The sequence below is a fragment of the Aliiroseovarius sp. F47248L genome (assembly GCF_023016085.1).
In the GTDB taxonomy this organism is placed as follows: Bacteria; Pseudomonadota; Alphaproteobacteria; order Rhodobacterales; family Rhodobacteraceae; genus Aliiroseovarius.
On record NZ_JALKBF010000001.1, the window covers coordinates 794281 to 909623 of the forward strand.

Below are 115343 nucleotides of genomic sequence, written 5' to 3' on the forward strand. Positions count from 1 at the left end.
GCAGGGATGGAAATGGCAGATGTCTATCCGCATCTGCGCCACTTTGATCTGCCCAAACTCACAACGATGGACGAGATTGACTTTACCAACGTAGATCTGGCCTTCGCGGCGCTGCCGCATGGTTTAAGCCAAGCGTTGGTGCGTGATCTACCCAAGACCGTGAAGGTCGTCGATCTTGGCGCGGACTTCCGGCTGCGCGATCCGGCGGAGTATGAAAAATGGTATGGTGCACCGCATGTGGCGACCGAATTGCAGAAAACGGCTGTTTATGGCCTGACTGAATTCTATCGCGACGACATCCGTAATGCGCGGTTGGTGGCAGGCACGGGTTGCAACGCGGCGACCGTACAATATGCGATACGCCCATTGATTTCGGCGGGGCTGATCGATCTAGATCGGATCATTTGCGATCTGAAGAACGGCGTTTCGGGGGCAGGTCGGTCACTGAAGGAAAACATGCTGTTTGCAGAACGCTCCACCGATGTGACGGGTTATGCCCATGGTGGCAAACACCGGCATCTGGGCGAGTTCGATCAGGAATTCTCGCTCTTGGCAGGGCGTCCGGTTCAGATCATGTTCACACCCCACCTTGTGCCGGTAAACCGCGGCATCCTGGCGGATTGCTATGTGGATGGGGACGCTGATAAGATTCACGCGGCCTTGGTTGAGCAATATCAAGACGAGCCGTTCGTGACTGTGTTACCCAAAGGCCAACTGCCGGGTATGGGGCATGTGGCGGGATCGAACCAATGCCATCTTGGTGTTGTGGGTGATCGTGTTCCGGGACGTGCTTTGATTGTGTCGGCGCTGGACAACCTGTGTAAGGGATCGTCCGGCCAAGCAATGCAAAACGCGAACCTCATGTTGGGCGAGGATGAGACGACGGGGCTGTTGATGTCGCCGGTCTTTCCATAAGGGTTTGAAAAGGAGCCGATTATGGCTGGTTTGAAAAGTCTGAAGAAAACACGACGTATCCAGATCATCGTACTGGCATTTGTGGCACTTGCTGTCTCGACCGGGTTGATTGGTTATGCGTTGAAGGACGGTATAAACTATTACAGGTCCCCGACTGAAGTGCTGGCCGAACCGCCCAGCGAGAACGAGGTGTTCCGCATGGGCGGATTGGTTGCGGATGGCACGTTGACACGTGGTCAGGGTGAGACGATCACCTTTTCGGTGACGGATGGGGGCGCTGTGGTACCTGTTGCTTATAGCGGTGTGTTGCCTGACCTTTTCGGTGAAAACCAGGGTATGATCGGGACCGGCACCTATGTGGACGGCACGTTCCAAGCCACTGAAATCCTTGCAAAACATGACGAGGACTATATGCCGAAAGAGGTTTTGGACAGCCTCAAGGAAAGCGGCGTTTACGTCGAGCCGACCTCTTGATTTGAGGTTTCTTAACGCTTCTTAACCAGCCTGTGCCCCGTATTCCTTATGCGGGGTTAGGCGCGGATGAAAAGCGTTGAAGAGATAGCGACCGAGATTGTCGCCCGCGAGGGTGGCTATGTGAACGATCCGGACGATCCGGGCGGTGCTACCAAATACGGCGTCACCATTCACACCATGCGCAGGTTAGGTCTGGACCTGGACCGCGACGGGCAGATCACCGCAGGTGATGTGAAGCGACTGACGCGCGATCAGGCCTGCGACATCTTTCTGAAACATTACTTCCGAAAACCCCGGCTGGAGGAGCTTCCGCAGCCGCTGCAAGCGTCGGTTTTCGATATGTATGTAAACGCTGGCAGTAACGCCGTACGCATCCTGCAAGAGCTGATGTGCAAGATGGGCTATGACCTGGCGGTGGATGGGGCGCTGGGTCCGCAAACGCTGGGAATCGTGCACGATGCGATTTTACGAGCGCCTGACCATCTGGTTGACGCTTATGGGATTGAGCGGCGCAACTATTATTATCGCCTCGCCGACAAGCGACCAACATCGCGCAAATATGCACGTCGTCGTGATGGCGGAAAGGGTGGGTGGATCACCCGTGCCGAGGCATTCATGTCGGCCAAATACCACTTATCTGTGCAAGATCACCACGAAAGGACCTCTGCATGGGGCTGATTGGAAACGTCTTCACTATCCTGTTCGGGCGTAATGGAAACCTGGTGCGTGAAACCGCAGAAGTGTTTCGCGAGAATACCGAGGCTGCCGCAATCCGCGACACAGACGTACAGCAGGCAGCGATAGATGCTTTTCGCGCCGAATTCATTGCTGCACAAGGCGGCTGGTTCAATCGCTTCATGGACGGTGTGAACCGGGTGCCGCGACCGGCTCTGGCGTTGTCGACAATTGCCCTGTTCGCCGCCGCTATGATCAGCCCCGACTGGTTTGCCGCGCGGATGCAAGGTGTGGCTGTCGTGCCGGAACCGCTTTGGTGGCTGATGGGTGTTGTCGTCAGCTTCTATTTCGGCGCGAGATACCAGGTGAAAGGACAAGAGTTCCAGCGGGCAATTGCCGCGAGCTTGATGCGGGATATGGAGACAGCGCGCGTGCAATCAGATCGCGCCCGACAGCCGTCGGTGTTCCGGCCAGAGCGGCGAACACCACAAGAACCCGCACAACCGGCTGGCGGATACGCACAGATCGACGCTTCCGACAACGCCGCGCTGGCGGATTGGCAGGAGGCTTCGCATGGCCAGTGAAGTGCTTTTGAACCTGGTCGCAGAACACGGGCCGTGGGTACTGTTGGTATTCTATCTGCTCTATCGCGACTTGCAGAAGGATCAGGCGACGCGGGCGGTGCTGGACAAGAATTCATCCATCCTGATTGAGATCACGACAATTATCCGCGAACGCTTGCCATCTGCTGGGGGGCGAGTCGGATGATGGCGGTGCTTTTGCGGCTTAGATCCCGTCTCTGGGCTATTCTGGTGGGCACACAGTTTCAAAGAGCAATTGAACAAAACGAACATGCGGCAGCGGAACTAGACGCCGCTGTACGAGAGGTCTTACAGAAATGAAACAAGCGTTTGGTTTGATGATGTGTCTCGCCGTTGTCTTGCAACTTGGCTATCTGACGGCGGGATACGACGCGATGTATCAAATTGGATATGGGGCGATTACCCTGATGGGTCTGATGATTTCGCTGACGTTTCTGTGGCTTTACGTGCAGCGCGCGACACCGTTGGCATTGGGTATGGCCTATAGCTGGTCTGGGGCAAGCCTTGTTCTGGGCTGGTGGTGGATATTTTCATTGATAGGAGAGCCAGCGATCATGTCGCACAGTGCCGTACATTTCGTGCCGCTGGCTCTTTATCTGTCGGGCGCTTTCTTGCACTTCAGCGTCATTCACCGCTCATTCGGGTGCCACGGGGCAACCTTTCTTTGGCCGGTGCTGGCTGCGGTGGTGATGTCGACCGTAATTTTTCTAGCCGTTTGATGACCACAATGCCGTGACCTGACGCCGCACGGGGCTAGGCCCCACCCGCGACTCCGTTTATGGTCGCGATCATGATAACAGAGTGGTCGCGAACATGATTACAGAACTCGGACATTTTGCGCTGATCCTAGCGCTGGGCGTGGCGATCGTGCAGATGATCGTGCCGCTAATTGGGGCGCATAAGGGATGGCAGGGTTGGATGGAATTGGCCGTGCCGGCCGCGACAATCCAATTTCTGCTGGTGCTTGCATCTTTCTTTGCACTGACTTACGCGTTTGTGACCTCTGACTTCTCGGTCCAACTGGTCACGCTGAACTCGCATTCGGCCAAACCGATGCTGTACAAAGTTTCGGGCGTGTGGGGTAACCACGAAGGCTCGATGTTGCTATGGGTTCTGATCGTGTCGCTGTTTGGCGCTATGGCGGCGTGGTGGGGAGGCAACCTGCCGCAACGGTTGAAAGCCCGCGTGCTGGCGGTGCAAAGCTCGATCGCGGTGGCGTTTCTGGGCTTTGTTCTGTTCACCTCGAACCCCTTCATCCGCATTGCCCAGCCGCCTTTTGATGGGCGCGACCTGAACCCGCTTTTGCAAGACCCAGGTTTGGCATTCCACCCACCCTTCCTTTATCTGGGCTATGTAGGCCTTTCGATGGCTTTCTCATTCGCAGTTGCTGCTCTGATCGAGGGGCGGATTGATGCAGCATGGGGCCGTTGGGTGCGCCCGTGGACACTGGCTGCGTGGATATTCTTGACGATTGGGATCGCACTGGGCAGTTGGTGGGCTTATTACGAGCTGGGTTGGGGTGGGTTCTGGTTCTGGGACCCGGTCGAAAACGCCTCGTTCATGCCGTGGCTCTTTGCTGCCGCGCTTTTGCATTCGGCCATCGTTGTGGAAAAGCGCGAAAGCCTGAAAAGCTGGACAATCTTGTTGGCGATCCTTGCGTTCGGATTCTCGTTGATCGGCACGTTTATTGTGCGGTCGGGCGTGATTACGTCGGTGCATGCTTTCGCATCCGATCCGGAACGTGGCGTCTTTATCCTGATGATTCTGGCGGTCTTTACGGGCGGTGCGCTGACGCTGTTCGCAGCCCGCGCGAGCACGATGGAAGCGCGCGGTGTCTTTGGGTTCATCAGCCGAGAAAGCGCTTTGGTGGCCAACAATATCCTGCTGGCTGTTTCGTCATTTGTTGTCTTCGTTGGAACAATCTGGCCGTTGATCGGCGAGATTTTTGGTCGCAAGATCTCGGTCGGGGCACCGTTCTTTGAAGCAGCATTTACCCCCTTTATGGTAGTGCTTGCGTTGATCCTGCCCGTGGGGGCAATGCTGCCGTGGAAGCGTGCCAAGCTCGGGCGTGTCGTAAAATTGCTTGTGCCTGCCTTTATCCTTGCGGTGGCTATAGGTGCAGTGGTCTGGGCGATGCAGACCGGAAAAACGGCCCTGGGTCCGATTGGTATGTTCCTTGGCACATGGCTGGTGGCCGGGGCGTTTGTGGATATTGCCAGCCGCACCGGGCGTGGTGCGGTGGCGAGCCGTTTGTCGCGACTGACGCGCCTGCCGCGTTCGGACTGGGGTAAGCTTGCCGCACATGCCGGGTTTGGGATCACGGTGATGGGCATTTCTGGCCTAATGGCCTGGAGTGTCGAGGACATCCGCGTTGCAGAGGTCGGTAAAAGTTTCCCTGTTGCAGGCTATGAAATCACCTTGGTGGACGTCGCACAGGAACAGGGGCCGAACTATGTGTCCACAAAGGCCGAAATGCTTGTCACTCAGAACGGGCGCGAGGTCACGACGCTTTATCCTGAAAAACGCGTCTATCCGGTGCAAGCCATGCCAACAACCGAAGCCGCGATTTCAAACGGCTTTTGGCGGGACATCTATTTGGTGATCGGTGATCCGCAAGAAGGTGGTGCCTGGGCGGTGAGAACCTTCATCAAACCGTTTACCAACTGGATTTGGGCGGGATGTATCCTGATGTCCTTTGGTGGGGTGTTGAGCTTGACGGACCGTCGTTTCCGCGTTGCTGCGGGTGCGTCCAAGTCACGAATGCAGGGGATGCCAGCAGAATGAGAAATATTGCATTCCCCGCACTTCTGGCGCTGGCGATGTTTTCTGCCCCGGCGTTGGCGGTCAATCCCGACGAAGTGCTAAGCGACCCGGTGCTGGAACAACGCGCCCGTGATATCTCGGCAGACCTCAGATGTGTGGTCTGCCGGGGCGAGAATATTGACGAAAGCAATGCTGCAATCGCGCGTGACTTGCGTCTTCTGGTGCGCGAACGACTTGTCGACGGCGATAGCAACGACGAAGTGGTGAACTTCATTGTCGAACGCTATGGCGAATACGTTTTGATGAAGCCGAACACGTCAGGCGCTAATGTATTCCTATGGGCGGCTGGTCCCGTCTTGTTTCTGGTTGCTTTAATGTCAGGCGCCGTCTATTTGCGCCGCCGTTCGCAAGCCCGCGAAAGCGCGGTGGCCCTGTCTTCGGACGAGGAGGCGCGCTTGAAAGAACTACTCAAGGACAGCTGAATATTCACGACAACGCGGTTTTCACAGCAATCCGGTCGGATGTTTTTCGCAAGTGACGGGGCGTTTACCTTTACCTGACTGCTTGGTCGGGTAATCTACCCGAAATTTCCGGGAGGACCGAATGAACTACGAAACGATCACGCTGGAGAACACCGACGGGCTGGCGGTGCTGACCCTGAACCGCGCCGATGTGATGAATGCGCTGAACACGCAGATGCGGGCGGAAATCACCCATGCGGTCAAAGACGCAGGTCAGTCGGCGCGTGCATTGGTCATCACCGGGGCGGGGCGGGCGTTTTGCTCGGGGCAAGATCTCGGTGACCGGGCGAACGCGGCCCATGTTGATCTAGAACGCACCCTGCGTGACGAATACGAACCGCTGTTGGACGCGATTTACAACAGTCCGATCCCGACCATTTCGGCGGTAAATGGGGCGGCTGCCGGGGCCGGGGCTAATATCGCATTGGCTGCGGATGTGGTCATCGCCACCGAAAGCGCATTCTTCATGCAGGCCTTTTCCCGCATTGGCCTAATCCCCGATGCCGGTGGCACCTATTGGATGCCGCGTCAGATGGGTTTTGCCAAAGCTATGGGCGCTGCGCTGTTCGCTGAAAAGATGTCCGCAAGTGAGGCCGCAGACCTGGGTCTGATCTGGGAATGCGTGGCAGACGACGATTTCGCAGCCATCTGGCGCAAGCGTGGCGAGCATTTGGCAAAAGGGCCGACGCTATCCTATCGCAACATAAAAAAGGCCTTACGCGCGTCTATGAGCAACACGCTGGACGAGCAATTGGCGCTTGAGGCAAAGTTGCAGGGCGAATGCGGCAACTCGCGCGATTTCAAAGAAGGCGTGTTGGCGTTTCTAGAAAAACGCAGCCCGAAATACGAAGGGCGTTGATCCCGGCACCTTAGCCAGCGCCCGTTGGCAAGGTGAAACAGTCAGTCATCGGACTTGTGTGCGATCTGGTCTGCAAACTCGTGGTTTGTGTCGCGATGGATCGCCTCGTCGGCGCGGATCACCAGTACAACCTCGCGCAACCGCGCGTCATCCGGCAGGTTCCAATACGCCCGCGCAACCACTGGTGCGGGCACGTTCTCCACCTGTCCCGCATCAATTTGCTCCAGATATTGCGTGTAGCTGATCACGGCTTCCTCTTCCAGATATCCGACCACGCGATGCGCAACACGTGGGGCGAAAAGGTAAAGGAAAAAGTAGAAATTGTAGAACACGGCCTGCGTCATCATGATAATGAAGCGTTCAAATCGCGTCGGTTTTGCGATCTCGATAAAGGTCATCAGGTGCATTCGTTCGTTTTCGGCTTCATCCAGCAGTTCGCGGATCCATCCCTGATCGTCGCGAATGTGTCGGATGGCTTTCAGGTGCTGTAACAGCCCACCCACCATACCTGGCACGGCGGCGACGGTTTCCAGAACCACTGCGCGGTGGCCATATCGGCCCGCGAAAAACCGGTCGGCGAAGACGCGCAGAAACTTGACCAGCCCCAAAGCGAAGCGGTCGCGAAAATCTTGTGGTTTGTGATGTGTCTGTTGAAAACCGTCTTGCGCGGTTTTCAGGTCCGAGACTCGTTTCATGTCATTCCACTCCGCCAAAACCCTTTGCGCCACAAAACCCAACAGGTCGTTTTCGCGCCATGTAAAGGCTGTCCGTCCAAACCCCGTCCACGCAATACGTGTTCTTGGCCGTGCCGGTCTTTTGGAATCCCAGCGCTAAAAGCAATCCTTCGGACGCGTCATTTCGCGGGTCAAGATCTGCAGTCAGTTCGGCGAAATCCGTCACCTGCCAAAGGTGGTCGATGACGGCTTGCATCGCCTCTTTCGCGATGCCTTGGCGCCAGACGTCCGGGTGCAGGATAAAGCCGACCTCGTTACCAGTATGGGCTCCGCAAGTGCCGATAACCCGTCCTTGATGGACGATCGCGAAATAGTATGGCGCGGCATCGAAGCCATTGAGCCACCTGTCCAAATGGGCCTGCGTCTCCTTGGTGTCAGGATGGGGCGGTGTGGACCAATAGGTCATTGCGCGAGAATCGCTATAGATCGCAAACAGATCTTCAAGGTCCGAAGGGAGTGGTCCGCGCATGGTCAGGCGCTTTGTGGTCAGTTCCGGTCCCATGGCTGCCGCCCACTTTCAAACACATCCTCACCACGCTGAAAAAGGGTTGGATCATCCAAAGCGCCTGCATAGATAGCGATGGCATCCGGCATACGCGAGGTGGCTTTGAGCAAGGGAGAGCCACAATCTCGGCAAAAGATGAACTCTAGCATCGACCCGGAATCTGCTCGTTGGCGAAAGGTTTTCGTTGGGCCTTTGGTCATAAGCCGATCGCGATCAACCATCATCTGCGGGGCATGACCCGCCCCGGTCGCGTGCTGGCAATCACGGCAATAGCACTGGATGGTAAAGCGAATGTCGCCTGTGTAGTCAAACTGACAAGCGCCGCACAGGCACTTTCCTGAAATAAACTGAGACATGCCAACCCCCCTTGGGGTTTAGATTAGCGCCTGCCTTTTATCGTACCACCAAAACAAGAAAAGCCGCCGAATATCGGCGGCTTTTCTCTGGTGATTTCTTCTCAGCGTTTTGCGACATCCACATAGTCGCGCAACGTTTCGCCCAGATACAACTGGCGCGGACGACCGATTTTCTGGCCCGGATCGCCCAGCATTTCTTTCCACTGGGAAATCCAGCCAACGGTGCGCGACAGCGCAAAGATCGGTGTGAACATCGAGGTGGGGAAGCCCATCGCCTCAAGAATGATACCCGAATAGAAATCCACGTTCGGGTACAGTTTCTTCTCAACGAAATAGGGGTCCTCAAGCGCAATGCGCTCCAGCTCTTTGGCAACTTTCAGCGTCTCGTTGTCTTCGATGCCCAGCAAACCCAGAACCTCGTCGGCGCTTTCTTTCATGACCTTCGCACGCGGGTCGAAGTTCTTGTATACGCGGTGGCCAAAGCCCATCAGGCGGAACGGATCTTCCTTGTCCTTGGCACGGGCGACGTATTCAGGAATGCGGTCCACGGTGCCAATTTCGCGCAGCATTTCAAGACATGCTTGGTTGGCACCACCATGTGCCGGGCCCCACAGGCAGGCGATGCCAGCTGCGATACAGGCGAACGGGTTGGCACCCGATGATCCGGCCAGACGCACGGTTGAGGTCGACGCGTTCTGTTCGTGATCGGCATGTAGAGTAAAGATGCGGTCCATTGCTTTCGACAAGATCGGGTTGACTTCATACTCCTCGCACGGGACAGCAAAGCACATGCGCAGGAAGTTCGAAGCATAGTCCAGATCATTCTTCGGATAGACGAAGGGTTGGCCGACGGAATACTTGTACGCCATGGCGCAAATAGTGGGCAGTTTGGCAATCATGCGGATCGCGGCAACCTCGCGCTGCCATTCGTCGTTCACATCGGTCGAGTCGTGATAGAAGGCGGACATTGCCCCCACCACGCCGGTGATGATGGCCATCGGGTGTGCGTCGCGACGGAACCCAGTGAAGAACTTGATCATCTGCTCGTGCACCATCGTGTGATTGGTCACGCGGCTTTCGAAATCAACCAGCTCGGCTTCGGTCGGCAGTTCGCCGTAGAGCAGCAAATAGCAGACTTCGAGGTAATGTGATTTCTCGGCCAACTGGTCGATGGGATACCCTCGATACAGAAGCTCGCCCTTGTCACCGTCGATAAAAGTGATGGTCGAATCACAACTGGCCGTCGAGGTGAAGCCGGGGTCGTATGTGAATACATCGCCCTTGGAATACAGCTTTCTGATGTCGATCACGTCGGGCCCTGCCGTGGGTGAATAAATCGGCAGCTCCAGTTCTTTGTCACCAAAGGTGAGCTTTGCTGTTCCGGTAGGTTTGGCCATATTGTTATCCCTTCGTGTTCGTATCCTGACGCGCCAACCCCGGATGGGTCAGTCACGATTGCTCATTCTATGCGCTTGCGTCTTCAAGGCGTGCAACAGATTCTTCGCGTCCAAGAACAAGCATCATATCGAAAACGCTGGGGGTCACGGCGCGACCGGCAAGGGCTGCGCGCAAGGGAGCAGCCAGTTTGCCAAATTTGGTCCCGTGAGCTTCTGCAAGCCCGTTCAGGATCCCTTCCAGCGTGTCGCGGTTCCAGCTAGCATTTTGCAGCTGCGGCGTCAATTCTTTCAGTATACCACGGGATACTTTATCCAAAGACTTTGCTGCTTTTTCGTCCTGTTGAATGGGGCGCGAAGCAAGTGCAAAGTTAGCTTTATCAATAAGTTGCGGGAATGTCTTCGCGCCCGTCTTCAACACATACATCGCGTCCGACAAAAGTTGACGTTGCTGCGGTTGCAAAGGGATTTGCCCGGTTGCGGCCAGAAAAGACTCAAGCTCGGCCAACACAGAGGCGTCGTCCATCGCGGCAAGGTGTTGCCCCGATAGGTTGTCCAGCTTCTTGAAGTCGAAGCGCGCCGGGCTTTTGCCGATTCCTTTCAGGTCGAACCACTCGATCGCCTGTGCATCGGAGAAGTATTCGTCGTCCCCGTGGCTCCACCCAAGACGGGTCAGATAGTTGCGCATCGCGCTGGCCGGGTATCCCATGGCCTGATATTCCTCGACTCCCAATGCGCCGTGGCGTTTGGACAATTTTTTGCCGTCGGGGCCGTGGATCAGTGGAATATGCGCCCAAACCGGCACATCCCAACCCATGGCTTGATAAACAAGCAGCTGGCGCGCGGCGTTGTTCAGGTGGTCATCCCCCCGAATGGCATGGGTCACGCCCATATCGTGATCGTCAACGACAACAGCCAACATGTAAGTGGGTGTGCCATCGGACCGTAAACAAATCATGTCGTCCAGCTGATCATTTCGGATCGTCACGTCACCCTGCACCTGATCTTTGATCACGGTCACCCCATCGCGCGGGGCTTTCAGGCGGATCACGTAAGGCGCATCGGGGTGGGTCGCGGGGTTCGCATCGCGCCACGGCGATTGATACAGCGTCGATTTGCCTTCGGCGCGCGCGGCGTCGCGAAAGGCCTGAATCTCGTCCTGTGTGGCAAAGCACTTATAGGCGTGACCGTTCGCTAGCATCTCATGCGCCACCTCTGCGTGGCGGTCAGCACGGTCGAACTGGCTGATCACCTCGCCATCATGGTCCAGCCCAAGCCATGCCATGCCTTTCAGTATCGCTTCAGTTGCCTCGGGGGTTGACCGGGCACGGTCGGTGTCTTCGATCCTCAGCAGGAATTTTCCGCCACGGCCACGGGCATAGAGCCAGTTGAACAGGGCAGTACGCGCACCGCCGATATGCAGATAACCGGTGGGCGAGGGAGCGAAACGGGTGACGATCTGGTCGGTGGACATGTGACGTTAACCTTTTGGAAACCATGCGGGCGTTACTCAGGTCTTCACACGCGTGGTGCGTGAAAAACCGTGGCCTGTGGGCGAGAGGTAAGCGACACCGCTCGGCGCAAGCCTGTCCCGACAGGCTTTACGCAAAAGGGAGGCCGTGAACAAGGGTGCTGGTCCACAAGTTCCTGATCCGGATCGAGGAAGAGCGGGGGCGACTTCTGCATTGGGCGCCGTTGTTTCTGGGAACGGGCATTGGCATCTACTTCGGGCTTGTGCGCGAACCAACGCTAGTGGTCTATGCGGGCCTAGCCGTGTTGATCGTAATCTGCGCCGTTACTGCGCGCCTTTGGCCTTGGGGGATTGGACCGCTTGCCATCGCAGTTGGCTTGGTCGCATTGGGGGTGTGCATGGCCGGAGCGCGGGCGCACTTGGTGGCCGAACCGGTGATGGGATTTCGCTATTACGGCCCGGTCGAAGGGCGGATCGTGACTATAGACCGGTCGCAGTCGGACGCAGTGCGCCTGACGCTGGATCAGGTGCGATTGGATGATGTTGGGCCACGAAATCGTGCAACTATCGTACGTGTGTCGCTGCATGGCGATCAGCGGTATCTAACTCCAGCCATCGGTCAGCGCATTGCGGTGACAGCCCATCTTTCCGGCCCGAATGGGCCTGTTGAACCCGGAGGCTTCGATTTTCAACGTATGGCATGGTTTCGTGGCATCGGGGCTGTGGGATACACTCGCGTCCCGGCCTTGTTGCTGGCGCCGCCCGAACCCGGCATCGCATTGGCTGTGTCGCGCCTGCGTCAGGCGATTTCTGGTTGGGTGCGGGGCGTGTTACCGGGCGAATCCGGTGCGTTTGCTGCCGCGATCACGACAGGCGATCGGTCTACCATGAGCCGATCAACGATCGAGGCATTGCGTGCCTCTAACCTAGCCCACCTGCTGGCAATTTCGGGCTTGCATATGGGCCTGCTGACCGGGTTTATCTTTCAAGCCACCCGGATGCTGTTCAGCTTGTGGAGGAGCGTCGCCCTTCGGTTCCCCATCAAGAAACTGGCAGCTTGCGTGGCGATCTTGTCGGGCGGATTTTATTTGGCTTTGTCAGGAGGCAATATCGCGACCGAACGAGCATTTATCATGGTCGCGACCATGTTCGTTGCAATTCTGTTTGACCGCCGCGCACTGTCTCTGCGCGCGGTTGCGATGGCGGCGATCATCGTTATGACCCTGCATCCCGAAGCGCAGGTCGAGCCCGGTTTCCAGATGTCTTTTGCCGCGACAACCGCATTGGTGGCGGTGTTCGGCTGGCTTCGGGACCGAACACGGGATGACCGGGTTTGGCGTGCACCTAAGTGGTCGCGCCCCATGCTGGCCGTGGTGATTTCATCTTTGGTTGCCGGATTGGCGACTGCACCCTTCGGTGCGGCTCACTTCAATCAGATTAGCCATTTTGGACTGTTGGCCAATCTTCTGTCCGTTCCAATCATGGGGGCGCTGATCATGCCGCTGGCGGTGCTGGCGGCGCTGCTGTCCCCTATAGGGTTGGGATGGGCTCCGCTGAAGCTGATGGGTCCAGCGATTGATTGGATTATCGGTGTGGCGCGTTTCGTTTCGTCTCTGGACGGCGCGACGGGACAGGTGCCTGCGCCCCCTGACGCGGTTCTGCCACTGGTGGCAGTCGGAGGAATATGTGCCGCCTTGTTGAAGGCACGCGCACGTTGGGTGGCGCTGGTGCCGTTTGTTGGGGCCGGATTGATCTGGATACAGACCACACGCCCGCCGGTTTTGATCAGCGCGACCGGCGGTTTGGTCGGTGTGATGACCGATCAGGGTCGTGCCTTGTCAAAGCCGCGCGGCGAAAGCTTTGCCGCGCTGTCCTGGCTTGAGAATGACGGCGACCCTGCAGATCAGGAAACGGCTTTCGCACGGCAAGGGTTCACTGGCATCAAAGGGCGATTGCGCGCCGATGTGGCGGGCGTGACCTTGATCCACCTGACGGGGCGCGGCGCCGGGGATCGGGTGGCTGAGTCATGCGCTGATGCCGATCTGGTGGTGCTGTCCGGCAAATTGACCAAACCCGCCCCGCCGGGATGCGTTGTGCTGGACCGTGCAACTTTGACCGAGATGGGCGCGGTCGCTCTGTGGCCCGATGCCAAGGGAATTCGTATAGAAACTGCCCGTGCACGATCCGGCGACCGGTTGTGGACGCGCTGACACGTACCCTGTTGCCCGCCACGCCCAAAGCCCCTAGCTTTCCCGCAAAGGAGTAGGGAATGGTCGAAACAGCCGGGCGCATCACCCTTTGGGGGGTCGAAGTCTTTGTCGCAGCTGCCGACGAACGCTCGATCTCGGTCGCAGCCCGCAGACTGGGGGCCAGCCCGTCATCGGTCAGCCAGCAATTGACCAATCTGGAATCCGCGCTGGGCACGACGCTGCTGGATCGTTCTGCCCGCCCGATGAACCTGACCCCTGCAGGGGCGCTGTTTCTGAAACGTGCACAGGCCATCCTGAACGAGGCCGAACAGGCTCGTGCCGAACTGGCGCTGGGGGCGATGTCGCAACTGTCGCGCCTGCGCCTGGGGATGATCGAAGATTTCGACGCCGATGTGACCCCACGTCTGTTGTCTGAGCTTGCGGGCGACATGCAGTCCACTCGTTTTCTTCTGGAAACCGGCGCGTCCCACCGGCTGCATGACCAGCTGGATGCCCGCGCGCTGGATGTGATTATTGCAGCGGATACAGGGGCGTCGGCAGACTGGATGGAGGTGCACGCGCTGATGGAGGAACCCTTCGTTGCTGCCGTGCCGAGAGGGGTGATCGACCATGCTGATCCGACGACCACCCTGCGCAATCTACCGTTGGTGCAGTATACGGCGCGGCATCACATGGGGCGGGTGATTTCGGATCATCTGGCGCGGCAGAACATCCATCTGAACAACCGGTTCGAACTGGACAGCTATCACGCGATCATGGCGATGGTGGCGGCCGGTGCGGGTTGGACCATCATTACGCCGCTGGGATTCTTTCACGCCCAACGGTTTCGGGCACAGACCGAGCTGATCGAACTACCCTTTGCGCCCATGACCCGCCGGATCAACTTAACCGCGCGCGAGGGCGTGCTGGGCAACTTGCCGCACGATATGGCGGCCCGTGCCCGGACGATTCTGTCAGACCTGATCGTTGATCCGGCTGCGCAGTCCTATCCCTGGTTGCGCGACAAGCTGGTCGTGCTCTGATACCTGTTGGCTCAGGCTGCGTTGGTTCCGGCCGAAGGCGCTTTGACGTCTACGGCCGCCGCGATCAGCGCATCCGCAATGAAATCCAGATCGGGCCGTTTCAGACGCACCGGAAGCCGAGTGTCACAGGCGCGCATCAGCATGTCGCGTGTCTGCGGCAGCGCGCCTTTATCGCCGATGAACTGCCAGTTCCAGAAGGCGCGGGCGTTGTCTGTGCTCATGCCAAAAACCTGAACCGAAACGCCCCGCTGTTTTGCAGCCGTTTGGAAGGCCACGGTGTCCTCATCGCTCATACCCACAAGATTAAACTGGATGGAATCGGGCGCGCGTGTCTCTGGGGGCAATGGTGGCGGCACGTCAATCCACGGGCTTTGGTTCAGCTTGTCAGCGACATAGTCGTGGTTTCGCAACCCGTCAGTCACGCGACGCTGCAATTCGCCCAGCTGAGGCCGAATGACCGCTGCCGACAAATTTGACAGCCGCGTGTTGTAGAGAGGCAGTTGGTTTTGCCAGCGTGCGAAGGCTTCTTCCAGCGCCGAGGTGTTGTCCCCGCGCGGGCCTTTGTGCTTCTTCCAGTTGTGCTCATAGGCGCCCGACATGATGACCGCGCGGGCGATCAGGTCGGCATCATCGGTGATCAGAATCCCTCCTTCGCCCGCGTTCAGCATCTTGTAAGACTGGAACGAGAAACAGCCGATCTTGCCAATTGTTCCGATCTTGCGCCCGTGCCACAGAGTGCCCAGCGAATGGGCAGCGTCTTCGATCACCGTAATACCGGCCTCGTCACAAAGGGCCATGATGGCATCCATGTCGGACGTGTGCCCACGCATGTGGCTGATGATCACCGCCTTGGCGTCATCGGCCAGCTTGGTTGCAAAATCATCCAAGTCGATGCGATAATTGTCTTTCACGTCGATCAGCACAGGCTGGCAATCGGCATGGACGACCGAGCTTGGCACCGCGGCAAACGTAAAGGCCGGGATCAGAACCTTGGCATCGCGCGGCAGGTCCAGCGCTTTTAGCGACAAAAACAGCGCAGCCGAACAACTGGCAACGGCCAGCGCGTATTTTGCGCCCATCATCTCGGCAAATTCGGCCTCTAGCAGGCTGACCGGGGCATCTTCGGGCGCAGTGTATCGAAACAAATCCCCAGATTGCAAAAGCCGATCAATCTCGGCGCGGGCGGCTTCAGGGATGGGTTCAGCGTCATAGACGTTGGGGGCAAGGGTCAAAGTCGGCTCCTGCTCGTGTGGACGAGAATCGGGTCTATTTCGATTTGCCGAAACTCTTCTTCGGATAATCCGTAGATGAATCGACCCCGAATAACCAGAAAAATGTGTCGGTCGATGTGGTCTGAACACGGACCCGCCGATGGTTGCCCAACCGCGAAAACGGGTAGGACGCCCAGTTTCCTGATGCGCCCTGCCTTGTCTTATACGTTCAGCAGAAGATGTTCGCGTTCCCACGGGCTGATGACTTGAAGAAACTCGTTGTATTCAGTCTTCTTCACGATCGAATAGACACGTGCGAATTCTGGCCCCAGAACCTCGTGCAGGCTTGTGGCTTCGTCGAACAGCTCCAGCGCATAACCCAGATCGCGAGGGATATCCTCCTCCCCTTCATAGGCGTCGCCACGATACTGCGCGGTCGGTCGCTTTTCTTCCATCAGGCCAAGATAACCTGCTGCCAAGCTGGCCGCGATGCCCAGATAGGGGTTGCAGTCCATCCCTGCGATGCGGTTTTCGACCCGCCGCGCCTTGGGTGATGACAGTGGCACACGGATACCCGTCGTGCGATTGTCACGACCCCATTCCAGGTTGATCGGCGCGGCGTTGTCTTTCACATAGCGACGATAGCTGTTGACATAGGGCGCCAGCACCGCCACCGCGCTGGGCAGGTGGTTTTGCATCCCGGCGATGAAGTGGAAGAACGCATCCGTGTCGCCGCCTTGCGGTCCGGCAAAGATATTCTCGCCGGTTTGGCGATCCAGCACCGAGTGGTGGATGTGCATCGCCGAGCCGGGTTCTTCGGCAATCGGTTTGGCCATAAACGTCGCAAAGCAATCGTGACGCAGCGCGGCCTCGCGGATCAGACGTTTGAAGTAAAACACCTCGTCCGCCAATTTGATCGGGTCGCCGTGGATCAGGTTGATCTCAAGCTGACCCGCGCCACCTTCCTGCGTGATGCCGTCAATCTCGAACCCTTGCGCTTCGGCGAAATCATAGATGTCGTCAATCACCGGGCCGAACTCATCGACAGCTGTCATTGAATACGCCTGACGAGCGGCTGCCGGACGCCCGGACCTACCCATCATCGGTTTGATTTTTTCGGCCGGGTCGATATTGCGCGCGACCAAATAAAACTCCATTTCGGGGGCGACGATCGGCTCCCACCCTTGGGCGTGATACAAATCGACTACGCGGCGCAGCACGTTGCGCGGGCTGAACGGGATGGGGTTATTTTTTCGATCAAACGCATCGTGGATCACCTGCAACGTCCAGTCGCCGGTCCACGGCGCGGCGGTGGCGGTGGACATATCGGGCACCAGTGTCATATCGCGCTCGATAAACCCTTCGTCGCCTGCGGCTTCGCCCCAATCCCCTGTGATCGTTTGATAAAATACGCTGTCAGGCAGATGGAAGTAGTCCTGCCGCGCAAACTTACCTGCTGGTACGGCCTTGCCGCGCGCGATGCCGGGCAGGTCTGAGACAATACATTCGACTTCGTCCAAACGTTTGCCATCCAGATACGCCTGAGCGGCTTCGGGCAGTTTTTCCATCCAGGCATTGGTATCTGCGTTCGCGGTGCCCATTACCTGTCTCCTTTGTTCAGAATAGCTGCCATCTGATCGGCAAATTTGTCGGCGTCTATCACCTGTGTCAGCCCGTCTTCGGCATGAGACAGAATATCGTCCGAAATGTTGCCGCGTCCCCTGTATTTGATCAAAGCGTCGATCATCTTGGCGGTAAATTCGGGATGAGGCTGGATCGTCATAATCTTGTCGCCGATCATCAGTCCGGCATTCTCGCAGAAATCGTTCGAGGCAAAGACCCGCGCCCCTTCGGGCAGTTCGACCACCTGATCCTGATGCCAGGCATTCAGAGCGATTTTTTCGCCGTCGATGTCATAGACCTGACGCCCCACTGCCCAACCGCCGTCGAATTTCTCAACCCGGCCGCCCAAGGCTTGGGCGATGATCTGGTGTCCAAAGCACACGCCGACAAGCGGTAATTCGGCGTCACGTATGTCGCGGATCAGGTCTTCCAGCGGCGCGATCCAGTCGTGATATTCATAGGCACCGTGTTTTGACCCGGTGATCAGCCACCCATCGGCAGCCTTTGGACCACCAGGAAACTCGTTGTCCACCACGCTGTAGATTGTGAAGTCATAGCCATGCCCATCCAGAAGTCGGATGAACATCTGGCCGTAATCGCCCAGATCGTCACGCACTTCATCAGGGGAGTGGCCGGTTTGAAGGATACCGATCCGCATGAATCACCAAATTTGATCAAATTATATTCAGGACACTATCCGAGCGTCAGAGCCGGGGCAAGGGGGGAAATCCGGAGAACAAATGTGATGCCTGTCGCGGGACTGCGGTTATCGCATTATGGTGCGCATAAAGCCGGGACGACGGATGACTGCTTGTGGCAGATGCCGGTTCAAACGTTTTCCAACCTGACCGAATATCGTGATCACCACCAGTGTCAGGATAATGAAGAAACCGGCCAGAATGGGGTAGGGCACGAATGGATTGAATGTTTTGTCGGCAAAATAGCTGGCATAATAGAGCGCATCGCCGCGTTGACCCCACACGGGAAAGCCCGAGAAAAAGACCAGCGCGGTGGCGTGAAACAGGAAGATAGCTTCGTTCGTATAGGCGGGCCAGGCAAGACGCAGCATCGACGGCCAGACGATCCGGGTGAACCGCGTGCGTCCGGTGATGCCATAGGCGTCTGCAGCCTCTAGATCGCCCTTGGGGATGGATTGCAGCGCGCCATAGAAAATCTCGGCGGTGTAAGCAGTGGTGTTCAGAAACAGAACCAGCGTCGCCCCCAACCAAGCCGAAGTGAAGGGCGCAAAGAACGGCACGCTTTGCTTCAACACGACGAAGACTGCATAGGCAAAAAACATCTGAATAAACAGGGGCGAGCCGCGAAACACATAGATGAAGAACTCGGCCGGTTTGCGGAGCCACGGATTGGAGCTGTTTTTGGCCAGCGCCATACCGGTGGCGGCGAAGAACCCAAGCGCGATGGCAATCAGACCGAAATAGATGTTCCAAATCATGCCAGATCCGATCAGCGTTACCTGTTCGCACAGCGTGAAGTCTTCGCGCGGCAGCAGCCGTTCACCGATGCCTACTGAACGCAGGGCATAGTCCTGAATGGTTTGAAGGCAACTCATTGTGCGGCCTTTCTCTGCGCTTCACCGGCCGCGGTAGCCTGTCCATGCGACAGCCGCCGGGTGATGCGTTTGAAGACCCGCTCGCTGATCGATGTCAGCATCAGGTAAAAGACCAGAAGCCCGAAGAAATAAATCGCGTGCCAATTGCCGTGTGGATAGTCGGAAAAGCGGGCGGTTTTGGTACCGCCAAGCTCTTTTGCCCAATAGACGATATCCTCGACGCCCAAAAGGAACAAAAGTGGGGTGGCTTTGACAAGGATCATCCACAAGTTCGACAGGCCGGGCAGGGCATAAATCCACATTTGTGGCACAAGGATGCGCCAGAAGGTCTGGCGCGATGTCATGCCGTAAGCCTCTGCGGTTTCAAGCTGTGCGCGGGGCACAGCGCGCATCGCGCCGTAAAGCACATTGGACGCGAAGGCGCCAAAGACGATGGCGAAGGTCAGCACAGCCAGCGAAAAGCCATAGACCTCGTGTACCCATTGCGGGCTGGTCGACAGGGGCAGTTTGGCCTGCGTGCAGACCACAAAGTCGCTGCCCTGACGGATTGGCTCCAACCAGTCGGGGCATTTCACCTTGTGGCGCAAATATTCAAATGCCTGATCCAGCGCGATGACGAAAAACATGAAAAAGGCGATATCGGGCACGCCGCGCACAATCGCCGTGTATGTCTTGCCCAACAGGCTGAGCGGCAGGAACCGCGACCGTGCGGCAGATGCGCCTGCAAAGCCGAACAACAACGCCACGGGGGCGGTGATCAGCAGCAACACGATCACCGTCACGAAAGACATGTAGAAGCCCATATGCTTGCCCGTGGTCAGGTAGCAGCTAAGCCATGTCAAGCCCTCAAGCGTTGACGGGTCGGTGCAGTAGAAAAACATCGCGATTACCGATTGGGGTTGCTCGGATGGCCGGTCTGACCGAACCACACAGGCAAAAGAATGGCCCACGCAATAGCCGCGCGTGGGCCATAGATTCAGATTACCACTGTGAGGAAACTTCCCACTTGGCAATCATCTCGTTCAGCGTTCCGTCGTCTTTCATGGACTGGATTGCCGCGTCGAACGTGTCGCGCATTTCGGTATCGCTTTCGCGGAAACCCATGCCGACACCGCCGCCAATGGCTTCCATCCGCTCCAGCATCACCAGACCATCGGACCCAACCATAGTGTCAAGGTAGCTTTTATCTGCCAGAACCGCATCCGCTTCACCGCTCTTTACAGCAGCAATGGTTTCTTCGGGGGTCGGAAACTCGACCACGGTCCAGCCCTGTTCGGCAACGAACGCGGCTTGAATGGTGGTCGCCTGTGCAGCAATCACGCCTCCTTCAAGGTCCACATCCGCCGACATGGCAAGATAGGCGGAAGGGTCTGGCGGGGTGTAGGGCTGGGTGAAGTCGATGACCTCGTCCCGTTCGTCGGTGATCGACATGCCCGCGATGATCGCGTCATAGTTCCCCGAGACGAGGTTCGGAATGATCGTATCCCACTCGTTTTTGACCCATTCACAGGTCAGTTCGGCGCGTTTACACAGCTCGTCGCCCAATTCGCGCTCGAAGCCGTCGATCTCGCCTGAATCGTTGACGAAGTTCCACGGGGCATAAGCACCTTCGGTGCCAAGACGCACGGTCTTGGTATCCTGGGCCATCGCGAAACCTGCCGAGATCGCGAGTGCCGCGGTCGAAAGGATCAGCTTTTTCATCAGTTAACTCCCTTTAAGTTTTGGTTTTCTTGGGTTTTCAGATCAGCCGGGTTGAGTGGCTGATAGAAACTGTTTGAGCCGCTCGCTTTTTGGCGATCCAAAAAGCGCATCCGGCGGGCCTTCTTCTTCAATCAGACCCTGATGCAGAAAAATAACGTGGTCTGACACATCAGCGGCCAACCGCATATCATGGGTGACAATCACCATCGTGCGCCCTTCGGCGGCCAGATCTTTGATGACCTTGACTACTTCTTGTTCCAGTTCAGGATCCAGCGCCGAGGTCGGTTCGTCGAACAACAGTGCCTTGGGCTCCATGCACAGCGCGCGTGCGATGGCGGCGCGTTGCTGCTGGCCGCCCGACAGTTGCGCAGGCCAGACATCGCATTTGTCGCCGATCCCGACCTTGGCCAGATAGGCGCGGGCTTTTTTTTCAACTTCTGCCTTGTCGCGGCCCAACACGGTAACGGGTGCTTCCATTACGTTTTGCAGGATGGTCATATGGGACCACAGGTTGAACTGCTGAAACACCATTGACAGGTTGGTACGAATGCGCGTGACCTGTGCGCGATCAGCCGGGTGCCGGTGCAGCGCATGGCCGCGCCAGGCAATTGGCTCGCCTTCAAACAGAATGTCACCTTGCTGGCTGTCTTCCAGTAGGTTTGCACAGCGCAGGAGTGTGGATTTTCCCGACCCTGACGACCCGATAAGCGACACGACATGGCCCCGGTCAGCCACCAGATCGACGCCTTTTAGTACTTCAAGCGCACCGTAACTTTTGTGAAGGTCACGAATTTCGATCACAGGCGTGGCTGTGGCGGAGTTTTGGGACGCTTTGTCTAGTGGCACGCAAAAAACCTGATTGTGGAACAAGTGGTGTGACACCGGAGTAGGGCGCATATTTATCTGAAATGCAACGGCGAAAAGGCGGGGAAGTCGCGTAAATCCGGGCGGATCGGCGGTCGGGCAGGGCAATTCGTGCAAGAGCATCTGTGTCGTGCGCGTTACGGTTGAACCCGCCGCTCTGGCTGAGCATGGGGTGTCGGACGCACCAGTCGCGCGAAATGACCCTCAGCCTCCGGGATCAGTCGGCGCCACCGTTGATCACTCGCGAAGCGCGCAGGCGTGCCTCGTTGCTTTGTAGATCGGTGATGCCAAGAAAACGTGGGATCATCCGCATCAACGCATCCTCTTCCATCGTCCGCACACCGTCGGCCAACACCACGGACCATGCCGCTTCGATCACGGCGATCCTGTCGTCCAACGGCACCCCATCCTTCACGGCGTTGGTGAACCGAACGGTATCGGGGGCGTCGGCTTCTAATTTCTCGGCGTTCTGCCGCAAGGTGGCGGCGGCGTCAGGTGTCAAACCATAGCGATGGGACAGGATGCGGGTGATTTCGGCGATCTCGGTCGCGCCATAGGCGTGGTCCGACCGTGCCAACCTTACCAAAAGGGCAGCGATGGCCAGCCGCGCATCGTCATCACCAAGCGGGCTGGGATCTGGTTGGCTGAGTTTTGACAACAAGGATCGGATCATATGCCTAACCTAAGATACCCAAATCAAATTGCCAGCCCGGATTGCGCACCTCGGGTCACAAGCGCGTCAACCGCCGTAAGGTGTTCCATTCGCGGGTCAGACCAGCCGTTCGATATCTTTTGCAGCGCGCACGAAATCTGCGAACAGAGGGGCTGGGTCAAATGGCTTTGACTTCAGTTCCGGGTGGAACTGCACACCGACGAACCACGGATGATCTTTCCATTCGACGATTTCCGGCAGACGCCCATCAGGTGACATGCCCGAGAAGTGCAGACCGCATGCCTCAAGCTGGTCGCGGTATTTGGTGTCGACCTCATAGCGATGGCGGTGACGTTCCTCGATCGTGGTCGTACCGTAAATCTCGGCAACTTTCGATCCTTCGGCCAACGTCGCGGTGTAAGCGCCCAACCGCATCGTGCCCCCCTTGTCGTCCGAGACCTTGCGCTTGACCCTGTAGTTGCCCTGCACCCACTCCTTCAGGTGATAGACAACCGGAGTGAAGCGGGTTTCGCCCGCTTCATGGTCAAACTCCTCGGACCCAGCATCTTTGATGCCGGCCACGTTGCGTGCGGCTTCGACCACGGCCATCTGCATGCCCAGACATATCCCCAAATAGGGAATCTTGCGCTCACGGGCAAATTGAGCGGCCTTGATCTTGCCCTCGGTGCCGCGTTCGCCGAAGCCCCCGGGCACCAGAATCGCGTGGAAACCGGCCAGATAGGGCGCGGGGTCTTCCTTGTCGAACAACTCGGCGTCGACCCATTCCAGCTTGACGCGCACACGGTTGGCCATGCCGCCATGGGTTAGTGCCTCTTTGATCGACTTATAGGCATCCTCAAGCTGGATATACTTGCCGACCACCGCCACGCGGACCTCGCCTTCGGCGTTGTGAATGCGGTCTTCCACATCTTCCCAACGGCGCAGATCGGGCTTCGGAGCAGGCGCGATCTGGAACGCATCCAGCACCGCTTGATCCAGCCCGACATTATGAAAGGCCATCGGCGCTTCATAGATCGACTTCAGGTCGTAGGCAGGGATGACCGCATCGGTCCGGACGTTACAGAACAGGGCGATCTTGTCGCGTTCTTTGTCGGGGATCGGGTGTTCCGCCCGGCACACCAGAACGTCCGGCGCAATGCCGATCGAGCGCAATTCCTTGACCGAGTGCTGGGTGGGTTTCGTCTTCAACTCGCCCGAGGCCGCAAGGAAAGGCAGCAGCGTCAAATGCATGAAGATACACTGACCGCGCGGGCGCTCCTGGCTGAACTGGCGGATCGCCTCGAAAAAGGGCAGGGCTTCAATATCGCCGACCGTGCCGCCGATTTCGCAAAGCATGAAATCAACCTCGTCGTCGCCGATCTCGATGAAGTCCTTGATTTCGTTAGTGACGTGGGGAATGACCTGAATTGTCTTGCCAAGGTAGTCGCCGCGCCGCTCTTTCTCCAACACGTTGGTATAGATGCGGCCCGAGCTGACGGAATCGGTGGCGCGCGCGGCCACGCCGGTGAAACGCTCGTAATGGCCAAGGTCCAGATCGGTTTCGGCACCATCGTCGGTGACGAACACCTCGCCGTGTTCAAACGGGCTCATCGTGCCGGGATCGACGTTCAAATAGGGGTCGAGCTTGCGCATCCGCACTGAATAGCCACGCGCCTGAAGCAGGGCGCCCAAAGCGGCGGCCGTCAGACCTTTGCCCAATGAAGAAACCACACCGCCGGTGATGAAAATGTAACGTGCCATGCGTTTGGCTGCCCCCGTGAAACCGGCGCTATCGCGCCTTTGAATATTGGCTTTCGAACCCTGCATGCGGCCATGAAAAAGGCCCCGGCGAATCCGCTGTCCACGGGATTAAAGATATAATTGATTCCGGTTCCCCGCGCAACCAGATCGCAAGATGATGGGGCGGGAAATCCGCCCTCACTCAAGGTATAGTGGGTGTCAGTCCGCGCGCGGCGGTGTCAGGCTGTCATCTGCGCTGGTGGGTGGCAGCAGGTCTGTGACATCGGGTGTGACAGGTGCGTTGGGATCGGCGGCACTGTCTGCAGCGGGGGCTTCAATACCCAGCGCATCAATCACCGAACTGTCTGCCGAGTTTTTTGCCGCAATCACTGTCAGAGTGATCGAAGTGCACAGAAAAGCGATCGCGAAGACCCAGGTCAATTTACCCAAAGCCGTGGCTGCGCTGCGCGACGACATCACGCCGCCACCGCCACCACCACCACCGATGCCCAAACCGCCACCTTCCGAGCGCTGCAAAAGCACGATACCGATCAGGCCCAGGGCCAGGATCAGGTGAATGACGAGGATGACGTTTTCCATAAGGGACGCTTCCGTGGCTGGGGGTTCGTACGATCTGCGGCGCTATGTAGGGGAAAAGCCGAAGGGGTGCAAGCAGCGCGGAGGGGCAATATGCGATTCCTTCCCGCGTTTCTCGGATCCCATGCGGATTACGGGTTTCACACAGGGGCATGTGCGGCTATGACCCTAACGGGTTTTCTTTGAGACAGGAAAAAGATCATGGCCAATGTAGTCGTCGTAGGTGCCCAGTGGGGTGATGAGGGAAAGGGCAAGATCGTTGACTGGCTCAGCGAACGTGCCGATGTGATCGCGCGCTTTCAGGGCGGCCATAACGCGGGCCACACACTGGTCGTCGAAGGCAAGGTTTATAAGCTGCACGCGTTGCCCTCGGGTGTTGTGCGTGGCGGCAAGTTGTCGGTGATCGGCAACGGCGTCGTTCTGGACCCGTGGCACCTGCTGAAAGAGATTGAGACGATCACCGGGCAAGGGGTCGAGATTTCGCCCGAGACGCTGATGATCGCCGAGAACACGCCGTTGATCCTGCCCTTCCACGGCGAACTTGACCGCGCACGGGAAGAGGCCGCATCGAAAGGCACCAAGATCGGCACCACCGGGCGCGGCATCGGTCCGTGTTACGAAGACAAGGTGGGGCGTCGTGCAATCCGTGTCGCTGATCTGGCCGATGCGGCCACCCTCGAAACCCGCGTGGATCGCGCCCTGCAGCACCACGACCCGCTGCGCAAGGGGTTGGGGATCGACCCGATCGACCGGGACGCCCTGATCGCGCAACTAAAAGAGGTCGCGCCGAAAATCCTGCGTTTCGCAGCCCCCGTCTGGAAGGTGCTGAATGAAAAACGCAAAGCAGGCAAACGCATTCTGTTCGAAGGGGCACAGGGTGCGCTTTTGGACATCGACTTTGGCACCTATCCCTTCGTCACCTCCTCGAACGTGATTGCCGGGCAGGCTGCAACGGGTGTCGGCATTGGCCCCGGCTCGATTGACTATGTGCTGGGCATTGTGAAGGCCTACACCACGCGTGTAGGCGAGGGACCGTTCCCGACAGAACTTGACGACGACGACGGCCAGCGCCTGGGCGAGCGTGGCCACGAATTCGGAACCACCACCGGGCGCAAGCGCCGATGTGGCTGGTTTGACGCCGCTCTGGTGCGCCAGACTTGTGCTACGTCAGGCGTGACCGGTATTTCTCTCACCAAACTTGATGTTTTGGACGGGTTTGAGATTCTGAAGATCTGCGTTGGGTATGAACTGGATGGCAAGCGAATGGATTATTTACCCACCGCTGAAAATGAACAGGCCCGCTGCACGCCGATCTATGAGGAAATGCCCGGTTGGTCGGAGACCACCGAAGGCGCGCGGAGCTGGAACGACCTGCCCGCCAACGCGATTAAATATGTGAAACGTGTGGAAGAGCTGATCGACTGCCCGGTTGCTTTGCTATCAACAAGCCCGGAACGTGATGACACGATCCTTGTCACCGACCCGTTCGCAGATTGATTAGGGGGCGCAATGGCACTGAGCTATAAAGCACGTAAACGTCTGTCTTTGCTGGTTTTGCTGGTTGGATTGCCGCTTTACATCCTCGTGGCGGTGAAGGTCGTCAGCTTGTTTGATCGTCCTCCGATATTGCTGGAGCTTCTGGTTTATGTCGTGCTGGGCTTTTTGTGGATGATCCCGCTTCGCAAAGTGTTTCTGGGGGTGGGCAAGCCCGACCCAGATGCCGACCCGGACAGTTATCCGCATGATCCGGTGGAGCCTGAGACACAAAAGCGCGGTCCGAAGAACTAACGGTCACTACATCCAGCAGTAACCTAAAAAAGCGCGACCCATGGGGGCCGCGCTTTTTTAGTTAAATTTTAGCAGGTTAGGCTGTTTGCCGCCCGCTTTCATCGGTCTCATCGTCTTCTGCCAGCGCAAAGCGGCCCGGTGCAATCTTGCTGATACGACCTTCACGCAAAAGGCGACCGAAGGCGCGCAGGGCTTCTTCGCGTGAGATGCCTCCATTGACGTTCAACCCGACTACCAACCGCATTACATGCGGGCGGCTGAATTGCGGCAGGCCTTGAACCTTGGTGGCATATGTTGCTGCGGCCTCCATTAGTCCCGTCATGTCCGAGGCATCCGCCCCGTTCACGTAAGACGCGAACCCATCTTGCGATGGATCGGCCGAAACTGCGCTGATGGTCTTGCCAGCGCCGTCAACGGGTGCCTGTCCGGCGACGGTTTCTGCTTTGCTACCGGGTTTGCGGCTGACGCGACGCGGACGTACGATTCGTACGGCTTTATTGCCTTTGGTGTCGGTATCCATGTCGTCTTCGGCATCCCGTACGCCATCCACACGCTGCTCTGACACCAAAACCAGCGGCGCCATACGCAACGAGCTGCCTTTCGCTTCGGTGTTTTCTGGGCGTTTCGGACGCACGGCGCGGGCCAGATCTTCGCGGTACGGATCTTCCTCATGCTCGTCGACATCGACTTCGCCTGCATCTTCATCTGCGCGTTTTGCCTGCACGGCGGCCTTCAAATGCTCGATTGAGTTGCGACGGCGCGACACTTCCTGACTGTCCATCTTGTCGTTGGTTTCGGCAAGAATACGATTCAGCGTCTCATCGCTTTGGTCGGCGGCGCCATTGTCGAACACCTGTTCGCGACGCTCGCGACGCGCTTCGGTTTTGACCTCGTGGTCGATCATGTTCAGCAGTTTCAGGGTTGAATGATCGTCCTGATCACCGTCGTCGTGATCATTTTCACCCTGTTTTGCGTCATCCGAATCCAGAACCGTCGCGTCTTCCACCTCTTTTGGTGTGACAGTCAGTTCCTCAACGCCATCTTCACGCCGCATTCGCTTAACGCGTACAACACGGTTGACCGGGCGCAGTGGCTCGGGCTCGTCGTCGAAAGTATTTTCCAGAAGGTTGCTGACGCCATCTTCGATACCCAGATCAGAACCGTCTTCATCGTCATAACTTGCACTCGACGTGGCAGTTTCTTCATCCGATTGATCGTTTTGCGCATTCATTTGGGACAGAATGGCATCGACGTCTTCATCTGTATCCGAGGGGACGCTGGAATCGGCTGACAGAACCAAAGGACCGTCTGACGATTTTTCGTCTTTTGATACTTCTTCGGCTGTTTCCACCTCGGTTGTGTCTGCCTGTGCGACTGCCTCAGGTCCGTCGTCCTGATCGACTGGGGCGTCGATGTCGGCGCTGTCCTCTGCAACCGCATCCTGCTCGTTCTCATAGAACGGCTCGGCATCCGGGTCGTCGGAATGGTCTTCCAGATTGGTGTCGTCAGCAACGGCGCGAATACGCTCCAGCTTTGCCCCGGCGCTGTCGTCGTCCATTTCGGCGGGGGTGTGCATAGCGGCTTCTTCAGCCATATGTTCGAAATTGTCAGTGTCTTCGGCGACGTCTTCGGTGACGTCATCGGCAACCAGTTGGTCGGCGTCTTGCTCGGCCAAATTTTGAACATCTTCAACGGGCGCTTCTTCAGCCGGTGTTTCTTCTTCCAGCTGCGTGGTTTCAGTTGTTTCCTCAACCGCAGCTTCTTCGTCCGCTGCATGGGCCTGTCCGCTGTCTTCATCTTCAAGCAGTGCCTGACCGGCCACCAAGGTGGCGCCGGTTTTTGTCACGGCAGGCAAGGCCGAGCCTTCCTGACGCAGAACAACGCCATCATTTTCCAAGCGTGCCTGAACGCGTTTCTGAATTTCGCGTTCTGCGATACGGTGAAGCACTTCGGCATCTGGTGTTGGGGGTTCCGCACCAAAATAGCGGTCATCCGCTGCCAGATCACGGAAATACTCCGCAATTGATTTCATGGTGCCAAATGGCTCGTCGAATCCCTCAAGCGTGCACGAAAAAGTGCCATAGGATACAGTGAGGATTTTGCTGTTGCTCACCATTGATAACTCACTTTCTCCTCCGAAACTGCGCAGGTATACACTACCCTACATCGTTCCGAGAACTTAAACAAAGCCGTGAAAAACACGGTATTTTTTCCGGACTAATCCGTTCTTAAAATCAGATTGGGAGACAATTGTGTCCATAATGAGATATTTTCGTCAATTTTCCCACAATGTGACTCTGCTGGGCGGCGGGGCGGTGAATCCGGCAACACTGATGCAGTGTCTGGAGCTTGCGCCAGAGCTTGTTGCAGCGGATGGCGGTGCGGATCAGGCGCTGAATATGGGGCATGTTCCGGTGGTGGTTGCGGGCGATATGGATTCCGTTTCCGACCGGGCGCGCAAGGTGATTGGGGCAGATCGGTTTGTTGAAACTCCAGATCAGAATCGTACCGATTTCCACAAAACACTTGACCTTATCGACGCGCCGGTGGTGTTGGGCGTCGGGTTTATGGGCAAGCGGCTGGACCATGAGCTTGCGTGCTATAACACGTTGGTGCGTTTGCCAGAAAAGCGGGTTATTCTGGTGGGCGAGGTGGATATCTGTTTCCACCTGTCCGCGCCGTTGGCGATGTCGTTGCCCGTCGGTACACGGTTTTCGCTGTTTCCAATGGCCAAGGTAAACGTGCGTAGCATCGGGTTAGTCTGGCCTGTTGATGATCTTGAGATGTCACCCTGGGGCATGATCGGTACGTCGAATGAAACAAACGCGCCGACAGTCTCGGTTACGGCGGACGGACCGGGGCTTCTTGTGATTCTGCCGCGCGCGCACCTGACTGACGTGATCAAGGTCCTGACACCAGCAAGCGTCTAGCAGTTGGGGACGTTTACCGCCAATCCGCCCAAGGATGTCTCTTTATACTTTTCCGACATGTCTTGCCCGGTTTCAAACATCGTCTTGATGCAGGCGTCCAGCGGCACAAGATGGGTGCCGTCACCGCGCAGGGCGAGCGAGGCCGCGGACACTGCCTTGATCGCACCCAGCCCGTTGCGTTCGATGCAGGGCACTTGCACCAGTCCCCGCACCGGGTCGCAGGTCAGGCCAAGGTGGTGTTCCAACGCGATCTCGGCTGCGTTCTCGATCTGCATGGGGCTGCCCCCCATCACGGCGCACAGCCCGGCGGCGGCCATGGCACTTGCCGATCCGACCTCGGCCTGGCAGCCAGCTTCAGCCCCCGAGATTGATGCATTGTGTTTCACGATCCCGCCAATTGCCGATGCGGTCAGCAGGAACTCGTGCACCCGTGACGGCACCGCGCCGGGCACGTGGTTCAGCCAGTATCGCACCACGGCTGGCAGGACGCCCGCCGCGCCATTGGTCGGGCTGGTCACGACCTGACCACCCGCGGCGTTTTCCTCGTTCACCGCCATGGCATAGACGCTCATCCAATCGTTGATGATATGCGGCGCGGACAGGTTCATCCCCTGTTCTGCCATCAAACTGTCATGGATCGCTTTTGCGCGGCGGCGCACCAGAAGCCCGCCCGGCAGGATTCCATCCTCGGCCAACCCACGGTCGATACATCTGTTCATTGCGTCCCAAATCCGGTCCAGCCCTTCAGCCAGCGCGTTGGGGTCCATATGTTCCAGCTCGTTTTCGCGTTTCATCTCGGCGATGGATTTGCCTGACTCGCGGGCCATCTCAAGCATCTGGGCCGCGGTTTCGAACGAATAGGGGTGCCGTTTGGCGTCGCGCGCGTCCAACACTGCCTCGCGCGCTTGTTCGGCTTCGGTCACGACAAAACCGCCTCCGATGGAATAATAGGTCTCGCGCACCACCACGTCGCCTTGCGCGTCGGTCGCCATCAACTGCATTCCGTTGGCGTGGCCGGCCAGGGGAGTCTCATAGTCGAAAATCAGGTCGGTTTTCGGGGCAAAAGCCAAGGTGCCGAGCCCCTCGGGGCTGACAGTCCCGGTGCGATTGATTTCGGCCAAGGTGGCTTCGGCACGGGCGTGGTCGTAAGTGTCGGGAAGAAATCCGGCCAACCCCAGAATAGTAGCCCGGTCAGTGGCGTGGCCAACCCCGGTGAAGGCCAGCGACCCGTGCAGAGAGGCACGCAACCCCTGCACCTTGAAGGGCTGGGCGCGTAAGTGGTCCAGAAAACGCCCGCCCGCTACCATTGGACCCATGGTGTGTGACGAACTGGGGCCGACCCCGATCTTGAACATGTCAAAGACAGACAGGAACATGTTAACCTCGTGCGTTTTCAGGTTGGACCAGATTGATCATTTACCGCTCTTTTGTCAGCGCAAAAGCGACGCTTTTTGCGTCAGTCCGGCCGGGTCAGCACAAAAGCCGCCCCCGCGCCCATCAAAACCGCCTGCGCGACCAAAACCAACGTCGGAGCGCCAAGGATCAGTGACACGATAAACACCAGCGCCATCATGGTGGCCGCGAGTGTCTTTGCCCGCCGCGAGATCGCGCCACGCTCTTCCCAATCCTTGATCGCAGGGCCGAAATGGGCGTGGTCGATCAGCCATGCGCGGGCTTTCGGGCTGCCCTTGCCAAAGGCGAAGGCGGCGACAAGCAGAAAGGGCGTCGTGGGTAAAACCGGCAGGATGACCCCGATCAGTCCCAGCGCAACCGCGCTCCAGCCCAACGTAATATAGACATATCTGCTCATTTTACACGTGCAGCCCTTGCCGGAAAACCGTTGCGCCAGCATTGGGCGATGCCGGGGCGAATGTCCACCCGGTGGCGCGATGGTGGATCATGCGGCGAAAATCGGCGCTGTGCGGCGTTCCCCTCTCGCCAGTCCGGACCATGCGTTTTATAACGCTGGCAACTCGAAACATGCGCCACAAGGGGAATCGCTGCCATGTCCGGAGAACTTTCACCCATCGACACTGCCAAATTCGTCGCTGCCAAGCGGGCGGTTCAGTATGTCGAAGACGGAATGCGTGTCGGGCTTGGCACCGGGTCCACCGCCGCATGGATGGTGCGGTGTCTGGGCGAGCGGGTTCGCAGCGAAGGGTTGAAGATCACCGGCGTGCCGACCAGCACTCGCACCGCCGAGTTGGCGCGGCAGGTCGGGATTAAGGTCACGACGTTGGACGAGGCGAAGTGGCTTGACCTGACCATTGATGGCACCGACGAATATGACCCCGACCTGTGCCTGATCAAAGGTGGCGGGGGTGCGCATTTGCAGGAAAAGATCGTCGCTACGGCCTCGGACCGGATGGTCGTGATTGCCGACCCGACCAAGGGTGTGGACATGCTCGGCGCTTTCCCACTGCCCATCGAGGTTATTCCTTTCGGCCTGCAAGCCACCAAAGGGCTGGTCGAAGAACTGCTGGCCGCGATGGATGTGTTGGACAGCAAGGCCGTCCTGCGTGAAAAAGGCGGCGTGCCCTTCGTCACGGATGAAGGCAACCACATCATCGACCTGCATCTGAAGCGTATTCAGGATCCGCGCAAACTGTCGATGGTGTTGAACCAAGTGCCGGGTGTTGTCGAAAACGGGTTGTTCATCGACATCTGCGACGCGGTTGTCATTGGCCATGGCGATGGCAGGGTCGAGGTGATCGACATCAATGAAGGCACCCACGAGGAAGAGCGGATCGAATTCGCAGACAGTGCAAACATTTTTGCAGATATCTGACGCCTCTGCACAGCTTTGACACGCGCAAACGTGAAGCATGTGACATTTCCGGCTCTGGAAGTTCGGCGGAGTTGCCCATAGCTTCTGCCGCAATGTGATTTGTACCCTGATGATTTGGCCGGGGCAGGAAAGGCGGATAGATATGAGCGGATTTGACTATGATCTCTTCGTGATCGGTGGCGGATCGGGCGGCGTGCGCGCAGGCCGGGTCGCGGCCGAAGGTGGCGCGAAGGTCGCGCTGGCGGAAGAGTTCCGCATGGGTGGCACCTGTGTCATACGGGGCTGTGTGCCGAAAAAGCTGATGGTCTTTGCCTCGCAATACGGTCCCGCTGCCGATGCAGCCCGTGCCTATGGCTGGCAGGGCAACGCACGCGGCGAGTTCGACTGGGCCGGCACCTTCCGTCCAGCGCTGCATGCCGAGTTGGAGCGTTTGGAAGGCATCTATACCAAGAACCTTGGCAACTCGGGCGCCGACATCTTCCACGCGCGGGCCACGATCAAGGATGCTCACACGGTAGTGTTGTCGACGGGCGAGACCTTCTCGGCCAAGCATATTCTTGTGGCAACGGGTGGGCGACCTTTCCTGCCCGACACACCCGGTGCACATGAGTTGGGCATCACCTCGAACGAAGTCTTCAATCTTGACGACTTTCCCAAACGCATCCTTATTGTTGGTGGTGGCTATATCGCCTGTGAATTCGCTTGTGTCTTCAATGGTCTGGGCGCGCATGTTGCCCAATGGTATCGCGGTGCTCAGATTTTGCGCGGCTTTGACGACGAAGTGCGTGGATTTCTGGCCGAACATATTCGCGAGCGCGGTGTCGATCTGCATGTCGGCCTCGAGGTCGAGCGAATGGAGCGTCGCGCCACAGAAGATGGTGATGCGATCTGGGTCAAAGGCACTGACGGACGAGAAGAGATGTTCGATCAGGTGCTGTTTGCCACCGGGCGGGTGCCCAACACCGATGGGCTTGGTCTGGAAGAGGTGGGCGTCAAGTTGGGCCGTGGCGGCGAAGTGGTGGTGGATGACTATAGCCAGTCGACCGTGCCGTCGATTTATGCGGTCGGCGACGTGACGAACCGGATTGCGTTAACGCCGGTCGCGATCCGCGAAGGTATGGCCTTCGTGGAAACCGTGTTCAACGGCAATCCGACCAAGCCCGACCATGAAAACGTCGCCTCGGCGGTGTTCACGCAACCGGAGTACGGAACGGTGGGTCTGTCCGAAGAAGACGCCCGCACACAGGAAAAGATCGATGTCTACAGTGCGGCATTCCGCCCGATGCAGAAAAGTTTCATTGGCGTGAATGAACGGGTTCTGTTCAAGCTGGTGGTCAGTCAGGAAACGCAGAAGGTTCTGGGCTGTCACATCGTCGGCGAAGGGGCCGGCGAGATGATCCAGATGGCCGCTGTTGCGATAAAAATGGGCGCGACCAAGGCTGATTTCGACCGGACCGTGGCGGTTCATCCCACCATGTCGGAAGAGATCGTGCTGATGAAGTCGCCCACACGCAGCGATTAGGCCCCGATAGAGGGTCGAAATGTGAAAGCACAGGAAATTCAACTCAAAACGGGGTGCATCGCATCCCCTTTGCCTTGAAATCCGGCCCGCAAAGGGTCAGGTATGACGACGAAACCATTAACGTGGAAGGAATAGGACCAGATGGCCAGCGATAATGGCGGTCCCTGGGGCGGCGGTGGAAACCGTGGCGGCTCTGGTGGGCGTCCCCCCTCGAACGGTGGCGGCAACCGTGGCGGTAAAGATCAACCGCAAATGCCCGAAATTGATGAGCTGATGAAAAAAGGCCAGGAACAGCTGCGCGTCCTGATGGGCGGCCGTGGCGACAAAGGTCGCAGCGGTGGGAACGGTGGTGGAACTGGCGGGCCCAACTTGGGGCGCGGATCCATCCTGTTGGTGGCGTTGGTTGCAGTTGCAGTCTGGGTCTTTGCGAGCTTCTATCGCGTGGACACGTCAGAGCAATCAGTCGAACTTCTGTTCGGCGAGCGCTACGGCGTTGGCCAGGAAGGTCTGAACTTTGCACCCTGGCCGATTGTCACCAAGGAAATCTATCCTGTGACGCGAGAGAACGTGATCAACATCGGTGATGGGCCCAATGAAGGGCTGATGCTGACCGGGGACGAAAACATCGTCGATATCGACTATCAGGTGGTCTGGAACATCTCTGACCTAGAGAAGTTCGTCTTTAACCTTGCCGATCCGGAAAACACCATTCGGGCGGTATCGGAATCGGCGATGCGCGAGATCGTCGCGCGGTCTCGTTTGGCGCCGATCCTGACCTCGGATCGTGGTATCATCCAGCAGGATCTTGAGGAGCTCATCCAGTCGACCCTGGATGGGTATCAATCGGGCGTGAACATCGTTCGTGTGAACTTTGATAAGGCTGACCCGCCCGAGGACGTGATCGACAGTTTCCGCGAAGTGCAGGCTGCCGAACAGACTCGCGACACTTTGCAGAAACAAGCGGATGCTTATGCCAACCGCGTGGTTGCAGCGGCACGTGGTGAAGCCGCACAGCTTCTGGAAGAGGCCGAAGGTTATCGTGCCCGCGTGGTGAACGAGGCTGAAGGTGAAGCCGCCCGATTCATCGCGGTCTACGATGAATTCGCGAAGGCTCCGGATATCACGCGAAAGCGTCTGTATCTTGAAACGATCGAGAAAGTGATGCGCAGCGTGGACAAGGTGATCCTTGACGACGGCGTGGGTGGCGAAGGGGGCGTGGTGCCCTACCTGCCGCTGAATGAATTGACGCGCAAACCGGCGCAAACGACGGACGGGGGGGCGAACTGATGAAACGCACTCAAATATTCCTTGTCGCCGTTGTGGCGCTTTTGTTTGGCGCTTTGCAGGCTGTCTATATCGTCGATGAGCGCGAAACGGCGCTTCGGCTGTGGTTTGGTGAAGTGCAGGCTGAAATCACCGATCCGGGCCTGTATTTCAAAATCCCTGTGCTGCACGAGATCGTTAAGTATGACGGTCGGATCTTGCCCTTGGAAACCAGCAAACTTGAAGTCACTCCTGCGGACAGCCGGCGGCTTGAAGTGGACGCCTTCGCGCGTTGGCGCATTCATGATGCCAAGCAGTTCCGCCGTGCGGTCGGAGCAAGTGCGATTGCCGGGGCACAGCCGCGCCTTGAACGGATCCTGAACGCAGAGTTGCGTGAGGTTCTGGGTAAAGTGAACTCGGATGCGGTTCTGTCCGCTGACCGGGTTCTGCTGATGAACCAGATCCGTGATCAGGCGCGCACGCAGGCGATGTCTCTTGGCGTTGAAATCATTGACGTGCGTATCAAGCGCGCCGATCTTCCCAAGCAAAACCTTGAAGCGACCTTTGAGCGGATGCGAGCGGAACGCCAGCGTCTGGCAGCGGACCAGATCGCACGCGGTAACGAAGCTGCACAACGTTTGCGGGCAACCGCAGACCGGACCGTGGTCGAAACCGTGTCAGAAGCACGCAAGCAAGCCCAGATCATTCGCGGTGAAGCCGATGCTCGTCGCAATGGTATCCTTGCCGAAGCGCTGGGCCGGGACACCGAATTCTATGCCTTCCTGCGATCGCTGGAAGCCTATGAGAATTCGTTGGTTGGTGGCAATTCGTCTATGGTTATCTCGCCGGACAGCGAATTCTTCGACTATCTGAAATCGGATACTGGCCGGTGATCTCGACGATTGTGTTCGGGATCGGGCTTGTGCTCGTGATCGAGGGGCTGGTGTTCGCACTGGCCCCTTCGCGTTTGGACGATCTTGTGGCGATGATGGCCGCAATGTCACGCGACCAGCGACGTCTTGTCGGGCTTTTGGCGCTGGCTTTAGGCGTTGTGCTGGTTTGGTTGTCACGTGGATAATCTGACGCTAATCACCGCTCTCGTCCTGCGTGTCACTTTGTCCGTATCGCATAATTTGCTTGCTATGTGGGGCAAGTTGTTTATCGGTGCCCGAGTTCTTTACAAAGCAGGCCCATGAAACATACTCCAGACTTTCCGCAATCATCTGATAACGCAAAATCCGCGAAAGACTGGGTGAAGACCTTGGCTGCCTATCGCGAACCAAACCAGTGGCGCAGCGCGTTTGAACTGGCGGTTAGCATTGGGCCATTCATTCTTTTGTGGGTGCTGGCGTGGCTGTCGATGTCAATCAGCCTTTGGCTGACCCTTGCGATTTCAGTCGTCAATGCCTTGTTCCTGCTGCGCCTGTTTACCATTCAGCACGATTGCGGTCATGGATCGTTTTTCAAACAACGCGCGCTCAGCGATTGGGTTGGCCGAATGATCGGGGTTCTGACCCTGACACCCTATGCGGTTTGGCGGCGCACACATTCCATACACCACAGTTCGGCGGGCAATCTGGGTAAACGTGGGATCGGGGATATCGTGACCCTGACGGTGGAAGAATATAACGCCCTGTCGCGGTTCGAGCGTCTGAGGTATCGGCTTTACCGCAATCCAATCGTTCTGTTCGGTTTCGGTCCCGGTTATCTGTTTCTACTGCAAAACCGCGTGCCATTGGGGCTGATGAACAGCGCGCGATATTGGATCAGTGCGATGGGCACCAATCTGGCCATCGTCGCGGCGCTTGTCGCGATCTGGTATTTTGGCGGTTTCTCGGCCCTTCTGTTGATCTTTTTGCCCACCACCATTTTGGCCGCGACGGCTGGTATGTGGCTGTTTTACGTTCAACACCAGTTTGAAGACACCCACTGGAGCACCGAAGAAGACTGGCAATTGCATGATGCCGCCCTTGAGGGCAGCTCGCATTACATCATGCCGCCCGTGCTTCAATGGTTCAGCGCCAATATTGGTATTCATCACGTACATCACCTTTATAGCCGCATTCCCTTTTATCGCTTGACTGAAGTCTTGCGCGACCATGCGGAACTGGCACAGGCCAACCGCATGACCATTGCCGAAAGCCTGTCCTGCGCTCGTCTGCATCTGTGGGACGCGAACAGCAAGCAGTTGCTCTCCTTCGCTCAGGCCCGTGCAATTTATGGCTAGCTGCGGCGTAGCACTCTACCATTTGTGTGCAATATTGCCTGTCACATGGCATTACGCGCGTTCACATGGCAGTGAATACTGTTCAGGAACTTTGCGTTGCACTTTAAACTCCCTATCTAGAGACTATTCGTTAGCGGGCCGAGGCCCGAAACTGTTTCTTGAAAGGAGAGAGGTGTGAAAGTGCAGGCAATTTCCCCCGACCATAATCAAATGCGGGGCATGCGCGCTTTTGTGGGGCTGATCATGGCGTTGGTTGTGGTTCTTGCGACGGGCATGCGGGCCGAGGCGCGCGGCGCCCCCGACAGCTTTGCCGATCTGGCCGAACAGGTCAGCCCGGCGGTGGTGAACATCACAACATCAACCATTGTTGCGCAACGAACCGGCAATCAGCCGATGATCCCCGAAGGCAGCCCGTTCGAAGATTTCTTTCGCGACTTTCTGGATCGAAACCAACCCGGTGGCCCAAACGGCAATGACAACGCGCCGCGCCAGCGTCGCAGCCAGGCACTCGGCTCGGGTTTCGTGATTTCCGAAAACGGGTTCATCGTGACCAACAACCACGTCATCGAAGGCGCGGACGAGATCTTAATCGAATTTTTCAACGGTGGCGGAGAGCTCCCCGCCAAGGTAATCGGCACCGACCCCAATACCGACATTGCAGTCCTGAAGGTCGAAAGCGACAAACCGCTGCCCTTCGTCACCTTTGGTGACAGCGACATCATGCGCGTGGGCGACTGGGTGATGGCAGTCGGCAACCCCCTGGGGCAGGGCTTCTCGGTTTCTGCCGGGATCGTGTCGCAGCGCAATCGCGAACTGTCAGGTGCCTATGACGATTACATCCAGACCGATGCCGCCATCAACCGGGGCAACTCGGGCGGGCCGCTGTTCAATATGGACGGCGAAGTGGTCGGTGTGAACACGGCAATCCTCAGCCCCAATGGCGGCTCGATCGGGATCGGGTTTGCGATGTCGTCTGCGGTTGTGAAGCGCGTGGTAGACCAGTTGAAAGAGTTCGGCGAAACGCGTCGTGGCTGGCTGGGTGTACGCATTCAGGACATCACCGATGATATTGCCGAGGCGATGGGCCTTGAAAGCACCAATGGTGCGTTGATCACCGATGTGCCGGACGGCCCGGCCAAGGATGCAGGTATTCTGCCCAACGACATCATTCTGTCTTTTGACGGCACCGAGGTGACGGACACACGCGAACTTGTGCGCATCGTTGGAAATGCGCCAGTTGGCAAAGCTGTGCGCGTGGTCATTCTGCGCGAAGGTCAGACCGAGACGCTGAAAATCACGTTAGGTCGTCGCGAGGATGCCTCTGCCGCGTCTGGTGACGCGCCCGGCGAAGACACGCCCGAAGCACCTGCAGAAGGTAAAGTTCTGGGCATGACATTGGGTGAGCTGGACGACATCCGCCGCGAGGATCTTGGCTTGCCGCCAGCCGCCGAAGGTCTGGTTGTGCTGGATATCGACGAGGACAGCGAGGCCTTTGAAAAAGGCATTCGGGCAGGCGATGTTGTGGCTGAAGCCGGGCAGGAGGCCGTCAATTCGATCGATGGGCTGCAAGCACGGCTCGACGCTGCCAAAGACGGAGGCCGCAAGTCGGTGCTGCTTTTGGTGCGTCGTGACGACATCCCGCGTTTCGTCGCACTGACGCTGGAATAAGCGCTCAAAGTAAACCCCGCACAGCGCAAGGCTGGGCGGGGTGGCAAGCCCGCGCCGGATACGCGCGGGCTTTTTCGTGTTGGTGATCTTAAAGCGAAGAGATGTCGCTGCGGCACAGGCCGATATCGTCAAGCTCGCGGTCGCTCAGCTTTGCCAATGCGTTCCGGGTCATGCGTGTGTCATTCCATGCGGTGACGGAAGCAACGATATTGCGGACCGCAGTGGACAAACGGCCGCCGAAGGACGCACCGTTAACAGGGATGTATGTCGTTTCGAAAGCAGCCATTTTTCTGATCCTTCTCGGTTTGATGACGGCAATATTCATGTTTGCGTTGGCGGGCATCTAGGCCCGATTATCCGGGGCGGCAAGATCACAAATTGCATGACTCATATGCGTTTTCTGCATGGGGTCGTTATTGGGATATGCGGAGTCGAAAACAGGCTGAATCAGCAGCCAAACGACCCGCGACATTCTGTCCGGCGGTGCGAAATGTGGCGTGAAAGCCTCAGTTTTCCAACCGTGCTTCATTCGCCAAAGGAATCACCTGCGATGCAATTGCGTCTGGTGCGTGTTCTCGTTTCGTGCTAGTTCAGATTGCAACAAGAGCGCCGCGCAAACGGGCGAGCGACCAGTCAGAGCAGACAGGGCAGGATAATATATGCGCGTAATTGGCATTGATCCAGGGCTTCGGAACCTTGGCTGGGGTGTGATTGACACTGATGGCACGCGGATGTCGCATGTGGCCAACGGGGTATGCCATTCACGCACTGGCGACTTGGCCTCGCGCCTGTTGTCGCTTTACGACCAACTGTCCGACGTGATGGCGGAATACGCGCCTGAAACTGCGGCCGTGGAACAGACTTTCGTAAACAAGGACGCCGTTGCCACATTGAAGCTGGGGCAAGCGCGGGGAATTGCCTTGTTGGTGCCTGCAAAAGCCGGGCTTCCCATCGGGGAATACGCGCCCAATGCAGTGAAGAAGGCTGTGGTGGGGGTCGGGCATGCCGATAAGGTGCAGGTAGAGCACATGGTCAAGATGCAATTGCCCGGCGTGCAGATCAAAGGGGCCGATGCCGCTGATGCGTTGGCCATCGCGATTTGCCATGCCTTTCACGCCCAGAATGCGGGTCGTCTGGAAGCTGCGCTTAGAAAGGCCTCGGCATGATTGGTAAAATCGCAGGACGTCTGGATTACCGTGCCGATGATCATGTTCTGATCGACGTGCGCGGCGTGGGTTATCTGGTCTATGTCTCGGACCGCACCATGGCCAGCTTGCCGGGTCCGGGTGAGGCGGTCGCGCTGTATACCGAGCTTTTGGTGCGCGAGGACAATCTGCAACTGTTCGGTTTCACCACTCTTGTTGAAAAGGAATGGCATAGATTGTTGACCAGCGTGCAGGGCATCGGCGCAAAAGCCTCGATGTCGATCCTCAGCACACTGGGGCCGGACGGGGTCAGCCGCGCGATTGCGTTGGGGGATTGGAACGCGGTGAAGGCCGCCAAGGGGCTTGGCCCCAAAACGGCGCAGCGCGTGGTCAACGAACTCAAAGACAAAGCGGCGTCGGTGATGGCGCTGTCAGGGCATGCTTCGGTCGCCACAGGCGCTCCCGCGACGGTTGATGCGGTAATTGAGCCTGCGACGCCCTCTGCCCCGGTTGCGCCCACGCCATCAGGCAACGCCGCCGCTCAGTCCGAAGCCTTGTCAGCCCTAACCAACCTTGGCTACGCGCCGGGCGAAGCGGCATCTGCCGTGGCACAGGCCTTGGGCGAGGATGCGGCGCTGGACACCTCCGGCCTGATCCGCGCCGCGCTGAAACTTCTTGCGCCCAAAGGGTAGGGGGCTAGAAAGAATCCATGACCGCCTCTGACCCCCTGAACGCTCCGGACCCGACGCTGCGCCCCGCGCCGCGCCCGGAGGACGCGGAAGATACCAACCGCGCCCTACGTCCGCAAACGCTGGTCGATTTCATCGGGCAGGCCGAGGCGCGGGCCAATCTGCGCATCTTCATCGAAAGTGCGCGCAAGCGTGGCGAGGCGATGGACCATGTGCTGTTTCATGGCCCTCCGGGGCTTGGCAAAACCACGTTGGCCCAGATCATGGCGCGTGAATTGGGAGTGAACTTCCGCATGACCTCTGGCCCGGTGCTCGCCAAGGCCGGCGATCTGGCGGCGATCCTGACCAATCTGGAAGCCAATGACGTGTTGTTCATTGACGAAATTCACAGGCTCAATCCGGTGGTCGAGGAAGTGCTTTATCCCGCGCTGGAAGATTTCGAACTGGATCTGGTGATCGGCGAAGGGCCTGCGGCCCGCACCGTGCGGATCGAATTACAACCCTTCACGCTGGTCGGGGCAACGACGCGGTTGGGCCTTCTGACCACGCCGCTGCGCGATCGCTTCGGTATTCCTGTGCGGCTGCAATTTTATTCGGTCGATGAGTTGCACGAGATCGTGACCCGCAACGCCGTCAAACTGGGCGCACCTGCCGACGAAGATGGCGCGCGCGAGATTGCCAAACGCGCTCGTGGCACACCGCGCATCGCCGGGCGGCTGTTGCGCCGCGTCGTTGATTTCGCGGTGGTCGAAGGCGACGGGCGGATCACCCGCGACCTCGCCGACAACGCGCTGACGCGCTTGGGCGTTGATCATCTGGGGTTGGACGGAGCGGATCGGCGCTATCTTGGCTTGATGGCAGAGCACTACGGCGGTGGCCCGGTGGGCATAGAAACCCTGTCCGCCGCTCTGTCCGAAAGCCGCGATGCGCTGGAAGAAGTGATCGAGCCGTTCCTTTTGCAACAAGGCTTGATCCAACGCACCCCGCGCGGTCGCATGCTGGGCCAGATTGCATGGCGACATCTCGGACTGACTGCCCCCGTTTCTCAACCGCGCGGTGCGGGACAAGGACAGCTTTTCGAAGGTTAGCCCTTGAAACGCGCGTCCATTTGCGGGACATCACCCCGCAGATCAGGAGACGCCAGATGACCGCCCCCCTTATGACCCCCGAAGACGTGACCGCGCATTTCACCCGCGCAAATGGTGACTTCACCTTCGCCCGCTGGGGCCGCCCCATCGTGCCGGTTGTGTTCGGTGTCGAAGACGCCACGCTTGAGGTCGTCAAAGGCGCGATCGAGGCGGTGGTGACGCTGGCCGGTCACAAGATGGCCGAGACTGACCCGGAACTGGGCGCGAACCTGATGGTGTTCTTCTTCCGCGACTGGGACGAGTTGCTGGAGGTGCCAAAACTGGGCGAGATGATCCCCGGATTGGAGCCGCTGGTGGCCCGGCTGAAAGCGGAAAGCGCCACCCAATACCGGGCCTTCCGGTTCGACAAAGACAACGCCATTCAAGCCTGTTTCACCTTTGTCTGCATGCAAGGCGCGATGGCCGCTCAGCCGGCCGAGACGCTGGCGCTGACCCAAGCTGTGCAAGCGATCCTGCTGTGGGGTGAAGGGGCGTTTTCGACCAAAAGCCCGCTTGCACTGCTGCCTGATGGCCAGACCATCCTGCGCCCGGAAATCGCCGCGCTGATTGCGGCAGCCTATGATCCGATGCTGCCCGTGGCGGCAGATGATGCGTCACATGCGCTCAGAATCTTTGCGCGGATGCAGGTGGGTGGTCCCGCTGCCACCACATTGCACTAAATGCGCTGCTTTCTGGCCCTTCCCGTGCCGGACGATCTGGCCGCGCAACTCGCCGGGGTTGCGAGCCGGCTCAAGGTCGGGCGACCACTACCTGAGGAAAACATCCACCTGACGCTGGTGTTTCTGGATGAACAACCACTCGACGCGCTCGAAGACCTGAACGCGGAGTTAGAGGTCTTGCACGCTCCGCCCGCGACCGTTGATCTGGCGGGGCTGACGACCATGGGCGGGGCCGTGCCATCCGTTCTGGCGATAAAGGCCGATGGTGTGGACGCGCTGCACAAACAGGTGCGACAGGCGGTGCGCCGCGCCGGGATCACATTGCCCCATCGGCGGTTTCGCGGGCATGTGACGCTGGCCCGTCTGCCCCGCTCGCCCACGGCCAATGACATGTCCGCGTTGGGCCGTGCGCTGGAAGCCCACGGCGCGATCCGATATCCGACCGTAACGCTCGACACCCTATCGCTTTATCGGTCTGACCTGCGCCCGGAAGGCCCGCGATATGAGCGGTTGGCAGACTATCCCCTTCGCGGCTAGGGTCGGGGCGAGCAAAACCACGAGGCCTTGATGCACCACTTCCCTATCCGCGTTTACTATGAAGACACCGACATGGCCGGGATCGTCTATTACGCCAATTACCTGCGCTATATCGAACGCGCGCGGTCCGATTGGGTGCGCGAGATCGGGGTTGACCAGAACGCGATGCGCGAAGACGGGCTGGTGTTCGCGGTGCGCCGGGTCGAAGCGGACTATCTGTCATCGGCGCGTTTTGACGAAGAGTTGCAGGTTGAAACATCTGTTCAGCAGGTCACAGGCGCGCGGCTTGTGATGGAGCAGGTGGTCAAACGCGGCGAAGAGCGTTTGTTTGAAGCCCTTGTCACCATCGTCTGCGTGTCGGACACCGGCCAACCCGCCCGGCTTCCGGCAAATATCCGCCGTTTGGTCCACTGACCCCACGACTTTCATGCCGATGACGCGGTTTTGATGGCATTCCCCGTGGCAATCCGCTATGAAACGTGCAGATAAGCTGCCCAAAGAGGTGGCGGTACAGAGGCAGACATATGGAAACGGAAACGCTTCAGGCGGCGGCGGAGATCGATTTCTCCTTCTTCGCTCTTTTTCTTCGCGCGACATTCACGGTCAAGCTGGTGATGCTGCTTTTGATTGCAGCCTCCATCTGGTCGTGGGCAATCATCATTACAAAACATATGGCCTTTCGCCGTGCCCGCACGGACGCCGAGGCTTTCGACCGCAAGTTCTGGTCGGGTGAACCATTGGACGAGCTGTTTGACCAGATCGGCCCAACGCCCGAGGGATCGGCGGAAAAGGTCTTTTCCTCCGGCATGCTGGAATGGCGGCGCAGTCACCGCGCCGATGGCGGGCTGATCGCCAACGCACAATCGCGCATTGACCGGTCGATGGACGTGGCGATTGCAAAACAAGGCGAAGAACTGAACAAGGGGCTGAGCTTTCTGGCAACTGTTGCGTCGACCGCGCCTTTCGTGGGTCTGTTCGGTACCGTCTGGGGCATCATGCACGCCTTTGTCGAGATTGCGCAGCAGCAAAACACCAACCTGGCCGTTGTCGCCCCTGGTATTGCCGAGGCGCTTCTGGCCACCGGTCTGGGCCTTCTGGCCGCCATTCCGGCGGCTGTGTTTTACAACAAGCTAAGCGTGGACAGCGACAATATCCTTGCGGGCTATGAAGCCTTCGCGGACGAGTTCGCCACCATCCTCAGCCGTCAGCTGGACAGCTGATATGGCTGCTGGTGTGCAACAAAGCGGGGGTGCGGATCGCCGCGCCCGGCGCGGGCGGCGTCGCGGCAAGCATCGCCGCGTGATGGCCGAGATCAACATTACACCGTTCGTGGACGTAATGCTGGTGCTGCTGATCATCTTCATGGTCGCGGCACCCTTGATGGTTGTCGGTGTGCCGGTGGAACTGTCCAAGACCGCCGCCAAATCGCTGGATGCGCCCGAGGAAGAACCGCTGGCGATCACCATTACCGAAGAAGGTCAGATTTTTCTGCAAACCACCGAGATTGCGCGCGATGAGCTGATCACCAAGCTGCGCGCGGTGGCCGCTGAACGCTCGGACAACAAGGTGTTTCTGCGCGCGGATGGGCAGGTTGCATGGGACGCGATTGCCCAAATCATGGGTGCGCTGAACGCGGCTGGCTTCACCTCGATCGGGTTTGTGACCGAAGGTGGCGGGCCAAGTCTGACCGGCACGGACAACTAGGGCAGGGTCATGCGCAGAGGTCTTTACATCTCGGCATCTGTTCACGGGATCCTGATCCTGTGGGTGCTTTTCGGCGGGGCTTTCAACTGGTCCAGAGACGAAGAGCTTGTGCAGGTGTCCGATGTCTCGATCATCTCGGAAGACGAATTTGCGGCGTTAAGTGCGCCGCGTGGCGAGGCCGCGACAGAAGGCGACACGCCCCCCGCACCGCGCCCGACGCCCGAGCCTGCGCCAGAACCAGCCCCCGAACCGGAACCCGCACCAGAGCCGGAGCCGGCCCCTGAACCCGAACCCGCGCCTGAACCTGAACCCGAGCCGGAACCCGTCCCCGAGCCGGAAACGGCCCCCCCCGCGCCCGCGCCGCGCGTAGCCCCGACCCCTGCGCCGGAACCCGAAACGCCGGTTGAGGAAGCACCCGAGGTGGTTGAAGCACCAGAGCCGTCGCCCGAGCCGACACCAGAGCCCCTGCCCGAGGAAGTTACGCCGACCGCACCGCCTGAGGCATCGACTGAAATCGTGACCGAGGCTGAAGAGCTGGTGGAAGATCCATCGCTGGCCCCCGCGACCTCGTCGCGCCCCAAAACACGCCCAAGCCGCCCCGCGCCCGTGGAAACAGCGGAACCGGAAACGCCGGTCGAGACGCCCACCGAAGCCCCGACACCTGCCAACAACGCCGCCGCAGTGGCCGCTGCCGTGGCGGATCAGGTCGCGGGCGGTGAAACCGATACGCCCACGCAGGATGTGCCAGAAGGCCCGCCACTTACCCGAGGCGAAAAGGACGGGTTGCGCGTGGCGGTCAGCCGCTGCTGGAACCTTGGGTCAAGCTCGACCGATGCGATGTCCACAACAGTGGTTGTTATGGTCGCAATGAGCCGCGATGGAAGGCCTGAAAACATCCGGATGGATTCTTGGGAAGGCCCGTCCGAGGCCGCAGCGAACACGGCATTCCAAGCGGCCCGGCGCGCGATAATCCGCTGCGGTGCAAATGGGTTTGACCTGCCCGCCGAGAAATATGGCCAGTGGCAGGACATTGAAATGACCTTCAATCCTGAGAACATGAGGATCAAATGACGCCTCGGACGCTCGAAATATGTGTCGACACCATCGACGGGGCCATCGCAGCACAAGTCGGCGGTGCTGATCGGATCGAGCTGTGCGCGGCGCTGTCTGAAGGCGGGCTGACACCTACTGCTGGGCTGATGGTGGCTGCATCGCGGCTGGATGTGCCGTGCTATGCGATGATCCGTCCACGCTCGGGCTTGTTTGTTTATTCTGAGGCCGATGTGCAAGTGATGCTGGATGACATCGCAGCGGTGAAAGAGGCTGATCTGGCCGGAGTGGTGCTTGGGGCGCAAAAGCTCGATGGCACGTTGGATACCGCTGTGCTTGGCCGCTTGTTGGCCGCTGCCGAAGGTTTGGGCGCAACACTCCATCGGGTGATCGACGTCGTGCCGGACCCACTGGCCGCGCTGGATCAAGCCATTGCGCTTGGGTTCGAGCGTGTGTTGACCTCAGGCGGGGCATTGGCAGCCGTGGATGGGGCAGAAAAGATCCGTGCTATGGTCCGTCACGCCGCCGGGCGTATCGCCATCATGCCAGGCAGCGGGCTGACAGAAGACAATATATCTGATTTCGTGGCGCAGACAGGTGTTCATGAGGTTCATGCCTCCTGCGCTGTGGCGGTAACGGGAGAGGAGAGTTTTTCAAATTTCTCCCCTGCCGGTGGCCGCAAGGAAACGTGTAAGAACCGGGTGAAACAAATGAAGAGGGAATTGGTCGGATGAGCGTGAAACTCAAGAAACTGATCCTCGGACGATCGATCGGGGCGGTCATGGCCGTTCTGATCGCCATGACCATAAGCGTTCTGGGGCTGGCACGTCCGGCCCAGGCGCAAGGGCCGTTGCGGATCGAAATCACCGATGGCGTGATCGAACCCTTGCCCTTTGCGGTGCCTGATTTTCAGGCCGAGAACGGGGCGGCGGCGGAATATGCACGCTCCATCGCGCGAGTGGTCGCGGCGGATCTGGCAGGGACCGGGCTGTTTCGGGAAATCCCGGCAGACGCGTTCGTGTCGGGCATCACCAGCTTTGCAAGCCCCGTTGCCTATGCGGATTGGAAGGCGATCAATGCGCAAGCACTGATCACCGGGGCCGTATCGGCGTCCGGCGACAGTCTGAACGTGAAGTTCCGGGTCTATGACGTGTTTTCCGGCCAACCGCTGGGCGAAGGACTGCAGTTTTCGGGCGCGATCAGTTCGTGGCGACGGGTGGCCCACAAGGTCGCTGACATCGTTTACAGCCGTATCACCGGCGAAAGCGGGTATTTCGACAGCCGCGTGGTGTTTGTCGCTGAAACCGGCCCGAAGAACGCCAAACGCAAGCGACTGGCGGTCATGGATTACGACGGGGCGAATGTGCAGTATCTGACCGATAGTTCGGCACTGGTGCTGGCTCCAAGGTTCTCGCCCACTGGCGACAAGGTGCTTTACACCAGTTATGAGACTGGCTTCCCGCAGGTCTATGTGCTGGATGTGGCCACGGTTGGGCGTCAGGCTCTGTCGCAGCAGCAAGGCACGATGACCTTTGCGCCGCGCTTTTCGCCCGATGGCCGGACGATTGTCTATTCGCTGTCGGCAGGCGGCAACACGGACATCTATGCGATGGACATCAATGGTGGCAATCCACGTCGCCTAACCTCGACCCCGTCGATCGAAACGGCTCCCAGCTTCTCGCCCGATGGCAGCCAGATCGTTTTTGAAAGCGACCGCTCGGGCACGCCGCAGCTTTATGTCATGCCCGCGGGCGGGGGCGAGGCGACGCGGATCAGCTTCGGGCAGGGCCGCTATGGCACCCCGGTCTGGTCGCCGCGGGGCGATCTGATCGCCTTCACCAAGCAAAACGCGGGCCGGTTCCATATCGGTGTCATGCGCACGGACGGATCCGAAGAACGTCTGTTGACCGCTTCCTTCCTGGATGAAGGGCCAACCTGGGCGCCGAATGGACGTGTGATCATGTTCACCCGTGAAAGCCAAGGGGCGTCTGGCGCACCATCGCTGTATTCTGTCGACATCTCGGGCCGCAACCTGCGCCGGGTGGTGACAGAAGGCGCGGCGTCTGACCCCGCATGGTCGCCGCTTTTGAAATAAGCGCAATATTGCGCAGGGATCGGCAAGGGCCAGCAGGCGTGTGCCGATCCGTTTCCAAACAGCTTTTTTGCTGCTAGGATTACGCCAACGAGCAACAGTTTGCCTGCCCGGACACATCAGACACAGCGGCACGCGAGAAAAATGGACACAGGAACGATCATGAAACGTATTGCAATTGCTACGCTGGTTGTGGGCGCGCTGGCGCTTTCGGCTTGCTCTAAGAACCGCCTTGGCGATCAGTATGGCGCAAACGGCGCGTCTGGCGACTTCGTTGCGGGCAGCCCCTCTGACCCCCGTTCACCTGCTTACTTCCAGCAAACCATCGGGGATCGTGTGCTGTTTGCGGTGGATCAATCCTCGCTCAGCCCGGAAGGCATTGACCTTCTGACCAAACAGTCGGCGTGGTTGATGGAAAACACCGCCTATACAGCCGTGATCGAAGGACACGCGGATGAACAGGGCACGCGGGAGTACAACCTTGCTCTGGGCGCTCGTCGCGCGTCTGCAGTTCAGAACTTTCTGATCGAACGCGGCGTTGCGCCGAACCGGTTGCAGACCGTCAGCTATGGCAAAGAACGCCCGCTTGAAATCTGCTCGGACGAGCTTTGCTATGCCAAGAACCGCCGTGCAGTGACCGTTCTGGCCGCCGGTGCGGCCACAAGCTGAACTCTGACCGTTTGAAGGAGCGTCCCATGTCGCCTTTCCCCCGGCTATCTGCCGTTGCCCTGTCTGTATCCATCGCGCTGGTGTCCCCAGTTTTGGCACAGGATCGGGCGCAGTCACTTGCCGATATCCGGCAGGAACTGTCGATGCTGTATGTCGAAGTCCAAAAGCTGAAGACAGAGCTGTCCACCACCGGCGCGGGCAGCATTGCGACGGGCTCTGGCGGTCTGACTGAACGCGTCGCGACCATCGAAAGCGAATTGTCACGACTGACCGGGCAGACCGAACAGCTTCAGTTCCGCATCGACTCGATCGTCAAAGACGGCACCAATCGCATTGGTGATCTGGAGTTCCGTTTGGTCGAGCTGGAAGGCGGTGATGTCACCAAGCTGGGTGAAACTTCGACTTTGGGCGGCGGCGAAGTTCCAGCAGCCCCAGTTACGGCCCCCGCACCGGCTCAACCGCTGACAACCGAGTTGGCCGTGGGTGAAAAGCAGGATTTTGAAGCTGCGGGTGCTGCGCTTGAGGCGGGTGAATTCGAAGAAGCCGCCACCCTTTATGCGACATTCATCGAAACCTATCCCGGTGGTCCGTTGACCGCCGAAGCGCATTTCCAACGTGGTGAGGCATTGACCGGGCTGGGTGATATCAAGTCTGCTGCGCGGTCTTATCTGAACTCTTTTTCCGGCGCACCCAACAGTGACCGCGCACCTGACGCGCTGTTCCGGCTGGGCAATGCGCTGGGCGCGTTGGGACAAATCTCGGAAGCCTGTGCAACACTGGCCGAGGTGGGCAAACGCTTTCCCGGCACCCCTGCGGTCGAAGATGCCGTTGCAACTCGCGCAAGCCTCGGGTGCCAATGACGCCTGAGACGTACATGACCCAAGCCCTGAACCGGGTCCGCGCAGGCGGGCCCGTTTTGCGTTTGGGTGTGGCGGTGTCGGGCGGAGGGGACAGTATGGCGTTGCTTTTGCTGGCACACGATTGGTGCGCGGAGCAGGGGGCCGAGCTTCTAGCCGCGACCGTCGATCACGGTCTTCGTACTGAGGCAGCGGAAGAAGCCCGTTTCGTGCAGGCCACATGCGCCGCTCTGAACCTTCCGCACCGGACATTGAATTGGACTGAACAGCCCGCGGGCAATGTGCAGGATGCCGCCCGACGGGCGCGCTATGGTTTGCTTGCGGACTGGGCGAAGGACGAACAATTGGATGCGGTTCTGTTGGGCCATACCGCCGATGATCAGGCGGAAACCTTCCTGATGCGATTGGCGCGTGGTTCGGGGGTCGATGGGCTTTCCGCCATGCGCGACGATTGGTCGGACCGGGGCGTGCAGTGGATGCGGCCGTTGTTGCCGGTCACGCGCGAGGCCTTGCGAGAAGTTCTGACGACGCGTGGGCAGGCGTGGATCGACGACCCGACAAACGACGACCCAAACTATGATCGGGTCAAAATGCGGCGCGCCTTGCAAGACTTGCCCCAGATCGGATTGACGCGCGCGCGGCTGACGGCCACTGCCCATCGCATGTCGCAAGCCCGCGATGCTTTGGCATGGCTAGCCCATGATGCTGCCCGCCGGCTGGCTGATGTGAAGGGCGGGGATGTGCAGTTTGCCATGCCTGAGTTCACAGGCTTGCCGGATGAAACCCGCCACCGTTTGCTGGCCCATGCGATCAACTATGTTTCCTCTACCGCTTACCGCCCTCGTTATAATGCATTGCGCGCATTGGAAGACGAGGTGACGGCTGGTCAGACCCGCACCTTGCAAGGCTGTCTGGTCTCACTCACGGCAGATCGGCTGGTGATCGGGCGCGAATTGCGGGCGGTCAAGACGCTCTCATGCCCACCCGGCGCACCGTGGGACCAGCGGTGGATCATGGATGCACCCCAGCTATCTGTTGGATCGAAGCTTCATGTCAGGGCATTGGGCGATGGCATTCAGCTCTGTAAAACGTGGCGGGCGACGGGGCTATCACGCTCGACGCTTATGACAACGCCGTCACTATGGGCGGGCGAGACGCTTGTTGCCGCCCCATTGGCCGGTTTCGGCGATATTTCTCTGTTAATCCGCGTCCCTGACGCGGAAGAATTCCGATCAACCATTTTATCGCATTGAACATACTGCATTCATCCCTATTTTAGAGTGGCAGCGTGCGGACCGATGGTCCTGCGCCCTGTCGCCATGGCATTCAAAGGAGATACCCTTGGGCAACGCGAGAAATTTCGCCTTCTGGATCGTTCTGTTCCTGTTGATCCTGGCCTTGTTCAACCTGTTTTCGAACGGGCAGGCAGGGCTGGCAGCATCGCAGGTCAGCTATTCGGAATTTGTGACCTCTGTCGAAGGGGACGGGGTCAAGACCGCGACCATCGACGGTGAAAAAGTTATCTATCAAGCCGCCGATGGAAAGATGTATCAGACCATCGTGCCGCGCGACGCCGAAGTGTCGAACATGCTGTTGAACAAGGGGGTCGAACTGAAGGCCGAACCGCAACAGCAATCTGGCTTCATGAGCCTTATGACGTTGCTTCTGCCTGTGATCCTGTTGATCGGCTTCTGGTTCTTCATGATGAACCGGATGCAAGGTCGCGGGGGCGGCGGTGCCATGGGTTTTGGCAAGTCCAAGGCCAAGATGCTGACCGAGCGTGAAGGTCGTGTGACCTTCGACGACGTAGCGGGCATTGACGAAGCCAAGGAAGAGCTGGAAGAGATTGTCGAGTTCCTGCGAAACCCGCAGAAATTCAGCCGCTTGGGTGGACAGATCCCCAAAGGCGCATTGCTGGTTGGTCCTCCGGGCACCGGTAAGACCTTGCTGGCGCGCGCCATTGCTGGCGAGGCTGGTGTGCCGTTCTTCACTATCTCCGGTTCAGATTTCGTCGAGATGTTCGTGGGCGTCGGTGCAAGCCGTGTGCGCGATATGTTCGAGCAGGCTAAGAAAAACGCGCCCTGTATCGTCTTTATTGACGAGATTGACGCTGTGGGCCGGTCGCGTGGCGCAGGCTATGGCGGCGGCAACGACGAACGTGAACAGACATTGAACCAGTTATTGGTCGAAATGGACGGGTTCGAAGCAAACGAGGGTGTGATCATCCTTGCTGCCACCAACCGTCGTGACGTTCTTGACCCGGCACTTCTGCGTCCGGGCCGGTTTGACCGTCAGGTGACTGTCCCGAATCCCGACATCAAAGGCCGCGAGAAAATTCTGGGTGTTCACGCACGCAAAGTGCCTCTGGGACCTGACGCCGATATGCGCATCATCGCGCGCGGCACGCCGGGTTTCTCGGGTGCTGATCTGGCGAACCTTGTGAATGAAGCCGCATTGATGGCCGCACGTGTGGGCCGCCGTTTTGTCACCATGGAAGATTTCGAGAATGCGAAAGACAAGGTGATGATGGGGGCGGAACGTCGATCGATGGTTCTGACTGACGACCAAAAGGAAAAGACCGCCTATCACGAGGCCGGTCACGCAGTGGTTGGCATGTCACTGCCGCAGTGTGACCCGGTCTATAAGGCCACGATCATTCCGCGCGGTGGTGCGCTGGGCATGGTGGTATCCCTGCCCGAGATTGACCGGTTGAACTGGCACAAGTCGGAATGCGAAGAAAAGCTGGCCATGACCATGGCAGGCAAGGCAGCCGAGATCATCAAATATGGCGAAGAGAATGTCTCGAACGGGCCGGCGGGTGACATCCAGCAGGCATCGGGATTGGCGCGCGCCATGGTGATGCGCTGGGGCATGTCGGACAAGGTCGGCAATATCGACTATGCGGAAGCTGCAGAAGGTTACTCCGGCAATACGGCGGGCTTCTCGGTTTCAGCGCATACCAAGGAGTTGATCGAGGAAGAGGTGAAACGGTTCATCCAGCAAGGTTATGAAACCGCGTACAAAATCCTGACCGAAAAGAAAGATGAATGGGAAAATCTGGCCCAGGGTCTTTTGGAATACGAGACTCTGACCGGCGAGGAAATCCAGCGCGTCATGCGTGGCGAGCCGCCCACGAAAAGCGAGGATGATGATACGCCTGACGAAGGCAACGCGCCGTCCGTTACGGCGATCCCGAAAACCAAACCTCGGGCCAAACCTGCGGGCGAAGGTGATCTGGAACCAGAACCCACTGCCTGATCGTAATTCACCCCAGACCAAGCCCCCGAACGGATTACGCCTTCGGGGGCTTTTTCGTGGCTAACGGTTTGCGCAGGAAACGGGTCGATATGATCACGGCAAATGCGCACCTTCTGGATAGGAGGGCGCAATCATGTTTTCGACAACACTGGCTTTGATTTTGTTTCTGGCACCGCTGGCCTACAGCCCGGGACCGGGCAATATGGTTTTTGCTACAATGGGTGCGCGGTTTGGTCTGCGTACCACATTGCCTGCGAATTTCGGCTATCACGTCGCGACGTGGCTTGTGACTTTTGGCCTTGGGCTAGGGTTCTCGGCGTTGATCGCCAAGGCACCAACCTTGTTTGAGGTGTTGCGGTGGGCAGGGGCTGTCTATGTGGCGTGGCTGGCGTGGACGTTCCTTCGCGCCGGATTGTCGGGGGCGGATCGAGACAAGGGGGTCATCGGTGTTCTGGATGGTGTCTTGCTGTTGGTTCTAAACCCGAAAGCCTATGTAATCATCGCCTTGATGTTCAGCCAGTTCCTGACTGCGTTTCCAATCCCCCACCTAGCCGCCGTACTGTGGATCACGACCATTTTCACGCTGAACAACTTTGTGGCGTTCCTGTTCTGGACGGTCGTCGGTGATGGTCTATTGGCCCGCTTTAGACACCGCGATCATGCGCGCCATCTGAACGGGGCATTCGCCACGATGCTGGGTCTCGTTGCGGTTTGGCTGTTTGTTGCTGGCGGCGCAGCTAACTAGCAATTGCCGCCCCGACTTGGAGATCGGGGCGGAAGCGTGTTCTAGACTTTCCTCACCTATTCACTGGCGATCTGCGGTTCAGATCACCACGACATCCAGCGGCGGGAATCCGTTGAAACACACGCTGGAATAAGTCGAAGTATAGGCCCCGGTGTTGCGGATCAACACGCGGTCGCCTGCCTTCAGGGTCATCGGCAAGTGAACGGGGCGCTTTTCATAAAGCACATCGGCGCTATCGCAGCTTGGCCCGGCCATGACGCACGGTCCCATCGGGTCGCCGTCGCGTGGGGTTTCGAACTGATAGCGGATCGCCTCGCCCTCGGTTTCGGCTAGGCCCGAAAAGCGCCCAATGTCCAGATACACCCAGCGGTGCATGTCACGGTCAGATTTGCGGCTGACCAGCATGACCTCGGCCACGATGACACCGGCTTCGGCCACCATGCCGCGACCCGGCTCGGCCATCACTTGCACCTTGTCGCCGAAGCGTTCGGTCACAAGGTCCATCACTTGACGGGCATAGATCTCGGGCGCGTCAATAGCTTCGCCATAAAAAGCTGGGAACCCACCGCCGATGTTCAGCACAGACAGGTCGTGGCCGGCCGCCTTGGCCGAGCGCCAGATCTCGGCCATCACGTTCAGCGTAGGCGCCCACATTTTTGCCTGGCGGGTTTGTGAACCGACATGGAACGAGAAACCGACCGGAGTCAGCCCCAGCTCTTTCGCGCGCCCCAATAGTGCGATGGCCATGTTGCGATCGCAACCAAACTTGCGCGTCAGCGGCCAGTCGGCTTGCGAGGCTTCGACGATCAAACGGATGTAAACTGATGCGCCTGGCGCATTCTCGGCGATCTTTTCCAGCTCTTCTTCCGCGTCCGCTGCGAACAAGGTGATCCCTTGTTGATGCGCCCATGCGATGTCCGACGCCCGTTTGATCGTGTTCCCATACGAGATATCCTGAGGGCGCGCGCCTTCTTCAAGGCACAGCGAGATTTCACCCTTCGAGGCGGCGTCGAAATGGCTGCCTAGCCGGGCCAGGCGGGCAATGATCGGGCGTGCCGGGTTTGCTTTCACCGCATAGTGAATCCGGGCGTGACCCAGACCGGATTGCAGCGCGTTGAACTGTTGGTCAACCCGGTTAAGATCCATGACCAATGTGGGTCTATCAAATTGCTGGCTGGCGACGAAAGCGTCAAGACGAGTAGGGACAGCAATAGGGGAAGGCGCACCTGCGCCAACGAAATGCATCATGGTCATCTCCATAAGACCCGGCCATTACGAAAAAAATCGTCGAAGACCGCTCAGTTCCAAGGGAGACGTTACCGTCGCTACGTAAACACGTGGGCGTAGATGCTTCCGGCCAGAGGCGCGTGCGTTGGCGTCTATGTCGCGCAAATGTCCCGAAAAAAGATTCGATGCAAGACTAAAAATGACTGTGCACTTCTTTTTTCGTCAACCGGCTTTTGGGCGTGTCCGGGCAACACAGGTTTGGATCGCTGGTCAGAGTGGGCTAACGCATGTTCTTAAACATGGCACCTTGAGCTTGCCGCAACTCTAAGCCACATTGCCGTAAATAACAGGAGGTCTTCATGCCTGCACTTGTCCCAAGCGATTATCACGGTCAGATCACGTGGCTGGGGAAGACTGCCGACCGTGATGCGACGTTGGCATCGGTTGCCTGTGATATGGTCCAACTAACCTATGCCGGTGTGACGGGCGAGGCGCGATCAGGTTTGACTCGCAATTCTTGCGCCCGAATGCGAGAGCAGTATCCGGTCGGTTCGGACATTCGGAACGTCCGCCAATTGTCGATCCTTTCCGCAGAAGAGGTCGCGTTGATCGCGCAGGATATGGATTTGGATGATTTGAATCCCGAATGGTTGGGCGCGTCCATTATTTTGTCAGGCTTGCCGGACTTCACCCATATCCCACCGTCGTCGCGTCTGATTGCGGCAAACGGCACTTCGTTAACGATAGACATGGAAAACCGACCCTGCAATTTTCCAGGGCAGGAGATCGAGCGTCATTTGCCGGGAAAGGGGCGGGCGTTTAAAGCTGCGGCCGCCGATCGCCGTGGCGTCACAGCTTGGGTCGAGCGTGAGGGCGATTTGCGCATTGGTGACACATTGCGTCTTCACATCCCGTTCCAACGTGCGTGGCAACCTGACAGCTAACCACTGACCAGAGAAAGGTTCTCTTGGCTCGTCAGCCTTCCGGATAGAAATCGGCGAACGGGATTTCGACGAATTCCACGGCAAACATGTCGGATTCCACCCTATCAAGTGGTGTCAGGACAGATAAGTATCGGGAAGAAAAGCGACGCAGCGTCAACAGGGCTGCGATCTGACCTGAAAAAAAGCGCACGAATCTGAAGGATCTGCCATGAGCTATAAATCCGACATCGAAATTGCCCGCGAAGCCAAAAAACGTCCGATTCAGGAAATCGGTGATAAACTGGGAATTCCGACCGAGCACCTTCTGCCCTTCGGCCACGACAAGGCAAAGATCAGTCAAGAGTTCATCAACTCGGTTCAGTCCAACGATGATGGCAAGCTGATCCTTGTGACAGCGATCAACCCGACGCCCGCCGGTGAAGGCAAGACAACCACCACCGTTGGTCTGGGCGATGGCCTGAACCGGATTGGCAAAAATGCGATGGTCTGTATTCGCGAAGCCTCGCTTGGGCCAAACTTCGGGATGAAGGGTGGGGCTGCGGGTGGTGGATACGCTCAGGTCGTGCCGATGGAAGAGATGAACCTTCACTTCACTGGTGATTTTCACGCCATCACCTCGGCGCACTCGCTTCTGTCAGCGATGATCGACAACCATATCTATTGGGGCAACGAATTGGCAATTGACGAGCGTCGTGTAGCCTGGCGCCGTGTGGTTGATATGAACGACCGCGCATTGCGCGACATCGTCTGTTCTTTGGGCGGTGTCTCGAACGGCTTCCCGCGTCAGACCGGGTATGACATCACGGTTGCTTCGGAAGTTATGGCGATCCTGTGCCTGTCTAACAATCTGCAAGATCTTCAAAAACGTCTGGGCGATATTATCGTGGCCTATACCCGCGAGCGCACGCCGATCTACTGCCGTGACATTGGTGCCGACGGCGCGATGACCGTGTTGCTCAAAGACGCGATGCAGCCAAATCTTGTGCAGACGTTGGAAAACAACCCGGCTTTTGTTCATGGCGGCCCATTTGCCAATATCGCGCATGGTTGCAACTCGGTCATTGCGACAAAAACCGCCATGAAACTGACGGATTATGTAGTGACCGAGGCTGGCTTTGGGGCTGATCTGGGCGCCGAGAAATTCATGAACATCAAGTGCCGCAAGGCAGGGATTGCGCCCAGCGTGGTGGTGCTGGTGGCGACAGTGCGGGCAATGAAGATGAACGGCGGGGTCGCCAAGGCTGATCTGGGTGAAGAGAATGTCTCGGCGGTTGCAGCCGGGTGCCCGAACCTTGGCCGTCACATCGAGAACCTAAAATCTTTCGGCGTGCCGGTTGTTGTCGCGATCAACCACTTTGTCACAGACACGGATGCAGAGGTGCAGGCGGTCAAGGATTATGTCGGCGAACACGGTTCAGAAGCCATCGTGTCGCGCCATTGGGAGCTTGGCTCGGAAGGGTCTGAAGAACTGGCCCGCCGCGTGGCCGAAGTGGCGGATGCCGATGTCGCCAGCTTTGCGCCAATCTATCCCGACGAGATGCCCCTGTTCGAAAAGATCGAAACCATCGCCAAGCGGATATATCGCGCGGATGAGGTGCTGGCCGACAAGAAAATCCGCCAGCAGTTGCGCGACTGGGAAGACGCCGGGTATGGCAACTTGCCGGTCTGTATGGCGAAAACGCAATACAGCTTTTCGACCGATCCAAACCTGCGTGGTGCGCCTACAGGCCATTCGGTGCCCGTTCGCGAGGTACGACTGTCTGCAGGTGCGGGCTTTGTCGTCGTCGTATGCGGCGAGATCATGACCATGCCGGGCCTGCCACGACAGCCCGCCGCTTTGACCATCGGCTTGAACGCCGATGGCGAGATTGAAGGTCTGTTCTGATCAGGATTGCGGCGCGGCACAAGGCTTCTGTGTTGCCGCGCCCCAACCTGTTCTGATACCGCTCGGCTCAATGCCACTTACACCATAAGAAGGAGAGGGCGATGACAGCTCAGATCATTGACGGCAAGGCATTTGCCGCAACCGTGCGCGAGAAGGTCGCTGCCCATGTGGCGCGTATCAAAGACGAAAACGGGATCACCCCCGGTCTGGCCGTTGTTCTGGTGGGTGAAGACCCCGCCAGTCAGGTTTATGTTCGCTCAAAAGGCAAGCAAACCGTCGAAGTCGGCATGAACAGCTATGAGCACAAGTTGAACGCCGACACGTCGGAAAAGGACTTGCTGGTTTTGATCAACAAGCTGAACAACGATCCGCAAGTGCATGGAATCCTTGTGCAACTGCCTTTGCCCGGTCATCTGAATGAAGACCTTGTGATCAACTCGATTGACCCTGCGAAGGACGTTGACGGGTTTCATATCTCGAATGTCGGTTTGTTGGGGACAGGGCAGAAATCTATGGTGCCTTGCACGCCGCTGGGGTGTCTGATGATGTTGCGCGACCATCACGGGTCGCTGTCCGGGTTGGACGCCGTGGTGATCGGACGCTCGAACATCGTGGGCAAGCCGATGGCGCAGCTTTTGCTGGGCGACAGCTGCACGGTGACCATAGCGCACAGCCGCACAAAAGACTTGCCCGACGTCGTGCGCCGCGCCGATATCGTGGTGGCCGCGGTTGGACGTGCTGAAATGGTGCCGGGTGACTGGATCAAACAGGGCGCGACCGTGATTGACGTGGGCATCAACCGCATTGACGCGCCCGAGAAGGGGGAAGGCAAAACGCGTCTTGTCGGTGACGTTCACTTTGAAAGCGCAGCCAAAGTCGCAGGCGCCATCACACCGGTGCCCGGTGGTGTTGGCCCGATGACGATTGCCTGCCTGTTGGCTAACACGCTGACGGCTTGTTGCCGCGCCAACGGGTTGGTCGAGCCGGAAGGCCTGACCGCCTAGAATAAGCGAACTCCAGGACACTGAAAGGGCGGGGCTTTACACGCCCTTTTTTCATTCGTGAACAGGACTGTTGCAGAACTGCAATCAGCTATTGAGGACAAATAATTTCTGATTCTCGCTCGTTAATATTCTGTTAACCTTTTCAGCGTTAACGCGACGCCAAAAGTCGCGAGCAATTGAGCAGTCAATCGTGGTCAACGCATCACGAGAATAGGGCGTCATTAGAACGCCGCAGGTAGAGCATGTCTATTTCAATATACGGGGCCTTTCGCTCCGATACGACGATGTCGAACAATACGGCGACCTATGCCACGATTGGGTCGCGGTTCCGTATCAGTTCCTATAGCAAAATCTCCATTTCTGATGGTGCTGATGGCACAATCATTGCGGGCGATAATGTCACCAATGAATCTCCTAACGATTCAAGCCAGACATACAATGGCGAGGTCTTCTTCTGGGACTACACCATTCAGGTGACGGACGGGTCAAACGTCTATGAAGTCGGCGTTATGGATTGGGATGCGAACGGCAATGGCTCGATGCAGTGGCCAGGCGCTGAACAAGGATATTTCATCGCTTTTCTGAATGGTGACATCCCACCGCTCAACACCAGACTCACGGTTGTTGCTGTCACGGATAATGGCCCATCAATTCCTGTTAGCACCGTGGTTCCTTGCTTTGGCATAGGTACGTTGATCGATACGCCAAAAGGTCCGCGTAAGATTGAAACACTTAGCGTCGGCGATCTGGTTTCGACGCTGGACAATGGCGCACAGAAAATCCGTTGGATCGGCAAGCGAGAATTAAGCCTGCGTGAGCTATTGAAGAAACCCAAACTGACGCCGATCCGTATCACCGCAGGCTCATTGGGGGCAAACCTGCCCCTGCGCGATCTGTGCGTGTCGCCGCAACATCGCGTGCTGGTGCGCTCACCCATTGCGAAACGGATGTTTGGTGGCGAAGAGGCATTGATCCCGGCCCACAAGTTGATCGAGATCCCCGGCATATTTGTCGATACGGTGGATGCGCCCGTGACCTATTTTCACATGCTGTTTGATAGCCACGAGATCGTGTTGTCAGAAGGGGCACCCACCGAAAGCTTGTTTACTGGCAAAGAAGCTTTGAAAAGCGTGGGTGATGCGGCCTATGACGAGATCATGACCCTGTTTCCCGAACTTGCAGCGGCTGATTACGTGCCACGGATGGCGCGGTTCTGTCCGCCCAAGGGCAAACACATGAAAACGCTGGTGCGCCGTCATGTCAGCAATCAAAAGCCGCTTCTCGCGGTGCAATAAATGCCCGGTGGCAAGTGATCTGCATTAATCGGTGAATTTGGGCGCACGTTTTTGCATCCCGGCCACCACGGCTTCCATCTGATTGGGTTTACCCATCAGCGTCTCTTGTACACGACTTTCGGCGATCAACGTGTCTTTCACCCCCATCAGTTCCGTGTCGCGGATCAAGGCCTTGGCCGCACGGATGGCGTCGGGGGATTTCTGCGCGATCTCGGTAGCAAGTGCCTGCGCACGATCCAGTGGCGTGTCTGACAGTTCGGTGACGAACCCCCAGTCCAGCGCCTGTTGTGCCTCGAATTGCTCGGCGGAGTAAGTCAGTTTGCGGATCACATCCCCCCGCGCCAGCCGCCGCATCAGGACCATACCGCCCATGTCGGGGATTATACCCCACCGGCCCTCCATGATCGAAAAGCGGGTGTCTGGCGCGGTGACGCGCATATCCGCTCCCAACATGATCTGGAACGCGCCACCAAAAGCATAGCCATGCACGGCGGCGATGACCGGCTGTGGCATCTCGGCCCAAACCATCGCGGCGGCCTGAAATAGGTTCGAATTGCCGTGTGTGCGCTCAAGAAAAACACCGCCTTGCATGGCGAACTGTGCGATCTCGGGCATCGCGGCCAGATCAAGCCCGGCCGAGAAGGCAGGCCCGTCTCCCGCCAATACCACGGCACGGATATCCTTGCGCACGGCCAGTGCTTCGCCTGCGCCCACGATTGCGCGGATCATTTCAAGATCCAGCGCATTGCGCTTGTCCGCGCGGGTCAACGTGACGGTGGCGACCTGATTGTCTTCGGTGATGCGAACGCGGTCTGACATAGGGCTCTCCTTCAATGGGTTGGGCGAGTGTGCGGGGTTGCGTCGCGAAGGCCAACCGTCACGTTGCGGCAGGTCGGATCGGAACCGGGACCATGGTGCCCAACAGCTTGGCGATCAGGGTCCGTTCGCCGTCTTGTTCGGCCCAGACATCTGCTTCAACCGGGATCAGACGGCGGCCAATGCGCAACACGCGCCCTTCGGCCACCAACCGGTCGCCCGAGGCGGGGGCCAGCAGGTTGATCTTGATCTCGGAGGTCAGGACTTCGTGACCCACTGGCATGACCGAAAGCGCGGCATAACCCGCAGCGGTATCACCCAACCCGAAGGTCAGCGCGGCGTGGCCGAACCCGTGTTGCTGACGCATATTGTCCGGGATCGGCGCGGTGATCTGGCAAGTCCCATGCGCCAGATCTGTCATCTCGGCCCCGATCATTGTCATCAGGTTCTGAGCGGCAAAGCTTTGCCGGACTTTGGCGATGGTGGTGGGGGAGAGTTCGGTCATGTGGCGCCCTTTCGTTGTGAAAGGGTAGCATACTGGCTGGACACGCAACGAAAACGCCACGTCACAATGGGGTCAGCGCGGCATCGGGATTGGCTGTGGTGGATCGCTTAGCAGAACAGCAATTGCCTCGGGACGCATCAATCGGGTCAGAACGGAATGATCCGAACGCAGCCCGCCGGTATAGGTGCCATAGGACGGCATGATCACCCGATCCCCATCGAACAACAGGCAGCGCCGACTGACCGAGCGGCCTTTGAAATGCAGCTGAGCTTTGGGGTGGAAATGTCCGGTGATCTCGCCCGACGCGCCCACGCGCGCGATGTGGCGGAAGTGGATCGGCGGTTGCAGAAGCTCGGCCAGATGGGTGCCGGCGAATTCAATTGGGCCGGGATCGTGGTTGCCTTCGATCCAGACCCAACGGCGACCTGCCATTAGACGGGTCAGCCACAGAGCTTCGTCCTCCGGCAGGTTTCCAGAGGCTTCAAGATCATCGAAACTGTCGCCGAGACAGACAATGGTGCGTGCGCCTGTTGTCTCGATATCGCGTTCCAGCTTGTGCAGGGTGTCACGCGTTTCATAGGGAGGTAGGATCGCGCCGCCCTCGCGGGCCATGCGTTCAGACTTGCCAAGATGCAAGTCAGAGACGCACAATAATTTCTGGTCCGACCACCACAACGCGCCGGACGACAGCAAGGTCAGCTTCACCCCCGTGAAAATAAACTCGTACCCCTTCATACATTCTTCCAAGTCGATTTTCGGCGCTATTGCAAGGTTTTACTGCGATTTCATGGCTAGACAAGCCCGGCCTCTATCATAAGGCGATCTGCCTCGGCGCGCATCAACGCCTCTTGTCCCGCGCCCTCGACCGGCACCTTGCCGACCTCAAGGAACAGGGGGGCGGCGAAGGGCGTCACACGGCCCGGATGGACGTGGTCGATCAGCCCGCCGGTGCGCGCCAACATCTCGTCAATCCGACCAAAGCCGATCAGCCCGCGCATCGCCTCAATGCGGGTGATCGACAGAAGCAGGTGGTCAGGGTCGTATTTGCGCAGCGTGTCATAGAGGATGTCCGCCGAAAACGTTGCCTGCCGCCCCGAAGATCGCTTGCCCGGCAAGTTTCGGGTGATCAGCCCAGCGATGGTGGCCGCCCCCTTGAAACTGCGTTTCATCAGGGCGTTTTCCGCCAGCCATCCGTCCAGCCCATCGCGCAGCCCATGGGCATCCAGAGCCTGAGCCGGATTGTCCAGATGAGCAACCGACCAGATCAGCGTGGCGTAATCTGTGGCGACGAAGCCTAGCGGGCCAAGCCCCATATCCTCCATCCGGCGAGTGACCATCAGGCCCAGCGTTTGCTGTGCGTTCTTGCCGGCAAAGCCATAGATGCAGGTGTGCGGCCGATCCTCGTGATCGAAGCTTTCGACAAGGATGCGACCGACGCGGGGCAGTTGGCTGACCTCGCGCTGCAGCTCGATCCAGTCGAGCGTGTGGCGTGGCAAGTCGGGCAGGGGCGTGCGGTGAAGCAGATCAAGGATGCGGGTGGACAGTTGCGTCGAGGTGGAGAACTTGGTGCCGGAAAAGACCGCGAGCTTCGGCTTACGGCCCCGGTCGTGGCTGACCTGCACCTCCATCTCGCGCAGGGTTTCAAACCGCACGATCTTGCCCCCCATCAGGAACGTGTCGCCGGGCACAAGCGAGGCGGCGAAACTTTCTTCGACTTCGCCTAGGGGCTTGCCGACCGACACACGCGACCGCCCCTTCATCCGCACTTTCAGCGTGTCGGTGTCGATGATCGTGCCAACATTCATCCGCACTTGTTGGGCCAGACGCGGATCGCGCAATTGCCACAACCCGTCGGGGCGCTGCATCAACCGCTGCCAGCGGTCATAGGCGCGCAGGGCATAGCCTCCGGTCGCCACGAAATCGAGGCAGGCGTCGAAATCGGCGCGGGTCAGGACAGCATAGGGGCCTGCGGTTGTCACTTCGGCAAACAGGGCCGCTGCATCAAAAGGGGCCGAACATGCGGTGATCAGGATGTGCTGGCACAACACGTCACGCGGACCGGGGCCACGCGGGTCGCCGTCAAGGTCATGTGCCAAAACGGCCTCGATCGCGGCGTGACATTCGATGACCTCCCATCGGTTTGCGGGCAGGATCAGCGCTTTTGACGGCGCATTATAGCGGTGATTGGCCCGCCCGATCCGCTGGACCAGCCGTTTGACGTTCTTTGGCGCGCCGACCTGAATGACCAGATCGACATCGCCCCAGTCAAGCCCAAGGTCCAGCGACCCGGTGCAGACCACGGCGCGCAATTGGCCCGCAACCATCGCCGCCTCGACCTTCTTGCGTTGCTCCAGTGCTAGCGAGCCGTGATGGATGCCGATGGGCAAGGCGGCGTCATTGGCCATCCATAACTCGTGAAAGAAGATTTCTGCCTGCGCGCGCGTGTTGTGGAAGATCAGCGTGGTCTTGTGTTTTGCCACTTCGTCCAGCACCGCGCGAATGGCATAGCGCCCTCCGCCACCTGACCATGGCGGTGGGGTGTCGGTTGTCAGCATGGCGATGTCGGGATCGGGACCGGGGTCGGCTTCGATGATGTCGCAGGGGGTCGGGTGCGGGGCCAGGAACCGGGCCAGCACGGGCGGGTCTTCGACCGTGGCCGACAGCCCGACGCGCTTGAGGGCAGGGCAGAGCGCTTGCAACCGCGACAGGCACAGCATCAATTGATCGCCGCGCTTGCTTTCGGCCAGCGCATGTAATTCATCCACGACGACGCGCTGCAGGCCCGCAAACATCCGCGCCGCATCCGGATAGCTGAGCAACAGCGCAAGGCTTTCCGGCGTGGTCAAGAGGATATGCGGCGGGTCGGCGCGTTGGGCCTTCTTGCGGGTCTGGGTGGTGTCGCCGGACCGGTCTTCGACCCGGATTGCCAGCCCCATCTCGTCAATAGGCGCAGTCAGGTTGCGCCGCATGTCGGCGGCTAGTGCCTTCAGGGGCGAGATATAGAGCGTGTGCAGACCCGGCGGCGGCATGGCCCCCAGATCGACCAGCGTCGGCAGAAACCCAGCGAGTGTTTTGCCGCCTCCGGTAGGCGCGATCAGCATCAAGGCCGGGTCGTCGGCATGTTCCAGCATCCCGAGCTGATGCGGATGCGGCGACCAGCCACGTTTGTGAAACCAGTCTTCGAAATGTGGGGGCAGGGTGATCATACGGGCAAGATAGGCAAACCGTCGCGCCGTGAACATGCCGCAAATGCGTTGAGCATAAAAAAGGGCGGCCCGAGGTGCACGTCGGATCGCCCTTTGCTGCTCTTCTTGATCGCGTTAGTGCACGATCTCCTCTTCTTTCACGAACATGTTTTCCCATGCCCGGTCGATCAGTTCCGGTGTCATTTGAGGGGGGATCCCCTCGAAATCACAGATCGACAGCATTTGGTCGATCAGGAACACCGGTTGATAGTTCGCATAGATATTGTCGATGGTCGGGTATTTGGTTTTCAGCAAATGCACCAACGCGTCCTGCGACAGCGGCATGCCCTTTTTCTTCGCGACCATGGCAAAGATTTTCAGGAACCCTTCCTGATCCGGCCCGTCAATCTTGATCTTATAGAAAATCCGGCGCAGGGCTGCCTTATCGAAGATCTTGTTCGGGTGGAAGTTGGTCGAGAAGATGACCAACGTGTCAAACGGCACTTCGAACTTTTCGCCCGATTGCAGTGCCAAAATATCCTTGCTTTCTTCCAGTGGCACGATCCAACGGTTGATCAGCGCCTGGGGCGGATCGGCCTGACGGCCAAGGTCGTCGACGATGAACACGCCGCCGGTGGATTTCAACTGCAGCGACGCGGTATAGGTCCGCGCGGTAGGGTTATAGACCAGATCCAGCATGTCGAGCGTCAGTTCACCACCCGTAATCACTGTGGGCCGTTCGCACAGCACATAGCGGCGGTCGTATTTCTTGGACACCCGGCGCAGCGCGTTGGGGTCACCTTCCTCATCCTCGGCCAGCGTGTGGACGATCGGGTCATAGACAGTGATCACCTGCCCCGAGTATTCGATTGCGCGCGGGACGAAAATCTTGTCACCCAATGCATCGCGAATCCCGTTTGAGATCGAGGATTTCCCGTTGCCCGGAGGGCCATACATCAGGATCGACCGGCCCGAGCCGACCGCTGGCCCCAATTGGTCCAGCAGGTCAGGCGGCAGGATCAGATGCCCCATCGCGCCGGTTAACTGCTCGCGCGACATGTGGATGTTGCGGATCGACTGGCGTTTTACCTGCTTGGCATAGACCGACATCGGCACTGGCATGGCGCCGAAATACTCCGACTGCGACAGCGCATCCAGCGCGCGCGCCTTGCCGGTATCGGACAGACGAAATCCCATCTCGGAAGACTTGGAGCCGGCGTGAAGTGTGCCCATCGCCTCGACCAATCCGCCGTCACGGCACATGTCCACCAGTTCCTGAACCACGCGGGCTGGCAGGCACAATGCCCGCTCAAGATCCGAGATCAGTTCCAGATTGGTGCGAAACATGGTTTTCAGCAGGATATCCCGCATCATCACCAAGGACAGCCCTGTTTCGGACAGGGTCATCGCCACCGGTGGCGCCATCATGTCCGTGCTATGTACATTCATCGTCATGCCCGATCTTATGTTGCGGTTTCATCTTACAAGTCAATAAATTGGCCAAACAATTACAAAGCTTTGCGATACGCACTATTGACGCTATTTTAGCTACAAAAGAATGAGGGCAGGTATGAGCACAAATAAAGGCAAGTTTTTGGCAGCCTTCATGGCGGGCCTTATGGGGCTGTATGCCTTTGTTTTGCTGTCCAAGGGCGGTTTGTTCATTTCGAAGCACGAAGGCGACACGCTGCATCTTCTGCAAATGCTTCTGCGCATGGGGCAGGGGGACTGGCCACATTTGGATTTCGTCACCCCAATCGGTGTGCTGGCCTTCGCACCCATCGCGGCGTTTCTTGAGGCCGGGATGGGCGTAGGGCAGGCGATACACGCTGGGCAACTGCTTGTGGCTGCAGTGCTTTTTCTGCCTACATGGTGGGTGGCACGGTCGCGGTTTGACGGCGGCTGGGCGTATCTTTTCGCCGCGACCATCCTGATTTTCGCCACCGCTCTGGTGTACGGAGAGGCGAATGACAGCGTCTCGATTTCGATGCACTACAATCGCTGGGCTTGGGCATTGGCGTTTTTGGCGATCACCACGGCGATCCTGCCGGGGCACGAGCCCCCTTCGCAACGCATGGACGGGGCTGTGATTGGGCTGGCGGTTGCGGCCATGGCGATGATCAAGATCACCTACTTCGTTGCCTTTTTCATCCCGGTTCTTGTGGGTCTGTTTGCACGCGGGGCAGGGCGCACAGTGGTCTGGGCATTACTGACGGGCCTTTTGACAGCGGCTCTTGTCACTCTCTGGGTCGGCACGCCTGTCATTTGGCTGGCTTATTTGCGCGATCTTCTGAATGTTGCGGCGTCGGACGTGCGACCGCAGCCGGGGCAATCCTTCAGCTATGTGGTCAGCGCGCCTGCGTATCTCGGAGGATCGCTGATCGCGCTTATGGCGGTGATTTTTCTACGCCAAGCCGGAAGGATGACCGAAGGGCTGGTGCTCCTATTACTGTTGCCCGGCTTTTTCTATGTGACGTTCCAGAATTTTGGGAATGACCCGCAATGGCTGTGGCTTCTGGGGCTACTTTTGATTGCCCTTCGCCCTGCCGGGCCAGTGTTCAACGGTTTCGGCTGGGACTTGCAAAAGGCGATCACCTATACCGCTGTGGCAGCATTCGCGTTCGCCACACCCAGTTTCATGAACCTTACGGCCAGCCCGTTTCGCCACTTTGCAACTGATGTTGAAAAATACGCCCCCCTGATGCCTGGCAGTGGCGTGAACGAGGATCTGCAGACCTATGCACCCCGCGCGTCTCGCGTGGATGTGCGTCGTGCCTTGGACGGGCCAGAGACATTGTTTGCCGGGATGTATGATGACGAGGCACGTGAAGACACCAAAGTCACCTTCAAGGGGCATGACCTGGACTATTGTTCGCTTGAACTGGGCATGGTCGTTTGGTTTCGGGCAGTGTCGCAGGATATTGCAGACTGGTCCGGGGGCGATGTCTCGCTGTTTTCCGCAGACCTTCTGTCCAGCTATTGGTTGTATGCCGAACTTGCGCCGCTGAAAGGCGGTGCACCCTGGTATTATGGTGACCTTAGTGGGATTGAGAATGCCGATTACCTACTGGTGCCGATCTGCCCGCTTTCTGCCGATACGCGCAAGAAGATCCTTGATGAAGTGTCGGGGCAAAGCTGGATTGACGAGGTTGAAGAGGTGCGGCGAACGCCCTACTACACGCTCTACAGTTTGCCGGGAAAGAAACCTCAACATGTCAAGCCTCGCGACCAAACAGACGCGGGCGCAGAATAACTTGTCACGGTTCTATTTTGGAACAGGGTGGATGCCTCAGCCGCCAGATAGCGCGGCCAGCACGATATAAGTGATCAGCGTGGTCCCAAGACTTAGGCCCATGGGGTAATCGCGCCGCTGCCAGCTTTCCCAATTGGGCGTGGCCGCGCGAACAGAATCAATGCTGCGCGCCACCCGGTGCAGGATGAACCCGGCCACAGTCATCACCGCAAGCAGTGTCAGAAACAAAAACGCATCCGGCAACGCGACCAGAGGCGCCATGGCGGCGGCGAACTTGGCGTCGCCCGCACCTAACATCCGACCAAGGTTCATTATGAAACCAATCACCAACACGACGGCCAGATGAACCCAGCGCCACAAGTATTCGTCCAGTTCAAAGGCAAAGAGGCCGACCACTGCAAACACGATGGTCAGCGCCATAACGGCCTTGTTGGGGATTTTCATCCGGGACAAGTCTGACCAGATTGCCCACAAGGCAATCGGCACCACGAAGGGCAGAAACAGCATCGCTGCCCAGCTTGTCATGGCCGTGCTCATACCCCGATCACCCGTTTGAGACGTTGTTTTCCAGCGCTTCCAGCGCGCGGGTCGCGGCCTCGAAATGCTGCGGGTGGGTGTCGATGGCTTCTTGCAACAGGCCTTTGCCGGTTGTCACATCGCCCTGCTTGATCGCCGACAAGGCCAAAGTATGCAAAAGTTGGGCGCGTTCAATCTGGGTCATCGGGATCACGGGAAGGTCGTATTTTCGCTGAGCGCCACGGGCGAGCACAAGGTTGTTCTTCGCTGTGAACATCTTGCTGTCATAGCTCAAGGCTTGCGAGAACAGTTTCTCGGCGCCTTGGAAATCAGCGCGGGTCAATTTGGAGTAACCCCAGTTGTTCAGAACTGAGCCGGGATTGGTTGTCAGTCCGACCGCTGTTTCATAAAAGCTGTCGGCCTTTTTCCATTCTTTGTTACTGTCCGCAATCATCGCTTCAAGCCGATAGCGACGATAGGTTTCGTGGGTGGGGGGTACCTTGTCCAGAACGGCTTCGGCCTCTTTCCAGTCCCCGGCACGGATCAATGCGTCGGCAAGGCTGACGCGATCGACCGAGGTGCCTTCGGAACTGGCCACGATGGCTTTCCAGACCGGGACGGCTTCGACGGGACGCTTGGCGCGGATCAGCGATTGCGCCAATCCGCGTTTCAGGTCGATGCGATTGGGCTGGCTTTCCGCCGTGCGTTTGAAATAGGCGACCGCCTCGTCCGGATCACCCACTGTCAGCATGATGTCGTTAAGATTGCTTTCGTCGATGACGTTCACATCTGCGATGGCACGTTCGACCTCTTCACCGCCCGATTTCGGCTTGTTGCAAGCTGACAGGGCGATCGCGCTGCCAAGGCAGAGCGTTAGAAAGATTGAGTGGCGCATTTTTGCGTCCTTTTACTGCTCGTGTCTTCGCTTAGATTTGCGACAGAAGCAGGTAGTCCCCCGTCCCCCGCCGAACCAGCGCGAATGCATCATTATGCGTCTGATCATAATCCGGATTTTCCGTTTTTGCGAGCGCCAAGCGCAAATTGTCGCGAATTTGGGCAGATTGGCCACGATCCAGTCCAAATGCGATCTGAAAGACACGGGCCGCTTCGGCGATTTGGCCGGTTTCCATCAGCACGACACCCAGATTGTTCCATGCCGGAACGAAACTTCCGTCCATTTCCGTGGCCTTCCTGAGGATGCGTTCGGCTTGACCCAAACGGCCAAGTTGCAGGTTGGTCGACCCGATGGCGGACAGGACATCGACAGTGATCCCCTGTTCGCTGGCCGCACGCAGATAGGCCTTCAAAGCCAGTTCGTGTTCGCCCGCAGCGGTCAATCGGTGACCAACGGTCAGGCCATCCACAGCTTCTTCGCCACGCTTCAAGGCGGTTGGCGCATATGGGCTTGAGTGTTTGGCAAAGGGCCCAGAGCCCGAGGCGCAGGCCGTCAAGGCGATACAGGCAATCGCGCCCACCGCAACAAGGTGCGTGCGGCGTTTGCAGTCAAATGGTTGCGGGAAAAAGCGGGGCGGGCGGCGCGTCGTCAATAGTGGCTCCTTCGCGCGGCCCGTTCAGTTGCGTCAGAAGCGGACCGATTTAAGGGTCAGATAGATGTCATAGACCGATGGACCGATCAAAATGATCAATAGCGGCGGAACGGTCAGCATCATAGTGGCAAGTGTCATCTTGGTGGGCAAGGTGTTTGCCTTTTCCTCAGCGCGCATGACGCGTTTATCGCGCATCTCGCCAGCATAAACCCGAAGCGCGTCAGCGATCGAGGTGCCGAAGGAAGCAGACTGGATCATCACGGTAACGAAACTGGCCACGTCCGGCACGCCTGCGCGCTCAGACAGATCGCGCAGCACTTGTACCCGGTCCTTACCTGCTTTCATCTCGTTCGATACGATCGAAAACTCATCGGCCAAAGCAGGATAGGAGGCACGGATCTCCTTGGACACCCTCAAGATGGACTGGTCCAGCGACTGCCCCGCTTCGACGCAAGTCAGCATCATGTCGAGCGCGTCAGGGAAACCGTTGGTGATTTCTTCCTTGCGGGTTTCGACACGGCGTGTAACCCAGTATTTCGGCAGCATGTATCCGGCGACGCCGGGGATCAGGATCCACAGCATGCGACCGGTTGTGGTCAGCTCTTGCCCATTTGCAGTTTTCAAGATGGTCAGGAAGACCCCGAAAACCAGAAGGCCAATGCCAAGCGCAAATTGTGCAAAGTGAAAGGTCCGCACGGCATTCTTGCCTGGATAGCCTGCTTGCAACAGTTTCAGTTGTATGGCCGAGTATTCGTCTGCGTCCTGCGGTTCAAGAAAGGCGGAGTATTTCTCAAGTTTATTCGAACCAGAGGCGACCCGCAGATCGACCTTCTGTCCGCCTTTGCTTCCACTTTCACGCGCCTTTCGTAGTTTTTCGATTGGATCCTCGGTCTTGCGAAGCAGGAACGGAACGGTGACGACGATCAGCACGATCCCCAGAGCACCCACCGCCAAAAGCGGGCCTGCGGGACCGAGAATGTCAGTCAGAATTGTGTTGATCTGTTCCATCTCATAAACCTCTGTCAAACCTTGATGTTTACCAGCATCCGCATGACGAAGACGTTCGCCACAAGAAAACCAGCCACGATCAGGCAAGCGGGGATGAAATAGGGCGTGTCACGCACCTTGTCATAGTAGTTGGGCTGGATCAGGTTGATCATGACCAGTGCCACAACCGGAAACCCAGACAGGAAATTGCCGGACCACTTCGCCTCGGCCGTGATGGCGCGCACTCGGCGAAACAGCTTGAAGCGCGACCGGATCACCTTGGCGAGACCGTCGAGGATCTCGGCCAGATTACCGCCTGAAGTTTGCTGAATGATCACCGCGACGGCCAAAAAGCGCATGTCCTGATTGTCCAGCCGCTCTGCCATGTTGGCCAATGCCTCGCCAACGTCGCGACCATAGGCGCTTTCGTCAGCGATCAAACCCATTTCAGTGCCCAACGGATCGGGCACTTCCTTGGCGACGATCTGTACAGCCGAAGAAAACGGGTGGCCCACTCGCAGGCTTCGTACCATCAACTCAACCGCATCGGGCAGTTGTTCTTCAATCATCGAGGTGCGTTTCTTGGCTTTGTTGTTTACCCAGATGTAGACGCCGCCCACCCCCATGACGACCGCGATGCCTGCTCGGATTGGTAGTGATGCCGCTGTGGCAACGCCTAGCCCGACAAAGGCAAACATCGACAAAAGCACCATCATCAACACAAGCTGGGCCGGAGTGAATGCAATCGCTGCCTTTTGAGCTTTGGTTGCCAGCAGCGAATAGAAGGGGATGCCCTGCGCCTTGACGTGTTGGCTCATCTCCTTGCGGAGCTTTTCCAGAACCTCTTCGCGGGCCGCACCTTTTTCCAGCATATCCAGCCGGCGATTAATGCGGTTGTTCAGGCTGATCGACTTGCCGAAAACCGTCAGGTAGATGCCTTCGACCAGCAAAAGAACGGCCAGAAAAATCAGACCATAGAGGATTGGTTCGATGGAAATGGACATTCTCAGTCGCTCCAGGGTTCATAAATGGATGCAGGCAGGTCATAGCCCCACTGGCGGAAGCGATCGGAATAGTGTGACCGCACGCCGGTGGCGTTGAAACGACCTATGATCTTGCCATCCGGCGTCAATCCAAGACGTTCATATCGGAACACTTCTTGCATCGAGATCACTTCACCTTCCATGCCGGTGATTTCTGTGATCGATACCATCCGGCGCGAGCCGTCTTGCAAGCGGCTGGCTTGCACAATCAGGTTCACAGCAGATGCAATTTGGCTGCGTACCGCTTTCAGCGGCATCTCGATCCCGGCCATTGCAATCATGTTTTCCAAACGCGATACCGCATCGCGGGCGGAGTTTGCGTGGATCGTCGTCATCGATCCATCGTGGCCGGTGTTCATGGCTTGCAACATGTCGATAACTTCTTCGCCGCGGGTCTCACCCACGATGATACGATCGGGCCGCATTCGAAGGGCGTTCTTCAGACAGTCACGCTGACTGACCGCGCCTTTCCCCTCGACGTTGGCAGGGCGGCTTTCCATCCGGCCAACATGAGTTTGTTGCAGCTGAAGTTCCGCCGTATCCTCGATCGTCAGGATGCGTTCCGAGTTGTCGATGAACGACGATAGCGCGTTCAGCGTGGTCGTCTTACCAGAACCCGTCCCGCCCGACACAATCACGTTCAGACGACAGGCAACAGCGGCCTGAAGATATACGGCCATTTCTTCCGAAAACGCACCGAAACCGACAAGTTCATCAATGCCCAGTTTATCTTTTTTGAACTTACGGATCGAAACCAGCGAGCCATCGACTGCAATCGGGGGAACCATCGCGTTGAAACGCGAACCATCTGCCAGACGGGCGTCAACATGTGGGTTCGATTCATCGACCCGGCGTCCCACGGCGGACACGATCTTGTCGATGATCCGCAAAAGATGGCGTTCATCCTTGAAGGTCACATCGGTCAGCTGCAGCTTGCCCGCGCGTTCGACAAAGACCTGTTGTGGTCCATTCACCAGAATATCGTTGACGGTGTCATCCTGCAGAAGCGGCTCCAGCGGGCCGAGGCCCTTCACTTCGTCATACAGTTCCTGATTGAGCAAAAGCCGTTCATCGCGGGTCAGAACGACATCGCGCGTGTTTAGAAACTCTGACGTGATGTCCGTAATTTCCGAACGCAGGTCCTTTTCCGCCGCGCTTTCCAATGCGCCAAGGTTCAGGTTATCCAGCAATTCCTTGTGAAGCTCGGTCTTGATCTCGGACAGCCGCTCCTTACGCTTGCGTTCTTTGTCCGCTTGTGGGGCGCGGGCTTCCTGCACAGGGGCTTGGCGACGCGAAACGGGTGGGCGCGGCGCTGCGGTGATGTCGGGCGCTTTTTTACTTGGGGCAGGGGCTTGCGCCCGTCCGCCGTCAACGGCTTTCAGTTCAGGCGTACCGGCTGCGGCTGGTTTCGTGGGCTTTTTATAGCGGGAAAACATAGCGCCTCCGGGATCAGTTGGCTGTGGCTTCGGCCTGGTTCAGATCGTGAACCGACTGCGCCAATTTCTGGATTTCTCTACGAAGCGGGTTCTTGGTTGCGGCGGACGACAGGGGGATCCCGTGATCGCAGGCCTGCGTGACAGGCTTGCCGCCATCAGGCAGGTGCAGCTCGATCGAGATATCAAGACTTTCCGCCAGACGCTTGGCACGCGACTTGCCCGACATATCGGTGAATTTCGGTGCCCGGTTCAAGACATAGCGCAGTTTTTCAACCGGCAGTTCCTCGGATTTCAGGGCCTTGATCATTCGAAGCGCGTTCTGTGCCGACCGCAGGTCAAGCTCCAGTGTCGTAAAATAGACATGTGCTGCATGCAGAACGGTTTCGGTCCACTGAGCTACAGTGTTTGGCATATCAATCACGACATAGTCGAAATTACGTCGAGCCATTTCGATAATGCGATCAATGTCTTCTGCGGTCACGATGTCCAGCGGCAGCATGTCTGGTGGCGCTGTCAGAACGTGGAGATCTTCATCAAAGGCGACAAGGGCTTGCGAAAAGATCTCATGATCCATGACCTCTGTATCTGACAGAAGCTCATAAACCGCATCGCGGCGCGGCAAATCCAGATAGGTTGCCACCGATCCAAATTGCAGCCCAAGATCCAAAAGGCAAACGCGCGGCGGGTTTTTCCCGGCCTTTTTGTCCTTCTTACTGCGGTCCATTTGGCTAAGTTCCCAAGCCAGGTTGACAGCCAAGGTCGTCGCCCCAGTGCCGCCGGCCATAGGTTGCACAGCAAGAATCACCGCTTCGCGATCTTCTCCACCTTTTAGTTGTGTCGGTTGGGTGGCAGGGTCAACAAGGGCAGGGGCTTCTGGTTCGGGTGCGCGCAGACGTTCGATCGCGTCGTGAAGAGCACCTTCGGGCAGCGGGTAGGGGACAAACTCTTCGGCACCCATTTTCAAAAGCTGGTGCAGCGCAATCGGGCTGACCTCTTCTGCGATCACAATGACCTTGATGCCTTTTTCACCGGCGGCACGAATAACACCTGCCACCTTAGACAGATCGGCTTCGTCCTGGTCGTCCATCGCAATCGCGACAAACTCCAATGCGTCGGCGTCTGGTTGAGCAAAAAATGCAAGCGCGTCTTCAAGCGACAGGTCGCCCCACGCCTCGCCAAGTTCGGCTTCCATGTCTTCGATCAGAAGATCAAAGTTCTGCACGTCCCGTGCGATCGTGCAAGCTACGATCGGTTCGGGGTCAGCTTGTAGCGCAACACTGCTACTCATCGTAAAATCCCTCCAGTTAGAGCCCGCTCCCAGGCATTCTGCCATCGGTCCATTGCCCACCAAGGCGTGCGCGAGTCGGAATTTGCACGCGGACTGCTCCCAATAGCTCAAAGAAGTGACAGTCAATCTGGGCAACATTGCGGCTTAAACCGCCAAATTATTCGTTCATTTGGGACGATCACGGGCGAAACGGCGTATCTGTTTCCCAGAGAGGAACGGCAGAATGTTTCGCCTTTAACGGGATATCACGTCCCTATCCCGCAAAGAAACTTCATGAAATGAGTGTGTTCACAGCGAGAGCTTGCCTGTGGTATTTGAGTTTCTCTGCCTGGAATGCGGCAAAAATGTGGCAAGTCGCGCAGGATCGCATAAAAAAGGCGCGAGCTTGTCGCGCCTTCTCTGAATGTTTAGATTAACCGCCTTCGCCGATTGATCCGGCGGTCCCGGCCGAGATGATGGGCAGGGGCACGGCGCTGCCGACATATTCGCGATAAACGACATGCGCGTATTTGCCGTCCAGAACCGTGGGCTTGCGACCACCCACAAAGCCCGTGACTTCCGTCACCGTACGGCGGTTGCGCATTTCAGGCGCGCGCGTCACGACCAGCGGGCGGGTTTCGCCGTAGCTGACAACAGCCTCAAGCCGCGAGCGGCTGATCCCGCTGGCAACAAGATAATTAACCACAGCATGGGCGCGGCGCAGGCCAAGTCGTTGGTTGTATGCGTTCGAGCCAACCAGATCGGTGTGACCATAGACGCGGAAGCGCAGTTCGGGGAACTGGGCGATCCAATGGGCCTGCTGGCTAAGGATGGCGCGCGCTGTGTTGTCCAGCGTGGCGCTGTTGAAGGCAAAATTGACGGTGTCCTGCGATTCCTTGTTGAATCGGTTGGCCAGTGCTACGGCAGGGTTAATCTCGCCGTTTTGGACGCCTGTGTTATATGCGGTCGGTTGACCCAACCCGCCTTCATCCAGTTGGGCACCTGCTTCCACGAACCAGGATTTCGACGCTACATCCGCCCCCGAACATGCCGTCAGAATGGCAATAGCCGAGGTGGCTGCGAGCACTGGTTTGATACGTTCAATCGACATCTCAGTCCTCCATCACATAGCCATAGGACCCGGAGAAGTCCTGTTGCGCCACTTCACCTGCCGCCCCGGATTTGGGTCGGTTCTTGGCGGTAGTATTGCCGAACAGGAACAGTTCCTGCTCGGACGGTGGGCGGATCCGGTCGGTCGGAACGGCCAGCGCCTCTCCGCGTGTCGGGGTGACAAGATGCGCGGTGACGATGATAACCAGCTCTGATTGCGACCGTTGGTATTCGGTTGACCGGAAGAGTGCGCCCAGAACCGGGATGTCACCCAGCCACGGGACCGAACCGATATTGTCCTGGAAATCATCCTCGATCAGACCAGCGATGGCAAAGCTCTCTCCGTCCCGCATCTCGACCGTGGTTGAGGTTTCGCGGCGGCGGAAAGCGTTGATGCTGAAGCCGCCATTGTTATAGCTGACAGATTCATCCAGTCCCGATACAGCCGCATTCAGTTGCAGATTGATTACATCATCCGCCAGCACCGTGGGCGTGAAGGTCAGCTCGACACCGAAGGGCTTGTAGGTCACGGCGATCTCGTTGTCGCCGTTTGAGACGGGCAGGGGGTATTCGCCGCCCGCCAGGAATGAGGCTTCCTGACCCGAGAGGGCAGTCAGGTTCGGCTCGGCCAAAGTGCGGACAACGCCTTTTGTTTCAAGAGCTTCCAGAAGGATGCCCACCTGCAAACCACCGACTCCGACGCCGAATTTCATCGCACCATTAGCGCCCTCAACCGTTGTGGTCTGGGTTGTGTCAAGAAGGGATGCGCCTTGGCCGATGCCACGCGCTGTCGCAGCTTGGAAGCTGTCAGGGTTAAGCCCGCCCGATAGGGCAAGCGAGCTGGACAAGGATTTTCGAACCGAGCGGCCCATCTCGGCAAAGCGCACTTTCAACATGACTTGCTGAGTGCCGCCGACGGTCATTAGATTCGATACCCGCTCGGGTGCGTAACGCTGAGCCAGATCAAGCGCGCGATCCAGTCGCTGGATCGAGCTGACCATGCCTGACAGCACGATGCCGTCATTTGCGGTGCGTACTTCGATTTGTTCGCCGGGCAGGATCTGGCGCAGACGTTCCTTGAACTCTGCGATATCCGGCGCGACATGAACGTCAACATTGGTGATAAGTTTGCCATCGGCCCCAAGCAGGGTCAGCGTCGTGCGCCCTGGTGTCTTGCCCAGCACATAAATCGTGCGGTCCGACAGGGTCGAGATGTCCGCGATGCCGGGGTTGGCGATGGACAACTCGGCGAAGGGGACGTCGCTTTCGACGACCACGGCCCGGTTCATGGGAACTTTCAACGCGCCGGATGGTGCGCCGCTCATGACGCGCAGCGTTTCAGCGGAAGATGCCACTGGTACGCCGACCCCCAGCGTCAGACCCAATAGGGCTGCCTTAATAAATCGATCAACTTTCATGTGATCCTGCCTCTCTGACCACGTGTGGATAGCGTGGGGATTACCCACTTGACTGCTCCGGGTCTTGCGCCCGATTTAATGGGTTTTTCACCCGATTGCGTGGCAGACTGCGTCAGAAATCGAAATAATGCAAGAATCAATACCTTGCTGGGTCGGCTTCATGTGGACATGTCGCAACAGTTCAACTGTCGCGACATGTCATATCGGACCGCGATGTCACTCAGGACAGGCGATTTGGGTCTCGATGATCTCGCCGCCGCGACGGGTGCGAACGGTGCAGATCTCTTCTTGCACACCAACGATATCGCCCCTGATTTCGCTCTGTCCGACTTCTACCGATGAGGTAACGGTTTGGTCCTGGGTCCCCACAAGTGCAAGCGACAAGCGCCCGCTGGACTGTGCTTGCGCAAGGGCCGCGACCTGCCGCGGGGTCACTTCAACCGTGACGGTACGGGCGATCGTCGGACCGGTGCGATCGGTATCAGCGATCTGGTCGACGGCGATAATGTGAACATTGGCAAGGATCAGTTTGGTAACGGCTTGGCCTTCGCCCAGTTCATCCACACCACGCCCCGTCCAGTAAATGTCAATCCGGTCTTCAGGCCGCAGAAAGCCGGAAACGCCTGAACTGACATCAACGTTGATGGCAAAGGCACGCATCCCTGTCGCCAGACGCGAGGACACACCGGCATCTGCGCCGGGCTTTGTTACCTTCACCTGAAGCAGGGCTTCGTCTTTTTCCATAGCACGCAGGACGGTGCGGAATTTCTTTTCGCCGTCTGGGAAAATATCTTCGATCTTTCCAAATGTGCCTTCGGGAATCGCGTTCTCAGGCCATTTGACGGCCCGGATGTCTTCAGTTGTCATTTGTTCGCCATAGCGCAATGGGCGGTTTACGACGAACACATCAACTGTCGGAACGATCGCAGCGCGCGCCGCACGTTCCGCATCAAGCTGGGCTTGGTATCCGCCGATATAGTCCTTGGCCATATAAACAGCGAACCCTGCCAGGCCGACGCCTATGATCAGAACCAGTCCGAAGAGCAAACGCATTTAAGTTCCTTTCCCACTACAAGACGCCAGAGGCATCACACACCAACTCCCTCATCTACATGTCAACACGAATTGAGGCAATTTGAAGTATAAAGCGTGAATTTTGGGTGAACTTCACAGGAAACGTAAACAATTTCCAGTAACATTCATAAACTATTTAAATTTGCGCAGGATGCGCGAGAAAAAACCGCGCCGTGATGGCGCGGTTTTGCTAACAGTCGGACAATCTGACGATTGCTTAGTAGCTCATGATCGACATGGCATCCAGCGAGGACGAAATCTTGTCTGCCAGCGACGTGGTGCCGCCCGATACCGAGGTCAGAACTGCGATGCCGAGGCCAACGATAGCTGCGGTCAGAACGACCCAGTCTACGGTTACAGCGCCGTCTTCGTCGGCTTGGAAAGTCTTGATCAGGTTATACAGTTTCATATTCATTACTCCAGTTACTTGGTTAAATTAGTGGCTCATGATCGACATGGCGTCCAGCGAGGACGAGATCTTGTCTGCCAGCGACGTGGTGCCGCCAGATACCGAGGTCAGAACCGCGATGCCGAGGCCAACGATGGCTGCGGTCAGGACGACCCAGTCTACAGTTACAGCGCCGTCTTCGTCGGCTTGGAAAGTCTTGATCAGGTTATACAGTTTCATTTGTTTCACTCCGAAAGGTGTTGTTTCGTTTCGTTCACCTTGGCGCCTGAACTTTTTGCCGTCCGCAGCGCTGCTTGGCATGAAACCTAATTAGCCCTTTGATTGGGGCGAGAGTTGGGCAGGTTTCGTACCTTTTCTGGCTTAACGATTTTTTAATGGTTTGCGAAGTTAAGTTGTTGAAAATAATCAGTTTAAAAATGAATAAAAATCTTGTCTCTGTGATAATTCTGCGCGGATGCCCGCAAAACTCGTGGACAATATCAGGTAAATCTGGCCCTGACAGGTGAAATCTGCAACAAACAATAAAACAATTCGAGGCAGAGCAGTGAACCGCAAATGCGGCGCTTCGTGAACATAAGCATAGTCCTGACCCTTGCGATGGGGGTTCAGGCGCAGGCGGACACCACGCCAGCGCCCTTTCCAGACTTTACCTTCAAGCGTGTTTCGGTCCCTCAAGCCGGAGTCAAACGCATCACCATCCAGATTGATCCTGCCGCCCAAGCCGCGGCGCTTGCGCCCAAGACTCCGGCCCCTGATGTGGTCGAGGAGGTCGCGGCCGCTGTTCCGACGCCCCAGCCGACCGAATGGGATTGGTTCTGGACGACCGTGTCGCCACGGTTGGACAAGGCGGGGCCTGCGAATGTGCGCACAGCCCTTGATCTGCTTGAAACGCAAGAGGGGATGACGCAACCGCGTCTGCAACATTTGCAATCCATTGCAAAGGCACACGGTGCTGACATCCTGAAGGCAACGATTGGCACCCCAGTGTCTCCTGCGCTTGTTCTGGCCCTGATATCTGTGGAAAGCGGCGGGCGCGTGGATGTAGAAAGCCACGCAGGCGCGCAGGGTCTGATGCAATTGATCCCGGATACTGCCGCCCGGTTTGGAGTTGAGGACAGCAACAACCCCTCTCAAAACATCAAGGGTGGCGTCGCCTACCTGAATTGGTTGATCAACCATTTCCATGGCGATCCAATATTGGCCCTGGCCGGTTACAACGCGGGCGAGAATGCGGTGAAGGACAATGGGGGCGTGCCCCCCTATGCTGAAACCCGCGCTTATGTGCCTAAAGTTCTGGCTGCATGGAAAGTGGCGCGGGGGCTGTGCCTGACCCCGCCCGAACTGTTGTCTGACGGATGTGTATTTGCAGTGAATGGATTGTGATGTGATGGCTGAAGAGTTGATCAAGAAACCGTTCGTGTTGGACGTGGACGGAACGTTTCTGCGTACGGATTTACTGTTCGAATGTTTCTGGGCAGGTCTTGGCCGTGATCCGATTCACACGTTGAAAACCAGCTTGGCCCATTTTCGTGATCCCGCACGCCTGAAAGCAGAACTGGCCCGAATTGCTGAGCTGCGCACCGATTTGCTGCCAGTTGAACCTGATGTGCTTGAGGTTGCCCGCGCCGCGCAGGCAGAAGGGCGCGAAGTCGTGCTGGCCTCGGCCTCGGATTACAGCGTGGTGGCGCAACTGGCGGCGGACCATGGCCTGTCAGACCAAATCTTTGCTTCGGATGGGCAAACCAATCTGAAAGGCGCATGCAAAGCCGAGGCGTTGGTGGCAGCGTATGGCGAAGGTGGGTTCCACTATGCGGGCAACGCCCCGGTGGACCGCGCGGTGTGGGATCATGCCGATGCCGCCCTTGTCGTGGGCGATCCTCGTTCCGCCAAGGCGTTGGAGGCGCAGGGCAAGCCCGTCACCCAGATCGAAGGTGGCTGGCGCATGAAAGATGTGCTGAAAAGCTTCCGCCCCCATCAATGGGTCAAGAACGTGCTGCTGTTCGTGCCGATGATTGCGGGCCATGCGTTTGACCTGAACACGCTTCTTCTGGCGATCCTCGGGGTGATCAGCTTTTCGGCGGCGGCGTCCTCGATCTATCTGGTGAATGATCTTCTGGATCTTGAGGCTGACCGGCTCCACGTGAAAAAATGTGCCCGTCCCTTTGCCTCGGGCGCGGTGCCGATACAAGTGGGGATGACGTGTTTCTTCGTGCTGGCCGCCATCGCGCTGGGCGTCGCGGCATATCTGGGCTTGGCCTTTTTTGGTGTGGTCAGCCTGTATATGGGGCTTTCGCTGGCCTATTCGCTGAAGCTGAAGCGGATGCGCTGGGTGGATATCGCGGTGTTGGCGTCGCTCTATACACTTCGGGTTGTGGCGGGCGCTGCGGCGACCGACATCCATGTGTCAGGATACCTTCTGGTGTTCATCTTCCCGGTCTTCCTGGCCCTTGGCTGTGTGAAGCGGCTGACCGAGCTGACCCTTGCAACATCGGACGAGCGGTTGCCGGGGCGCGGCTATGGTCGCCCGGACCGGCCCGACCTTTTGAATGTCGCGTCACTAGGCGTGGTTGCGTCCTTGGTCGCGTTCTTCCTCTATTCCTTCACCGAACAAGCCCTGTCGCTTTACAAAACGCAGTGGCTAATGTGGGTGGCAGGTTTGCCGCTGGCATGGTGGATGATCCGCATGGTGCGGCTGGGCTGGTATGGCAAGCAGGATTACGACCCCATCGTATTCGCAATGAAAGACAAACGGGGCATCGGGCTGATGCTGATGACCATCTCGATTATGTTCTATGCCGCCGGACTATGGCAGGAATGGTTTGGCGTCGGATGACGCAGTTCGTCAGATCGACATCTTCTTGAAAATGAATTCAGGAATGCTGCGGATAATCAGCATGATATAGCGCCAGAAGAATGGCGTGTAGATCACGTTGCGCTGCTTTTCGATCGCCTTCAGGATATCGGCGGCGACCTTCTGGGGGGAGGCGACAAGAAACATCCCCTCGATCCCCCAGGTCATCGCGGTGTCCACGAAACCGGGCTTCACGGTCACCACATGGCCACCTGCACGGGTCAGGCGGTTGCGCAAGCCCGACAGATAGGTCGCAAAACCTGCCTTGGCCGAGCCATAGACATAGTTGCCAATCCGTCCCCGATCGCCTGCAACCGAACAGACGCCGACTACTGTGCCCGCGCCTCGATCTTCGATGATTGGCGCCAGCATGGTCAGGAATGCCGCCGGGCCAGTATGGCTATCTTTCACAACGCCTTCGATGAGGGCAGGGTCTGCATCGATATCTTCTTGTGCGGGCATTGAACCCACGAACACCGCGGCGTTGATTACGCCATCTTCGGCTGCGGCACGATCAATGATGGGCTGAAATGTCGAGATATCGCGGGCGTCGAAATTCACCGCCTCAGCGGTCACACCGCGTGCAGACAGGTCTGTAGCGGATCGCTTCAGATCTTCCATATCGCGTCCTGCCAGAAGGACGCTGGCGCCCTGGTCAGCCACGGCCTGCGCAAAGGCGCGCGCCATGGACGAAGTTGCGCCAAGGATAATCCAACACTGGTTCTGTTTGGTCTTTGTCATGTTCTTACTCCGCCTCGCGCAGGTTCAGACGGCGCACCATGTCGGTTTCCAGCGCGTGATCCGGGTCGGCCTTGTTGACCTGTTTCACCCAGTCGCCATGTTCGGGATACATCGCCTTGATCGCCGGGCCAGTGGCCAACGCGTCCTTGGCAAGATAAAGTCGCCCGCCTGCGTCCATGGTCATATCCTCAAGCATCGCGATCAGGTCCACAGCCGCATCACGGGCGGGGAAATCGACGGCGAGAGTGTAGCCTTCCATCGGAAAGCTCATATGACCCGCGCGACCCGGCCCCATGCGTTTGAGCACAGCGAGGGGCGAGGACAGGCCCGCGCCCGCGATCAGCTCCAGCATCTCTTTCAGCGCATCTGCCTGATCCAGCGGCACGACGTTCTGGAACTGGTAAAAACCGCGTTTGCCGTAAAGGCGGTTCCAGTCGTGGATCTTGTCCAGCGGGAAGAAGAAGTCGTCGATGCGTTTGACGGACGAGCGCCCCGAGCTAGGCACCCGTCGATAATAAGCGTTGTTAAAGGCTCGCACGACCGGGCCCGCCAGCGCGAAATTCGGCGCATCCAACGGGATTTTCTTAGAAGGTTTCGCCTTGGGCAGAAGCCCCGCAGCCAGTTCAGCTTCTTCTATGACACCGCGCCCAAGACTGTCGCCCTTGGCTGTCGTGTCGAGCCAGCCCACACAATAGGTTGCCTGACTGCCATCCAGCAGGGCAAGGTGGTCGTCCCAATCTTCGGCCCTGCGTTCGGTGACCATCATCACATCGCCGGGGCAGGGTTTGAGTTGCAGCTTCGCCTCAGCAATCACGCCGGTCTGGCCGATGCCGCCCATGGTGGCGCGGAACAAGCCTGCGTTGCGGGTGGGGGTGGCGACGGTGCGCTTGTCGCCATTCAGTAACGTGACGGACAGAACATGCTGGCCGAAGCTGCCCTCGTTATGGTGGTTCTTGCCATGCACGTCCTGCGCGATGCAGCCGCCAACGGTGGCAAAGCCGGTGCCTGGCATGACGGCGGGTAGCCATCCACGCGGGGCGAAGACGTGGGCCAGATCACCGATGGTGATGCCAGCCTCGACCGTAACAACGCCAGTGTCCGCGTTAAAGTCGATGATGCGGTTCATCCGCGTCATGTCGATGGCGCGACCGCCGTCGTTCAGCGCCGCATCGCCATAAGAGCGGCAATTGCCTATGGCTGGGCAGGGGTGGGCTTCCACAACCGCCTTCAGGCTGCGGGCGCGTTCTGGTCGCGCCAGTTCGGCACTTGCACGCTGAACCCGGCCCCAGCCGGAATACTCATTCTTTTTCCAAACCATGTGTATGTCTCAATGAATTGCGTTCGGCGACGGGAAAGACCAGAAGGCCGATCCCGATGGCGAACCAAAGGGTTGTAACGCGGATGATGGCGGTGGCAGGCACGCTGACCTCAAGCGGCACGCCCTCCATCGCGAGCAGGGCAATCATGGCGGCTTCGGCCCCGCCAACTCCGCCGGGTGCACCGGTCAGTCCACCGGCGAGGGTTGAGAAGACGAAGATCGCGACTGCCTTGGCAAAGCCGATATCGGCCCCCATCCACATCAATAGAAGGTGAAAGGCATAGCCTTCGGCAATCCAGCCAATAACCCCGATCAGAGCGGCAAGCGCCATCAAAGTGGGCGATGTAAACGCCGACAGCGAGAGGGAGGCGCGGCGGATCTTGGCCCAAAGCCGCGCAAACCGCCCGGTGATCCTGTGCCCCATCGTGGCGAACCAGCCCAGCAGGCGCGGTCGGGTCGCGGCGAAGGCGGCGATCAAGGCAAGGATGGTGACGGGCAGACCGCCCGCAATCCCGGTGGCCGAAAAGGCCAGCGCCAGCCCAAGGATCAGGGCCATGGCGGACAGGTCAGATGCGCGATCGACCAACACAAGTGGCGCTGTGCGTTCGAACGCCCACCCCGTTTCGCGTTTCAGCCAGCGCATTCGCACCAGTTCGCCCACGCGGCCCGGTGTGACCGACATGGCAAAACCGCCAAGGAAGTGGCGCAGGTCTTGGCCAAGACCTGTGGGCAATCCCAGTTTGCGCGCAAAGATATGCCAGCGCAGACCGCGAAAGACATAGTTTACAAGGCTCAACGCGAGTAGCACGGAGAATTGCGCGGCTGTCAGTTTGGCCAGTTGTGCGCGGGTTTCTTCCCACCCTGTAGCGGCCGCAATCCCGATCAATCCAACCAGCACCAAACCAAACAATCCCAGAAGCACAAGCGTATCACGCAACCGCCGGTTGGGGCTGGCATCAGGGGTAGATTGTTTCCCTGATGTGGAAGATATGGGGTTTACGCTGCTCATTGTCATTGCCCGGCTTATGGCGGGGGATTGCGGCGAGAATATGAAAGCATACGTGCAAAAGCGAGAGGCAATAACGCACGCGACGCTCATCTGGTACGGCTGCACCGACCGCTCCCGTTCGCGCTCCGACGCCTGAAAGAGCTGTGGTGATGGAAGGCCTTGTTTAGAGCGCGTGATCTTTGGGCGTCATCAGAGCCGGGCTCAAGGCGCGTGACAGGACTTGCCCTTCAAACCCACGCAGTTCGACATGAGCGAGCTCGCCTTGTTGTTCAGTCAGCCCCGGGAAGATCGCGTGAAGCTCTTCGATCTGCGCTTCAGTCAGCGTGGACAGGGTCACATCACCAAGATGAAGCGTCTCGGCAGGACAACCATCTGCAAAAACAATCTCGTGTTTTTCAAGGACGATATGCCAGTATTCCAGATCATCGACCTCGGCACCGCATTCAAAGATGCTGTCGCCATTCACAAGGCTTTTTGCACTGACAAGGGCTGCATCCTGTGCCAACAACAGATCCAAGTGCGGACCTTCCATAAGCAATCGGTGCTGCGGCGAAACGCGTAGAGTCTTGTTTGGCACGCCAGGCGCGAATGTGTCTGGTGCAATTGCCACTGGATCCAGCTGTGAATTGCCACGCCGACGATCCCGGTTGACCTTTGACGCAGATATCCAGCGCAGGGGTTGCAGACCACTGTCGCGGGTCATGACCAGATCACCAACGCGCAATGTCTCGATCCGGCGTGGGCCGAGATTAGTAAGGATTTCTGTTCCGCGAGCAAAGCACACCTCGGTCTCGCCAAAGATAGTTATCGTCACTTGATGGGTGTCAACGACCGCCGTGCCGTTGACGGTTGAATTGGTGCCATCGAAAGAAGTGTCCGTAACTCGGATATTGAAGGTAACATCCAGACTTTGACCTGCGTCCAACCCATCTAAAGCAGGATCGTCGCTGTCCACAACGAAAGACCAAGTATAGCCACCTTCGCCATTTGCGGTGTTCTGGGTGATAGTCAGCGTCCCGAACGAGGGGGCGGACAGGATATCGTATCCGCCAGCAAGCCAACTGTAGGTGCCAGGCTCGGTGTTCACCACGGTGCCGCTGGCACTGACATTACCCGTTCCGGGCAAGCCTTCGGTGATCGAGGCAGTGGTCGGTCCTGATAGACTCACCATGTTTGGGTCTCCTTCACTCGGCACAAAATAAATGGGGGCATCTACGGTTCCATTTCCCAAGCGACCTATTTTTACAGCACCCTTGATTTCATAACTACGTTAATCGGAGCATTCTGGCAATTTGTTGAAGCAGAAAAGGGTATTTTGCGTCAGCTTGCGACACGCTATGCGACCATGGTCGAGCGGATCTTCCATTTCGAACTGCCGGGGCTGCGATGCCATTCAAGCACTTTTTTCTGACCTTCGTGGATTCGTAAGGTCTTCACGCTGTCTTCTTGAACAGTTGCCTTGATATTCTCAATGATCTCAGCGCCATGTCCCCACGGTGCCATGATGTCCATGATCCAAAGCTGTTCGCCCGACCGCCATTCATCAAATTCATCCAATCCGTTGCCAGACAGATGCTTTTTCTCGGCGGCGGCATCCAACTTGGCCCAGGTCACAAGGCCGCGTGGGACATCGCGTGCCTGGTAAATATTGAACTGTTTGAGATATATCGGAGGCTCAAACGCCTTCGCAATCGCGCGGGCCGACCAATCACCATAGACGTTGGAATAGAACGCCAGGAATGCCAATTCACCAAACACCCGCAGAACATCTTCGTTGGGATAGAGGGGCGACACTTCGATCAGTCCGCCAGTGTCTTTGTTTTCTGTTATGCCCATACCTAAGACCTGAACCTTAACTCTATTTTCCCCTCGACGGCACCTTTTTCGGATAACAGTATTGGGCTGCCAACCGGAAAGTGGAGCAACAAGTGACGGACCCCGCCGAAGATGACAATACCAAAGTAGATTTGGAATTTCCAAAACCGCCTGCGCTGACAACGGGTCGAGTACGCCTACAACCCAGCAACGGGTTTCGCGGCTGGCTGACCAAAAACAAGATTTCTCTGGCGTTCAACACCTATCACATTGGTAAGCTGTTCATGATTGGCGTGAACGAGGCCGGACAGTTCGTGCTGTCGGATGCCAACTTTCCCCGTTCCATGGGGTTGAGCCTTCATAAGGGCACGTTGTGGATGGCCAGCCAAAAGCAAATCTGGCGTTTCGAGAATTTTCTGGATAAAGGCCAGATGTCGCAGGGAAACGATGCGGTTTTTGCACCAATTGGCGCGACCACGACGGGCTATATCAACCTGCATGACCTGCGTGTTAGTGATCATGGCGTGTATTTCGTCGCCTGTCAGTTCAACTGTATCGGGCGGCTGCATGAAAAGTGGAGTTTTGAGCCGATTTGGAAGCCGCCGTTCATCAGCGAGTTTGCTTATGGGGATCGGTGCCATCTGAATTGTCTTGCCTTGGAAGAAGGTGTGCCCAAATACGTCACGTGTTTCGCCGAAACCGATGTTCCCGAGGGGTGGCGCGCACTACCGAAAGATCAAAGCGCCGGGCTTGTGGTGGATGTTAAGACCAACAACATTCTGTGTGACAGTCTACACATGCCACATTCTCCGCAGCTTCATAACGGGCGGCTGTACGTCGCCAATAGCGGACAGGGTGAGTTTGGTGAAGTTGACCGGTCAACGGGCGAGTACAAGCCTATTTGTTTCATTCCGGGGTTCACCCGTGGCGTTGCATTCTGGAAAAATTACGCATTGGTTGGGGCATCTCGACCTAGGCAGAGCGGCGTGTTTGAGGGCAACGACGGCACGCCTCTTAATCAGAGACTTCAAGATATGGGGGTCGATCCGGAATGTTCGATCTCGGTGATCAATCTGGACACAGGTGACATTGAACATCAAATCGTGCTGGATGGCGTCGCATCCGAAATCTATGATCTTTGTATTCTGCCTGCGATCCGTAAACCACGTGTTCTGGACGTCGAAAGCGATGCGATGAACACGATGTTCCGGCCTTCAAAACTGCATATCTGAATACAACCAGAAACGAAAAAGGCTCCGCGAACGGAGCCTTTGTTGTGTTTCGTCACTTTGGCTTAGTTGACGATCTTTGCCTCGGTCGCGGCGCGCAACTCGTCTTCGGTCACGCCATCGGCGGTCTCGACGATTTTCAAGCCACCTTCGACCACATCCAGAACCCCAAGGTTGGTGATGATACGGTCGACCACGGCCTTGCCGGTCAGCGGCAGGCTGCATTCCTTCAGCACTTTGCTGTCGCCGTGCTTGTTGGTGTGGTCCATCACGACCACCACGCGGCCAACACCGGCCACAAGGTCCATCGCGCCGCCCATACCTTTGACCAGCTTGCCGGGAATCATCCAGTTGGCCAAATCGCCGTTTTCGGCCACTTCCATCGCGCCAAGGATCGCCATGGCGATCTTGCCGCCCCGGATCATCCCAAAGCTCATCGAGCTGTCGAAATACGAGGTCTGGGGCAGTTCGGTGATGGTCTGCTTACCAGCATTGATCAGGTCGGCGTCGATCTCGGCCTCGGTCGGGAAGGGGCCCATGCCCAGCATGCCGTTTTCCGATTGCAGTGTGACCTCGACCCCATCAGGGATGAAGTTGGACACCAGCGTCGGGATGCCGATGCCAAGGTTCACATACCAGCCGTCTTGCAGTTCCTGTGCCGCGCGGGCGGCCATTTGATTGCGGTCCCATGCCATGATCTTAGCCCTCCCGAATGGTGCGTTGTTCGATACGCTTTTCGTGCTCGCCTTGGATGATGCGATGCACATAGATGCCCGGCAGATGGATCGCATCGGGGTCAAGCGACCCGGTCGGCACGATCTCTTCGACTTCGGCCACGCACACCTTGCCACACATGGCGGCGGGCGGGTTGAAGTTGCGGGCAGTCTTGCGGAAAATCAGGTTGCCGGTTTCATCCGCTTTCCACGCTTTCACGATCGAAAGGTCAGCAAAGATGCCTTCTTCAAGGATATATTCCTCGCCATTGAAGACCTTCACTTCTTTGCCTTCCGCGATCACGGTGCCTACGCCGGTTTTGGTATAAAAACCGGGGATGCCGTGACCGGCAGCACGCATGCGTTCGGCCAGCGTGCCTTGGGGGTTGAATTCCAGTTCCAACTCGCCCGACAGGTATTGGCGCATGAATTCGGCGTTTTCGCCGACATAAGACGACATCATCTTCTTGATCTGTTTCGTGTCCAGCAATTTGCCAAGCCCGAAGCCGTCAACGCCGCAGTTGTTCGATGCGATGGTGGTGTCTTTGACGCCGCTTTCCACAAGCGCGTCGATCAGCAATTCTGGAATGCCACACAGGCCAAAGCCCCCAGCGGCAATCAGCATGCCGTCGCTGAGCAGCCCATCAAGAGCCTCGCCGGCGCTGCCATATACCTTTTTCATGAAAGTTACCTCTCGTCAGTTTCGCACCTGTTCTGGCGTGAGGACGGTGCAAAGTCAACGAAACGCACGCGCGGAAGGGCGGTCTGCGTATTTCTACCTGCTTGGGCGTCTATAACTTTGGTTGGTTGTCGGGCGGATCATCCAAAGTGCAGTATCGCGGCAACAGGACGTGACGATAGATCGGGACATCGACTGACTAGATACGGAGACCACCATGACCCAGATGAAAACGTCAAACGCCTTTGTCACCGCAGTAGTTCTGGCGATGCTTGCCGCTCCGGCCAGCGCCCAGACCACACGGGACGACGTGATCGAAATGTTGACCGCCGAGGGCTACACCGAGATCAAGATCAAGCGCAGCCTGTTCGGCAACCTGAGAATTGAAGGCGAAGGCCCGAAGGGCGAGCGTGAAATTGTATTGGGAAAGAACGGCGAGATTCTGCGCGATAAGTTCGAGCCCGAGGATGATCGCGACGACGATCGGGATAGCCGCGACGATGACGACGATGACGACGATGACGACTATGACGACTATGACGACTATGACGACGATGACGATGATGACGATGATGATCGTGATGACGATGACCGCGATGACGATCGGGATGATGATCGCGATGATGATCGCGATGATGACCGTGACAATGATCGGGATGATGACCGAGACGACGACGACTGATCAAACTTGATCTGACAAACAGCCAGAGGCCGACATGAAACCAATCACGATTACCAGACTTGGCGTTGCGATTTACGTGCTGTCGGCCTTGGCCTTTACCGAGGAGCTGGTGGGTGAAATCACTGGCTTCTATTTGCTCAACTACGGTTGGATCGTGCACGAAATCGTCGAGCTCATTACGCTTGGCGGCTTTGTCATCGGCGGTCTGTTGTTGTGGTATAGTCACCGCGTTCTTCATGCCAGAAACGCCGAGGTCGAAAGACTTCTGCATGCTGCACAGGGCGAGTTTACAGCAATGCTACACGCCCTGTTTGCGCACTGGTCGCTCACCGAGGCCGAAGAAGACATCGCGCTGTTGACCGTCAAGGGCTTGACCGTCGCCGAGATCGCCGAGGCCCGCAACACCAGCCCAGGTACGGTTAAATCGCAAAACAACGCGATTTACCGCAAGGCTGGGGTAAAGAACCGCACCCAGTTGGTGGGCGCGGTGGTTGAGGAGTTGCTAGAAGGGCCCGACGATCAACAAAAGGGCAATGCGGCGTAAGTAGAATGCCGGTCTTAGTGCCTTCTAGATCACGCGCACTTGCGCACCGATCGGCGTGATGGCGAACAGCTCGGCGATGGCACTGTTGTAAAGACCGATGCACCCGTCCGAGCTGCGTCGTCCGATCTTGCGCGTGTCATGGGTGCCATGGATCAGATAGGCTGGCCAATCCAGATACATCGCATGGGTGCCCAGCGGATTGTCAGGGCCGGGCGGCGTGTATTTCAGCTCGGGATTGCGTTCCAGCATGCTTGGAGTCGGGGTCCAGTCAGGGGCCTCGCGTTTGCGAACGATCTTCGTGTATCCGGTTTTGGTTAGCTCATCCGTCATCGGAACCGAGGAGGGATAGATGCGATAATCGCTGCCATCGGCGCTCCAATAATGCAAGGCGCGCGAAATGGTGTCACAGACGATGGTCACCCGGTCCAGCTTGTCGAAATGGTCGCGCCAGTCTTGGTTGGCAAAGCTTGATGCATTGCGCTTGGCAGTTTCGATGATGGGAGTGGCAAGGCCAGTGCTAGGCAGCGAAAGGGATGCTGCCGCGCCTGCGATGACCGCGCGGCGCGAAAGAATACGTGACATGGTGAGGCTCACTTTTCGATTGCGTTTGGCCGCACTGAAGCCGGTCTAAAGGTGGGTTTCAAATCACGAATTCGAGAGTTGGAATGTAATCTGGACAGTGTCGCATTTTGGCCCGGATCGGGGTGCCGCACGCAATGAATGGCGTGGCACCCCAGTCCCAATGACACAGTCAGCCTTTGCTGGCTGTTGGTTTTTTCTTGGCGGCCTGCTTTTTCTTCGCCGCAGGTTTCTTTTTCGGTGCGGCTTTCTTTTTCGCAGGCTTTTTCTTGGCCGCTTTTTCCGCGATCCACTCGACGGCCATTTCCATGGTCACGTCAGTTGCCTCGACGTCTTTGGGAATGGTCGCGTTGACCTTTTCCCATTTCACATAGGGCCCATAACGCCCGTCCATAACATTCACGGGGCCGCCGTCCTCAGGATGTTCGCCCAGTTCTTTCAACGGCTTGGCTGCTGCCCGCCCGCGCCCACCGGGGTTGGCGCGTTTTTCTGCCAGCATCTCGACCGCGCGGTTCATGCCGATCTCAAAGACATCGTTGGGGTCTTTCAGATTGGCATAGGTCGGTTTGGCGTCGTCGGGCAGTTTGTGCATGACATAAGGGCCAAAGCGCCCGAAATTCGCGCTGATCATGCCACCTTCGGGATGTTCGCCAATTTCGCGGGGCAAGGACAGCAGCACCAGTGCCTGTTCCAGATCCATCTCGTCCTTGTCCCAGCCTTTGGGCAGGGACGCGCGCGGCGGCTTCTTGTTTTCCGGTGTGGGTTCGCCGCGCTGCACGTAAGGCCCGAAGCGCCCGGATTTCAGCCAGATTTCGTCGCCGGCATCTTCGCCCAACATCCGCTCGTCACCCTCAGCGCCTTCGCCTGCGATGGGGCGCGTATAGGTGCATTCGGGATAGTTGCCACAACCGACAAACCCACCAGTGCGCGAGGTTTTCAGGTGCAGCTGACCTTTGCCGCATTTCGGGCAGATGCGCGGGTCTGATCCATCTTCGCGCGGCGGATACAGTTGCGGCGCAAGGGCGGCGTCCAACTTGTCGAGCACTTCCGAGATGCGCAACTCGGACGTCTCGGCAATTGCCGCCGAGAAATCGCGCCAGAAGCGCGCGAGCACCTCTTTATAATCCATGTCGCCAGCCGAGATTTCGTCCAGCTCTTCTTCCAAATGTGCGGTAAATTCGTATCCCACATATTTACGGAAGAAATTCATCAGGAAGATGGTGACGATCCGCCCCTTGTCCTCGGGAAACAGACGGTTCTTGTCTTTGCGGACATACTCGCGGTCCTGAATGGTCGTGATCACCGACGCATAGGTCGAGGGGCGACCGATGCCCAGTTCTTCCATGCGCTTGACCAGCGTGGCCTCGGTGTAACGGGGCGGGGGTTGGGTGAAATGCTGTTCGGGCGTGACGCCTTTTTTCTCGGCCTTTTCGCCTTCCATGATCTGGGGTAGGCGCTTGTCGTCATCATCCACCACCTGATCGTCGCGACCTTCTTCATAGACCTTCAGAAAGCCTTCGAACACGACAACCTGTCCGGTGGCGCGCAGCACGACCTGACCGTCGGATGAGCCGACATCAACCGTCGTGCGTTCAAACTTCGCGCTTTCCATCTGGCTGGCCAGCGTGCGTTTCCAGATCAGGTCGTAAAGCTTGCGCTGATCGGGTTCCAACCGCGCCAGATCACTCGCGGATACGGTCATATCCGTCGGGCGGATACATTCGTGCGCTTCTTGCGCGTTCTTGGCCTTGTTCTTGTAAATCCGGGGCTTGGCCGGGATGAACTCCTTACCATAACGATCCGAAATCGCATCACGCGCGGCGGCCACGGCTTCCGGCGCCATGTCGATCCCGTCGGTCCGCATATAGGTGATATAGCCCGCTTCATAGAGGCGCTGGGCTGTCGACATGGTCTGACGCGCGCCAAAGCCGAACTTGCGGCTCGCGTCCTGTTGCAGGGTCGACGTCATGAAGGGCGGCGAGGGGTTGCGGGTCGCGGGTTTTGCTTCGACCGACTGAACGGTCAGATCGCGCGAGGAAATCGCCTGCACGGCCATTTCGGCAGCGGTCTCGTTCTCAAGGTCATAGCGGTCCAGCTTTTGGCCGCCCAGAACTGTCAGACGTGCCTCGAATTCCTGCCCGCGTGGGGTGGAGAGCAGCGCTTTCACCGACCAGTATTCACGGGCCTTGAACGCCTCGATCTCTTCCTCACGCTCAACGATCAGGCGCAGGCAGACCGACTGCACACGACCCGCAGAGCGCGCGCCGGGCAGTTTGCGCCACAGAACGGGTGACAGGTTGAAGCCCACCAGATAATCCAGCGCGCGACGGGCCAGATAGGCCTCGACCAGATCGGTGTCGACGTCGCGGGGCTGTTGCATCGCCTCGGTCACTGCGGATTTTGTGATCGCGTTGAACACCACACGGCTGACCGGCGTGTCCTTCTTGATCGCCCGCCGTTTGCGCAGGGCTTCCTCAAGGTGCCACGAAATCGCTTCCCCTTCGCGATCGGGGTCGGTTGCGAGGATCAGGTTGTTGTCGTCTTTCAATGCGTCCGCAATGGCGCGCACATGCTTGGCGCTGTCGCGTCCAACCTCCCATTTCATAGCGAAATCGGCGTCCGTATCGACGGACCCGTCCTTGGGTGGCAAGTCGCGCACGTGGCCGTAAGAGGCAAGAACCGTATAGTCCGACCCAAGATACTTGTTGATGGTCTTGGCTTTGGCCGGGCTTTCAACGACGACAACTGGCATGAACTTCCTCTCGACTCAGGCGACCATGAAAAAATGGCGGTCTTACTGGAGGCGTTAGATGTGTTGCGAAGGGGCAGCTTGTCAATGGGCAGGCTTTATATATAGGCGGTCCTTTCGCCGCGCCCCCTTTAGGGGGCGGGAAAATGCAGGGTGAGGCCGACAATCGGTTTGCGCATGTGGAACATTCGTGGAACACTCTTCCCACCCTGCTTCCCCGTTGATAAAGAGCGCATATGAGTGATTTCAACGAAGACGACGCTTTTGAGGCCGCTGCGCTCCCCAGCCTGTCACAACAGGCAATGGCCGCGCGCCCGATGCCGTATTTGGAAGGGCTGAACCCCGCCCAACGCGAGGCGGTCGAGGCACTGGATGGCCCCGTCCTGATGCTGGCGGGCGCGGGCACCGGTAAGACCAAGGCTCTGACGACGCGGATTGCGCATCTTTTGAACACCGGGCAGGCGCGGACGAACGAGATCCTTGCCGTAACCTTCACCAACAAGGCCGCGCGCGAGATGAAGGAACGTGTCGCAGGCCTGCTGGGGCAAACGGTTGAGGGCATGCCCTGGATGGGCACGTTCCACTCGATCTGCGTGAAGCTTCTGCGCCGTCATGCCGAGCTTGTGGGGCTGAAAACAAACTTCACCATTCTGGACACGGACGACCAGATCAGGCTGATGAAGCAGCTGATTGGCGCCAACAATATCGACGAAAAGCGCTGGCCCGCGCGGTTGTTGGCGGGGGTGATCGACAACTGGAAGAACCGCGCTTGGACGCCCGAAGTGTTGCCTGCGAGTGAGGCCAACGCGTTCAATGGACGCGGCCCGGAACTGTATGCGCAGTATCAGGCGCGGTTACAGACCCTAAACGCCTGCGACTTCGGCGACCTGCTTCTGCATATGGTCACAATTTTTCAGAAACACGACGACATCCTGAAGCAATACCAAGGCTGGTTTCGCTACATCCTCGTCGACGAATACCAAGATACCAACGTGGCCCAATACCTGTGGCTGCGCCTGCTGGCGGCGGGTCACAAGAATATCTGCTGTGTGGGCGATGACGACCAGTCGATCTATGGCTGGCGCGGGGCCGAAGTCGGCAATATCTTGCGGTTTGAAAAGGATTTTCCCGGCGCGAAGGTGGTGCGGCTGGAACAAAACTATCGCTCGACCGCGCATATTCTGGCCGCGGCGTCCGGCGTGATCGCGGGCAACGAAGACCGGCTGGGCAAAGAGTTGTGGACGGATGCCGAGGGCGGCGAGAAGGTCCGCCTGATCGGCCATTGGGATGGTGACGAAGAAGCCCGCTGGGTCGGGGAAGAGATCGAGGCGATGCAATCGGGCACCCGTGGCCGCGCGCCGATGTCTTTGGACGATATGGCTATCCTCGTGCGCGCCTCCCACCAGATGCGCGCGTTTGAGGATCGTTTCCTGACCATCGGTCTGCCCTATCGCGTGATCGGCGGTCCACGTTTTTACGAGCGTTTGGAAATCCGCGATGCGATGGCCTATTTCCGGCTGGCAGTGAGCCAAGACGACGACCTGGCGTTTGAACGCATCGTCAACACGCCACGCCGGGGGCTGGGGGATAAAGCGGTGCAGACCATTCAGGGGCTTGCGCGCCAAAACGGCGTGTCGCTGGTTGAAGGCGCGCGGATTGCGGTCGAAAGCGGTGCGATCAAGGGCAAGGGCGGCAAGGGTTTGGCCGAACTGGTCGCGGGCCTTGACCGCTGGTTCAACCAATTGCGTGCGGAGGAAGACACCCATGTCGAAATGGCCGAGGTGATCTTGGAGGAATCCGGCTACACTGAGATGTGGCTGAACGACAAAACGCCCGAAGCTCCGGGGCGGCTGGAAAACCTCAAGGAACTGGTCAAGGCTTTGGAAAGTTTCGAAAACCTGCAAGGGTTTTTGGAGCATATCAGCCTGATCATGGACAATGACACGGACGACGCCGAGGAAAAAGTCACCATCATGACCCTGCACGCGGCCAAGGGGTTGGAATACCCCGCCGTGTTCCTGCCGGGGTGGGAGGATGGTCTGTTCCCCTCGCAACGCTCGATGGATGAAAGCGGGCTGAAAGGGCTAGAGGAAGAACGCCGCCTGGCCTATGTCGGCATCACCCGGGCGGAAGAGGTTTGCACGATCTCATTCGCCGCCAACCGGCGCGTTTATGGGCAATGGCAAAGCCAGTTGCCATCGCGCTTTGTCGACGAGTTGCCCACAGATCACGTCGAAGTGCTGACCGCGCCTGGCCTTTACGGCGGCGGCTATGGCGGTACAGCAGGCGATTTCGGCGCCTCGCCACTTGACGACAAGGCCAGCCGGGCCGATGCCTATAACTCGCCGGGATGGAGGCGGATGCAGGCGCAGGGCAACCTGCGCACCAAGCCCAGCCCGAACGAAGCGCGCGGGCTGGTGATTGATGCGACCGCCGTGTCGTCCTTCACCCAAGGCGATCGGGTGTTTCACACCAAGTTCGGCTATGGCACCGTGATGGGCATCGAAGGCGACAAGCTGGATATCGAATTCGACAAGGCGGGTGCGAAGAAAGTCGTTTCCAAGTTCATAGTGCCAGCCGCGCAGGCGGGCGACGTGCCGTTCTAAGGCGGCGCATCAACGGTCCGGTGGGGTCCAGTCCTTCTCGGGCTCGGCGCCTTGGCGGCGCAGGCGCAGCGCCAACCCGACCGAGACACCGACGCCGATTGCAATGGTCAAGCCCGCAAACACCGTCAACACCAGCGTCAGCAACAGCAACACACGGTCCGACATGCGCCCCTGCATATAGCCGCGCCATTTCTGCGGCTCGCTCATGTTCCACGCGGTCAGGATCAACAGCCCCGCCAGAGCAGGCATTGCAAGATACCCGGCCAGCGGGGCGGCCAGCAGCATGACCAGCAGGATGGTCAGTGCGTGTATGATTCCCGCAACTGGTGTCTTGCCGCCCGCGCGCACATTGGTTGCTGTGCGCGCAATTGCCCCGGTGGCGGGTAGGCCGACAAATAGGGCAGATCCAATATTCGCAAAGCCTTGTGCCAGGATTTCAGCGTTGGCGCGATGTTTTCCGCCGATCATGCGATCCGCTACCATTGCCGACAGAAGCGATTCAATGCTTGCCAAAAAGGCGATGACGATAGCCGAAGGCAGCAGCTCAGTGATCCGCGCAAGGCTGATTTGGGGCAGGGATGGGTGTGGTAATGTGCTTGGCAATGGGCCAAACCGCGAATAAATCGTCTCGACAGGCAACGCGGCAATTGCCACCGCGGCCGATGTTAATCCCACCGCAACTATCAGACCCGGAAATCTGGGGGCCAATCGCCGCAGAAAGACGATCAATGCCATCGTTACCAGTCCGATCGTGAGTGTTTGGAGGCCTATGGTGTCGCGTGCGGCCCAAAGTGTGCTCATCTTCGCAATGAACTCAGCTGGCACTTCGGCGATAGACAGGCCGAACAGGTCCTTGATTTGACTGGTGGCGATGATGATACCGATGCCAATCGTGAAGCCGTTGATGACGGGTCCGGGCACATAGGCCGCCAGATTGCCCGCTCGCAAATAGCCTGCGGCTATCATGATGGCTCCGGCCATCAATGTCGCCAGAACCAGCCCGTCATATCCGTGATCGGCGATGATGCTATAGACAACGACGATGAACGCACCGGTTGGGCCACCAATCTGAACCCGACTACCCCCAAGAAGTGAAATCAGAAACCCCGCAACAATTGCGGTGACAAGCCCTTTCTCCGGTCCTGCGCCCGAAGCGATCGCAATGGCAAGGCTTAACGGCAGGGCAACCATGGCAACGGTAACACCTGCGATCAGGTCGCTTGCGAATTGCTCGCGATCATAGTCGCGCAGCGTCGTTAGGATTTTGGGTTTCATGAAGCGAGCTATGCCGTCTTGCGTCTAAAAATCAATCGACAAAATTGCACGCCTGATATGCCGGGCAGACGTCTGCGGATCGTGCGAAGTGCGGTGTGGCGAAAAAAACGGTGACGCCCGGGAGGAGGTGGGCGTCACCGTTTCTATGTGAGGCGGGGCTCTGGGAGGAGGTAGAGACCCGACGTCATGTGGTTCAGGGTCTGGGAGGAGATAGACCCGTCACCGTATCGGTTCTGCCCCGGGAGGAGGTGGAGAAGAACCGTATCTTTGGGGGTGCGGCGACACCCGGGAGGAGGTAGGTGCCGCCGCGACCCACGAACCTTCAGGGAGGAGGACGAAGGTTCGAAACTTGTTGATTGTGCGACGGAACCGGGGAGGAGGTCGGTCCCGCCGCCAATCAAAGCCAACACCCGGGAGGAGGTAGGTGCTGGCAAGGAAACTTAGTTGCCGTAAACAGCCATACGAGCGACGAACCGGATCGACGAGCGGCCAAGCCCAAGATCGTTCAGTTCACGATCGCTCAGATCGTTCAGTTCGCGCACGGTTGCGCGGTACTGGGCGCGCTGCTCCATCTGCTCTTTCCAAACGGCGATACGGGCGGCCATGCGGTCTGCAATGCTGACGGGGGCCGAAAGAATTTCTGTTGCGTATGTCATATCTTTACTCACTTACATCTCATCCGCAGAACCCTGCGGGGCGGGGCGGCGGGGCCGCTTTTGTTAACTCTGTTGGCGCTCAATTTGTCGCCTTGACCCCAAGATGGGCATAATGCTGCAGATGCACAATACCCTGCATTCGCAAACCCGATATGCGGCGAGTGCATACTTAAAAATGACACAATATTAATCAGTTGCTGACATATTCTGCGCTGACGTTAGGTAAATTGCTGCATTGCAGAAGGTGTGGTGTTGGCGTTAACTTTAGGTCAATTCTCGTGGTGCTTGATTTTTGCCCGATGTGTTCAGATCTGAGGCGCGATCCGCGGGCCAGACCTGAAGAAGGATTTAGGACAGGGGTGCGATATGGAGCGACTCACCGCAGGTTTGCGGCTGTTTGACCGCCGGCTTTTTGGTTCCTATCCCCTTGCACCTGCCGACAAAGCTGCCAAGTAATGGGCGACACAGAAGGAGACATAGATGTCGGATATGCGCGAAAAGATCATGGGCACCTTATCCACCGTTGCCCTTCCGGATGGTGGGGATCTTGCGTCGCGCGATATGGTGCGTGCATTGAACGTTGATGGCGGGGCCGTCAGTTTCGTTATCGAAGCGCCGACGCCTGAGCAGGCAGCAGGAATGGAGGCTCAACGACGTGCAGCTGAAGCCGCCGTTGCTGCTTTGGACGGGGTCGAGCGTGTCTCGGTAATCCTGACGGCGCATGGCCCAGCAAAAACTGCGCCGCAGCCACCCAATCTGAAGATCGGCGGGCATCCCAAGCCACAAGCTGGGCCATTGCCTGTGCCAGGTGTGGCAAACGTGATCGCCATTGCGTCCGGCAAGGGTGGGGTGGGGAAATCCACACTCAGCTCCAACCTCGCCGTGGCGTTGGCGCGCCAAGGGCGCAAGGTTGGGTTGCTGGACGCGGATATTCTGGGGCCGTCCCAACCGCGCATGATGGGAACAAGCCAGCGTCCATCCTCGCCTGATGGAGAGCAACTGATCCCGGTCGAGGTGCATGGCGTCAAAATGATGTCTATTGGTCTGATGCTGAAATCTGATCGCGAGGCCGTGGTCTGGCGTGGTCCCATGCTGATGGGCGCGCTGCAGCAATTGATGTTTCAGGTTGATTGGGCGCCGCTGGACGTGCTGATCATTGACCTGCCGCCGGGCACGGGCGATGTGCAGCTGACCTTGGCGCAAAAATCGCAGATCACCGGCGCGATTATCGTATCGACCCCGCAGGATGTGGCGCTTTTGGATGCACGCAAGGCGATCGACATGTTTGACAAGGTAAAGGTTCCGATCCTTGGGCTGGTCGAAAACATGTCGACCTATGTCTGTCCAAATTGTGGGCACGAGGCGCACCTGTTCGGACATGGCGGCGTGCGCGACGAAGCCGCCGAACTGGGGACACCCTTCCTTGGCGAAATCCCACTGTCGCTGGACGTGCGCCTTGCAGGTGATCACGGCACGCCTATCGCCGCTGGGTCCGGGCCGGTGGCTGATGCCTATGCTACGCTGGCTCGTGATCTGGTGGCGCGCGGCATCGCCTAAGCGAACTGACATTATCTGAACGGCCTGTGGGAAACCATGGGTCGTTTTGAATCTGGCAGCTAGATTGGCGTATGGGAAACCGTGGGCGGGCGGCTAATAGCCACCGAATCAATGTGATTTAACAACGGATTCTCCGTATAAACACTGGTCTGCTGCGATGGATTTGCCGCGAATAGCGCCCTTGATGACTATTTTTCGGGAAATTGTGGGATAATTTTGTGCTGCAGGTGCAGCACTATATTTAGTGTGTAGAGGCAATATATATCACTAGGTTTCGCGTCAATCTGTCCCAGAAGTACACTATATGTTGTTTTTGATGGGGCTAAAAAACAACATCTGGTCCAACTTTCCCGTAAAAACCTGTTGCGTCCCATGAATTCCCAAGCTATCCCTTAATGCAAGATGAGGACGGGACATAAGAGGCAACAAGACCTCGAGACACTCCCAAGTCAGGTTTCATACAGGCACCCGCTTCATCCTAAGAAAGAGATCCGGCGCGAACGCGAGCAGACATCCCCCCAGGTGGCGCGCGCAGCTGGACACCCGGAAACGGGACAGGCGGCGGATTGGGCAGTGGCAGCAGCTCAATCCGCCGTTTCTATTCCAGCCCCTTGAATTTGGGGCATGGCAGTGAAGTGGGACAGTGAAGGAGCCGCGAAAGTGGCACGCAGGTTCAGAGGTGAAAGCCACCACAAGGTGGACGCAAAGGGCAGGGTTTCGATCCCAGCCCTGTTTCGCCGTGTTCTGGAAGCTGGCGACCCTGACTGGACTGAAGGTTTGAACCCCAATCTTGTCATTGTCTATGGCGACAAGCGCCGCAACTACCTTGAATGCTATACGATCGAAGCGATTGATGATGTTGATCAGCAGATCGCCGATTTGCCACGCGGCTCGGTCGAGCGTCGCGCACTTGAGCGTATGTTTAACGGTCAATCCCTGCCGACAACGGTTGATGAGACAGGGCGTCTGGTGTTGCCCGCAAAACTGCGCGCGAAGATCGGGCTTGAGAACGAAGCGTTCTTTATTGCCACTGGCGACACGTTCCAGATCTGGAAGCCCGAGACATATGAAAACGTAGAAATGGCCAAGGCCGAGGCGTGGCTGGACAGCCAGCCCGAGGATTTCGACCCGCTTACCTTGCTGGGCGGCGGGTCCGCGTCTGGCAGGGATGGATGATATGACCAACCCGGCTGCCACCGATAAACGTCCCCACATTCCAGTATTGCTACGGCCGCTTTTAGAAGCGGTCGCGCCTGTTTCTGGCGACTGGGCGGATGGCACGTTCGGGGCGGGGGGTTATACGCGTGGATTGTTGGAAGCCGGGGCAGACTGGGTCTGCGGTATCGACCGTGATCCGATGGTGTTCGACATGGCCGCCGACTGGGTCGCCGAGTATGGCGACCGGCTGGCCTTGCGTGAAGGCACATTCTCGGACTTGGACGAGTTGGCTGGTCGCCCGTTAGATGGTGTGGTGTTGGACCTTGGCGTCAGCTCGATGCAGCTGGATCTGGCGGATCGCGGCTTTTCCTTCATGCGCGACGGGCCGCTGGACATGCGAATGAGCCAGTCCGGCCCGACCGCGGCCCACATCGTCAATCATGCCGACGAGGAAACACTGGCCGATATTCTGTATCACTATGGCGAAGAACGCGCCTCGCGCCGGATTGCGCGGGCCATTGTCAGGGCGCGTGCCGAGGCGCCGTTTGAAACGACGCTGCAATTGGCCAGCGTCGTGGAAAAATGCCTGCCCCGCTCAAAACCCGGTCAGAGCCACCCGGCCACACGGTCGTTTCAGGCGATCCGCATCGCGGTGAACGACGAATTCGGCCAGCTGATCGACGGGCTGGAGGCCGCCGAGCGCGCCCTGAAACCCGGTGGCAAGCTGGCCGTCGTGACATTCCATTCGATGGAGGATCGCGTGGTGAAACGGTTCTTCCAAGCCCGTGCGTCCGAAGGGGGCGGCGGATCACGTTATGCACCGCAAGAGGCCGCAGAAACGCCGCGCTTTAAGCTGACCCCGCGCAAAGCCATCGCGCCGGATGCAGATGAGCTTGCCGCAAACCCCCGCTCGCGGTCATCCCGCCTGCGCGTGGCCACCCGAACAGATGCACCTGCCGGGCCATCCGACCGGCGCAAACTTGGCCTTCCACCCCTTGTTTTCAAGGATAAATCATAATGCGCAGCTTGCTCTACATCACATCCGCTTTGGTCGTCATGGCACTGGCCTATTGGGCCTACTCGGAAAACTACAAGACACAAGCCTCGCTTGATCGCGTGGAAGAGTTGCAGCGCGATATCGGGCAGATGCAGGAACAGCTGGCAGTGCTGCGTGCGGAATGGGCCTATCTTAATCGCCCCGACCGGCTGCGCGATCTGGCCGAGTTGAATTATGACCGTTTGGGCCTGTTACCTTTGGCACCCGAGCAGTTTGGGCGGGTCGACCAGGTGGTCTTTCCAGACGAAGATTTGCCGGAAATCACCGAAACCTTTGATGTTTTTGGGGAGATTGACCAATGACCCGTGTCCCGCTCCGCCCGCTGGCGCGCATTCTTGACGCCCGCGCCAAAGGTGAAAATCCGGATGCAATTGAACGCGAAAACCTGCGTCACCGGCATGAAGACATACGCGACCGGTCGCGTTTGCGTTCGGAAGGTCGCCTTTTGGTGATGGCGGGGCTATTCCTGTGTGCTTTTCTGGTGGTTGGCGGTCGGATGGCGATGCTGTCCTCGACCGAACCGCAAGAGCCGCGTGCGCAAGCGCCTGGGTCTGCGATTGCCACTGCGCGGGCGGACATAGTTGACCGGCAGGGGCGCATACTGGCGACCAACCTTGTCACTCATGCGCTATACGCCCAGCCGCCCCTGATGGTGGATCCGCTGCGCGCGGCGGACGAGTTGGTGAAGATCTTTCCCGACCTCAAGCGCGAGCGGTTGATCAAGGATTTCACCGGTGCGCGTAAGTTCTTGTGGATCAAGAAGAAACTTAGCCCAGAGCAGAAGCAAGCCGTGTTCGATATCGGCGAACCGGGTCTGTTGTTCGGCCCGCGTGAAATGCGCCTTTATCCAAATGGCAAGCTGGCAGCTCATGTACTGGGCGGGGCAAGTTTCGGGCGCGAAGGCGTCAGTGCCGCTGAGGTGATCGGCGTTGCTGGTGTCGAAAAACAGTTTGACGACTATCTGCGTGACCCCACCAATGGCGACAAGCCGCTCGCGCTTTCGATCGACCTGACCGTTCAAAGTGCGGTGGAGCGCGTGCTCTATGGCGGCATGAAGCTGATGAACGCCAAAGGCGCTGCCGCGATATTGATGGATGTGCATACCGGCGAGGTGGTGTCTGTCGTCTCATTGCCCGATTTCGATCCGAACAAGCGACCGCGCGTTCTGACCAAGGGCGACCAGTCTGACAGCCCTTTGTTCAACCGCGCGGTGCAAGGCGTCTATGAGCTTGGGTCGACTTTCAAGATTTTCACGGCGATTCAGGCGATGGATCTGGGCTTGGTGAATGCCAACACGATCATCGACACCGGCATTCCGATGAAGATCGCAGGCTACCGGATTGGCGAGTTCAAGAATAAGAACTATGGCAAGCTGAGCGTGTCTGACATTATCGTCAAATCATCTAACCGGGGCACCGGACGAATGGCGCTTGAGATCGGATCAGAGCGTCAGCAGACTTTCCTGCGCGCGCTTGGCATGTTTGACCGCACTCCGTTCGAGATTGTCGAGGCGCGCGGATCACAGCCGCTTCTACCCAAGAATTGGGGTAAGCTCAGCTCGGTGACGATCTCTTACGGGCATGGGCTATCGTCAACGCCGATGCATCTGGCGTCTGGCTATGCGGCGATTGCCAATGGTGGATTTGCCGTGAAGCCGACCGTGCTGAAGCAAGATCGCATCGCGCGCGGGCCGCGTGTGATGTCGGCAGCGTCCGCTGCATCGGCACGTGAGATGTTGCGCAAGGTTGTGACCGAAGGCACCGCCTCGTTCGGCGAGGTGAAGGGTTACAAGGTGGCAGGCAAGACCGGCACTGCCGACAAGCCGCGCCCGCAAGGTGGCTATTACGATGACAAGGTGATCAACACGTTTGCCAGCATGTTTCCGGCGGACAAACCGAAATATGTTCTGGTGGTGACGCTGGATGAACCGGTTGAGACCTCGGGTCCGAAACCGCGTCGCACCGCGGGTTGGACCGCCGTTCCGGTGGCGTCCGAGATCGTGCGCCGCGTCGCCCCGCTTCTGGGTTTGAAACCCGAGCCGGAACCCATCGTTGAATCCCTTGCCGCAACTGGGGTAACACTCACCTCGAACTGATCTGGATGGGCAGAACACATATGGGCGCTGAGACGACCACAAAATCCCTGGCTGAGTTGGGGCTAAGCGCCCGAGGTGGCAAAGAGGCCGAGATCACAGGCCTGTCTGTGGACAGCCGCAATGTGAAGCCCGGACATCTGTTCGCAGCCCTGCCGGGAACAAAGGTTCATGGCGGTGAGTTCATTCAATATGCTTTGCGCATGAGGGCAGGGGCAATCCTGACCGACCCGGAAGGAGCGACGATCGCTAAGGCCGAGCTTGACGCCTCGGACGCCGTTCTGGTCGTCACAGAAGATCCCCGCATGGCATTGGCTTATGCCGCCGCCCTGTGGTTTGGCGCACAACCCGAACACATGGTTGCCGTCACCGGCACCAACGGGAAGACATCGGTTGCCCATTTCACCCGCCAGATCTGGACCCTGCTGGGAATCAAGGCTTCCAATCTGGGAACCACGGGCGTCGAAGGGGCATTCACGGCACCGCTGGCCCATACCACGCCCGAGCCGATCACCCTGCACAAGCTTCTTGCCGAGATGGCGGGCGCCGGTGTGACCCATGCGGCGATGGAGGCATCAAGCCACGGGCTGGCGCAACGTCGTCTGGACGGAGTGCGCCTTTCTGCAGCGGCGTTCACCAACTTCACGCAGGATCATCTGGATTACCACGCGAGTTTTGACGAGTATTTCGCGGCCAAGGCAGGGCTGTTTGCCCGCGTCCTGCCCGAAGATGGCACTGCCGTGGTCAACATGGACGATCCCAAAGGGGCCGAGATTGCCACTATTGTAGAGGCGCGCGGCCAAAACTTGATCCGCGTTGGGCAACACGACGATTGCGAGTTTCGCCTGAAAGCGCGCCGTTTCGACGCCACGGGGCAAGAGTTGATGTTCACATGGAACGGCGTGGCGCACACAGCGCGGTTGGAGCTGATCGGCGGTTTTCAAGCAGAAAACGTGCTGGCGGCGGCAGGTTTGGCCATCGGTTGTGGGGCAGAACCCGCCCATGTGTTCGACACGTTCAAGGACCTTGTAACCGTGCGCGGGCGGATGCAACTGGCAGCCACCCGCGAAAACGGCGCGGCGGTGTTTGTTGACTATGCCCACACGCCTGATGCCTTGAAAACCGCGCTACGCGCCATGCGCCCACATGTGTTGGGACGGCTCGTGGTGGTGTTCGGGGCAGGCGGTGACCGTGACACGTCGAAACGCTTACTGATGGGGCAGGCGGCGGCGGAAAACGCTGATGTGGTGTTCGTGACCGATGACAACCCGCGTTCGGAAGACCCCGCTGCGATCCGCGCCATGGTGATGGCAGGCTGCCCCGAGGCGATGAATGTCGGTGACCGGGCCGAGGCGATCTTGCGTGGCGTCGATGCGCTTGGTCCTGGTGACGCGTTGTTGATCGCAGGCAAAGGGCACGAAACCGGGCAGACTGTTGGAGATGATGTGCTGCCCTTTGATGATGCCGAACAAGCCTCGGTCGCGGTGGCGGCGCTTGAAGGACGGCTGGCATGACGCTCTGGAGCGCGCAGGACGCCGCGACCGCCACAGGTGGTCAGGTGCAGGGAAACTGGTCGGTCGATGGTGTGTCGATTGACACACGCACCATTCAGCCCGGTGATCTGTTTGTTGCCCTGAAAGATGTGCGCGATGGGCATGACTTTGTTGCGCAGGCCTTGGAAAAGGGCGCCGGAGCGGCCATGGTCAGCCGCATTCCCAACGGCATTGCCCCCGATGCTCCGCTGTTAATTGTTGATGACGTGTTGGCCGCGTTGGAGGCACTTGGGCGCGCCGGTCGCGCTCGTTCGCACGCGCGCGTTGTTGCCGTGACAGGGTCGGTCGGCAAGACTTCGACAAAAGAGATGTTGCGCACGGTTCTGTCGGCACAAGGTCGCACCCATGCGGCCGAGGCCAGCTATAACAACCATTGGGGGGTGCCGCTGACCTTGGCGCGACTGCCCGAGGACACGGATTTTGCGGTGATCGAGATCGGGATGAACCATCCCGGGGAAATCGGACCCTTGGCGCACATGGCGCGGCCTCACGTGGCCATGATCACGACCGTTGCCGCCGCGCACCTAGAGGCCTTTGACGACCTAGCCGGGATCGCCCGCGAAAAAGCCGCAATTTTCGAAGGGTTTGAGCCGGATGGGATCGCTGTGATCAATGGCGATCTGGACACCTCGCCCGTGCTGGCATTGGCTGCAGAAGGTTTTGATCTGCAATGTTTCGGTGAGGGGGCTGCGAATGACCACCGCTTGGCCTATGTCACACTGACCCCAGATGCCACAATCTGCAAGGCGATGATCGCGGGCGAGGAACAGGTGTTCAAAATCGCTTCGCCCGGACGGCATTTTGCGATGAATGCACTGGGTGCGCTCGTGGCGGCCCGCGCATTGGGCGCGGACACAACGCTGGCGGCGCGGGCGATGGTCCAGTGGCAGCCCCCTACAGGACGCGGCACCCGAGAAGAGATTACGCTGGATGCCCCTGAGGGGTTGACGGTGACGTTAATTGACGATGCTTTCAACGCCAATCCGACCTCAATGGCGGCGGCATTGGAGGTGCTCGGCGCGATGCAGCCTGTGGACGGCGTCGGACGCATTCAGAAGGGCCGCCGCATCGCGATTCTGGGCGACATGCTGGAGCTTGGCCCGGACGAGGCCGCCTTGCACGCCGACCTTGCCGATCTGCCATTTATTCGGGCCATTGATCAGGTGCATTGTGTGGGGCCTCGGATGCAGGCGCTCTGGGAAAGGCTGGACGGGGATCAGCAAGGATTGTGGGTCGACACCGCCGCCGACATGACAGCGCAAGTGCACAAGATCATTGATGCGGGCGATGTGGTGCTGGTGAAGGGCTCGAAAGGCTCTTTGGTGTCTCAAACAGTTGACGCGATCCGCAAAATGGGTCAATCGCTTCGTTAATTCCAGAAAAGGGCCCTTTATATGTTGTATTGGTTGACCGAGTTTTCGGACGGTGGCGATGTATTCAATCTGTTTCGCTATATCACCTTCCGATCGGGCGGGGCTTTTTTCACCGCCCTTGTTTTCGGGTTCATATTTGGTCAGCCGCTGATCAATATCTTGCGTCGCAGGCAGGGCAAAGGGCAACCGATCCGCGATGATGGTCCGGAAAGCCACAAGGAAAAGCAGGGAACACCCACGATGGGTGGTTTGCTTATCCTGTCGGCGCTCTTGGTCTCGACCTTGTTATGGGCGCGGCTGGATAACCCTTATATATGGATCACCCTTTTCGTCACCTATGGCTTTGGTTTGATTGGATTTGCTGATGATTACGCCAAAGTTTCCAAAGCGACGACAGACGGGGTATCGGGCAAAGTTCGAATGGCGCTGGGGCTGTTGATCGCAGCAATCGCGGGGTATCTGGCGTCGATCTGTCACCCTGAAGGGCTGCAGTTCCAACTGGCGCTTCCGTTCTTCAAGGATACGCTGTTGAACATGGGGATTTTCTTCATCCCGTTTGTGATGATTGTCATCGTCGGGGCCGCCAATGCGGTGAACCTGACCGATGGTCTGGACGGGTTGGCGATCATGCCGGTGATGATCGCAGCGGGCACATTGGGCGTGATCGCCTATGCAGTTGGCCGCGTCGACTTCACCGAATACCTGGATGTGCATTATGTGCCCGGCACGGGCGAGCTGTTCATCTTTACCTCGGCCCTTATCGGTGGGGGCTTGGGTTTTCTGTGGTACAACGCCCCACCCGCAGCGGTCTTCATGGGTGACACAGGGTCACTGGCGCTGGGTGGCGCGCTTGGCGCCATTGCCGTCGCCACCAAGCACGAGATCGTGCTGGCCATCGTCGGCGGTCTTTTCGTGGTCGAGGCGCTGTCGGTCATCATTCAGGTACTTTACTATAAACGCACAGGGCGTCGCGTGTTCCTGATGGCCCCGATCCATCACCATTTCGAACACAAGGGATGGCAAGAGCCGCAGATCGTCATCCGCTTCTGGATCATCTCGCTGATCCTTGCACTGATCGGGCTGGCGACGCTGAAAGTCCGATAAGCCGGTGCCAACATCATGACCAAAGCCCTGCCATTCGGTGGGGCTTTTGTTTTTTGATCAACTCCGGTAGCGATGGGGCAACGAAGGCAGGAGGCGTGGATGATCCCGGTCAAAGGTTACGAAGGGCAGAAGGTTGCGGTTCTTGGGCTGGGGCGGTCCGGACTTGCCACGGCTCATGCTTTGGAAGAGGGCGGGGCCGAGGCGCTTTGTTGGGATGACAGCCTTGAGGCCCGCGATTGCGCTGAAGGGCAGGCTTTGATCCTGCACGACCTGACCCGCACAGATGTCTGGCGAAACGTTGCCGCCCTGATCGTCAGCCCCGGCATTCCTCATCTATACCCCGAACCCAACAAGATCATCGCTGCCGCGATGGAGGCGGGCGTGCCGGTCGACAATGACATCGGCCTGTTCTTTCGCAGCTTCGCCGATCACGATTGGGACAGTTTCGACATCATGCCCAAGGTGGTTGCGATCACCGGGTCGAACGGAAAGTCCACCACATCCGCGCTGGTCCATCACATCTTGCAAGAGGCAGGACGCCCCACGCAGTTGGCGGGCAATATCGGGCGCGGTGTGCTGGACATTGACCCCGCCCATGACGGCGAGGTCGTGGTGTTGGAACTGTCGAGCTATCAGACTGACCTTGCACGCGCTCTGACCCCGGATGTGGCCGTGTTCACCAACCTGTCGCCCGACCATCTGGACCGCCACGGCGGCATGGGCGGTTATTTTGCGGCCAAACGCCGGCTGTTCGCTGAAGGTGGCCCGGATCGCGCCGTGATCGGCGTGGACGAACCGGAAGGCGTCTTTCTGGCGGGGCAATTGTCTGAAGGGCCGTCGGATGATCGCGTCATCCGCATCTCGGTCGATCGCAAATTGGCCGGGCCGGGCTGGCAGGTGTTTGCGCGCAAGGGGTTCTTGTCGGAATATCGCAAGGGGCGGCAGGTCGGCGCGATTGATCTGCGCAAGATCAAGGGTTTGCCCGGCACCCATAACCACCAGAACGCCTGCGCGGCTTATGCGGTATGTCGCACGCTAGGGTTGGCTCCCAAACAGATCGAGGCTGCGTTTCATGCCTTCAAGGGCTTGCCGCATCGCTCGCAATTGGTGGGCGAACGGGACGGCGTGGCCTTCGTGAATGACAGCAAGGCCACGAATGTCGACAGCGCCCGCGCTGCGCTGTCAGCGTTCAAAAACATCCGCTGGATTGCCGGTGGTCTGGGTAAGGATGGCGGCATCGAAAGCCTGTCCGCGGATGATCTGTCGGGCGTCACCAAGGCTTACTTGATCGGCCATTCCGCGCGGGACTTTGCGCTTCAGCTTGGCGATGTCCCGCACGAGATTTGCGAGACCATGGCGCGGGCTGTTGCGCAGGCCGCCGCCGATGCTCAGTCAGGTGATACCGTGCTTCTTGCCCCGGCGGCCGCCAGTTTTGACCAATATCCGGATTTCGAGAAACGCGGTGAAGATTTCACGCATCAGGTGGAAAGCCTGCTGTCCGGCGATTAGGCAAGTCGGTATTCCGCAGCATACGAACATCTTTGAAAACCTCATGTTTCAAAGGGTTTGCAAGGCGTCATCGCTCTGCTACCTGTGAGCCAAGAGGAGCAAGCCGACATGTTTTCATTGGACGATTACCCGCAGCGGTACGAACTGGCAAACGAGCTTCATGCGCGCCCGTCACCTGCATTAAACGCTCCGGCCACGGCGGCGTTTCTGGCGGTGAAACCAATCAAGAATGCTTCCGGGCGCGATCGTGATGCGGACCGGGCGCATTTGATTGATCTTCTGGATCGCTTCGGCGCCCCTCATCCCAGCCCGGATGCGAACCATTATTTTGGTACCATCGGGCGTTATCAGTTGAAATGGGAACAGCACACGGAAGTCGTGACCTATACGGTTTTCGCTGATGGGGTCGGATCGCGTGCCTTTGATCCGGCGGCTTTTGATGTGTTCCCCGAAGACTGGCTGCAAAACGCTCCGGGCAAGCGTCTGACTTCGGCTCATATCCGGATCGATACTATGCCCGAAACCGAGGCCGAGATGAACGAGGCGATCAACAATTGGTTTGTCGCTGAAAGTCTGGCTGCAACCTGGGTGCTGGACCGTGACGCTGTCGTGGCCGGGGATTTTCGCATCGATCCGGCGGGACATATGCGCTTTGCTGCTTTCATAGGCAAAGATGCGGGGCCCCGGCGCATTGGGCGGATCGTGCAGCGGTTGTGCGAGATCGAGACCTACAAATCCATGTCCATGCTGGGTTTGCCGCAGGCGCGTCACTTGCAGGCCAAGCTGGGACATCTGGACGGGGAATTGACCAAGCTGGTCGGTGCCATGTCGCGCGATGACGAAGCGGCTGAGGCAACGCTGGACGAGTTGCTGCAAATCTCGTCCGAGCTTGAGGATCTGACCGCCGCGACCTCGTTCCGGTTAAGTGCGACTAAGGCCTATGAAGCGCTGGTGAACCAACGCATTCAGGCGCTGCGTGAAGAACGGTTCATGGGGCGGCAGACAATGAGCGAGTTCATGATGCGCCGCTATGATCCAGCCATGCGCACGATCAAAAGTGCTGAACGGCAGTTGGGGTCCATGGCCGAGCGCGCGATGCGGGCAGGTGATTTGCTGCGAACCCGCGTTGATGTGCAGCGGTCCGAGCAGAATCAGGCGCTGCTGGCGAGTATGGACCGACGCGCCGATTTGCAGCTTCGCCTGCAGGAAACGGTTGAAGGGCTGTCGGTTGTGGCAATCAGCTATTACGCCGTGTCGCTGGCGGGCTATCTGGCCTATCCGCTGACCGAGATGCTGGGCATCTCGAAAGGGATGTTGACCTCTGCGCTTACGCTGCCTGTGGTTGGGCTTGTGTGGCTGGCTGTGCGGCGGATCCGGCATTCGATCGGGAAGTAAGGCGCGCATCCACGCGCCCTGCGATCCACGCCCCTGCCGCAATCGTTGCCAGTGCCAAAGCAGCAGCCACCGACAGCGTCGCCACGCCCGAGATGCCTGCGCCCACGGTGCAGCCCCCGGCCAGAACGCCGCCGAAACCCATCAAAGCGCCACCAGTCATATAGCGGCCCATCTGGCCCGGCCCTTCAAAGCCTTGCCACTGAAAGCGGCCGGCGAACAGGGCTGATGCCAGCGCACCCAGCACCACGCCGCCAATCAACCCGGTGCCGAAATTGGCCCCAATAGCCGAAGAGGCGCCGGTCCAAAACAGCGTATCCGCCAGCGGTGCGGTGAAGGACAAGCTTTCGAAGGTGATAGGGTCAAATTCGTCTTGCAGCACCAGACCGGTGCCCACCCAACCCAAGGGGATCAGCGCACCGAGCAGGGCGGCGAGAACCAGCGCGATCGTGCTTGGACGTGACCGGATGATCAGGAAGGCGGCCAGTGCCACCGGCAGGATTGCAGTCCAAAGCGGCAAGGTCGGGGCCGGGATCACGACGGCTTCAAGTGCAACGCGTGCCGGGGCCAGCAGGCCTTTCAGCGTCGCCAAGGCAGCCAGGGCGGCCACGAACAGCACGACCAAAGCGCGCAGATTGCCCGACGCGCCCAAAACCGCCAGTCGTGACAGGCAGCCGCGCGTCATGACCATGCCGGCACCAAAAAGCAGACCGCCGACGATGATTGATAGATAAGGAAGGTCAGCGGCATGGAAGCGATGGGCCGAGAACTCAATCCATCCTGTCTGGACCACCGCTTGGGTGCCCAGCACGGCGACCGCCAAAGCCGTCACCCAAATCGCGAGGGCCGACTGGTTGTCTTGACCGCCCCCATCCAGGCCGCGCCGGAGGCAGAAACGCGTGATTTCCGCCAGCACACCAAAGGCCGCGCCCAGTCCCAATCCGAACAGGATCGAGGCAGTGCGTGGGGTCAGGGTCTCAAAGCCAAGGGTCTCAAACATCTTCGCGTCTCCGCATTTGGGAATATTTTCCATCTGGCAAGTGATTGTGGCTCTGGCAAGGGTGTTAGGGTCGCAGAATAAGGCTTTGACAGGAACAGTGTTCCAATTCTATGCGCAGATTGCGAAAACCATGTGGGGGCACGGCCCGTCAACCGAACCGACGTTGCTTCAGGGGTTAACAATCACCATGCGGCGTTCTTTTTCAAAGCATAGCCCCGCGCCCCCGACGCGGGTCCAGCACGTCGCGCAACCCGTCACCCAGATAGTTGACGCTGAGCACGGTCAGCGTGATTGCCAGCCCCGGCCAAATCACCCGCGCGGGTGTTAGGCTCATGTAATTGGTGCCGTCAAACAACATCCGCCCCCAACTTGGCACATCGGACGGAAACCCCAACCCCAGAAAGCTGAGTGCGCTTTCAGTCAAGATCGCATGGCCCACTCCCAACGTCGCTGACACAAGGATAGGGCCAAGAATGTTGGGCAGTATGTGGCGGCGGATCATGGCAAGCGGGCGCGTGCCAAGGGCGGTGGCCGCAATGATAAACTCTCGTTCGCGCAGCACCAAAACTTCGCCCCGAACAATCCGGGCGGTCTGCATCCAACTGGTCAGCCCGATGGCGCAAACAATCAAAAGAAAGATCCCGGTCTCGGGGCCGAACTGCGTGCGCAGGCTGTCGCGCCACAACATGATCGCCACCAGAAGTAGCGGCAAGAGCGGCAAGGACAGGAACAGGTCCGTCAGACGCATCAAGGGCGCGTCCCAACGGCGCAACAAACCAGCCAAGACACCAACCAATGTGCCCAGCCCCACAGCCAGCCCCATCGCCACCAACCCGACCAGCAGCGATACACGACCACCTGCCAGCAAACCTGCCAGTAGGTCGCGCCCCAACTGATCGGTGCCAAGGGGATGGTCAAGGTTGGGCGATTGGTTTTTTGCGGCAATGTCAATTTGTGCCGGGTCCACAAACCAAACCCAAGGTCCAAGGAGCACTGTTGCTGCGATACACCCGAACACGACCATCCCAACCACTGCACCTCGATGGGTTCGAAAGCGGTGCCAGAATGTCGCTCGGCGCGGCATAAGAGAATATGATGCAATGCGATCAGTCATAGCGGATCCGGGGATCAAGAACCCCATAGGCAATGTCGGCCAGCAGGTTGAACACGACGATCAGGACCGCAAAGAGAAAGGTCAGCGTCTGCACCAATGGCACATCGCCGTTTTGTATGCCCGAGATCAGAAGATGCCCAAGCCCGTTCACGCGGAACACTTGTTCGGTGACGATGGCGCCCGCAAAGACCTGAGGAATGACAAGTGAGATAATCGTCACAACCGGCCCTATCGCATTGCGCAGCGCGTGGCCAAGCAAAACACGCGCTTCGGTCATGCCCTTGGCGCGGGCGGTGCGGATGAAGTCCTGATGCAATGCCTCAAGCATCGAGGCACGAAGATAGCGACTGAACTGGGCTGCATTGAACAGGGCAAGCACCGTCACCGGCATGACCATCTGGCGAAGTTGACTACCAAAACTGTGCCAATCCGTAACACGATGGGTGGTATCATAGATCGACGGGAACCAACCCAGCTTGACCGAGAAGACGATGATCATCAGGACGCCCAGAAAGAAAGACGGCACCGAAAAGCCGAGCATTGCAACGAAGGTTCCAAGTTGATCCACCCAACGATATTGATTGCGAGCTGACAGGATGCCCAAAGGCAGGGCGATTACGATGCCGATCACCAGCGAAAGGCCAACGACCCAAAGTGTCTGTGGTAAACGATCGGCAATCAGGTCCACGACGGGCGTATGAGTCGACCAGCTTTGCAACCGCAAACGGTCGCCTTCATTGCCCGTCATCCAATCCAAAAAGTTCAGCGGCTCGTGGATGAAGAACTGCTTGCACCACAAAAGATATCGGACATGGATCGGCGCATCCAAGCCCAGGCCGGTGCGAAGCTGCTCGCGTATCTCAGGAGGGATGGTTAGGGGCAGGTTGGCCGTCGGATCGTTCGGGGCGAGGTCGATAAGCAGGAAGATCACAAGGCTGATTGCCAACAGGACGGGAATGGAAAAGGCAAGCCGCCGCAGCGTATAGGTAAACATGGGCGACTTGGGGTCCTTGTGACGGCCCACGGCTTTGGTGGGCATTGGGTTTAATCTAGCGAACTTACTCGGCGCGGGTCCAGTCCGCGATGTTCCAAAGCTCACTGTCCCATGAGTTCATCCGGACACCCATGAGCGTGTTGGAGATCGCCGAGACATCACCTCGATGAACCAGCGGGATCAGGGCTCCTGCCTGCATCAGCATGTCATTCATGCGCCGCGCGATCACAGCCCGATCTTCAAGTGCCGGGGTTCGCGCCAGCTTTGCCGCCAGTGCGTCATACTCCGCGTCGCAGTAGCGCGGGATATTGAAACCCAGCCAATTGTTGGCGGGGTCGGGGATGTTTTTGCAGGCCCAGTTGTTCAGATAAGCCTCGGGGTCTGTGCCGGGAAAGAAATTGGTGAACATCTGAATGTCGGCATAGAATTTTTGGAACGTGTCCGGGCTGGCCGGGTCGCCGCCAAAAAAGACTGAAGGGTCAATCTGGCGCAGCTCGGTTTCGATTCCGATTTCAGCCCACCAAGATTTCAAGAGCGCCTGCGTGTCCTGCCGCACCGGGTTGGTCGAGGTCTGAAACAACACCGACAAACGAATGCCGTCTTTCTCGCGCACCCCGTCACCATCACTGTCCACCCATCCCGCGTCGTTCAGCAGTTGACGCGCACTCTCTATATCTTGCGTAAGGCAGGCGTCGTTGGCAGACGAAGCATAGATCGCAGGGGCAGGTAGTATATCGCAGGTCGGCTTGCCCGCCGCGCCATAGCCCAATTCGGAAACAATTTTGCGGTCAATGGCCATGGACAGCGCGTTCAGAACAGCGAGATCGGTCAGGAACGGGTGCGCGCCGCCTGCGCGGGTTGATCGCAACTTGCCCAGCGTTGGAGACGGGTCCGTGCGGTTGATCATTAACCGTTCAACCGGTGTGCCAAAGGAGCGGATGATCTGTCCTTTGCCCCCTTCCGTCATCGCGTTCAAAATGTCGGGATCCACTTGAAGGTTCCACGCATAGTCCATTTCCCCTGTGTCCAGCACGGCGCGGGCTGCGCTGATCGCATCCCCGCCACCCTTGATGGTCACTGTAGCAAACCCCGGTTTGTTCGGGTCGCGATAATAGGGGTTTGCTTCGAAGGTGACCACATCGCCGGCACGAAACTCTGCGACCCGAAAAGGGCCGGTGCCGATAGGGGCGGTGTTATTGGTGGTGCAACTTTGTGCGCCAGCTCCAATGCAATCGGAAAATTGGGCTTTTTGTAGGATCGGTGTCTCGACCCCGACCAGCGGTCCATAGGGAAAGGGTTTGGGGGCGGCAAATGTCAGGCGAACGGTCAGCTCATCCAGAACTTTGATTTCAGTGACATCAGAGAATTTTCCCGCCTGCTGACAGCCACCTTCCGGAGTCATGCAGTAATTCGCTGTAAAAACAACGTCATGTGCAGTGACATTGGTGCCGTCTGACCATGTCACGTCAGGGCGCAAAGTCCATGTGATCGTGGTCAGATCGTCCGAAACGCCGCCATTGGCCAAGGTCGGTATATCCGTAGCCAACCATGGAACCATGCTACCGGTTTCGTCATAACGGGCCAACGGTTCCAGCACCAACGACGCAGGTTCGATATCTTTCGGACCGCTGGAAAGATAGGGGTTCAGGATCGTTGGGGCCTGCCAATAAAGGATGTTCAGGTGCCCAGATGCTCCGCGTTCGGCAAGGGTTGTGGTGGGTAACATGGACAAGACAATCCCTGTCGCCAAACCCCAGCCGGACTTTTTTTTGCCCATCATTCATGCATCCCCTTCATGGTCGGTGTGGCCCCAATATTCTTCAAACCATCAACTCATGACGCGGGTGCCAGACATCGGCACACTCAAGGCTT

The 115343-nt window shown here is 58.2% G+C and carries 110 protein-coding genes (1 of these 110 running past the window's edge); 58 read left to right on the top strand and 52 right to left on the bottom strand.

What is annotated here, in order from left to right; all coding sequences use genetic code 11:
* The 9 genes from argC to MWU51_RS04020 all read left to right on the top strand — a co-directional run.
* Window positions 1-915 carry the 3' portion of an N-acetyl-gamma-glutamyl-phosphate reductase gene (gene argC, locus MWU51_RS03980; protein WP_247034919.1) on the top strand. 114 nt of this gene lie to the left of the window's left edge, so 915 of the gene's 1029 nt are visible here — the last part of the coding sequence; its start codon lies off the left edge, out of view; its stop codon occupies window positions 913-915.
* 30 nt (window positions 916-945) lie between these two features.
* Window positions 946-1389 carry a cytochrome c maturation protein CcmE gene (ccmE, locus tag MWU51_RS03985; protein WP_247038685.1) on the top strand — a complete coding sequence of 148 codons (444 nt, stop codon included), beginning with the start codon at window positions 946-948 and terminating at the stop codon, window positions 1387-1389.
* A 66-nt stretch (window positions 1390-1455) separates the two neighbouring features.
* Window positions 1456-2067, top strand: coding sequence for a holin-associated N-acetylmuramidase (locus MWU51_RS03990; protein ID WP_247034921.1), 612 nt, complete (start codon window positions 1456-1458; stop codon window positions 2065-2067).
* Window positions 2058-2648 (top strand): holin family protein, encoded by a 591-nt coding sequence (locus tag MWU51_RS03995; protein ID WP_247034923.1) that lies wholly within the window; start codon window positions 2058-2060, stop codon window positions 2646-2648. The genes MWU51_RS03990 and MWU51_RS03995 overlap by 10 nt, the downstream gene beginning before the upstream one ends.
* Window positions 2638-2832: a hypothetical protein gene (locus MWU51_RS04000; RefSeq protein WP_247034924.1), complete on the top strand. Its 195-nt coding sequence runs from the start codon at window positions 2638-2640 to the stop codon at window positions 2830-2832. Before MWU51_RS03995 ends, MWU51_RS04000 begins: the two co-directional genes overlap by 11 nt.
* Before the next feature lie 130 nt (window positions 2833-2962).
* Window positions 2963-3385: a hypothetical protein gene (locus MWU51_RS04005; protein ID WP_247034926.1), complete on the top strand. Its 423-nt coding sequence runs from the start codon at window positions 2963-2965 to the stop codon at window positions 3383-3385.
* A 94-nt stretch (window positions 3386-3479) separates the two neighbouring features.
* A complete protein-coding gene (locus MWU51_RS04010; protein WP_247034928.1) occupies window positions 3480-5450 on the top strand; it encodes a heme lyase CcmF/NrfE family subunit in 1971 nt (656 codons plus the stop codon).
* The gene (locus MWU51_RS04015) at window positions 5447-5911 is read left to right on the top strand and encodes a cytochrome c-type biogenesis protein (protein WP_247034930.1); all 465 of its coding nucleotides are present in this window, start codon (window positions 5447-5449) and stop codon (window positions 5909-5911) included. Before MWU51_RS04010 ends, MWU51_RS04015 begins: the two co-directional genes overlap by 4 nt.
* Before the next feature lie 121 nt (window positions 5912-6032).
* Complete coding sequence (locus MWU51_RS04020; RefSeq protein ID WP_247034932.1) at window positions 6033-6809, top strand: enoyl-CoA hydratase-related protein; 777 nt, start codon at window positions 6033-6035, stop codon at window positions 6807-6809.
* 41 nt (window positions 6810-6850) lie between these two features.
* Here MWU51_RS04020 and MWU51_RS04025 read toward each other — a convergent pair whose 3' ends face one another.
* From MWU51_RS04025 to gltX, 5 genes are all read right to left on the bottom strand, one after another.
* Complete coding sequence (locus MWU51_RS04025) at window positions 6851-7504, bottom strand: alternative oxidase (protein ID WP_247034934.1); 654 nt, start codon at window positions 7502-7504, stop codon at window positions 6851-6853.
* 1 nt (window position 7505) lies between these two features.
* A complete protein-coding gene (locus MWU51_RS04030; protein ID WP_247034936.1) occupies window positions 7506-8045 on the bottom strand; it encodes a GNAT family protein in 540 nt (179 codons plus the stop codon).
* Window positions 8030-8404 (bottom strand): GFA family protein, encoded by a 375-nt coding sequence (locus tag MWU51_RS04035; protein WP_247034938.1) that lies wholly within the window; start codon window positions 8402-8404, stop codon window positions 8030-8032. The genes MWU51_RS04030 and MWU51_RS04035 overlap by 16 nt, the downstream gene beginning before the upstream one ends.
* 101 nt (window positions 8405-8505) lie before the next feature.
* Entirely contained in the window at window positions 8506-9801 is a 1296-nt protein-coding gene (gene gltA / locus MWU51_RS04040; RefSeq protein WP_247034940.1) for a citrate synthase, read from the bottom strand.
* Between the two features lie 67 nt (window positions 9802-9868).
* Window positions 9869-11272: a glutamate--tRNA ligase gene (gltX, locus tag MWU51_RS04045; protein WP_247034941.1), complete on the bottom strand. Its 1404-nt coding sequence runs from the start codon at window positions 11270-11272 to the stop codon at window positions 9869-9871.
* A gap of 155 nt (window positions 11273-11427) precedes the next feature.
* Here gltX and MWU51_RS04050 point away from each other — a divergent pair, with 155 nt between their 5' ends.
* Both MWU51_RS04050 and MWU51_RS04055 read left to right on the top strand, forming a co-directional pair.
* Complete coding sequence (locus tag MWU51_RS04050; RefSeq protein WP_247034942.1) at window positions 11428-13479, top strand: ComEC/Rec2 family competence protein; 2052 nt, start codon at window positions 11428-11430, stop codon at window positions 13477-13479.
* Between the two features lie 59 nt (window positions 13480-13538).
* Complete coding sequence (locus tag MWU51_RS04055; RefSeq protein WP_247034943.1) at window positions 13539-14501, top strand: LysR family transcriptional regulator; 963 nt, start codon at window positions 13539-13541, stop codon at window positions 14499-14501.
* Between the two features lie 11 nt (window positions 14502-14512).
* Here MWU51_RS04055 and MWU51_RS04060 read toward each other — a convergent pair whose 3' ends face one another.
* The 10 genes from MWU51_RS04060 to secG all read right to left on the bottom strand — a co-directional run bounded on the left by MWU51_RS04060 (window position 14513) and on the right by secG (window position 24465).
* Entirely contained in the window at window positions 14513-15733 is a 1221-nt protein-coding gene (locus MWU51_RS04060; RefSeq protein WP_247034944.1) for an aminotransferase class I/II-fold pyridoxal phosphate-dependent enzyme, read from the bottom strand.
* Window positions 15734-15933: 200 nt separating this feature from the next.
* On the bottom strand, window positions 15934-17313 hold the full coding sequence (locus MWU51_RS04065; protein ID WP_247034945.1) for a glutamine synthetase family protein: 1380 nt from the start codon (window positions 17311-17313) through the stop codon (window positions 15934-15936).
* Window positions 17313-17993 (bottom strand): type 1 glutamine amidotransferase, encoded by a 681-nt coding sequence (locus tag MWU51_RS04070; protein WP_247034947.1) that lies wholly within the window; start codon window positions 17991-17993, stop codon window positions 17313-17315. Before MWU51_RS04070 ends, MWU51_RS04065 begins: the two co-directional genes overlap by 1 nt.
* Window positions 17994-18101: 108 nt before the next feature.
* Window positions 18102-18908 (bottom strand): ABC transporter permease subunit, encoded by an 807-nt coding sequence (locus MWU51_RS04075; RefSeq protein WP_247034949.1) that lies wholly within the window; start codon window positions 18906-18908, stop codon window positions 18102-18104.
* Window positions 18905-19789, bottom strand: coding sequence for an ABC transporter permease subunit (locus tag MWU51_RS04080; protein WP_247034950.1), 885 nt, complete (start codon window positions 19787-19789; stop codon window positions 18905-18907). Before MWU51_RS04080 ends, MWU51_RS04075 begins: the two co-directional genes overlap by 4 nt.
* Window positions 19790-19889: 100 nt before the next feature.
* Window positions 19890-20609, bottom strand: a complete 720-nt coding sequence (locus MWU51_RS04085; RefSeq protein ID WP_247034951.1) for a transporter substrate-binding domain-containing protein — start codon at window positions 20607-20609, stop codon at window positions 19890-19892.
* A 42-nt stretch (window positions 20610-20651) separates the two neighbouring features.
* Window positions 20652-21455, bottom strand: a complete 804-nt coding sequence (locus MWU51_RS04090; RefSeq protein WP_348646714.1) for an amino acid ABC transporter ATP-binding protein — start codon at window positions 21453-21455, stop codon at window positions 20652-20654.
* 235 nt (window positions 21456-21690) lie between these two features.
* A complete protein-coding gene (locus tag MWU51_RS04095) occupies window positions 21691-22146 on the bottom strand; it encodes a TerB family tellurite resistance protein (RefSeq protein ID WP_247034952.1) in 456 nt (151 codons plus the stop codon).
* 96 nt (window positions 22147-22242) lie between these two features.
* Entirely contained in the window at window positions 22243-23886 is a 1644-nt protein-coding gene (locus MWU51_RS04100) for a CTP synthase (RefSeq protein WP_247034953.1), read from the bottom strand.
* A 198-nt stretch (window positions 23887-24084) separates the two neighbouring features.
* Entirely contained in the window at window positions 24085-24465 is a 381-nt protein-coding gene (gene secG, locus MWU51_RS04105) for a preprotein translocase subunit SecG (protein WP_247034954.1), read from the bottom strand.
* Between the two features lie 198 nt (window positions 24466-24663).
* Here secG and MWU51_RS04110 point away from each other — a divergent pair, with 198 nt between their 5' ends.
* Together MWU51_RS04110 and MWU51_RS04115 are read left to right on the top strand one after the other, a co-directional pair.
* Window positions 24664-25959: an adenylosuccinate synthase gene (locus MWU51_RS04110; RefSeq protein ID WP_247034955.1), complete on the top strand. Its 1296-nt coding sequence runs from the start codon at window positions 24664-24666 to the stop codon at window positions 25957-25959.
* 12 nt (window positions 25960-25971) lie between these two features.
* Complete coding sequence (locus tag MWU51_RS04115) at window positions 25972-26250, top strand: DUF2842 domain-containing protein (RefSeq protein ID WP_247034957.1); 279 nt, start codon at window positions 25972-25974, stop codon at window positions 26248-26250.
* Window positions 26251-26326: 76 nt separating this feature from the next.
* Here MWU51_RS04115 and MWU51_RS04120 read toward each other — a convergent pair whose 3' ends face one another.
* A complete protein-coding gene (locus tag MWU51_RS04120; RefSeq protein WP_247034959.1) occupies window positions 26327-28366 on the bottom strand; it encodes a hypothetical protein in 2040 nt (679 codons plus the stop codon).
* 145 nt (window positions 28367-28511) lie between these two features.
* Here MWU51_RS04120 and MWU51_RS04125 point away from each other — a divergent pair, with 145 nt between their 5' ends.
* Entirely contained in the window at window positions 28512-29180 is a 669-nt protein-coding gene (locus MWU51_RS04125) for a thiamine diphosphokinase (protein WP_247034961.1), read from the top strand.
* On the opposite strand, the gene MWU51_RS04130 is transcribed toward MWU51_RS04125, so the two are convergent.
* Window positions 29177-30556: an L-serine ammonia-lyase gene (locus tag MWU51_RS04130; protein ID WP_247034963.1), complete on the bottom strand. Its 1380-nt coding sequence runs from the start codon at window positions 30554-30556 to the stop codon at window positions 29177-29179. The genes MWU51_RS04125 and MWU51_RS04130 overlap by 4 nt on opposite strands.
* An 80-nt stretch (window positions 30557-30636) precedes the next feature.
* A complete protein-coding gene (locus tag MWU51_RS04135) occupies window positions 30637-30990 on the bottom strand; it encodes a YbaN family protein (RefSeq protein ID WP_247034965.1) in 354 nt (117 codons plus the stop codon).
* A 195-nt stretch (window positions 30991-31185) separates the two neighbouring features.
* On the opposite strand from MWU51_RS04135, the gene rpiA reads away from it, so the two are divergent.
* From rpiA to MWU51_RS04170, 7 genes are all read left to right on the top strand, one after another.
* On the top strand, window positions 31186-31968 hold the full coding sequence (rpiA, locus tag MWU51_RS04140) for a ribose-5-phosphate isomerase RpiA (RefSeq protein WP_247034967.1): 783 nt from the start codon (window positions 31186-31188) through the stop codon (window positions 31966-31968).
* A gap of 142 nt (window positions 31969-32110) precedes the next feature.
* Complete coding sequence (gor, locus tag MWU51_RS04145) at window positions 32111-33490, top strand: glutathione-disulfide reductase (RefSeq protein ID WP_247034969.1); 1380 nt, start codon at window positions 32111-32113, stop codon at window positions 33488-33490.
* A gap of 141 nt (window positions 33491-33631) precedes the next feature.
* On the top strand, window positions 33632-34777 hold the full coding sequence (gene hflK / locus MWU51_RS04150; RefSeq protein WP_247034971.1) for an FtsH protease activity modulator HflK: 1146 nt from the start codon (window positions 33632-33634) through the stop codon (window positions 34775-34777).
* A complete protein-coding gene (locus tag MWU51_RS04155) occupies window positions 34777-35646 on the top strand; it encodes a protease modulator HflC (RefSeq protein ID WP_247034979.1) in 870 nt (289 codons plus the stop codon). Before hflK ends, MWU51_RS04155 begins: the two co-directional genes overlap by 1 nt.
* On the top strand, window positions 35646-35831 hold the full coding sequence (locus tag MWU51_RS04160; protein ID WP_247038689.1) for a DUF2065 domain-containing protein: 186 nt from the start codon (window positions 35646-35648) through the stop codon (window positions 35829-35831). Before MWU51_RS04155 ends, MWU51_RS04160 begins: the two co-directional genes overlap by 1 nt.
* Before the next feature lie 114 nt (window positions 35832-35945).
* Entirely contained in the window at window positions 35946-36980 is a 1035-nt protein-coding gene (locus MWU51_RS04165) for a fatty acid desaturase (protein ID WP_247034981.1), read from the top strand.
* Between the two features lie 210 nt (window positions 36981-37190).
* Window positions 37191-38648: a Do family serine endopeptidase gene (locus MWU51_RS04170; RefSeq protein WP_247038691.1), complete on the top strand. Its 1458-nt coding sequence runs from the start codon at window positions 37191-37193 to the stop codon at window positions 38646-38648.
* Window positions 38649-38736: 88 nt separating this feature from the next.
* On the opposite strand, the gene MWU51_RS04175 is transcribed toward MWU51_RS04170, so the two are convergent.
* Window positions 38737-38934, bottom strand: coding sequence for a DUF1127 domain-containing protein (locus MWU51_RS04175; RefSeq protein WP_247034982.1), 198 nt, complete (start codon window positions 38932-38934; stop codon window positions 38737-38739).
* Between the two features lie 373 nt (window positions 38935-39307).
* Between MWU51_RS04175 and ruvC the strand changes: the two genes are divergently transcribed.
* The 16 genes from ruvC to MWU51_RS04255 all read left to right on the top strand — a co-directional run bounded on the left by ruvC (window position 39308) and on the right by MWU51_RS04255 (window position 53201).
* Entirely contained in the window at window positions 39308-39814 is a 507-nt protein-coding gene (gene ruvC / locus MWU51_RS04180) for a crossover junction endodeoxyribonuclease RuvC (protein WP_247034983.1), read from the top strand.
* Window positions 39811-40485, top strand: coding sequence for a Holliday junction branch migration protein RuvA (gene ruvA / locus MWU51_RS04185; protein ID WP_247034984.1), 675 nt, complete (start codon window positions 39811-39813; stop codon window positions 40483-40485). The genes ruvC and ruvA overlap by 4 nt, the downstream gene beginning before the upstream one ends.
* 35 nt (window positions 40486-40520) lie before the next feature.
* Window positions 40521-41570: a Holliday junction branch migration DNA helicase RuvB gene (gene ruvB, locus MWU51_RS04190; protein WP_247038693.1), complete on the top strand. Its 1050-nt coding sequence runs from the start codon at window positions 40521-40523 to the stop codon at window positions 41568-41570.
* Between the two features lie 56 nt (window positions 41571-41626).
* On the top strand, window positions 41627-42289 hold the full coding sequence (locus MWU51_RS04195) for a hypothetical protein (protein ID WP_247034985.1): 663 nt from the start codon (window positions 41627-41629) through the stop codon (window positions 42287-42289).
* Window positions 42290-42826 carry an RNA 2',3'-cyclic phosphodiesterase gene (gene thpR, locus MWU51_RS04200; RefSeq protein WP_247034986.1) on the top strand — a complete coding sequence of 179 codons (537 nt, stop codon included), beginning with the start codon at window positions 42290-42292 and terminating at the stop codon, window positions 42824-42826. It abuts the gene before it with no gap.
* A gap of 27 nt (window positions 42827-42853) precedes the next feature.
* On the top strand, window positions 42854-43240 hold the full coding sequence (gene ybgC / locus MWU51_RS04205; protein ID WP_247034987.1) for a tol-pal system-associated acyl-CoA thioesterase: 387 nt from the start codon (window positions 42854-42856) through the stop codon (window positions 43238-43240).
* Window positions 43241-43350: 110 nt separating this feature from the next.
* Window positions 43351-44046, top strand: coding sequence for a protein TolQ (tolQ, locus tag MWU51_RS04210; RefSeq protein ID WP_247034989.1), 696 nt, complete (start codon window positions 43351-43353; stop codon window positions 44044-44046).
* 1 nt (window position 44047) lies between these two features.
* Entirely contained in the window at window positions 44048-44530 is a 483-nt protein-coding gene (locus MWU51_RS04215; protein ID WP_247034990.1) for an ExbD/TolR family protein, read from the top strand.
* Window positions 44531-44539: 9 nt separating this feature from the next.
* Window positions 44540-45601, top strand: coding sequence for a hypothetical protein (locus MWU51_RS04220; RefSeq protein ID WP_247034991.1), 1062 nt, complete (start codon window positions 44540-44542; stop codon window positions 45599-45601).
* Window positions 45598-46314, top strand: a complete 717-nt coding sequence (locus tag MWU51_RS04225) for a copper homeostasis protein CutC (RefSeq protein ID WP_247034992.1) — start codon at window positions 45598-45600, stop codon at window positions 46312-46314. The genes MWU51_RS04220 and MWU51_RS04225 overlap by 4 nt, the downstream gene beginning before the upstream one ends.
* Before the next feature lie 47 nt (window positions 46315-46361).
* Window positions 46362-47675, top strand: coding sequence for a Tol-Pal system beta propeller repeat protein TolB (tolB, locus tag MWU51_RS04230; RefSeq protein ID WP_247038695.1), 1314 nt, complete (start codon window positions 46362-46364; stop codon window positions 47673-47675).
* 159 nt (window positions 47676-47834) lie between these two features.
* Window positions 47835-48341: a peptidoglycan-associated lipoprotein Pal gene (gene pal / locus MWU51_RS04235; protein ID WP_247034993.1), complete on the top strand. Its 507-nt coding sequence runs from the start codon at window positions 47835-47837 to the stop codon at window positions 48339-48341.
* A 26-nt stretch (window positions 48342-48367) separates the two neighbouring features.
* Complete coding sequence (gene ybgF, locus MWU51_RS04240; protein WP_247034995.1) at window positions 48368-49201, top strand: tol-pal system protein YbgF; 834 nt, start codon at window positions 48368-48370, stop codon at window positions 49199-49201.
* 14 nt (window positions 49202-49215) lie between these two features.
* Window positions 49216-50451, top strand: a complete 1236-nt coding sequence (gene tilS / locus MWU51_RS04245; protein ID WP_247034997.1) for a tRNA lysidine(34) synthetase TilS — start codon at window positions 49216-49218, stop codon at window positions 50449-50451.
* An 88-nt stretch (window positions 50452-50539) separates the two neighbouring features.
* Window positions 50540-52456, top strand: a complete 1917-nt coding sequence (ftsH, locus tag MWU51_RS04250) for an ATP-dependent zinc metalloprotease FtsH (protein WP_247034999.1) — start codon at window positions 50540-50542, stop codon at window positions 52454-52456.
* 133 nt (window positions 52457-52589) lie between these two features.
* Window positions 52590-53201, top strand: a complete 612-nt coding sequence (locus MWU51_RS04255; protein WP_247035001.1) for a LysE family translocator — start codon at window positions 52590-52592, stop codon at window positions 53199-53201.
* Window positions 53202-53279: 78 nt separating this feature from the next.
* Here MWU51_RS04255 and MWU51_RS04260 read toward each other — a convergent pair whose 3' ends face one another.
* Window positions 53280-54455, bottom strand: a complete 1176-nt coding sequence (locus tag MWU51_RS04260; protein WP_281502700.1) for a type III PLP-dependent enzyme — start codon at window positions 54453-54455, stop codon at window positions 53280-53282.
* Window positions 54456-54787: 332 nt separating this feature from the next.
* On the opposite strand from MWU51_RS04260, the gene MWU51_RS04265 reads away from it, so the two are divergent.
* The 4 genes from MWU51_RS04265 (at window position 54788) to MWU51_RS04280 (ending at window position 59556) form a co-directional block, all read left to right on the top strand.
* The gene (locus MWU51_RS04265; RefSeq protein WP_247035003.1) at window positions 54788-55372 is read left to right on the top strand and encodes a sulfurase; all 585 of its coding nucleotides are present in this window, start codon (window positions 54788-54790) and stop codon (window positions 55370-55372) included.
* A gap of 208 nt (window positions 55373-55580) precedes the next feature.
* The gene (locus tag MWU51_RS04270; RefSeq protein WP_247035005.1) at window positions 55581-57257 is read left to right on the top strand and encodes a formate--tetrahydrofolate ligase; all 1677 of its coding nucleotides are present in this window, start codon (window positions 55581-55583) and stop codon (window positions 57255-57257) included.
* 101 nt (window positions 57258-57358) lie between these two features.
* Window positions 57359-58261, top strand: a complete 903-nt coding sequence (gene folD, locus MWU51_RS04275) for a bifunctional methylenetetrahydrofolate dehydrogenase/methenyltetrahydrofolate cyclohydrolase FolD (protein ID WP_247035007.1) — start codon at window positions 57359-57361, stop codon at window positions 58259-58261.
* A gap of 242 nt (window positions 58262-58503) precedes the next feature.
* Window positions 58504-59556 carry a Hint domain-containing protein gene (locus MWU51_RS04280; protein WP_247035009.1) on the top strand — a complete coding sequence of 351 codons (1053 nt, stop codon included), beginning with the start codon at window positions 58504-58506 and terminating at the stop codon, window positions 59554-59556.
* A 24-nt stretch (window positions 59557-59580) separates the two neighbouring features.
* Here MWU51_RS04280 and MWU51_RS04285 read toward each other — a convergent pair whose 3' ends face one another.
* The 5 genes from MWU51_RS04285 to MWU51_RS04305 all read right to left on the bottom strand — a co-directional run bounded on the left by MWU51_RS04285 (window position 59581) and on the right by MWU51_RS04305 (window position 65511).
* Window positions 59581-60375, bottom strand: a complete 795-nt coding sequence (locus MWU51_RS04285; protein ID WP_247035010.1) for a crotonase/enoyl-CoA hydratase family protein — start codon at window positions 60373-60375, stop codon at window positions 59581-59583.
* 58 nt (window positions 60376-60433) lie between these two features.
* The gene (locus MWU51_RS04290) at window positions 60434-60877 is read right to left on the bottom strand and encodes a PaaI family thioesterase (protein ID WP_247035012.1); all 444 of its coding nucleotides are present in this window, start codon (window positions 60875-60877) and stop codon (window positions 60434-60436) included.
* Between the two features lie 72 nt (window positions 60878-60949).
* Window positions 60950-61612 (bottom strand): ligase-associated DNA damage response endonuclease PdeM, encoded by a 663-nt coding sequence (gene pdeM / locus MWU51_RS04295; RefSeq protein WP_247035014.1) that lies wholly within the window; start codon window positions 61610-61612, stop codon window positions 60950-60952.
* A 56-nt stretch (window positions 61613-61668) separates the two neighbouring features.
* On the bottom strand, window positions 61669-64083 hold the full coding sequence (locus tag MWU51_RS04300; RefSeq protein WP_247038699.1) for a ligase-associated DNA damage response DEXH box helicase: 2415 nt from the start codon (window positions 64081-64083) through the stop codon (window positions 61669-61671).
* Window positions 64084-64197: 114 nt separating this feature from the next.
* Window positions 64198-65511, bottom strand: coding sequence for an ATPase (locus tag MWU51_RS04305; protein WP_247038701.1), 1314 nt, complete (start codon window positions 65509-65511; stop codon window positions 64198-64200).
* A gap of 121 nt (window positions 65512-65632) precedes the next feature.
* Between MWU51_RS04305 and MWU51_RS04310 the strand changes: the two genes are divergently transcribed.
* Window positions 65633-67315 carry a hypothetical protein gene (locus tag MWU51_RS04310; RefSeq protein ID WP_247035016.1) on the top strand — a complete coding sequence of 561 codons (1683 nt, stop codon included), beginning with the start codon at window positions 65633-65635 and terminating at the stop codon, window positions 67313-67315.
* A gap of 36 nt (window positions 67316-67351) precedes the next feature.
* Here MWU51_RS04310 and MWU51_RS04315 read toward each other — a convergent pair whose 3' ends face one another.
* The 12 genes from MWU51_RS04315 to MWU51_RS04370 all read right to left on the bottom strand — a co-directional run bounded on the left by MWU51_RS04315 (window position 67352) and on the right by MWU51_RS04370 (window position 78341).
* Window positions 67352-67840 (bottom strand): prepilin peptidase, encoded by a 489-nt coding sequence (locus tag MWU51_RS04315; protein WP_247035019.1) that lies wholly within the window; start codon window positions 67838-67840, stop codon window positions 67352-67354.
* Window positions 67841-67859: 19 nt separating this feature from the next.
* Window positions 67860-68726: a tetratricopeptide repeat protein gene (locus tag MWU51_RS04320; RefSeq protein ID WP_247035021.1), complete on the bottom strand. Its 867-nt coding sequence runs from the start codon at window positions 68724-68726 to the stop codon at window positions 67860-67862.
* Between the two features lie 31 nt (window positions 68727-68757).
* Complete coding sequence (locus tag MWU51_RS04325; protein ID WP_247035030.1) at window positions 68758-69378, bottom strand: tetratricopeptide repeat protein; 621 nt, start codon at window positions 69376-69378, stop codon at window positions 68758-68760.
* Between the two features lie 33 nt (window positions 69379-69411).
* Window positions 69412-70386 (bottom strand): type II secretion system F family protein, encoded by a 975-nt coding sequence (locus MWU51_RS04330; RefSeq protein ID WP_247035032.1) that lies wholly within the window; start codon window positions 70384-70386, stop codon window positions 69412-69414.
* A 14-nt stretch (window positions 70387-70400) separates the two neighbouring features.
* Complete coding sequence (locus MWU51_RS04335) at window positions 70401-71369, bottom strand: type II secretion system F family protein (RefSeq protein WP_247035033.1); 969 nt, start codon at window positions 71367-71369, stop codon at window positions 70401-70403.
* A 2-nt stretch (window positions 71370-71371) separates the two neighbouring features.
* Window positions 71372-72844 carry a CpaF family protein gene (locus MWU51_RS04340; RefSeq protein ID WP_247035034.1) on the bottom strand — a complete coding sequence of 491 codons (1473 nt, stop codon included), beginning with the start codon at window positions 72842-72844 and terminating at the stop codon, window positions 71372-71374.
* A gap of 13 nt (window positions 72845-72857) precedes the next feature.
* Window positions 72858-74132, bottom strand: a complete 1275-nt coding sequence (locus MWU51_RS04345; RefSeq protein ID WP_247035035.1) for an AAA family ATPase — start codon at window positions 74130-74132, stop codon at window positions 72858-72860.
* 412 nt (window positions 74133-74544) lie between these two features.
* A complete protein-coding gene (locus tag MWU51_RS04350) occupies window positions 74545-75222 on the bottom strand; it encodes an OmpA family protein (protein WP_247035036.1) in 678 nt (225 codons plus the stop codon).
* A 1-nt stretch (window position 75223) separates the two neighbouring features.
* Complete coding sequence (locus MWU51_RS04355; protein ID WP_247035037.1) at window positions 75224-76639, bottom strand: type II and III secretion system protein family protein; 1416 nt, start codon at window positions 76637-76639, stop codon at window positions 75224-75226.
* A gap of 216 nt (window positions 76640-76855) precedes the next feature.
* Entirely contained in the window at window positions 76856-77692 is an 837-nt protein-coding gene (cpaB, locus tag MWU51_RS04360) for a Flp pilus assembly protein CpaB (RefSeq protein ID WP_247035038.1), read from the bottom strand.
* A 238-nt stretch (window positions 77693-77930) separates the two neighbouring features.
* Window positions 77931-78122, bottom strand: coding sequence for a hypothetical protein (locus MWU51_RS04365; protein WP_247035039.1), 192 nt, complete (start codon window positions 78120-78122; stop codon window positions 77931-77933).
* Window positions 78123-78149: 27 nt separating this feature from the next.
* Window positions 78150-78341 (bottom strand): hypothetical protein, encoded by a 192-nt coding sequence (locus MWU51_RS04370; RefSeq protein WP_247035040.1) that lies wholly within the window; start codon window positions 78339-78341, stop codon window positions 78150-78152.
* Window positions 78342-78719: 378 nt separating this feature from the next.
* Here MWU51_RS04370 and MWU51_RS04375 point away from each other — a divergent pair, with 378 nt between their 5' ends.
* Together MWU51_RS04375 and MWU51_RS04380 are read left to right on the top strand one after the other, a co-directional pair.
* The gene (locus MWU51_RS04375; RefSeq protein WP_247038703.1) at window positions 78720-79505 is read left to right on the top strand and encodes a lytic transglycosylase domain-containing protein; all 786 of its coding nucleotides are present in this window, start codon (window positions 78720-78722) and stop codon (window positions 79503-79505) included.
* A gap of 4 nt (window positions 79506-79509) precedes the next feature.
* Window positions 79510-80955: a UbiA family prenyltransferase gene (locus tag MWU51_RS04380; protein WP_247035042.1), complete on the top strand. Its 1446-nt coding sequence runs from the start codon at window positions 79510-79512 to the stop codon at window positions 80953-80955.
* A 9-nt stretch (window positions 80956-80964) separates the two neighbouring features.
* Here MWU51_RS04380 and MWU51_RS04385 read toward each other — a convergent pair whose 3' ends face one another.
* The 5 genes from MWU51_RS04385 to MWU51_RS04405 form a co-directional block, all read right to left on the bottom strand.
* Window positions 80965-81714 (bottom strand): SDR family oxidoreductase, encoded by a 750-nt coding sequence (locus MWU51_RS04385; RefSeq protein WP_247035044.1) that lies wholly within the window; start codon window positions 81712-81714, stop codon window positions 80965-80967.
* A 4-nt stretch (window positions 81715-81718) separates the two neighbouring features.
* On the bottom strand, window positions 81719-83032 hold the full coding sequence (locus MWU51_RS04390; RefSeq protein WP_247035045.1) for an FAD-binding oxidoreductase: 1314 nt from the start codon (window positions 83030-83032) through the stop codon (window positions 81719-81721).
* On the bottom strand, window positions 83013-84041 hold the full coding sequence (locus MWU51_RS04395) for a lysylphosphatidylglycerol synthase transmembrane domain-containing protein (protein ID WP_348646715.1): 1029 nt from the start codon (window positions 84039-84041) through the stop codon (window positions 83013-83015). Before MWU51_RS04395 ends, MWU51_RS04390 begins: the two co-directional genes overlap by 20 nt.
* 163 nt (window positions 84042-84204) lie before the next feature.
* On the bottom strand, window positions 84205-85212 hold the full coding sequence (locus MWU51_RS04400) for a Hint domain-containing protein (protein ID WP_247035047.1): 1008 nt from the start codon (window positions 85210-85212) through the stop codon (window positions 84205-84207).
* A gap of 164 nt (window positions 85213-85376) precedes the next feature.
* Window positions 85377-85877: a toxin-activating lysine-acyltransferase gene (locus tag MWU51_RS04405; protein WP_247035049.1), complete on the bottom strand. Its 501-nt coding sequence runs from the start codon at window positions 85875-85877 to the stop codon at window positions 85377-85379.
* 92 nt (window positions 85878-85969) lie between these two features.
* Here MWU51_RS04405 and MWU51_RS04410 point away from each other — a divergent pair, with 92 nt between their 5' ends.
* The gene (locus MWU51_RS04410; protein ID WP_247035050.1) at window positions 85970-87088 is read left to right on the top strand and encodes a TIGR03032 family protein; all 1119 of its coding nucleotides are present in this window, start codon (window positions 85970-85972) and stop codon (window positions 87086-87088) included.
* Window positions 87089-87150: 62 nt separating this feature from the next.
* Here the strand turns inward: MWU51_RS04410 and MWU51_RS04415 are convergent, their stop codons facing one another.
* Window positions 87151-87780, bottom strand: a complete 630-nt coding sequence (locus MWU51_RS04415) for a 3-oxoacid CoA-transferase subunit B (protein WP_247035051.1) — start codon at window positions 87778-87780, stop codon at window positions 87151-87153.
* Between the two features lie 4 nt (window positions 87781-87784).
* Window positions 87785-88480 carry a CoA transferase subunit A gene (locus MWU51_RS04420; protein WP_247035053.1) on the bottom strand — a complete coding sequence of 232 codons (696 nt, stop codon included), beginning with the start codon at window positions 88478-88480 and terminating at the stop codon, window positions 87785-87787.
* Between the two features lie 214 nt (window positions 88481-88694).
* On the opposite strand from MWU51_RS04420, the gene MWU51_RS04425 reads away from it, so the two are divergent.
* Both MWU51_RS04425 and MWU51_RS04430 read left to right on the top strand, forming a co-directional pair.
* The gene (locus tag MWU51_RS04425; protein WP_247035055.1) at window positions 88695-89159 is read left to right on the top strand and encodes a PepSY domain-containing protein; all 465 of its coding nucleotides are present in this window, start codon (window positions 88695-88697) and stop codon (window positions 89157-89159) included.
* 34 nt (window positions 89160-89193) lie between these two features.
* Complete coding sequence (locus MWU51_RS04430; protein WP_247035057.1) at window positions 89194-89703, top strand: LuxR C-terminal-related transcriptional regulator; 510 nt, start codon at window positions 89194-89196, stop codon at window positions 89701-89703.
* A 24-nt stretch (window positions 89704-89727) separates the two neighbouring features.
* On the opposite strand, the gene MWU51_RS04435 is transcribed toward MWU51_RS04430, so the two are convergent.
* Together MWU51_RS04435 and topA are read right to left on the bottom strand one after the other, a co-directional pair.
* Window positions 89728-90285 (bottom strand): L,D-transpeptidase, encoded by a 558-nt coding sequence (locus MWU51_RS04435; RefSeq protein WP_247035059.1) that lies wholly within the window; start codon window positions 90283-90285, stop codon window positions 89728-89730.
* Window positions 90286-90454: 169 nt separating this feature from the next.
* Window positions 90455-93034, bottom strand: coding sequence for a type I DNA topoisomerase (topA, locus tag MWU51_RS04440; protein ID WP_247035061.1), 2580 nt, complete (start codon window positions 93032-93034; stop codon window positions 90455-90457).
* Between the two features lie 233 nt (window positions 93035-93267).
* On the opposite strand from topA, the gene MWU51_RS04445 reads away from it, so the two are divergent.
* On the top strand, window positions 93268-95637 hold the full coding sequence (locus MWU51_RS04445) for a UvrD-helicase domain-containing protein (RefSeq protein WP_247035063.1): 2370 nt from the start codon (window positions 93268-93270) through the stop codon (window positions 95635-95637).
* A gap of 9 nt (window positions 95638-95646) precedes the next feature.
* Here the strand turns inward: MWU51_RS04445 and MWU51_RS04450 are convergent, their stop codons facing one another.
* Window positions 95647-96912: a SulP family inorganic anion transporter gene (locus tag MWU51_RS04450; RefSeq protein ID WP_247035065.1), complete on the bottom strand. Its 1266-nt coding sequence runs from the start codon at window positions 96910-96912 to the stop codon at window positions 95647-95649.
* A gap of 440 nt (window positions 96913-97352) precedes the next feature.
* Window positions 97353-97568 (bottom strand): DUF1127 domain-containing protein, encoded by a 216-nt coding sequence (locus MWU51_RS04455; RefSeq protein ID WP_247035067.1) that lies wholly within the window; start codon window positions 97566-97568, stop codon window positions 97353-97355.
* Window positions 97569-98048: 480 nt separating this feature from the next.
* Here MWU51_RS04455 and MWU51_RS04460 point away from each other — a divergent pair, with 480 nt between their 5' ends.
* The 10 genes from MWU51_RS04460 to MWU51_RS04505 all read left to right on the top strand — a co-directional run bounded on the left by MWU51_RS04460 (window position 98049) and on the right by MWU51_RS04505 (window position 110366).
* Window positions 98049-99125, top strand: coding sequence for an Mrp/NBP35 family ATP-binding protein (locus MWU51_RS04460; RefSeq protein WP_247035068.1), 1077 nt, complete (start codon window positions 98049-98051; stop codon window positions 99123-99125).
* Window positions 99126-99785: 660 nt separating this feature from the next.
* The gene (gene mraZ / locus MWU51_RS04465) at window positions 99786-100301 is read left to right on the top strand and encodes a division/cell wall cluster transcriptional repressor MraZ (protein WP_247035070.1); all 516 of its coding nucleotides are present in this window, start codon (window positions 99786-99788) and stop codon (window positions 100299-100301) included.
* Window position 100302: 1 nt separating this feature from the next.
* Entirely contained in the window at window positions 100303-101301 is a 999-nt protein-coding gene (gene rsmH, locus MWU51_RS04470; RefSeq protein ID WP_247035072.1) for a 16S rRNA (cytosine(1402)-N(4))-methyltransferase RsmH, read from the top strand.
* On the top strand, window positions 101301-101642 hold the full coding sequence (locus MWU51_RS04475) for a cell division protein FtsL (protein ID WP_247035074.1): 342 nt from the start codon (window positions 101301-101303) through the stop codon (window positions 101640-101642). The genes rsmH and MWU51_RS04475 overlap by 1 nt, the downstream gene beginning before the upstream one ends.
* Window positions 101639-103435 (top strand): penicillin-binding protein 2, encoded by a 1797-nt coding sequence (locus MWU51_RS04480; RefSeq protein ID WP_247035078.1) that lies wholly within the window; start codon window positions 101639-101641, stop codon window positions 103433-103435. The genes MWU51_RS04475 and MWU51_RS04480 overlap by 4 nt, the downstream gene beginning before the upstream one ends.
* A 20-nt stretch (window positions 103436-103455) precedes the next feature.
* On the top strand, window positions 103456-104946 hold the full coding sequence (locus tag MWU51_RS04485) for a UDP-N-acetylmuramoyl-L-alanyl-D-glutamate--2,6-diaminopimelate ligase (protein WP_247035080.1): 1491 nt from the start codon (window positions 103456-103458) through the stop codon (window positions 104944-104946).
* Window positions 104943-106358: a UDP-N-acetylmuramoyl-tripeptide--D-alanyl-D-alanine ligase gene (gene murF, locus MWU51_RS04490; protein WP_247035082.1), complete on the top strand. Its 1416-nt coding sequence runs from the start codon at window positions 104943-104945 to the stop codon at window positions 106356-106358. Before MWU51_RS04485 ends, murF begins: the two co-directional genes overlap by 4 nt.
* A 21-nt stretch (window positions 106359-106379) precedes the next feature.
* Window positions 106380-107462, top strand: a complete 1083-nt coding sequence (mraY, locus tag MWU51_RS04495; protein WP_247035083.1) for a phospho-N-acetylmuramoyl-pentapeptide-transferase — start codon at window positions 106380-106382, stop codon at window positions 107460-107462.
* A gap of 99 nt (window positions 107463-107561) precedes the next feature.
* Window positions 107562-108971 carry a UDP-N-acetylmuramoyl-L-alanine--D-glutamate ligase gene (murD, locus tag MWU51_RS04500; RefSeq protein WP_247035084.1) on the top strand — a complete coding sequence of 470 codons (1410 nt, stop codon included), beginning with the start codon at window positions 107562-107564 and terminating at the stop codon, window positions 108969-108971.
* 108 nt (window positions 108972-109079) lie between these two features.
* The gene (locus MWU51_RS04505) at window positions 109080-110366 is read left to right on the top strand and encodes a DUF3422 domain-containing protein (RefSeq protein WP_247035087.1); all 1287 of its coding nucleotides are present in this window, start codon (window positions 109080-109082) and stop codon (window positions 110364-110366) included.
* Here the strand turns inward: MWU51_RS04505 and MWU51_RS04510 are convergent.
* The 4 genes from MWU51_RS04510 to MWU51_RS04525 form a co-directional block, all read right to left on the bottom strand.
* On the bottom strand, window positions 110299-111363 hold the full coding sequence (locus MWU51_RS04510) for a YeeE/YedE family protein (protein WP_247035089.1): 1065 nt from the start codon (window positions 111361-111363) through the stop codon (window positions 110299-110301). The genes MWU51_RS04505 and MWU51_RS04510 overlap by 68 nt on opposite strands.
* 202 nt (window positions 111364-111565) lie before the next feature.
* Window positions 111566-112477: an ABC transporter permease gene (locus tag MWU51_RS04515; protein ID WP_247035091.1), complete on the bottom strand. Its 912-nt coding sequence runs from the start codon at window positions 112475-112477 to the stop codon at window positions 111566-111568.
* Entirely contained in the window at window positions 112470-113471 is a 1002-nt protein-coding gene (locus MWU51_RS04520) for an ABC transporter permease (protein ID WP_247038705.1), read from the bottom strand. Before MWU51_RS04520 ends, MWU51_RS04515 begins: the two co-directional genes overlap by 8 nt.
* 64 nt (window positions 113472-113535) lie before the next feature.
* The gene (locus MWU51_RS04525) at window positions 113536-115197 is read right to left on the bottom strand and encodes a peptide ABC transporter substrate-binding protein (protein WP_247038707.1); all 1662 of its coding nucleotides are present in this window, start codon (window positions 115195-115197) and stop codon (window positions 113536-113538) included.
* Window positions 115198-115343: the final 146 nt, after the last annotated feature.

Excerpts from the sequence above, each read along its gene's own strand:
- MWU51_RS03990 (WP_247034921.1), top strand. The coding sequence starts at position 1,456 with ATGAAAAGCGTTGAAGAGATAGCGACCGAGATTGTCGCCCGCGAGGGT.
- MWU51_RS03995 (WP_247034923.1), top strand. The coding sequence starts at position 2,058 with ATGGGGCTGATTGGAAACGTCTTCACTATCCTGTTCGGGCGTAATGGA.
- MWU51_RS04000 (WP_247034924.1), top strand. The coding sequence starts at position 2,638 with ATGGCCAGTGAAGTGCTTTTGAACCTGGTCGCAGAACACGGGCCGTGG.
- MWU51_RS04005 (WP_247034926.1), top strand. The coding sequence starts at position 2,963 with ATGAAACAAGCGTTTGGTTTGATGATGTGTCTCGCCGTTGTCTTGCAA.
- MWU51_RS04010 (WP_247034928.1), top strand. The coding sequence starts at position 3,480 with ATGATTACAGAACTCGGACATTTTGCGCTGATCCTAGCGCTGGGCGTG.
- MWU51_RS04015 (WP_247034930.1), top strand. The coding sequence starts at position 5,447 with ATGAGAAATATTGCATTCCCCGCACTTCTGGCGCTGGCGATGTTTTCT.
- MWU51_RS04020 (WP_247034932.1), top strand. The coding sequence starts at position 6,033 with ATGAACTACGAAACGATCACGCTGGAGAACACCGACGGGCTGGCGGTG.
- MWU51_RS04025 (WP_247034934.1), bottom strand. The coding sequence starts at position 7,504 with ATGAAACGAGTCTCGGACCTGAAAACCGCGCAAGACGGTTTTCAACAG.
- MWU51_RS04030 (WP_247034936.1), bottom strand. The coding sequence starts at position 8,045 with ATGGGACCGGAACTGACCACAAAGCGCCTGACCATGCGCGGACCACTC.
- MWU51_RS04035 (WP_247034938.1), bottom strand. The coding sequence starts at position 8,404 with ATGTCTCAGTTTATTTCAGGAAAGTGCCTGTGCGGCGCTTGTCAGTTT.
- gltA (WP_247034940.1), bottom strand. The coding sequence starts at position 9,801 with ATGGCCAAACCTACCGGAACAGCAAAGCTCACCTTTGGTGACAAAGAA.
- gltX (WP_247034941.1), bottom strand. The coding sequence starts at position 11,272 with ATGTCCACCGACCAGATCGTCACCCGTTTCGCTCCCTCGCCCACCGGT.
- MWU51_RS04055 (WP_247034943.1), top strand. The coding sequence starts at position 13,539 with ATGGTCGAAACAGCCGGGCGCATCACCCTTTGGGGGGTCGAAGTCTTT.
- MWU51_RS04065 (WP_247034945.1), bottom strand. The coding sequence starts at position 17,313 with ATGGGCACCGCGAACGCAGATACCAATGCCTGGATGGAAAAACTGCCC.
- MWU51_RS04070 (WP_247034947.1), bottom strand. The coding sequence starts at position 17,993 with ATGCGGATCGGTATCCTTCAAACCGGCCACTCCCCTGATGAAGTGCGT.
- MWU51_RS04075 (WP_247034949.1), bottom strand. The coding sequence starts at position 18,908 with ATGAGTTGCCTTCAAACCATTCAGGACTATGCCCTGCGTTCAGTAGGC.
- MWU51_RS04080 (WP_247034950.1), bottom strand. The coding sequence starts at position 19,789 with ATGTTTTTCTACTGCACCGACCCGTCAACGCTTGAGGGCTTGACATGG.
- MWU51_RS04085 (WP_247034951.1), bottom strand. The coding sequence starts at position 20,609 with ATGAAAAAGCTGATCCTTTCGACCGCGGCACTCGCGATCTCGGCAGGT.
- MWU51_RS04095 (WP_247034952.1), bottom strand. The coding sequence starts at position 22,146 with ATGATCCGATCCTTGTTGTCAAAACTCAGCCAACCAGATCCCAGCCCG.
- MWU51_RS04100 (WP_247034953.1), bottom strand. The coding sequence starts at position 23,886 with ATGGCACGTTACATTTTCATCACCGGCGGTGTGGTTTCTTCATTGGGC.
- secG (WP_247034954.1), bottom strand. The coding sequence starts at position 24,465 with ATGGAAAACGTCATCCTCGTCATTCACCTGATCCTGGCCCTGGGCCTG.
- MWU51_RS04110 (WP_247034955.1), top strand. The coding sequence starts at position 24,664 with ATGGCCAATGTAGTCGTCGTAGGTGCCCAGTGGGGTGATGAGGGAAAG.
- MWU51_RS04115 (WP_247034957.1), top strand. The coding sequence starts at position 25,972 with ATGGCACTGAGCTATAAAGCACGTAAACGTCTGTCTTTGCTGGTTTTG.
- MWU51_RS04120 (WP_247034959.1), bottom strand. The coding sequence starts at position 28,366 with ATGGTGAGCAACAGCAAAATCCTCACTGTATCCTATGGCACTTTTTCG.
- MWU51_RS04125 (WP_247034961.1), top strand. The coding sequence starts at position 28,512 with ATGAGATATTTTCGTCAATTTTCCCACAATGTGACTCTGCTGGGCGGC.
- MWU51_RS04130 (WP_247034963.1), bottom strand. The coding sequence starts at position 30,556 with ATGTTCCTGTCTGTCTTTGACATGTTCAAGATCGGGGTCGGCCCCAGT.
- MWU51_RS04135 (WP_247034965.1), bottom strand. The coding sequence starts at position 30,990 with ATGAGCAGATATGTCTATATTACGTTGGGCTGGAGCGCGGTTGCGCTG.
- rpiA (WP_247034967.1), top strand. The coding sequence starts at position 31,186 with ATGTCCGGAGAACTTTCACCCATCGACACTGCCAAATTCGTCGCTGCC.
- gor (WP_247034969.1), top strand. The coding sequence starts at position 32,111 with ATGAGCGGATTTGACTATGATCTCTTCGTGATCGGTGGCGGATCGGGC.
- hflK (WP_247034971.1), top strand. The coding sequence starts at position 33,632 with ATGGCCAGCGATAATGGCGGTCCCTGGGGCGGCGGTGGAAACCGTGGC.
- MWU51_RS04155 (WP_247034979.1), top strand. The coding sequence starts at position 34,777 with ATGAAACGCACTCAAATATTCCTTGTCGCCGTTGTGGCGCTTTTGTTT.
- MWU51_RS04165 (WP_247034981.1), top strand. The coding sequence starts at position 35,946 with ATGAAACATACTCCAGACTTTCCGCAATCATCTGATAACGCAAAATCC.
- MWU51_RS04170 (WP_247038691.1), top strand. The coding sequence starts at position 37,191 with ATGCGGGGCATGCGCGCTTTTGTGGGGCTGATCATGGCGTTGGTTGTG.
- MWU51_RS04175 (WP_247034982.1), bottom strand. The coding sequence starts at position 38,934 with ATGGCTGCTTTCGAAACGACATACATCCCTGTTAACGGTGCGTCCTTC.
- ruvC (WP_247034983.1), top strand. The coding sequence starts at position 39,308 with ATGCGCGTAATTGGCATTGATCCAGGGCTTCGGAACCTTGGCTGGGGT.
- ruvA (WP_247034984.1), top strand. The coding sequence starts at position 39,811 with ATGATTGGTAAAATCGCAGGACGTCTGGATTACCGTGCCGATGATCAT.
- MWU51_RS04195 (WP_247034985.1), top strand. The coding sequence starts at position 41,627 with ATGACCGCCCCCCTTATGACCCCCGAAGACGTGACCGCGCATTTCACC.
- thpR (WP_247034986.1), top strand. The coding sequence starts at position 42,290 with ATGCGCTGCTTTCTGGCCCTTCCCGTGCCGGACGATCTGGCCGCGCAA.
- tolQ (WP_247034989.1), top strand. The coding sequence starts at position 43,351 with ATGGAAACGGAAACGCTTCAGGCGGCGGCGGAGATCGATTTCTCCTTC.
- MWU51_RS04215 (WP_247034990.1), top strand. The coding sequence starts at position 44,048 with ATGGCTGCTGGTGTGCAACAAAGCGGGGGTGCGGATCGCCGCGCCCGG.
- MWU51_RS04220 (WP_247034991.1), top strand. The coding sequence starts at position 44,540 with ATGCGCAGAGGTCTTTACATCTCGGCATCTGTTCACGGGATCCTGATC.
- MWU51_RS04225 (WP_247034992.1), top strand. The coding sequence starts at position 45,598 with ATGACGCCTCGGACGCTCGAAATATGTGTCGACACCATCGACGGGGCC.
- tolB (WP_247038695.1), top strand. The coding sequence starts at position 46,362 with ATGGCCGTTCTGATCGCCATGACCATAAGCGTTCTGGGGCTGGCACGT.
- pal (WP_247034993.1), top strand. The coding sequence starts at position 47,835 with ATGAAACGTATTGCAATTGCTACGCTGGTTGTGGGCGCGCTGGCGCTT.
- ybgF (WP_247034995.1), top strand. The coding sequence starts at position 48,368 with ATGTCGCCTTTCCCCCGGCTATCTGCCGTTGCCCTGTCTGTATCCATC.
- tilS (WP_247034997.1), top strand. The coding sequence starts at position 49,216 with ATGACCCAAGCCCTGAACCGGGTCCGCGCAGGCGGGCCCGTTTTGCGT.
- MWU51_RS04255 (WP_247035001.1), top strand. The coding sequence starts at position 52,590 with ATGTTTTCGACAACACTGGCTTTGATTTTGTTTCTGGCACCGCTGGCC.
- MWU51_RS04260 (WP_281502700.1), bottom strand. The coding sequence starts at position 54,455 with ATGACCATGATGCATTTCGTTGGCGCAGGTGCGCCTTCCCCTATTGCT.
- MWU51_RS04265 (WP_247035003.1), top strand. The coding sequence starts at position 54,788 with ATGCCTGCACTTGTCCCAAGCGATTATCACGGTCAGATCACGTGGCTG.
- MWU51_RS04270 (WP_247035005.1), top strand. The coding sequence starts at position 55,581 with ATGAGCTATAAATCCGACATCGAAATTGCCCGCGAAGCCAAAAAACGT.
- folD (WP_247035007.1), top strand. The coding sequence starts at position 57,359 with ATGACAGCTCAGATCATTGACGGCAAGGCATTTGCCGCAACCGTGCGC.
- MWU51_RS04280 (WP_247035009.1), top strand. The coding sequence starts at position 58,504 with ATGTCTATTTCAATATACGGGGCCTTTCGCTCCGATACGACGATGTCG.
- MWU51_RS04285 (WP_247035010.1), bottom strand. The coding sequence starts at position 60,375 with ATGTCAGACCGCGTTCGCATCACCGAAGACAATCAGGTCGCCACCGTC.
- MWU51_RS04290 (WP_247035012.1), bottom strand. The coding sequence starts at position 60,877 with ATGACCGAACTCTCCCCCACCACCATCGCCAAAGTCCGGCAAAGCTTT.
- pdeM (WP_247035014.1), bottom strand. The coding sequence starts at position 61,612 with ATGAAGGGGTACGAGTTTATTTTCACGGGGGTGAAGCTGACCTTGCTG.
- MWU51_RS04300 (WP_247038699.1), bottom strand. The coding sequence starts at position 64,083 with ATGATCACCCTGCCCCCACATTTCGAAGACTGGTTTCACAAACGTGGC.
- MWU51_RS04305 (WP_247038701.1), bottom strand. The coding sequence starts at position 65,511 with ATGAATGTACATAGCACGGACATGATGGCGCCACCGGTGGCGATGACC.
- MWU51_RS04310 (WP_247035016.1), top strand. The coding sequence starts at position 65,633 with ATGAGCACAAATAAAGGCAAGTTTTTGGCAGCCTTCATGGCGGGCCTT.
- MWU51_RS04315 (WP_247035019.1), bottom strand. The coding sequence starts at position 67,840 with ATGACAAGCTGGGCAGCGATGCTGTTTCTGCCCTTCGTGGTGCCGATT.
- MWU51_RS04320 (WP_247035021.1), bottom strand. The coding sequence starts at position 68,726 with ATGCGCCACTCAATCTTTCTAACGCTCTGCCTTGGCAGCGCGATCGCC.
- MWU51_RS04330 (WP_247035032.1), bottom strand. The coding sequence starts at position 70,386 with ATGGAACAGATCAACACAATTCTGACTGACATTCTCGGTCCCGCAGGC.
- MWU51_RS04335 (WP_247035033.1), bottom strand. The coding sequence starts at position 71,369 with ATGTCCATTTCCATCGAACCAATCCTCTATGGTCTGATTTTTCTGGCC.
- MWU51_RS04340 (WP_247035034.1), bottom strand. The coding sequence starts at position 72,844 with ATGTTTTCCCGCTATAAAAAGCCCACGAAACCAGCCGCAGCCGGTACG.
- MWU51_RS04345 (WP_247035035.1), bottom strand. The coding sequence starts at position 74,132 with ATGAGTAGCAGTGTTGCGCTACAAGCTGACCCCGAACCGATCGTAGCT.
- MWU51_RS04350 (WP_247035036.1), bottom strand. The coding sequence starts at position 75,222 with ATGTCGATTGAACGTATCAAACCAGTGCTCGCAGCCACCTCGGCTATT.
- MWU51_RS04355 (WP_247035037.1), bottom strand. The coding sequence starts at position 76,639 with ATGAAAGTTGATCGATTTATTAAGGCAGCCCTATTGGGTCTGACGCTG.
- cpaB (WP_247035038.1), bottom strand. The coding sequence starts at position 77,692 with ATGCGTTTGCTCTTCGGACTGGTTCTGATCATAGGCGTCGGCCTGGCA.
- MWU51_RS04365 (WP_247035039.1), bottom strand. The coding sequence starts at position 78,122 with ATGAAACTGTATAACCTGATCAAGACTTTCCAAGCCGACGAAGACGGC.
- MWU51_RS04370 (WP_247035040.1), bottom strand. The coding sequence starts at position 78,341 with ATGAAACTGTATAACCTGATCAAGACTTTCCAAGCCGACGAAGACGGC.
- MWU51_RS04375 (WP_247038703.1), top strand. The coding sequence starts at position 78,720 with ATGGGGGTTCAGGCGCAGGCGGACACCACGCCAGCGCCCTTTCCAGAC.
- MWU51_RS04380 (WP_247035042.1), top strand. The coding sequence starts at position 79,510 with ATGGCTGAAGAGTTGATCAAGAAACCGTTCGTGTTGGACGTGGACGGA.
- MWU51_RS04385 (WP_247035044.1), bottom strand. The coding sequence starts at position 81,714 with ATGACAAAGACCAAACAGAACCAGTGTTGGATTATCCTTGGCGCAACT.
- MWU51_RS04390 (WP_247035045.1), bottom strand. The coding sequence starts at position 83,032 with ATGGTTTGGAAAAAGAATGAGTATTCCGGCTGGGGCCGGGTTCAGCGT.
- MWU51_RS04395 (WP_348646715.1), bottom strand. The coding sequence starts at position 84,041 with ATGAGCAGCGTAAACCCCATATCTTCCACATCAGGGAAACAATCTACC.
- MWU51_RS04400 (WP_247035047.1), bottom strand. The coding sequence starts at position 85,212 with ATGGTGAGTCTATCAGGACCGACCACTGCCTCGATCACCGAAGGCTTG.
- MWU51_RS04405 (WP_247035049.1), bottom strand. The coding sequence starts at position 85,877 with ATGGGCATAACAGAAAACAAAGACACTGGCGGACTGATCGAAGTGTCG.
- MWU51_RS04415 (WP_247035051.1), bottom strand. The coding sequence starts at position 87,780 with ATGGCATGGGACCGCAATCAAATGGCCGCCCGCGCGGCACAGGAACTG.
- MWU51_RS04420 (WP_247035053.1), bottom strand. The coding sequence starts at position 88,480 with ATGAAAAAGGTATATGGCAGCGCCGGCGAGGCTCTTGATGGGCTGCTC.
- MWU51_RS04425 (WP_247035055.1), top strand. The coding sequence starts at position 88,695 with ATGACCCAGATGAAAACGTCAAACGCCTTTGTCACCGCAGTAGTTCTG.
- MWU51_RS04430 (WP_247035057.1), top strand. The coding sequence starts at position 89,194 with ATGAAACCAATCACGATTACCAGACTTGGCGTTGCGATTTACGTGCTG.
- MWU51_RS04435 (WP_247035059.1), bottom strand. The coding sequence starts at position 90,285 with ATGTCACGTATTCTTTCGCGCCGCGCGGTCATCGCAGGCGCGGCAGCA.
- topA (WP_247035061.1), bottom strand. The coding sequence starts at position 93,034 with ATGCCAGTTGTCGTCGTTGAAAGCCCGGCCAAAGCCAAGACCATCAAC.
- MWU51_RS04445 (WP_247035063.1), top strand. The coding sequence starts at position 93,268 with ATGAGTGATTTCAACGAAGACGACGCTTTTGAGGCCGCTGCGCTCCCC.
- MWU51_RS04450 (WP_247035065.1), bottom strand. The coding sequence starts at position 96,912 with ATGAAACCCAAAATCCTAACGACGCTGCGCGACTATGATCGCGAGCAA.
- MWU51_RS04455 (WP_247035067.1), bottom strand. The coding sequence starts at position 97,568 with ATGACATACGCAACAGAAATTCTTTCGGCCCCCGTCAGCATTGCAGAC.
- MWU51_RS04460 (WP_247035068.1), top strand. The coding sequence starts at position 98,049 with ATGTCGGATATGCGCGAAAAGATCATGGGCACCTTATCCACCGTTGCC.
- rsmH (WP_247035072.1), top strand. The coding sequence starts at position 100,303 with ATGACCAACCCGGCTGCCACCGATAAACGTCCCCACATTCCAGTATTG.
- MWU51_RS04475 (WP_247035074.1), top strand. The coding sequence starts at position 101,301 with ATGCGCAGCTTGCTCTACATCACATCCGCTTTGGTCGTCATGGCACTG.
- MWU51_RS04480 (WP_247035078.1), top strand. The coding sequence starts at position 101,639 with ATGACCCGTGTCCCGCTCCGCCCGCTGGCGCGCATTCTTGACGCCCGC.
- MWU51_RS04485 (WP_247035080.1), top strand. The coding sequence starts at position 103,456 with ATGGGCGCTGAGACGACCACAAAATCCCTGGCTGAGTTGGGGCTAAGC.
- murF (WP_247035082.1), top strand. The coding sequence starts at position 104,943 with ATGACGCTCTGGAGCGCGCAGGACGCCGCGACCGCCACAGGTGGTCAG.
- mraY (WP_247035083.1), top strand. The coding sequence starts at position 106,380 with ATGTTGTATTGGTTGACCGAGTTTTCGGACGGTGGCGATGTATTCAAT.
- murD (WP_247035084.1), top strand. The coding sequence starts at position 107,562 with ATGATCCCGGTCAAAGGTTACGAAGGGCAGAAGGTTGCGGTTCTTGGG.
- MWU51_RS04505 (WP_247035087.1), top strand. The coding sequence starts at position 109,080 with ATGTTTTCATTGGACGATTACCCGCAGCGGTACGAACTGGCAAACGAG.
- MWU51_RS04510 (WP_247035089.1), bottom strand. The coding sequence starts at position 111,363 with ATGTTTGAGACCCTTGGCTTTGAGACCCTGACCCCACGCACTGCCTCG.
- MWU51_RS04515 (WP_247035091.1), bottom strand. The coding sequence starts at position 112,477 with ATGACTGATCGCATTGCATCATATTCTCTTATGCCGCGCCGAGCGACA.
- MWU51_RS04520 (WP_247038705.1), bottom strand. The coding sequence starts at position 113,471 with ATGTTTACCTATACGCTGCGGCGGCTTGCCTTTTCCATTCCCGTCCTG.
- MWU51_RS04525 (WP_247038707.1), bottom strand. The coding sequence starts at position 115,197 with ATGTTACCCACCACAACCCTTGCCGAACGCGGAGCATCTGGGCACCTG.